Genomic DNA, 115343 nt, shown 5'->3' with positions numbered 1-115343 from the left:
AGACGATGCTTAACACACACTGGGGCGGAACCATTGAATCAAATGAATTCGGAACGCATGAATTTATGATGTTTTGCGAGCTGCTCGAATGCGAGCCGTACATTTGCGGCAATGTCGGAAGCGGAACCGTTCAGGAAATGGCGGAATGGATCGAGTATATGACCTTTAAAGAAGGCACGCCAATGTCAGACTGGAGAAAACAAAATGGAAGAGAGGAGCCCTGGAAGCTGAAATATTTCGGCGTGGGCAATGAAAACTGGGGGTGCGGCGGCAATATGCACCCTGAATACTACGCAGATTTGTACCGGCGTTTTCAAACCTATGTCCGCAATTACAGCGAAAATGACATATATAAAATTGCAGGCGGCGCAAATGTGGATGACTTTCATTGGACAGATGTGCTTATGAAAAAAGCCGCTGGCCTGATGGACGGATTGAGCCTTCATTATTACACGATTCCGGGTGATTTCTGGAAAGGCAAAGGATCAGCCACAGAGTTCACGGAGGATGAGTGGTTCATTACGATGAAAAAAGCCAAATATATCGATGAATTAATTCAAAAGCACGGCACCATTATGGACCGATACGATCCGGAGCAGCGGATCGGGCTGATTATTGATGAGTGGGGCACGTGGTTTGATCCTGAGCCAGGCACGAACCCCGGTTTCCTATATCAGCAAAATACCATTCGTGATGCGCTGGTGGCGGCTTCTCATTTCCACATCTTCCACAAGCATTGCCGCCGGGTGCAAATGACAAATATCGCCCAAACGGTCAACGTTCTTCAAGCGATGATTTTGACTGAGGGAGAGCGGATGCTTTTGACACCGACATACCATGTATTTGATATGTTTAAGGTACACCAGGACGCTTCACTTTTAGAGACTGAAACAACGTCTGCTGACTACGAATGGAAAGGGGAAACGCTGCCGCAAATCAGCATTTCGGCATCGAAACATCCAGAAGGCGATATCAACATCACGATCTGCAACATCGATCATCAAAACAAAGCGGAGGCTGAAATCGAGCTGAGAGGCCTTCACAAGATAACGGACCAATCTGGCGTCATACTCACGGCAGAAAAAATGAATGCGCATAACACGTTTGACGATCCTCATCACGTCAAACCGGAACCTTTCAGCCGATATACGCTTCAAAAAAACAAACTGAAAGTAAAGCTGCCGCCCATGTCGGTTGTTTTACTCACAGTGCGGGCGGATTCTTAATCGCGCGGGCGCCGGAGCTTCATGCCGGTGCTCTTTTTCATGTTTTAAAACAGCTCCGGGAGGGCATGGTAAAGGTAAATGACAGTGAAGAGGAGATGTTATCCTATGCTTCGTACCATTCTGATGATCATCGGGGCTATTGTAGTGATCGGGGCCATAATCAGATTTGTGTTTTAATAACGCTTACATATCCCATTCAATCCTAATAAACATGAGTAAACCGATTGTGACCAGGAAAAAATAATTTGTAAGCATTAAAATAGCGTGAACGAATGGGAGATGCTATACTAAAAATCATCATTTCACAATTGGAGGAATTCAATAATGGCTATCGTAAAAGCAACTGATCAATCTTTCTCAGCTGAAACAAGCGAAGGCGTCGTACTGGCAGACTTCTGGGCTCCTTGGTGCGGACCTTGCAAAATGATTGCACCTGTTCTTGAAGAAATGGATCAAGAAATGGGAGACAAACTGAAAATCGTAAAAATCGATGTGGACGAAAACCAAGAAACAGCCGGAAAATACGGCGTTATGAGCATCCCGACACTTCTTGTGTTAAAAGACGGAGAAGTTGTTGAAACTTCTGTCGGCTTCAAACCGAAAGAAGCGCTTCAAGAGCTTGTAAACAAACATCTTTAAGTTTCGGCTGCTTAAGCCAGAGCGATTCCGATTGAGGGATCGCTTTTTTTTATTCGCCAATCGTGAACATAGAGAAAAACAAACGTTCGTGTTAAACTGGAAACATAGGATTAAAACATAAGGAAGGGTACCATATGAACAAACAACTAAAAGAAAAACTAGCCCTCCTTCCCGATCAGCCGGGGTGTTATCTCATGAAGGACCGGCAGCAGACTGTAATCTACGTAGGAAAAGCAAAAGTGCTGAAAAACAGAGTGCGCTCCTATTTCACCGGTTCTCACGACGCGAAAACACAAAGGCTTGTGACGGAAATCGAGGATTTTGAATATATCGTGACGTCCTCCAATCTTGAAGCGCTGATTTTAGAAATGAACCTAATCAAAAAGCATGATCCAAAATACAATGTCATGCTCAAAGACGACAAAACCTATCCTTTCATAAAACTCACCCATGAACGTCACCCAAGGCTGATCGTCACCCGCAATGTCAAAAAAGACAAAGGGCGCTATTTCGGGCCGTACCCGAATGTACAGGCCGCAAGGGAAACAAAAAAACTGCTCGACCGTCTGTATCCTCTCAGAAAATGCTCCAAGCTGCCGGACAGAGTGTGCCTTTACTATCATCTCGGCCAATGTCTCGCTCCGTGTGTTAAGGACATTTCCGAAGAGACGAACAGAGAGCTGGTTGAGGGCATAACCCGTTTCTTAAAGGGCGGCTATAATGAGGTCAAAAAAGAGCTTGAAGAGAAAATGCATGAAGCTGCCGAGAATCTTGAGTTTGAGCGGGCAAAGGAGCTTCGTGATCAAATCGCCTATATTGAATCAACGATGGAAAAACAAAAAATGACGATGAACGATTTAGTCGACCGTGACGTATTCGCCTATGCGTATGATAAGGGCTGGATGTGCGTACAGGTCTTTTTCATCCGCCAAGGAAAGCTTATAGAACGAGATGTCAGCATGTTTCCTCTCTATCAGGAAGCAGATGAGGAGTTCCTTACGTTCATCGGGCAGTTCTATTCAAAAAACAACCATTTCCTTCCTAAGGAAATACTAGTGCCTGACAGCGTAGATCAATCTATGATTGAACAGCTGCTGGAAACAAACGTTCACCAGCCGAAGAAAGGCGCGAAAAAAGAACTGCTCATGCTGGCCCATAAAAACGCGAAAATCGCACTGAAAGAAAAATTCTCCTTAATCGAGCGGGATGAGGAACGTTCCATTGGGGCTGTGCAGAAACTCGGTGAAGCGTTGAATATTTATACGCCTCACAGAATTGAAGCATTTGATAACTCAAACATACAAGGGACAAATCCGGTTTCCGCGATGATCGTGTTTATGGACGGCAAACCGTACAAAAAGGAATACCGCAAATATAAAATCAAAACCGTTACAGGGCCGGATGATTACGGATCAATGAGAGAGGTGGTCAGAAGACGCTATACGAGAGTGCTTCGCGAAAACCTGCCGCTGCCCGATCTGATTATCATTGACGGAGGAAAAGGACAGATCAACGCCGCAAGAGATGTCATTGAAAACGAACTCGGCTTGGATATCCCAATTGCCGGTTTAGCGAAAGATGAAAAGCACAAAACCTCAAATTTACTCATCGGGGAGCCGTTGGAGACAGTGTATTTGGAACGAAACAGCCAGGAGTTTTACCTGCTGCAGCGCATTCAGGACGAAGTGCACCGGTTTGCAATCAGCTTTCACAGGCAAATCCGCGGAAAAAGCGCGTTTCAATCCGTGTTGGACGACATCCCCGGTATCGGCGAGAAAAGAAAGAAAATGCTGTTAAAGCATTTCGGTTCCGTTAAAAAAATGAAGGAAGCAAGCATTGAGGACATTCAAAAAGCAGGTGTTCCCCAAGCGGCGGCTCAGCTGCTTTACGACAAATTACAAAAATAATATTGTCCTTTTGAATAAGATCTGATAAAATGTGAACTAATTTCATAGTTAGATCGTGTTATATGGTGAAGATAGAGGTGCGAACTTCAAGAGTAAGCCTTTGGAGAAAGATGGATTCTGTGAAAAAGGCTGAAAGGGGAGCGTCGCCGAAGCAAATAAAACCCCATCGGAATTATTTGCTGGCCGTGCATTGAATAAATGTAAGGCTGTCAAGAAATCATTTTCTTGGAGGGCTATCTCGTTGTTCATAATCATTCATGATGATTACTTGATAAGCAATGAGAGCATTTCCTCTCATTGCTTTTTTTATTGTGGACAAAGCGCTCTTTCTTCTCACCCGCACGAACCAAAATGTAAAGGGTGGTAATACATGGGTCTTATCATACAAAAATTCGGAGGTACTTCCGTCGGCTCGGTCGAAAAAATCCAAAACGCAGCAAACCGCGCGATTGCAGAAAAACAGAAGGGCCATCAAGTCGTTGTTGTCGTTTCGGCTATGGGAAAATCCACTGACGAATTGGTCAGCCTTGCAAAAGCAATTTCTAGCGAGCCGAGCAAACGCGAAATGGACATGCTGCTGGCGACAGGCGAGCAGGTCACCATTTCCCTGCTTTCAATGGCGCTGCAGGAAAAAGGCTATGACGCTGTGTCTTACACTGGCTGGCAGGCGGGAATCCGCACGGAAGCCGTTCACGGAAACGCCAGAATTACAGATATCGACACTTCGGCTTTAGCAGACCAGCTTGAAGAAGGAAAGATTGTCATTGTCGCAGGATTCCAAGGCATGACAGAGGACTCTGAAATCACGACACTGGGCCGGGGCGGTTCAGACACAACAGCAGTCGCTTTGGCTGCCGCATTAAAAGCGGATAAATGTGACATATACACGGACGTGCCCGGAGTGTTTACAACTGATCCGCGCTATGTGAAATCAGCGAGAAAGCTTGCCGGCATCTCATACGATGAAATGCTTGAGCTTGCCAATTTAGGCGCCGGCGTCCTCCATCCGAGAGCCGTTGAATTCGCGAAGAATTACCAAGTGCCGTTAGAAGTGCGTTCAAGTACAGAACCAGAAGCGGGAACATTAATTGAGGAGGAATCATCCATGGAGCAAAATTTAATTGTCAGAGGCATTGCGTTTGAAGATCAAATCACAAGGGTAACCATTTACGGGCTGACGGGCGGCCTGACAACGTTGTCTACCATTTTTACAACACTGGCCAAAAGAAACATTAACGTTGATATCATTATCCAAACGCAAACCGGAGACAACCATACCGGAATTTCCTTCTCTGTCAAAACAGAAGACGCAGACCAAACCGTTGCAGTGCTTGAAGAATACAAAGGCGCGCTTGAATTCGAGAAAATCGAGACGGAAAGCAAATTGGCTAAAGTATCCATTGTCGGGTCTGGCATGGTATCAAATCCTGGTGTAGCGGCTGAAATGTTTGCTGTACTTGCGGAAAAGAACATTTTAATTAAAATGGTCAGTACATCTGAAATCAAAGTGTCAACCGTTGTAAGCGAAAATGACATGGTGAAAGCGGTCGAAGCGCTGCACGATGCATTTGAGCTTTCAAAACACCCTTCAGCTGTGTAATGACATCAAAAAGGCGGGACTATGCAGTCACCGCCTTTTTGTTTACACTGGGTCTTTCATATCCCATTTCACAGTCAGAACCACTTTATCGGCTCTCTTTTTCACTTGTTCGTATGATTCTGCAATCTGCTCATTCATCAATTGAATTTGTTCAGCGATAAAACCAGCCTCAAGCTGAAAGCAAGGCTCTTTCTGATATTTCAGCCGGTTGGAAATGATCGGCCCTTCAAGTTCAAATTCAAGCTCCTGTTTTTTAGTGCTTACGTTGGTGAGGGTTCCCCAGCCCGCTTCTTCAAAGAAGGCCGGAAATTCCTCCCATGATTCAAGAGGAAACTTACGGGCGAGATGTTTTCCTGCCCAATACATCATGGAAGAGTAATCTTGGCCAAGCATATCTGGGAGAACGATCTCTCGTATTAGTTCGTAGGCATAAGCGTTCATTTCAATTTCTTTAAGGCTGTCAATAGATGCTTCATATTTAGACTTCATATCTGTCTCCCCTCTCCTTCGTATATTATAGCTCAAACAGGGGGGAGGATTACAGAATGATCCTGTAATTCTAATGAAAAATTAAGCAGAAACATATATTAATAAAATAAAATTTTTCAATCAACTAATCAATTCGGAAAATTGCAATTTATGTACGCGTTTTCTTGACGCCCTTTTGAGGGAGGAGTAAAATGAAATTGTCAATAAATCTTAATAAAGTGCTTACAATTGAAAGAAGTGGGGGAAGAAATTTAGCACATTTCGCACTTATCAAACAGGGGGTAAAGTAATGTCTGGGAACAGAGAGTTTTATTTTCGAAGATTGCATTCCTTGCTTGGTGTCATACCGGTCGGCATCTTTCTTATTCAGCATTTAGTCGTCAACCAGTTTGCCGCAAGGGGCGCTGAAGCATTCAATAATGCTGCTCATTTTATGGATAGTCTGCCTTTCAGGTATGCCTTGGAAATTTTCATTATCTTTCTACCATTAATTTATCATGCAGTTTATGGTGTGTACATAGCGTTTACTGCAAAAAATAACGCAGGCCAATACAGCTATATGAGAAACTGGCTCTTCGTCCTGCAGCGTGTAACCGGTATTATCACCCTCATTTTTGTCAGCTGGCACGTGTGGGAAACCCGTATTGCCGCACAAATGGGCGCTGAGGTTAATTTCGACATGATGGCGAATATTTTGAGCTCTCCGGCTATGCTTGGCTTTTACATTGTCGGTGTTTTATCGACAATTTTCCACTTCTCGAACGGTTTATGGTCTTTCGCTGTTACATGGGGCATCACGGTAACGCCTCGTTCTCAAAGAATTTCGACGTACGTTACGCTGATTATTTTTGTTGCACTGTCTTACGTAGGCTTAAAAGCGATTTTTGCATTTGTATAAGAGTACTAGATTAACAGAGGGAGAGGGGCTATCATGAGTCAATCAAGCATTATCGTAGTCGGCGGGGGTCTTGCGGGCCTTATGGCGACAATTAAAGCAGCGGAATCAGGAATGGCGGTTAAGCTGTTTTCCATCGTTCCTGTCAAACGTTCTCATTCGGTTTGTGCCCAAGGCGGCATAAACGGAGCGGTCAATACAAAAGGGGAAGGTGACTCTCCGTGGGAACATTTTGATGACACTGTATACGGAGGCGACTTTCTGGCCAACCAGCCGCCGGTCAAAGCGATGTGTGAAGCGGCACCTTCTATCATCCACTTACTAGACCGGATGGGCGTCATGTTTAACCGGACGCCTGAAGGGCTGCTGGATTTCCGCCGATTCGGGGGTACACAGCATCACAGAACAGCCTATGCGGGTGCGACGACGGGACAGCAGCTGCTTTACGCACTGGACGAGCAAGTGCGCAGATACGAAGTTGCGGGATTAGTCACAAAATACGAAGGCTGGGAATTCCTTGGCGCCGTATTGGATGATGACAGAACCTGCCGCGGAATTGTGGCGCAAAACCTGACAAACATGCAAATTGAATCCTTCCGTTCTGACGCTGTCATTATGGCGACGGGCGGACCGGGAATCATTTTTGGGAAATCGACTAACTCCATGATTAATACAGGATCTGCTGCGTCAATCGTTTATCAGCAGGGAGCGTATTATGCAAACGGAGAATTCATTCAAATTCACCCGACAGCCATACCTGGCGATGACAAACTAAGGCTGATGAGTGAATCAGCGCGCGGTGAAGGCGGACGCGTGTGGACATATAAAGACGGTAAACCGTGGTATTTCCTTGAGGAAAAATACCCGGCTTATGGAAATCTGGTGCCGCGTGATATCGCGACACGTGAAATATTTGATGTGTGTGTGAACCAGAAGCTCGGCATCAATGGCGAAAACATGGTGTATCTCGATCTGTCTCATAAAGATCCGAAAGAGCTTGATATTAAGCTTGGCGGCATCATTGAGATTTATGAGAAATTCATGGGAGACGACCCGCGGAAGCTTCCGATGAAAATCTTCCCGGCGGTCCATTACTCTATGGGCGGTTTATGGGTGGATTATGATCAAATGACAAACATCCCGGGACTGTTTGCAGCTGGGGAATGTGATTACTCCATGCACGGCGGCAACCGTTTGGGAGCAAACTCCCTGCTTTCTGCGATTTACGGAGGAATGGTGGCCGGACCGAATGCAGTGAAATATGTAAACGGCTTAGAATCTTCAGCTGAAGACATGTCTTCCTCTTTATTCGACGCTCACGTCAAAAAAGAAGAAGAAAAATGGGCTGAGATGATGGCGATGGACGGGACCGAAAATGCCTATGTTCTTCACAGAGAGCTCGGTGAGTGGATGACGGCCAACGTCACGGTTGTCCGCCATAATGACAAGCTTTTGAAAACGGATGACAAAATCCAGGAATTAATGGAACGCTTTAAAAAGATCAACATCAATGACACGACAAAATGGAGCAATCAGGGAGCGATGTTCACGCGCCAGTTCTCGAATATGCTTCAGCTTGCTAGGGTGATTACCCTTGGCGCTTACAACCGCAATGAAAGCCGGGGCGCCCATTATAAACCGGATTATCCTGAACGTAATGATGATGAATGGCTCAAAACCACAATGGCTAAACATGTAAGCCCGTATGAAGCGCCGGAATTTGAGTATCAGGATGTCGATGTATCACTGATAACGCCTCGGAAACGGGATTACTCGAAGAAGAAGGTGGCGAAATAATCATGAGTGAACAAAAAACCATACGATTTATTATCACACGTCAAGATACAGCTGACAGCACGCCTTACGATGAGGAATTTGAGGTTCCATACCGCCCGAACCTGAACGTCATTTCCGCTCTGATGGAAATTCGCCGGAATCCGGTTAACGCGAAAGGTGAAAAGACAACCCCAGTCACATGGGATATGAACTGTCTTGAAGAAGTATGCGGCGCATGTTCAATGGTCATAAACGGGAAGCCCCGCCAGTCTTGTACGGCACTTATCGACCAGCTTGAACAGCCGATCCGTTTAAAACCAATGAAAACATTTCCGGTCGTGCGTGATTTACAGGTTGACCGAAGCAGAATGTTTGATTCATTGAAAAAAGTAAAAGCGTGGATACCGATTGACGGCACGTACGATTTAGGACCGGGACCGAGAATGCCGGAAAAACGCCGCCAATGGGCATATGAATTATCAAAATGCATGACGTGCGGCGTCTGCCTTGAAGCCTGCCCGAATGTGAACAGCAAATCGAAATTCATGGGGCCGGCACCGATGTCTCAAGTTCGCTTGTTTAACGCACATCCGACTGGCGCCATGAACAAATCTGACCGATTAGAAGCACTGATGGATGAAGGCGGCCTTGCAGATTGCGGCAACTCGCAAAACTGCGTTCAATCATGTCCGAAAGGCATCCCGCTCACCACTTCGATTGCAGCCTTAAACAGAGATACAAACTTACAAGCGTTCCGCAATTTCTTCGGAAGCGACAGAGTATAAGAAGAAAAAACCTCTTCCGCATGGGAGAGGTTTTTTTAACAATAAGGAGATGAATAAAGATGAAGCTTCCCGCTTATATTGATCTGACTTTTCAAGAATGGAAAACATCCTTTTCTTTTTTTATTGAAGTAGCCGTGCGATTTTCCGAGACGGACATGTTCGGTCATATGAATAATGTAATCCCTTTCATATATTTTGAGGAGGCGCGGATTTCTTATTTTAAAAAGCTGAACATGATGAATGAAAGCAAACAGACCATGACAGTCGTGGCAAGCCAGCAATGCGATTATTTGCGCCAAGTCATGCCATATGAAGAGCTGCGCATTTATGTAAAAACAAGCGCGGTCGGCAGTTCATCTCTTACCCTGCATTATTTCGGAGAGAACCGCAATGGCGAGCCCTGCTTTACCGGAGCTGTAGTGATGGTCCAAGTCTCAAAGGAAAGCGGCAAGGCTGTCAGCTGGACGAGTGAGGAGAAAGAAATCCTTCTTCATACACGATTGAACTAATTCTTTTGTAGACGTCACCTCCTGTGCCCTTCTTACATAAGATATCTTGACTATATCAAAACCCATTCGTTTCTGATTCGCTCTCACCTTAGCAAGGAGGGTTACAATACTTGAAGGAGAAAGAATTTCAATCGAAGCCGCTGCTAACGAAAAGAGAAAGAGAAGTGTTCGAATTGCTCGTTCAAGATAAGACAACAAAGGAGATTGCAAGCGAGCTATTTATCAGTGAGAAAACCGTTCGAAACCATATTTCAAATGCCATGCAGAAATTGGGTGTGAAAGGGCGTTCGCAAGCCGTTGTTGAGCTTCTTAGAATGGGTGAGCTAGAGCTTTAATCCTTGCCGGTATTCCTTCTTTTCAGGAAGGAGCCGGTTATTGCTGTTTGTCATGTTCGAAACCATATTTGGAATGCTGTGCAAAATTTGGATGGCAAGGCATAAACGATTTGATGTTGTTTGACTAAAGTCCTCTATTTCTCTCCCGCGAGTCTTGCATTTTCTTCAAAAAAGAAGGAAAATAGACACGGAACGCTTTTGTGCGTAAGAGATCCTTGAGTGAGGGATGGACAAATGACATCAAAACCTTTGGAGCATGTTGCGGATATTGAAAAGTCACTCCGCCACATTGCCGCGATCATCAAGCAAAAAGGACGAGAGATCCTTAACCAATATGCGATTACGCCGCCGCAATTTGTCGGCCTGCAATGGCTTTTTGAACTAGGGGATATGACAATTGGCGAACTATCTGGCAAAATGTATCTGGCGTGCAGCACGACAACGGACTTAATCGACCGCATGCAAAAAAATGAGCTTGTCGAGCGGGTCAAGGATCCGGCGGACAGACGTGTTGTCCGGATACACCTGCTGCCTGAAGGAGAACGGATTATCCAAGAGGTCATTACGAAAAGGCAGGAATATCTGCGTGATATGTTCGAAACGTTTACAGATGAAGAAATAGCCATCTTCGAAAAATCATTGATGAAACTGCAGCATGAAATGAAGAGAAAATGAGGCGATTTTGTTGGAACAACCAATTGGAGTCATTGATTCCGGGGTTGGCGGTTTAACCGTTGCAAAGGAAATCATGAGACAGCTACCAAAAGAAAATATTATCTACGTTGGGGATACAAAACGGTGTCCATACGGGCCGCGCCCTGAGGAAGAAGTTCTTCAATATACGTGGGAGCTGACGAATTATTTACTCGAAAACCATCATATCAAAATGCTCGTGATCGCCTGCAACACAGCAACAGCGATTGCATTGGAAGACATCCGCCGCAGCGTCGGCATCCCTGTGGTCGGAGTAATCCAGCCGGGTGCGAGAGCAGCGATAAAAGTGACGGAGAATCAGCATATCGGTGTTATCGGCACAGAGAATACGATTAAGAGCAATGCCTACGAAGAAGCGCTTTTGGCATTAAATCCTGACCTGAAGGTTGAGAATCTTGCCTGTCCGCTGCTTGTGCCTTTTGTGGAAAGCGGGAAGTTTCTCGACAAAACAGCAGACGAGATTGTCAAAACATCGCTGTATCCATTAAAAGACACATCGATTGATTCACTGATTTTAGGCTGCACCCACTATCCTATTTTAAAAGAACCGATTCAGCGGTATATGGGAGAGCACGTAAACATTATTTCGTCCGGAGATGAAACAGCCCGGGAAGTCAGCACGATTCTCTCATATAAAGGACTGCTGAACCAGTCTCTGATTGCCCCGGATCATCAGTTCCTGACAACAGGAGCACGCGATCAGTTTGCGAAAATCGCAGATGACTGGTTCGGCCATGAAGTGGGCCATGTGGAAGGCATCTCATTGCAAGAACCGATTAGAAGATAGTTTTTCCCCGCAACGGCATGTTGCGGGTTTTTTCTGTTTTGCCGGAATTCTTCGGTCTATTTCCTAAATAGGCTCGTATACATAATAGTACAAACAGCCTTAGGAGGGAAAAGTATGCTGAAAAAAGGACCTGCAGTCATTGGTGCCGCTTGTCTCACCTCTGCCTTGCTATTATCCGGATGCGGTTTATTTCAATCTGATAAGGCAGCCGAGGAAATTGATCCGCCTCAAGACGTTACATACGTGAACGATGAAGCGGGGGCCGATTCAAATACAACAGCTGCGGATAAAACAAAAAGTGAAAAAAGCGATACCGCCAAAGCAGATCAAGCCTCATCTGCAGTCATGAGGGAGCTTTATCTCATTGATAAAAACGGGTATGTCGTCGCGCAAACGCTGCCTCTTCCGAAAAGTGAAAGCACGGCCAAGCAGGCGCTTGAATATCTGGTTCAAGGCGGGCCTGTGTCAGAAATTCTTCCGAATGGCTTCAGAGCCGTATTGCCGGCTGATACAACCGTTAACGTAGACATCAAAAAAGATGGGACGGCAATAGCTGATTTCTCTAATGAATTCAAAAATTATAAGAAGGAAGACGAACAGAAGATTGTTCAATCTGTGACATGGACGCTGACGCAATTCAGTTCGATAGACAAAGTAAAGCTGAGAATTAATGGCCATGAACTGAAGGAGATGCCTGTAGGCGGCACGCCGATCTCAGATGATTTAAGCCGTAAAGACGGGATTAACATGGAAACATCCGGCGTGAATGACCTCACTGCAACACATCCGCTCACTGTCTATTATTTGGCGGAAAACGAGAATAGTGAGTACTACGTGCCGGTGACAAAACGAATTGACAATTCGGAAACAGATGATATTTCCGCAGCGATCAATGAACTTGCTAAAGGCCCAAGCAAGGTGAGCGGGCTCTTAACAGACTTCAGTGGAGATGTAAAGCTGGTCAGCAAACCGAAAATGAAAGACGGGCGCGTGACGTTAAACTTCAATCAATCTATATTCGGGAGCGCCGATGAAAAGACGAAAATGATTTCTTCAGAAGTGCTGAACAGCATTGTGCTGACATTAACGGAGCAGCCGGATGTAAAAAGTGTCTCTGTTAAAGTGAACGGGAAGTCAGAGCTCGTAAACGAAAAAGGCGAAAAGCTCACAAAACCAGTCTCTAGACCTTCTCAAGTGAATACAGGTAGTTTTTAAATTGGGATTTTTGATATACTAGAAAGAAAGAGGTTAGCGTTCCGGCTGCCTCTTTCTTTATTCAATTTCCGGGACAAAATTGGTTTATGTACATACAATCGGAGGTAAAACATGAGACATGACGGAAGACAACATGATGAGCTGCGTCCAATCACATTCGATTTGGATTTTATCAGCCATCCGGAAGGTTCTGTTCTAATAACAGCGGGAAATACAAAAGTAATTTGCAACGCGTCTGTTGAGGACCGCGTGCCGCCGTTTTTGCGGGGCGGAGGAAAAGGCTGGATTACAGCTGAATACAGCATGCTGCCGCGGGCCACAAACCAAAGAACAATCAGAGAATCTTCGAAGGGGAAAATTTCAGGAAGAACAATGGAGATTCAGCGTCTGATCGGCCGCGCGCTTCGGGCAGTTGTAGATTTAGAAAAGCTTGGGGAACGGACGATTTGGATTGACTGTGATGTCATTCAGGCAGATGGCGGAACAAGAACCGCTTCTATTACAGGAGCATTTCTTGCGATGGCGATTGCGGTTGGCAAGCTTGTGAAAGCGGGCACAATCAAGACAAATCCGATCACTGATTTTCTTGCTGCGATCTCTGTCGGAATTGATAAAGAACAGGGAATTTTGTTAGATTTAAATTATGAAGAAGATTCTTCCGCTGAAGTTGATATGAATGTCATCATGACCGGCAGCGGCCGTTTTGTGGAACTTCAGGGAACCGGGGAAGAGGCGACTTTTTCAAGGGAGGATCTGAACGGCCTTCTCGGCCTTGCGGAAAAAGGAATTCAAGAGCTGATTGACAAGCAAAAAGAAGTGCTCGGTGATTCTCTGCCAGAACTGAAATAAGACAGAAAGGCTTGATTATCATGAAAGAAGCAATCATTGCGACACATAATCGGGGAAAAGTGAAGGAATTTAAAGAAATCCTTGAGCCAAAAGGCTACGATGTCAAATCGTTAGCTGAAATTGGATTCACAGAAGAAATTGAAGAGACAGGCCATACGTTTGAAGAAAATGCGATTCTCAAAGCAGAGGCTGTGGCAAAAGCAGTGAACAAAATGGTGATTGCTGATGACTCCGGTCTGTCCATCGATAATCTTGGCGGAAGACCCGGCGTTTATTCCGCCCGCTATGCAGGGGAACAGAAAGATGACCAGGCAAATATCGAGAAAGTGCTCAGCGAGCTGAAAGGGATCGAAAAAGAACAGCGCACCGCCCGTTTTCGCTGCGCGCTGGCTGTAAGTATCCCGGGAGAGGAAACAAAAACAGTCGAAGGCCATGTTGAAGGGTATATTGCTGAAGAACCGAGAGGAGAATGCGGCTTTGGCTATGACCCAATCTTTATCGTGAAAGATAAAGATAAAACAATGGCCGAACTGACAAGTGATGAAAAAAATAAAATCAGCCATAGGGCTGATGCGCTTAAAAAGCTGTCTAAGCTTTTGGAGGCATAAGGGGGAGCTTGTAGATGAACGTGCTGATTATCAGTGACAGCCATGGGCTTGAAGAAGAACTCCAAACCATCGCGAAACGCCATGAAGCAGAAGTTGATCTCATGATTCATTGCGGGGACTCTGAGCTTGAAACGGGGCATCCTGCATTGGAGCCTTATGCGGTTGTAAAAGGCAACTGCGATTTTACCGGCGATTTTAAGGACGAGCTTCTTCTGACTGTCGGTTCAAAAAAGATACTGGTCACGCACGGCCACCTTCACGGTATAAAACAGACCTTGTTAAACGTATACTATCGTGCAGAGGAGCTCGGAGCGGATATTATCTGTTTCGGGCATTCGCACATCGCGGGAAGCGAAGTGCTGCGCGGAAAACTGATGATTAATCCAGGCAGCATCCGGCTCCCGAGGGTGCGCAGGACAGAAAGCTATGCTATACTGACACTAGAAAATGATGCTGCGACAGTGCGCTTTTACGACCAAGCAGGCAATGAAATTGAGGATCTGCAAAACCGGGTCACACTATGAAAATGTCATGAGGAAGAAAATTTTCTTCCTCATGAAAAAAATTCTAAAAAACCGTTGACTTATTGTTGCATCCCATATATAATAAATCTTGTCGCTGATAGTTGATGCGAAAATGAAAAAACAAAACATGTCCCAGTAGCTCAGCTGGATAGAGCAACGGCCTTCTAAGCCGTCGGTCGGGAGTTCGAATCTCTCCTGGGACGTACCAAAAAGTCTCGAACCATAAATTGGGGTTTGAGACTTTTTTTTGTATGGATTCTGAAAATCAATGAGAAGGAATTTATAATGCTACTAAAAAAGTGTTTAAAAAAGAGACAATTTTTCATGAATCCTTCATGAATCTTGGTTAGAAGAAAATAGAGCAGTTTAAATGGTTAAGTCATGAAGAAAGTTCTTCGATTTTAGATTTTGGGATTTATACATTTGTAAAAAATTGGTTGTTAAACTTTTATATGAAAAGACGATATATTCAAGAGATTGACTAATTTTATATAAGGAGTGATATTTTTGAAAAAAGTGATACTGTTGTTTGCGTTTACTCTTTGTGCAATTATGAATCCTTTTTATCAAGCGAATGCAGAAGCAGAAGAAAAAGGGTGGGTGAGTCAGGCTGATTTACCTGAACCAAGAAGCCATGCAGCAACAGCTGTTGTTGGAAATAAGATTTATGTTATTGGTGGATTCGGTCAAAATAGAGTAGCTACAAATACTACATTTGTATATGATTCTCAGAAAAATACATGGTCAAAAAAAGCAGATATGCCTATAAACTTAGCAGGATCAGCAGTTGCTGTTATAAAAGATAAAATTTATGTCATGGGCGGAAATAATACTAGCTCGACTCAAGATTCTTCAAAATTATTTATTTATGATACTACAACTGATTCATGGGAAGAAGGAGTTGATGTGCCGAAAAAAAGCTTTTTGGGCACAGCAGTAGCCATTGATAATACAATATACCTCATGACACAACAGTATACATCTGTATCTAGACATTTTGCTTATGATACTGTATCAAAAACATGGACAAATAAAGCAAACCAACCTAGCAATTTAAGAGCCGCTGCTTCAGCTGTTGTGGACGGGAAAATTTATTACATCGGTGGCGGCGCATCCTCAGGTGAAAAAAATATTTATGAATATAATCCGTCGAAAGACTCTTGGGAGAGGAAAGTGGATTTAGTAAATTTTCTATGGTATACTTCTGCTGCTGTTTCAAATGGAAAAATTTACATAATTGGAGGATTTCTTTCAGCATCTACTACAACTACTAATAACGTCCAAGTGTATGACCCTGCATCGAATAAAGTAAGCACTATGGAAGAAAAAATCCAGTATGCTCGCGCAGGGGCAGGGACGGTATCGATCAATAATGAGCTGTATACTGTTGGTGGGGCGCCAAAAAGCTTGACGCACAGCAATGCCTTTAGCTCTGTAGAAAAATATACGATTAAAGAAACTGGGAATACTTCAGATCCAGAAACAGACGACGGTAACGGAACAAAACCGGATGATGAAACTGTATCTGATGATGGAGAAGCTCTCCTCGTCATCACAATGGTCAACGGCTTGCAAAAAGAGTATCAGTTATCCATGATTGAAGTTAATGGATTCCTCAAATGGTATAAGGAGCATGATGCGGGAGAGGGACCAGGATTTTATGTAATAGATGAGCATGACAACAATAAAGGACCTTTCGAAAGTAAAAAGGACTATGTAGTGTTTAAAAATATTTTGATGTATGAAGTGAATAAATACAAAAATTAAACGGGTTAAAAAACCATTCAGTACAGTCTGGATGGTTTTTTTGAAGGTTTTCGGAGGAAGTCTGTGAAATCCCTATTAAGGTAGTTGATTCTATCGTAATCACACTGTTTAAATACATCAGTTTCAAATAAATTTCTATTGGTTTCCTATCTCGTCATTACTTTTTGATCGAAGTTTATGTTAACACCTTAAAAATAAGAAGGCTGACTTTGAAAATATATATTCAAGTCAGCCTTCTACATAATAACATTTATTTATTATTTAACGGATCATCATCCAAGCCATCAGCTTTTCCTTCTTTATGCAGGCGGGGTTCTTCTTTTTTCACAGTTTCAGAAATATGCTCATTTTCTTCTACAGTTCGTTTTCCGACAACCACTTCATCAGTGACAACCGGTTTTTTCGTCACTTCCAGTTTTTCCTCAACGATTGGCACTCTGATTTCTTCCGAATCGTTGACAGGAGAAGCGTCCGCTCTGTTTTCATCGACTGGGCGGCGTTCGACATAAATTTCATCGTGTCTCACCGGAATATCCATATCTCTTTGTTCTGTTTTCACTTCTTTTCCTATCTCCACTTCACCGGTTTGGACGTCTTCCTTATCGACTTTCAGCTGTTCTTCCCGCAGCGGCATTGTTTTTTCTTCTTTCGTTGTATAATCTGCCGTTTCATTTGTGCTGGAAAAGCCGCCTGAAAGGGTACTGCTGTTGTCGATAGGAGCTTTGACATCTGCATCTGCGTCAACGGCCACAAGGAGTTTTCCGTCATCCAGATCCTCTTGATACTTGTCTATTTCGCCAGTAGTGATATCCAAATCAGATAACGCCTTGCTGTGTGCAGCAGTATCATCCATTGTAAAATAATCTTTCAGTTTATCGAAAAAAGATTCAGACTCGCTATCATGCGCATCGACGGCCTGATTGACTTCTGTTCCTGTGCGTGATTCAAGATAATCTGTATCACGACGGCTTGTCACAACAGAAATGTCGTCAGAATCATAGCCCTTTGTCAGTAAGCCTTCAATCGCTGCAATGGTTTCCTGCGGAGTTTCGTATACACCAACTATATTTTTCATATCAATCTCCTCCTTTATTCATTTTGCATTTTATCGTTCATGTCGTCTTTAATTCCCGCTGCTCTTTAAAATAAACAAAAATGAAAATATCGGGTGTGTTTCAAATAGGCGAGTTAAGTGTGTAAAGAGAAAAAAGGATAGACAAGACAGAAATCCCTCTGCGCTTATCTACCCTCATAAAAATGTCTTACAGCTCTTCGTCATAAACACACTGTTCGGATTCTCAGCATAGTCTGCAAACGGCTCACAGCATTGAAAGCCGCAGCCTTTATACAATTTGCTTGCGGCTCAAATGAAGCAACTGAACGCTAATCACTCATAACAGCGCTTTTTTGCCTCCTCTATGATGTGCTGAAGAACTTGTTTGGCAACGCTTTTTTTAAAATGGGGGGATGTAGACGTACGCGTCGATTTGATTCCTCCGTGTTTTCCGTCCGGTTCTGTAAGCGTCCGCTGATTCCCCTTATGCGCTCCAACATGCAATCTCAGGCTTGTCAGCTTTTCTAATGCTTTCCGGCGGCGACATAAGCGTCATGCTATGTAAAGCTCATTCACAAGTGAGATCATCTGGTGTCCAGTTCAATTATCTATTTTTATATACAATTCGATTTCTCTTCAAAAACGTACAGATTTGCAGAACATAGTTTTATTTTGTCTTAATCCTTTCTATATCTAAATATAAAGACAGAAAATCTGACTGGATTTGTGAAGGCGTTTTTTAAAAAAAGGGGCCGAAATAGATGTACGGCCCTTGAAATCTTCTAATATCTAAAGCCTCCGTGTACGCCTGATACTCCGCCGAATCCGCCAGCGTGTATCGCTGGTGCACTTAAACTTGCACCATGACCGCTAAACCCCGCACCTGAAAATTGCTGTCCGTAAAATCCTGAAGCATATGGATAGGAGGAGTACATAGCAGCGGGAGCGCTTAACGGGCTGTATGCTTGGCTGTACGGCTGTCCGTATCCGCCATAGCCTCCAAACGGCTGATAGCTTTGCTGGTAAAAGGCAGGAGCTGTTGGAGAATACGGCTGCGGTAAGCTGGGGAAGCCTGCGGGGAACCCTTGCATATCAGCTAATGATTTATTCATCGTATCACCTTTTCTTTGCAAGATACGATCAATATATGCCGGGGGAATAATAGAAGTGCCTCTCCAAGTTGAAATGGTTTGCAAGATGATCTGTCAAACTGCACACTATATGCAAATTATATCGTGTTATAAAATATGACATGTTTCTATCAGATTGATTATTTCTGGTGTATTCTTGATAGATTAATAAAAAAATTATAAAAACTTTTCTCATTTGCAATTCCTTTTGTACCAATAATGAAAGCGTATACAGTGTAGTTTGATTAATCTAAATTGTCTAATAATTTTAAAAATGCTGTTGACACTGCGTCCAAAGCGGCGTAATATGAGTTCAACAAAAGATAAACGCAAGCTTCACAATCGAAATGATCGCAATCTGATCCTTAAAAAATGTGAATGAAAAATATTCTCGAACAGCTTAAAAACTGTTTTGGAATCCTGAATATGAAAAGCGCAGATGAGGATAAGTAGCCTTGATAAAGTTTCCCACAGAGAACCGGGTTAAGCTGAGAACCGGTGAAGCTTTACAAGGTGAACTCGCCTCAGAGTGCCAGTCTGAAATCATAGTAGGACTTGGCCGGGTGAACTTGGTTCACTCGTTATTAAAGCGGATAGGAATATCCATGAGACGGCCGATTACCAGGCCGTAAACAAGGGTGGTACCGCGGAAAGAAGAGCCTTTTCGCCCCTTTTAGCTATCGCATTCACTGCGCGGCTGATTGTGGGCGGAAGGGCTCTTTTTATTGAATAATAAGCTATCAAGCTAATAAAAAAGATGATCTTTAGAGGATGAAAATCCAAAAGGAGGAACTAAAATGGGGACTAATGTACAGGTGGATTCACCATCTGCCAAATGTACACAGACGATGAGCGGAGCATTAATGCTGATTGAATCATTAAAGAAAGAGAAAGTAGAAATGATTTTCGGTTATCCGGGCGGGGCTGTGCTTCCGATTTACGATAAGCTTTACAATTCAGGGATGGTACATATCCTTCCCCGTCACGAACAAGGTGCGATTCACGCAGCGGAAGGATACGCAAGAGTGTCTGGCAAACCGGGTGTCGTCATTGCCACATCAGGACCGGGAGCGACAAACCTTGTAACAGGCCTTGCTGATGCCATGATTGACTCATTGCCGTTAGTTGTCTTTACAGGGCAGGTAGCAACCTCCGTTATCGGAAGCGATGCATTTCAGGAAGCGGACATTTTAGGAATTACCATGCCGGTGACAAAACACAGTTATCAGGTTCGCCAGCCGGAAGATCTGCCGCGCATCATTAAAGAAGCATTCCACATTGCAACAACTGGAAGACCCGGACCTGTATTGATTGATATTCCGAAAGATGTAGCAACAATTGAAGGGGAATTCAGCTACGATCATGAGATGAATCTCCCAGGATACCAGCCGACAACAGAGCCGAATTATTTGCAGATCCGCAAGCTTGTGGAAGCTGTAAGCAGCGCGAAGAAACCGGTGATTCTGGCGGGCGCGGGCGTACTGCACGGAAAAGCGTCAGAAGAATTAAAAAATTATGCCGAACAGCAGCAAATCCCTGTGGCACACACCCTTTTGGGGCTGGGAGGTTTCCCGGCTGATCATCCGCTTTTCTTGGGGATGGCGGGAATGCACGGCACTTATACAGCCAATATGGCCCTTCATGATTGTGATCTCTTAATCAGTATCGGCGCCCGTTTCGATGACCGCGTCACAGGAAATCTCAAACACTTTGCAAGAAACGCAAAGGTTGCTCACATCGATATTGATCCGGCTGAAATCGGAAAAATCATGAAAACGCAGATTCCTGTAGTCGGAGACAGCAAAATCATTCTGCAGGAGCTGATCAAACAAGACGGAAAACAAAGCGATTCAAGCGAATGGAAAAAACAGCTCGCCGCTTGGAAAGAAGAGTACCCGCTCTGGTATGTAGATAATGAAGAAGAAGGCTTTAAACCTCAGAAATTGATTGAATATATTCATCAATTTACAAAAGGTGAGGCAATTGTCGCAACGGATGTCGGCCAGCATCAAATGTGGTCCGCTCAATTCTATCCGTTCCAAAAAGCAGATAAATGGGTCACATCAGGCGGACTTGGAACGATGGGATTCGGCCTTCCGGCAGCGATTGGCGCACAGCTGGCAGATAAAGATGCGACTGTCGTCGCGATTGTCGGAGACGGCGGTTTTCAAATGACGCTTCAAGAACTCGATGTCATTCGCGAATTGAAGCTTCCGGTCAAAGTCGTCATTTTAAATAACGCTTGTCTCGGAATGGTCAGACAGTGGCAGGAAATTTTCTATGAAGAACGTTATTCAGAATCTAAATTCGCTTCTCAGCCTGACTTTGTCAAGTTATCGGAAGCATACGGCATTAAAGGCATGAGAATTTCATCAGAAGCTGAAGCGAAAGAAAAGCTGGAAGAGGCATTAACATCAAAAGAACCGGTAGTCATCGACGTGCGGGTTGCCAGCGAAGAAAAAGTATTCCCGATGGTGGCTCCGGGAAAAGGGCTGCATGAAATGGTGGGGGTGAAACCTTGAAAAGAATTATCACATTGACTGTAGTGAACCGTTCAGGCGTGCTGAACAGGATCACCGGTCTATTCACAAAAAGACATTACAACATTGAAAGCATCACAGTTGGACACACGGAGACAAACGGTGTTTCCAGAATCACCTTTGTCGTTCACGTTGAAGGTGAAAACGATGTTGAACAGCTGACAAAACAGCTCAACAAACAGATTGATGTGCTGAAAGTCACAGACATCACGAATCAATCGATTGTCCAGAGGGAGCTGGCCTTAATCAAGGTCGTTTCCGCACCGTCAACGAGATCAGAGATGAATGGAATCATAGAACCGTTCAGAGCCTCTGTCGTTGATGTCAGCAGAGACAGCATTGTTGTTCAGGTAACAGGGGAATCTAACAAAATTGAAGCGCTTATTGAATTGTTAAAACCTTATGGCATTAAAGAAATCGCGAGAACAGGTACAACGGCTTTTGCAAGGGGAACCCAACAAAAGACGTCATCCAATAAAACAATATCTATTGTATAAAACATAACAAGGGAGAGATTGAAATGGTAAAAGTATATTATAACGGTGATATCAAAGAGAACGTATTGGCTGGAAAAACAGTAGCGGTTATCGGGTACGGTTCGCAAGGCCACGCTCATGCTCTGAACCTTAAAGAAAGCGGAGTTAATGTGATCGTCGGTGTTAGACAAGGAAAATCTTTCACCCAGGCGCAAGAAGACGGGCATAAAGTATTTTCAGTAAAAGAAGCGGCAGCGCAAGCTGAAATCATCATGGTTCTGCTTCCGGATGAACAGCAGCAGAAAGTTTATGAAGCTGAAATCAAAGATGAATTGACAGCTGGAAAATCTTTAGTATTTGCTCACGGATTTAACGTTCATTTCCACCAAATTGTTCCTCCGGCGGATGTAGATGTATTCTTGGTAGCGCCTAAAGGCCCGGGACACTTGGTCAGAAGAACATATGAGCAAGGAGCTGGTGTACCGGCATTGTTCGCGATCTATCAAGATGTGACTGGTGAAGCGAGAGACAAAGCCCTTGCTTACGCAAAAGGAATCGGCGGGGCAAGAGCGGGCGTTTTGGAAACGACATTTAAAGAAGAAACAGAAACAGATTTGTTCGGTGAGCAGGCGGTTCTTTGCGGAGGATTAAGCGCGCTTGTCAAAGCTGGATTTGAGACATTAACTGAAGCGGGTTATCAGCCTGAACTTGCATACTTCGAGTGTCTTCACGAGCTGAAATTAATCGTAGACCTTATGTACGAAGAAGGACTCGCGGGCATGAGATATTCAATCTCTGACACAGCGCAGTGGGGAGATTTCGTATCAGGACCTCGCGTTGTTGACGCTCAAGTGAAAGAATCGATGAAAGAAGTATTAAAAGATATTCAAAACGGTACATTCGCAAAAGAGTGGATCGTCGAAAACCAAGTAAACCGTCCTCGATTCAACGCCATCAATGCGAGTGAAAACGAACATCAAATCGAGGTTGTCGGAAGAAAGCTTCGTGAAATGATGCCGTTTGTGAAACAAGGCAAGAAGAAGGAAGCGGTGGTCTCCGTTGCGCAAAATTAATTTTTTCGATACGACGCTTCGTGATGGTGAACAGTCTCCTGGCGTAAACTTGAATACACAGGAGAAACTTGCCATAGCAAAGCAGCTCGAAAAACTTGGGGCAGATATCATTGAAGCGGGGTTTCCCGCTTCGTCCCGAGGTGACTTTTTAGCTGTTCAGGAAATCGCGAGAACCATTAAAAATTGTTCAGTGACCGGTCTTGCCCGCTGTGTAAAAGGTGATATAGATGCTGCCTGGGAAGCGTTAAAGGACGGTGCCCAGCCGAGAATTCACGTATTTATCGCCACATCGGACATTCATTTGAAGCACAAGCTGAAAATGACTCGTGAGCAAGTCATTGAAAGAGCGGTTGAAATGGTGAAATACGCAAAAGAGCGTTTTCCGGTTGTGCAATGGTCAGCTGAAGATGCCTGTCGCACTGAACTGCCGTTTTTAGCGGAAATCGTCGAGAAAGTCATCGATGCAGGCGCCAGTGTTATTAATCTTCCAGACACGGTCGGCTACCTGGCCCCGGCGGAATACGGAAAAATCTTTAAGTATATGAAGGAAAACGTGTCGAACATTCATCAAGCGAAGCTTTCGGCCCACTGTCATGATGACTTGGGAATGGCAGTCGCGAACTCTCTTGCTGCGATTGAAAATGGTGCTGATCAAATCGAATGCGCAGTGAACGGTATCGGTGAAAGAGCCGGAAACGCAGCATTAGAGGAAATTGCTGTTGCCCTTCATATCAGAAAAGATTTCTATCGAGTTGAGACAGGAATTACATTGAACGAGATTAAGCGAACAAGCGATTTAGTAAGCAAACTGACAGGCATGGCTGTTCCGCGCAATAAAGCAGTTGTGGGTGATAATGCATTTGCTCATGAATCAGGCATCCATCAGGACGGCTTCTTAAAAGAAAAATCGACTTATGAAATTATTTCACCGGAGCTTGTCGGTGTAACGGTAGATGCGCTTGTCCTTGGTAAACATTCCGGACGCCATGCATTTAAAGACAGGCTGACTGCTTTAGGATTCCAGTTTGACAGTGAAGAGATTAATAAATTTTTTACGATGTTCAAAGAGTTGACTGAGAAGAAAAAAGAAATCACTGATGAGGATCTTGTTTCTCTTATTTTAGAAGAAAAAGTAACAGACCGCAAGATTGGGTATGAATTTCTTTCCCTTCAAGTGCATTATGGAACAAGTCAGGTTCCTACAGCTACACTTTCTTTGAAAAATCAAGAAAATGCACAGCTTATTCAGGAAGCGGCAACAGGAGCCGGAAGCGTGGAAGCGATCTACAACACGCTTGTGCGCTGTATTGATAAAGACGTGGAGCTCTTAGACTACCGCATTCAGTCCAACAGAAAAGGCGAGGACGCATTTGCCCAGGTGTATGTCAGAGTTTTGGTGAACGGAAGCGAATCAGCAGGGCGGGGCATAGCGCAAGACGTATTAGAAGCTTCAGCGAAAGCCTATTTGAACGCAGTCAACCGTCAATTGGTTTTCCAGTCGAATATGAGCGGACTTAAAAACCATACAGCTGTCGGATCATAACAGAAAGGAGAACGGTTACCTTGAAGAAACGTATTGCTCTATTGCCCGGAGACGGGATCGGCCCTGAAGTATTAGAATCAGCGACAGACGTGCTGAAAAGTGTTGCCGAACGCTTTAACCATGAATTTGATTTTGAATATGGCCTGATTGGAGGGGCGGCGATTGATGAACATAACAACCCCCTTCCGGAGGAAACGATTGCAGCTTGTAAAAATGCGGACGCTATATTGCTTGGCGCTGTCGGCGGGCCGAAATGGGATCAAAATCCTTCCGAGCTGAGGCCGGAAAAAGGGCTGCTCAGCATCAGAAAACAGCTTGATTTGTTTGCGAATTTGCGGCCTGTGAAGGTGTTTGAAAGCCTTTCTGACGCGTCACCTTTGAAAAAAGAATATATAGATCATGTTGATTTCGTTATTGTCCGTGAGCTGACAGGAGGCCTGTATTTCGGCCAGCCGAGCAAACGCTATGTAAACACTGAAGGTGAGCAGGAAGCTGTAGACACACTGTTTTATAAGCGGACGGAAATAGAACGCGTGATCAGAGAGGGCTTTAAAATGGCGTCAGCCAGAAAAGGCAAAGTAACCTCTGTTGATAAAGCGAACGTTCTTGAATCAAGCCGGCTGTGGCGTGAAGTGGCTGAGGACGTTGCAAAAGAGTTTCCTGATGTGAAGCTGGAGCACATGCTTGTGGATAATGCGGCCATGCAGCTGATTTATGCACCAAATCAATTCGATGTCGTTGTGACTGAAAACATGTTTGGTGATATTTTAAGCGATGAAGCATCCATGCTGACAGGCTCACTCGGAATGCTCCCGTCAGCCAGCCTATCAAGCTCAGGCCTTCATCTGTTTGAGCCTGTTCATGGCTCCGCGCCTGACATAGCCGGTAAAGGGATGGCAAATCCGTTCGCGGCCATATTGTCAGCGGCAATGCTTTTGAGAACATCTTTCGGGCTTGAAGAGGAAGCAAAAGCTGTAGAAGATGCGGTTAACAAAGTCTTGATTTCCGGGAAAAGAACAAGAGACTTGGCACGAGGCGAAGAGTTCAGCAGCACTCAGGCCATTACAGAGGAAGTTAAGGCAGCGATCATGAGTGAAAATACTATTTCTAATGTGTGACGGCTACGTTAAAGCGGTCTTAGTTCATAGGTAGAGGGAGGAAGTAAAAGATGATGCCTCGAACGATCATCGAAAAGATTTGGGATCAGCATATTGTAAAACATGGTGAGGGAAAACCGGATCTTCTCTATATTGATTTGCATCTTATTCATGAGGTCACGTCTCCTCAGGCATTTGAAGGGTTGAGACAAAAGGGAAGAAAGGTCAGAAGGCCTCAAAACACATTTGCGACAATGGACCACAACATCCCAACCGTCAATCGTTTTGAGATAAAGGATGAAGTGGCGAAACGCCAAGTAACGGCGCTTGAACGAAACTGTGAAGAATTTGGCGTGCGCCTTGCCGATCTTCACAGTGTGGATCAAGGGATTGTCCATGTCGTCGGCCCTGAACTGGGCTTAACACTTCCGGGGAAAACGATTGTATGCGGCGACAGTCATACATCAACACATGGCGCTTTCGGCGCTCTTGCATTCGGAATCGGGACGAGTGAAGTTGAACACGTCCTTTCCACACAGACACTTTGGCAGCAGCGGCCGAAAACACTTGAAGTGCGTGTAGACGGAACGCTTCAAAAAGGGGTAACGGCAAAGGATGTCATTCTTGCTGTCATCGGCAAATACGGAGTGAAATTCGGCACTGGCTACGTCATTGAATACACTGGGGAAGTATTCAGAAATATGACGATGGACGAACGAATGACCGTATGCAACATGTCAATCGAAGCAGGGGCAAGAGCTGGTTTGATTGCACCTGATGAGGTGACATTTGAATATTGCAAAAACCGTAAGTACACGCCAAAAGGCGAAGAGTTTGATAAGGCTGTAGAGGAATGGAGGGCGCTGCGCACAGATCCGGGCGCTGTTTACGATAAATCTATCGTCCTTGACGGCAGCGACATTTCTCCGATGGTGACATGGGGCATCAATCCGGGAATGGTTCTTCCTGTTGATTCTGAAGTTCCTGCGCCGGAAAGCTTTTCCGCAGAAGGTGACAAAAAAGAAGCCATTCGCGCTTATGAATATATGGGGCTGACCCCTCATCAGAAAATTGAAGACATTAAAGTGGAGCACGTATTTATCGGTTCCTGCACAAATTCTCGCATGACTGACCTTCGCCAGGCTGCCGATATGATCAAAGGGAAGAAGGTGGCTGACGGTGTAAGAGCCATTGTCGTTCCCGGATCTCAAAGCGTGAAGCTTCAGGCGGAAAAAGAAGGACTTGACCAGATTTTTCTGGAAGCTGGATTTGAATGGAGAGAGTCAGGCTGCAGCATGTGTTTAAGCATGAATAATGATGTTGTTCCTGAGGGAGAGCGCTGTGCGTCAACCTCTAACCGCAACTTTGAGGGCAGACAAGGAAAAGGGGCAAGAACACATCTCGTCAGCCCGGCAATGGCTGCAATGGCCGCCATTCACGGACACTTTATTGATGTCCGAAAGTTTTATCAGGAAAAAACAGTTGTGTAAGGAGTGCGCGAGATGGAACCTTTGAAAACACATACGGGGAAAGCGGCCGTATTAAATCGAATCAATGTTGACACAGACCAGATTATTCCCAAGCAATTTTTGAAAAGGATTGAAAGAACAGGCTACGGGCGTTTTGCATTCTTTGACTGGAGATATGATGCGAACGGTGAACCGAACCCTGAATTTGAATTGAACCAGCCTGCTTATCAAGGCGCTTCCATTTTAATAGCAGGAGAAAACTTCGGCTGCGGGTCATCACGTGAGCACGCTCCGTGGGCGCTAGATGATTATGGGTTTAAAATTATCATTGCGCCGTCCTTTGCTGATATTTTCCACCAGAACTGCTTTAAAAACGGTATGCTGCCGATCCGCATGCCATATGACAATTGGAAAAAGCTTGTCAGCCAGTATGAAAACCAGGCATTGCAAATGACTGTAGATCTTGAAAACCAGCTGATCCATGACAGTGAAGGCAATCACATTTCATTTGAAGTTGATCCGCATTGGAAAGAGATGCTGACCAACGGCTATGATGAAATTTCATTAACCCTTTTACTTGAAGATGAAATCAAGCAATTTGAATCACAAAGAAGCTCATGGCTTCAAGCCTAAAAAAGCGGCCGGCATTTGTCCGGCGGCTTTTTTGCCTTGTGAAACCTTCATTTCTTGTGTTTGTTCACAGGTGTTGATACACTTGAACAAAATAAATGCCTGAAAGGAATATAGGTATGACGCATGACAAGAAGAACGCAAAAATTATTCCTTTTCCTCATTTGAAAGACCGCCTTGTGGAAAAAGGGATGTCATCACTAAAGGAAAAAAAGTATCAAGAAGCGCTGGAAATGTTTTCAGAAGCTATGAAATATGATGATACTGAATCTGATCTTCACTTAGGGATGGCTATCTGCTTTTTAGAGCTGGGCGAATTGGAAGAGGCAAAAAGCGTGTGCGAGAAGATGCTCAAAGAAGGCTATGGCCATTACTTTACCGTTTTGCAGGTGTACATGACCATCTTAATTCAGCTCAAAAAATACGAAGAAGTGAAAAGCACTATTGAAGCCGTTTTGGAAGAAAATCAACTGCCGGCAGAAAGCGCCGAGCAGTTTTATAAGCTGCTTGATTTCAGCCGGAAAATGACCGATCCGGAACGTGAAGACGAGGCGTGGGCCGAGGAATATGAGGATACAATTGATACTGAGAAAGTGCTGGCAAGCCCCGAGGAGCAAATGAATTTAATCCATTCCTTAAAAGACCGCAACGTAGCAAAGTATACAGGTCTGCTTAAAACAATCCTTCAAGATCCTTCGGCTCACCCAATTATCAAAACGATGATTGTGATGCTTTTGGCGGAGCACGAGTACAATAAGCCCGTGCACATTACTAAATTTGGCGAGTCTTTGACAATAGAACCGTCTGAGATTGTTCCGCCTGATGCCGCTCCGATTCTGCACCGTGTTCTCCGGGTGCTCGATGAGACGCTCGGAAATGAAAATCCGACCTTATATGCGGCAGTAGAAGAATTATGGAGAAGGCATTTGTACGTTTTATATCCGTTCCAGCCGAAATTGCTGTCAGCAGATCTATGGGCGGCTGCCCTGCATAAAGTCGGCTACGAGATGCATGGGATTGAAATTGAAAGAGAAGAACTTCATATGATGTATGAGTTTTCTGACAGAGAACTTGATGAAGCGTGCACAATGATAAAAGATATTGAAGAAATTTCTTATTTGTAAATCGCGCCATATAGTTGAAAGCGCTATGTGTTATGTTATAATATAATGGTTGTATTTGTGTATAACGGGTTATAAGAAATACGGTTGGACAGGCTTTGCAGTTCATTATTAACATCTATACATAATGATTCTGATCTTTGGCAGCTTTGTTTTTGTTGGACGAAGCCGAATGATTGCTTTAGAATGGAAGACCGACACAACCTGAATAGATTTTTGGAGGGAAACACATGTCTGTAAAATGGGAAAAACAAGAAGGCAACGAAGGCGTTTTAACGGTTGAAGTTGATGCTGAAACGTTTAAAACAGCACTTGATGATGCATTTAAAAAAGTAGTTAAACAAGTTTCAATTCCTGGATTCCGTAAAGGTAAAATTCCTCGCGGATTATTCGAACAGCGCTTTGGCGTAGAAGCTCTTTACCAAGATGCTTTGGATATTCTTCTTCCTGTAGAATACCCTAAAGCGGTTGAAGAAGCTGGAATCGAGCCGGTAGACCGTCCTGAAATCGACGTTGAAAAAATCGAAAAAGGCGAAAGCTTAATCTTCACTGCGAAAGTAACAGTAAAACCTGAAGTGAAGCTTGGCGACTACAAAGGCTTAGGCATTGAAAAAGACGACACAGCTGTAACTGACGAAGATGTTCAAAACGAACTAAAAGCGCTTCAAGAGCGTCAAGCTGAGCTTGTTGTAAAAGAAGAAGGCGCTGTTGAAGAAGGGAACACAGTTGTTCTTGATTTCGAAGGATTCGTTGACGGCGAAGCATTCGAAGGCGGAAAAGCTGAGAACTACTCTCTAGAAGTAGGTTCTGGTTCATTCATCCCTGGCTTCGAAGAGCAATTAGTCGGCCTTGAAGCAGGTGCTGAGAAGGATGTTGAAGTGACATTCCCTGAAGAGTACCACGCTGAAGATCTTGCAGGCAAACCAGCTGTCTTCAAAGTGAAAATTCACGAAATCAAAGCGAAAGAGCTTCCGGAGCTTAACGATGAATTCGCTAAAGATATCGATGAAGAAGTGGAAACACTCGCTGAATTAACTGAGAAAACAAAGAAACGTTTAGAAGAAGCGAAAGAAAACGAAGCTGACGCTAAATTGCGTGAAGAGCTTGTTCTGAAAGCTTCTGAAAACGCTGAAATCGATGTTCCTCAAGCAATGGTTGACACTGAGCTTGACCGCATGCTGAAAGAATTCGAACAGCGTCTGCAAATGCAAGGCATGAACCTTGAGCTTTACACTCAATTCTCTGGCCAAGATGAAGCTGCGTTAAAAGAGCAAATGAAAGAAGATGCTGAAAAACGCGTAAAATCTAACCTGACTCTTGAGGCGATTGCGAAAGCTGAAAACCTTGAAGTATCAGACGAGGAAGTTGATGCTGAGCTGACTAAAATGGCTGAAGCATACAACATGCCTGTTGAAAATATTAAACAAGCCATCGGTTCTACTGACGCGATGAAGGAAGATTTAAAAGTTCGCAAAGCAATTGATTTTCTTGTAGAAAACCGTTAATATGGTGCATAATAATAGTAATAAAAAACAGGGCGCGAATCATTCGTGCCTTGTTTTGTACAATTATGATTTATCTCTTTTTCTTGGGGTAAGATAGTTAATGCAGGGCTTTTTTGTGTCATACATATAGAATGTGCAAGTCAGAAACACATCGTTACCGTCTTTTTGGAAAGTATGGTAAAATGCAATACATACTCGTTCGATTCAAGAATCATTTTCTTTTGCTCTGCCGGTAAAAGAAAAAGTGAGACAAGATTAAGGGGTGAAAGAATGTTTAAATTTAACGAGGAAAAAGGACAATTAAAATGCTCGTTCTGCGGAAAAACACAAGATCAGGTTCGTAAGCTTGTAGCTGGACCTGGTGTATATATATGTGACGAATGTATCGAACTCTGCACTGAAATTGTAGAGGAAGAACTCGGAACAGAAGAGGAAGTAGAATTTAAAGACGTACCGAAGCCTCAGGAAATCCGCGAAATTCTGAATGAATATGTCATCGGCCAGGATCAAGCGAAGAAATCACTCGCTGTTGCTGTGTATAATCACTATAAGCGCATTAACTCCAACAGCAAAGTTGATGATGTTGAGCTTTCAAAAAGTAATATTTCATTAATCGGTCCTACAGGAAGCGGTAAAACCCTTCTGGCGCAAACATTGGCGCGCATTTTAAATGTGCCGTTTGCGATTGCAGACGCTACGTCTTTGACAGAAGCTGGTTACGTGGGTGAAGATGTAGAGAATATTCTCTTGAAGCTCATCCAAGCTGCTGATTATGATGTGGAAAAAGCCGAAAAAGGCATTATCTATATTGATGAGATCGATAAAGTGGCTAGAAAATCAGAAAACCCATCCATTACACGTGACGTGTCAGGTGAAGGTGTACAGCAGGCATTGCTTAAAATTCTTGAGGGAACAGTGGCAAGCGTGCCGCCTCAAGGAGGACGCAAGCATCCTCATCAAGAGTTCATTCAAATTGACACAACAAATATTTTGTTCATTTGCGGCGGTGCTTTCGATGGCATCGAACAAATCATCAAACGCCGTTTAGGCCAAAAAGTAATTGGATTCGGTGCTGACAATAAAGCCGCTGACTTGGAGAAAGAAGATCTTCTTTCAAAAGTGCTTCCTGAAGACTTGCTCCGCTTCGGGTTAATTCCTGAATTTATCGGACGTCTTCCGGTTATTGCAAGCCTTGAAAAGCTTGATGAGGAAGCGTTGGTTGCGATCTTAACAAAACCGAAAAACGCTCTTGTGAAGCAATTCAAGAAAATGCTTGAGCTTGACAATGTTGAGCTTGAGTTCGAAGAAGAAGCGCTTTCTGAAATTGCTAAAAAAGCGATTGAACGCAAGACTGGAGCCCGCGGACTCCGTTCTATCATTGAAGGTATCATGCTTGATGTGATGTTTGAGCTGCCTTCCCGTGATGACATTGAAAAATGTGTGATTACAGGGGCAACTGTGACACACGGAGAGCCGCCTCGCCTCTTATTAAAAGACGGCACTGAGGTAAACCAAGACAAAACATCTGCATAAAGATAATCATAAACCTCCTGAGTGATGACATTCGGGAGGTTTTTTGTCGTGCAAACTCTTCCTGAAAAACGTTTATTCCCGTCTTCTGTGGGAGATACTAGCAATCAGAGGAATGAATTGGATACATAAATTGTTTTTCAGGAGGGACCATCATGAGTTGGACAGGAATTGCGTTATTTATTCAGCTGTTTTTTGGGATCATCATCGGTTTGTATTTTTGGAATTTGCTTAAAAATCAAAGGACACAAAAGGTCACGATAGATAAGGAATCAAAGAAGGAAATGGAGCAGCTTCGGAAAATGCGCGCTATCAGCTTGTCCGAGCCATTATCTGAAAAGGTCCGCCCTAAAAGTTTTCAAGATATCGTCGGACAGGAAGATGGCATTAAAGCATTAAAGGCGGCTTTGTGCGGGCCGAATCCACAGCATGTTATTGTTTATGGACCGCCGGGTGTCGGGAAAACAGCTGCAGCGAGGCTTGTGTTAGAGGAAGCGAAAAAACATAAACAATCGCCTTTTAAAGAGCAGGCTGTTTTTGTAGAGCTCGATGCGACGACAGCTCGTTTTGATGAAAGAGGAATTGCCGATCCGCTCATCGGCTCTGTTCATGATCCCATATACCAAGGGGCCGGAGCGATGGGACAGGCCGGGATTCCGCAGCCGAAGCAGGGAGCTGTTACCCACGCCCATGGGGGTGTGCTGTTTATTGATGAAATAGGGGAGCTGCATCCGATTCAAATGAATAAAATGCTGAAGGTGCTTGAGGATAGGAAAGTCTTTTTAGACAGTGCGTATTACAGTGAGGAAAACACACAAATCCCAAATCATATTCACGATATTTTTCAAAATGGGCTGCCGGCAGATTTTCGCCTGATTGGCGCAACAACAAGAATGCCGAATGAAATTCCCCCAGCTATCCGATCCCGCTGCTTAGAGGTATTTTTCCGTGAGCTTGAAAAGGATGAGCTCAAAATCGTTGCCAAAACAGCAGCGGATAAAATTGAAAAAAACATCTCTGAGGAAGGTCTGGATCTATTAACCAGTTATACGCGGAACGGGCGCGAGTCTGTTAATATGATTCAAATCGCCGCGGGGATGGCGGTAACGGAGAATCGGAAAGACATTACGATTGAGGATATTGAATGGGTCATTCATTCCAGCCAGCTTACTCCGAAGCACGAGCAGAAAATCGGTGCAGAACCACAAGTCGGCATTGTAAATGGGCTTGCAGTATATGGGCCTAACAGCGGGTCGCTTCTGGAAATCGAAGTGAGTGTGACCCCGGCTCAGGATAAAGGATCCATTAATATTACAGGAATTGCTGAAGAAGAAAGCATCGGCAGCCAATCAAAATCAATCCGGCGAAAAAGCATGGCGAAGGGTTCGGTTGAAAACGTATTAACGGTGCTCCGTACAATGGGAATGAAGCCGTCTGATTATGATATTCACATCAATTTCCCAGGGGGGATTCCGATTGACGGGCCGTCAGCAGGCATCGCGATGGCTGCTGGGATTTTCTCGGCGATACACAAAATCCCGATTGACAATACCGTTGCCATGACAGGCGAAATCAGCCTGAACGGACTTGTCAAACCCATTGGAGGCGTCATACCGAAAATAAAAGCAGCCAAACAATCCGGTGCGAAAAAAGTGATTATTCCATATGAAAATCAGCAGTCGATCTTAAAGCAGATTGACGGAATCACGATTGTCGCAGTGAAAACGTTCCAGGAAGTGCTTGATGAAATTTTAGTGAATCCGCCAACGGAACAAAAGCCATTTCAGATTGAGATCAATAAAGAATCCGTTTAAGCCCTATTTTAATAATAGGGTTTTTTTCATGCAGGACATCTTTTCCTTTTTCATATCAGAAAGAAAGGGTATACTACGAGGAGACTGTTTTATAGAAAATGGAACCATGCCGTTTATTGTACAAGGATGAAAAAGTTGTATTATAATGGTTCATACTAAAGTCACGGAGGTGTCAGTTACATGGCAGAAGAATTAAAACGCAGCATCCCGCTCCTCCCTTTAAGAGGTTTATTAGTGTACCCGACGATGGTTTTGCACTTAGATGTAGGACGTGACAAGTCGGTTCAGGCACTTGAACAGGCCATGATGCATGATCATATGATATTTTTAGCCACTCAGCAGGATATTTCGATAGACGAACCAGGTGAAGATGAGATTTTCACTGTCGGCACTTATACAAAAATTAAGCAAATGCTGAAGCTTCCAAACGGTACGATTCGTGTGTTGGTTGAGGGTCTCAAACGCGCCCAAATCGTCAAATATAATGAGCATGAGGATTACACGTCGGTCGACATTCAGCTGATTCATGAAGATGAATCGAAAGATACAGAAGACGAAGCCTTGATGCGGACTTTGTTAGACCACTTTGATCAGTACATAAAAATTTCTAAAAAAATCTCGGCTGAAACGTACGCCGCGGTTACTGATATCGAAGAGCCAGGGAGAATGGCAGACATCGTTGCTTCCCATCTGCCTCTAAAACTAAAGGATAAGCAGGATATTTTAGAAACGGCTGACGTCAAAGACAGGCTGAACAAGGTTATTGATTTTATTAATAATGAAAAAGAAGTGCTGGAGATTGAGAAAAAAATCGGCCAGCGCGTCAAACGTTCGATGGAGCGTACGCAGAAGGAATACTACTTGCGTGAACAGATGAAGGCGATCCAAAAAGAGCTTGGCGATAAAGAAGGCAAAACAGGCGAAGTACAGACGCTGACGGAAAAAATCGAAGAAGCGGGCATGCCTGACCATGTGAAGGAAACCGCGCTTAAGGAATTGAACAGATATGAAAAAATTCCGTCAAGTTCCGCGGAAAGCTCCGTGATTCGCAACTATATCGACTGGCTGACTGCTCTTCCATGGACGGATGAGACAGATGATAAGCTTGATTTGAAGGAAGCAGGACGTCTTTTGAACGAAGAGCATCACGGACTGGAAAAAGTAAAAGAGCGTATTTTAGAATATTTGGCCGTCCAAAAGCTGACAAAATCTTTGAAAGGCCCTATTCTCTGCTTGGCAGGACCTCCAGGTGTCGGGAAAACGTCTTTAGCCAAATCAATCGCAAAGAGCTTAGGGCGGAAATTTGTCAGAATCTCACTCGGCGGAGTGCGTGACGAATCAGAGATCCGCGGACACAGACGGACCTATGTCGGAGCCATGCCCGGACGCATTATTCAAGGCATGAAAAAAGCCGGCAAGCTGAATCCGGTCTTCTTATTGGACGAAATCGATAAAATGTCATCAGACTTTAGGGGTGACCCGTCATCTGCTATGCTTGAAGTGCTTGATCCTGAGCAAAACAGCACCTTCAGTGATCACTATATTGAAGAAACCTTTGATTTATCAAAAGTGCTGTTTATCGCAACGGCAAACAATTTGGCAACGATTCCGGGTCCGCTCAGAGACAGAATGGAAATTATTAATATTGCGGGTTACACAGAAATAGAAAAACTCGAAATTGTAAAAGACCACCTGCTTCCGAAGCAAATTAAGGAACACGGGCTGAAGAAAAGCAGCCTGCAGCTGCGTGATCAGGCGATTCTGGACATAATCCGCTACTACACGAGAGAAGCGGGTGTGAGAAGCCTTGAACGCCACCTTGCCGCGATTTGCCGTAAGGCGGCAAAAGCCATTGTCGCTGAAGAGCGAAAACGGATTACGGTTACTGAGAAGAACCTTCAAGACTTTATCGGAAAGCGCATATTCAGATACGGACAAGCCGAAACAGAAGATCAGGTTGGCGTAGTGACAGGGCTTGCCTATACAACCGTCGGCGGAGATACGCTGTCGATTGAAGTATCGCTTTCACCGGGGAAAGGGAAATTGATCCTGACAGGGAAGCTTGGAGATGTCATGAGAGAGTCGGCACAAGCTGCATTCAGCTATGTGCGTTCAAAAACAGAAGAACTAGGCATTGAACCTGACTTTCATGAGAAGTATGATATTCATATACATGTACCTGAGGGTGCGGTGCCTAAAGATGGTCCATCAGCCGGTATCACGATGGCGACAGCGCTCGTTTCTGCTTTAACGGGACGTGCGGTTTCGCGTGAGGTCGGCATGACTGGGGAAATCACGCTTCGCGGACGCGTGCTGCCGATCGGCGGATTGAAGGAAAAAGCGCTTGGCGCGCATAGAGCGGGATTAACGACCATTATTGCGCCTAAAGAGAATGAAAAAGATATAGAGGATATTCCAGAAAGCGTCAGAGATGGGCTGACATTTATATTGGCGTCCCACTTAGACGAAGTTTTGGAACATGCCTTAGTAGGAGAGAAAAAATGAAAGTAACAAAGTCAGAAATCGTGATCAGTGCAGTTAAGCCGGAACAGTACCCTGAGGGCGGGCTTCCGGAAATTGCATTGGCCGGAAGATCGAATGTAGGAAAGTCGTCTTTTATCAATTCATTAATCAATCGCAAAAATCTTGCGAGAACATCATCAAAACCGGGAAAAACACAAACGCTCAATTTCTACATTATCAATGATGAGCTGCATTTTGTAGATGTGCCGGGTTATGGTTTTGCCAAAGTATCAAAGTCAGAGCGTGAAGCATGGGGCAGAATGATTGAAACCTACATCACGACACGCGAGGAATTGAAAGCGGTGGTGCAGATCGTTGACTTGCGGCATGCGCCATCTAATGATGATGTGCAGATGTATGAATTCTTAAAGCATTACGGCATCCCTGTTATTATTATCGCTACAAAAGCGGATAAGATCCCAAAAGGAAAATGGGACAAACACGCAAAGGTTGTCCGACAGACATTAAATATTGATCCGGAAGACGAGCTGATTCTCTTCTCCTCTGAAACGAAAAAGGGGAAAGATGAAGCTTGGGGAGCGATCAAAAAAATGATAAACCGGTAGAGAGTACTCTCTGCCGGTTTTATTTATCGTATAGATTTTTTCCGTTTTATCAATAATAACAATAAACTGATCCCGATAAAGACAAACGGCCAATACTCTTTTAGAAGCGCTGTCGGAATATGCGCGGATTCAAGCCACGCCATAATTTGTTTAAAAAAGTACAAAAACAGGGAAAAACAAATCATCGACACAGCTTCATATACATATTCTTTTTTCTGAACGGTTGAAACCAAGAGCGAGAAACCGATCATAAAAAGGAGCATTTCAAAATCATCCGGCCACCATGTCCATCTCGGCTTTGCGAAAAAGTGCAAACCGATTCCAAAAAGAAGCAGGCCGATAAAAAAGTGGGGTGTGACGGCTTCTTTTTTTCCTTGATAGATAAAGGCTGCGCCTAACAGCATGAGGAGAACAGGCCATTGGTCCTGTCCTGAAAACAGTTCGGCTTGGCCGTTTTCAAGCCAAGCATATACAGAAGCGGCAAGCAGCAGACAAGGGAATAAAATGGATTTTTGTTTCATGCATATCACCTTCTTGTTTTTTTAGAGCTGATGTGTAGTAAATTTCTGCTGTTTTTGGTATTGTCAATAGGTATGCTTCTTTTCCATGAAGCTTTTTCTAATATAGCATAAGAATTTTAAAATCTGTTCACATTTTGTGAAAGAATGTATGTTATAATGATTATAAATAATGAGTTCTATGTTAGAATGATTATAAATAAAGATTGGGTGTTGGGGGTGTAATTAAGGCTATGCATATACTTGTTGTGGGAGTAGATTATAAATCCGCCCCTATTGAGATACGTGAAAAGGTAAGCTTTCAGCCGAATGAGCTGGCAGAAGCGATGGTGAAATTGAAAGAAGAGAAAAGCATTCTTGAAAACATCATCGTCTCAACCTGCAACCGTACTGAAATTTATGCGGTAGTCGACCAGCTTCATACCGGCCGTTATTATATAAAGAGATTTTTAGCTGATTGGTTTCAATTAAGCAAAGAAGAGCTGTCGCCTTTCTTAACATTTTACGAAAGCGACGCGGCTTTTGAGCATTTATTCCGTGTCGCCTGCGGACTTGATTCTATGGTGATTGGCGAAACGCAGATTCTCGGTCAGGTACGAGACAGCTTTAAAACAGCTCAGCAAGAAAAAACGATCGGGACTATTTTTAATGAGCTGTTTAAGCAGGCCGTTACAGTGGGCAAACGAACTCATGCCGAAACAGACATTGGCTCAAATGCAGTATCAGTAAGCTATGCTGCAGTTGAACTTGCTAAAAAAATCTTCGGAAACCTTTCAAGCAAGCACATATTGATTCTCGGTGCGGGAAAAATGGGCGAGCTTGCAGCGGAAAACCTGCACGGACAGGGAATTGGCAAGGTCACTGTCATTAACCGAACATACTTGAAAGCGAAAGAGCTTGCAGACCGTTTCTCCGGTGAAGCGAGAAGCTTGAATCAGCTTGAAAGTGCGCTTGCGGAGGCTGATATTTTAATCAGTTCAACCGGTGCAAGTGATTTTGTTGTGTCCAAAGAGATGATGGAAAACGCGAATAAGCTTCGCAAGGGACGTCCGTTGTTTATGGTGGACATTGCCGTGCCTCGAGATCTTGATCCGGCGCTAAATGACCTTGAAGGTGTTTTTCTTTATGACATCGATGATCTGGAAGGCATTGTAGAAGCGAACATGAAAGAGCGCAGAGAAACCGCTGAAAAAGTTGAACTGTTAATTGAAGAAACCATTGTGGAGTTTAAACAATGGCTGAATACACTTGGTGTTGTGCCGGTGATTTCCGCATTGCGAGAAAAGGCGCTTGCCATCCAGTCAGAAACGATGGAAAGCATCGAGCGGAAGCTGCCTCACTTGAGCACAAGAGAGAAAAAGCTACTGAATAAACACACTAAAAGCATCATTAACCAAATGCTGCGCGACCCGATATTAAAGGTGAAAGAGCTTGCGGCAGATACTGATTCTGAAGAAAAGCTGGCTTTGTTTATGCAGATTTTTGATATTGAAGAAGCTGCCGGCCGTCAAATGATGAGAACTGTTGAAAGCAGCCAAAAGGTCCATTCTTTTAAGAAGGCTGAATCAAAAGCGGGCTTTGCCCCACTTGTAAGTGAGTGAAAGCTGAATGATTGATACTGCAATGGCAAGACTTAATGAGGGGACAATCGTCATTTACGCATTAAGTGTACTCTTTTATTTTATAGATTTTCTTCAACACAACCGGAAGGCTGGAAAAATGGCCTTCTGGTTGCTTTCTATTGTCTGGACTCTGCAAACCGTGTATTTGGCCTATTTTATGTGGGTGACGGGACGGTTTCCGGTATTAAATGTGACGGAGGCGCTTTATTTTTATGCTTGGGTGCTTGTCACGCTGTCACTTGTACTGACAAAGCTGTTACGCGTGGACTTTATCGTGTTTTTTACAAATGTAATAGGATTTTCTATGATTGCCATTCACACATTTTCACCGACAGAGCAGCAGTCAGCTGCTTTTTCCGGGCAGCTTGTATCTGAGCTTTTGGTGATTCATATCACAATGGCGATTCTTTCATACGGCGCTTTTTCCCTTTCTTTCGTTTTTTCTGTGCTATATATGTTTCAATATCGTCTGCTGAAAAAGAAAAAATGGGGAAAATGGCTGTTGAGAATAGAAGATTTGTCTAAGCTTGATCATATGGCCTATGTTCTGAATGTCATCGGGGTTCCGATGCTGTTGCTGAGTTTGATTCTCGGTGTCATTTGGGCGTATGTCTCACTAGAAACGCTGTATTGGTTCGACGCCAAAGTGCTTGGTTCGTTTGTCGTCCTGCTGCTGTACAGCTATTATCTTTATATCAGGCTGATTAAAGAGCTGCAAGGAAAGATCGCTGCACTGTGGAATGCGGCTTGTTTTCTGGTGCTGATGATCAATTATTTCCTGCTTGGAAGCCTGTCGCAATTCCATTGGTTCAGTTAAATGATGTCCCAAGCAGATTCGGGAGGAAAGAAAACGATGAGAACAATAAAAGTAGGTTCCAGACGGAGCAAACTCGCTATGACTCAAACAAAATGGGTCATTCAAAAACTGAAGGAAATCAACCCTTCGCTTGCCTTTGAAATTAAAGAAATCGTGACAAAGGGTGATCGGATCGTCGATGTTACGCTCTCAAAAGTGGGCGGAAAAGGGCTGTTTGTCAAAGAGATTGAACAAGCGCTTTTAAACGAAGACATTGATATGGCGGTGCACAGCATGAAGGACATGCCTGCTGTTTTGCCTGAAGGTCTTGTGATCGGCTGTATTCCCGAACGGGAAGATCCGCGTGATGCCCTTATTTCAAAGGATCGCGTAAAACTTTCAGAAATGAAGGAAGGCGCTGTCATCGGCACAAGCAGTTTAAGAAGAAGTGCCCAGCTTTTGATCGAGCGTCCTGACATTACAATTAAATGGATCAGGGGTAATATAGATACGAGACTTCAAAAGCTGGAGACTGAGGATTATGACGCGATTATTTTAGCGGCTGCCGGACTTTCCAGAATGGGCTGGAAGCAGGACGTCGTAACCGAATTCCTCGAGCCTGAGCGCTGTTTGCCTGCTGTGGGCCAGGGCGCACTGGCGATTGAGTGCCGAGAATCGGATGAAGAGCTGTTGGCGTTATTTTCTCAGTTTACAGATGAATATACAAAACGGACCGTGTTGGCCGAACGTGCGTATTTAAACGCGATGGAGGGCGGCTGCCAGGTTCCGATCGCAGGCTACTCCGTGTTAAACGGGCAGGATGAAATTGAATTGACTGGGCTTGTCGCTTCTCCTGACGGCAAAATCATTTTTAAAGAAACTGTCACGGGAACTGATCCGGAGGAAGTCGGAAAGCGCTGTGCCGCTCTTATGGCTGACAAAGGAGCCAAAGCATTAATTGATCGTGTAAAACAGGAGCTTGATGAGGATGGAAAATGATTTTCCGCTGAAAGGAAAAACAGTGCTTGTCACCCGGAATAAGGCGCAGGCCGCATCGTTTCAGCGAAAAGTGGAGGCGCTTGGCGGCAAAGCCGTTTTGACCTCTTTAATTACGTTTCGCCCCGCTTTGCCGAATGATGCTGCAAAACAGGTGAAAGAGGATCTTGCCGCGCCTGGCTGGCTTGTTTTTACAAGTGTAAACGGAGCAGACTTCTTTTTTTCTTATCTAAAGGAAAATCAGCTTATTTTTCCTGCGCATAAAAAAATTGCGGCTGTCGGTGAAAAAACCGCACACCGCTTGAAAATGCATAGCGTGTCGGTTGATGTGATGCCTAAGGAATATATCGCTGAACAATTGGCGGAGGCCCTTAAACAGCATGCTGAACCGGCGGAGCGGATTACTGTAATGAAAGGCAATTTGTCACGTGATGTGATGAAACAAGAGCTTGTCCCGCTCGGTTTTGATGTGAAGGAATGGGTTGTCTATGAAACGATTCCGGATGAAGAAGGCATCGAGGCACTGAAAGAGGCTGCGGGCCGATACTCATTTGACTATGTGACCTTTACGAGTTCATCAACCGTACATACGTTTATGCATGTCTTGGGAGAAGAATTGAAAAAGTGGCAGGCGAACAGAACGGCCTGTATCAGCATCGGACCTTTAACAAGAGACGCCCTGCTGTCATATGGCATCACTTCGTATACGCCTGATACATTTACAATAGATGGCATGCTTGAGTTAATGTCCAGCATGTCTAGAGAGGAAGAGAGAATATGAGTCAATCATTTAATAGACACCGCCGCCTGCGGTCATCAAAAGCAATGAGAGAGATGGTGAAGGAAACGCGTTTGCACCCATCCGATTTTATTTATCCGATTTTTGTTGTTGAAGGGCTGGAAGGCAAAAAATCTGTTCCGTCAATGCCTGATGTTTACCATGTATCATTAGATCTATTAAAGGATGAAGTGGAAGAGCTGGTCAGACTGGGCATTCAATCAGTCATCGTGTTCGGAATCCCGGAAGAAAAAGATGATTGCGGAACCCAGGCATATCATGATCACGGCATCGTTCAAAAAGCGATCACAGAAATTAAAAAACACTTCCCTGAGATGGTTGTTGTCGCTGATACATGCTTATGCGAATATACAGACCACGGCCATTGCGGACTAGTTAAAGACGGGATCATTCTCAATGATGAATCACTGGAGCTTTTGGCGCAGACAGCTGTCAGCCAAGCAAAAGCAGGTGCGGATATCATTGCGCCTTCTAACATGATGGACGGATTTGTTACAGCCATCAGAGAAGCCCTTGATAAAGAAGGATTTATCAATATTCCGATCATGTCTTACGCTGTGAAATATTCAAGTGAGTTTTACGGTCCGTTCCGTGATGCAGCAAACAGCACGCCGCAATTCGGAGACCGCAAAACATATCAGATGGACCCTGCTAACCGTATGGAGGCACTCCGCGAAGCACAATCAGATGTCGAGGAAGGCGCGGACTTTTTGATTGTCAAACCTTCACTTTCATATATGGATATCATGCGTGATGTGAAAAATGAATTTACTTTGCCGCTCGTCGCTTATAATGTAAGCGGAGAGTATTCTATGGTGAAAGCTGCAGCGCAGAACGGCTGGATCAAAGAAAAAGAAATTGTGCTAGAAATTTTGACAAGCATGAAGCGAGCAGGTGCCGACCTGATTATTACGTATCATGCCAAAGACGCAGCGAAATGGCTTGCGGAGTAATTTAATTCAGTTGACAGGAGTTGAGGCAGATGAGAAGCTATGAAAAATCAAAAGCGGCTTTTAAAGAAGCGCAAAAACTCATGCCGGGCGGTGTGAACAGTCCCGTTCGCGCCTTTAAGTCGGTAGACATGGACCCGATTTTTATGGAGCGCGGAAAAGGCTCCAAAATCTTTGATATTGACGGAAATGAATATATTGACTACGTCCTGTCATGGGGGCCTTTAATTTTAGGGCATACAAATGACCGCGTCGTAGAGAGCCTCAAAAAAGTGGCTGAATACGGCACAAGCTTCGGTGCTCCGACTGAAGTGGAAAATGAGCTGGCAAAGCTCGTCATTGATCGTGTGCCATCTGTAGAAATTGTACGAATGGTCAGCTCCGGTACAGAGGCTACAATGAGCGCTCTCCGTTTGGCGAGAGGCTATACGGGCCGCAACAAGATTTTAAAATTTGAGGGCTGCTACCACGGACACGGCGATTCACTCTTGATTAAAGCAGGTTCAGGTGTGGCCACTCTCGGTCTGCCTGACAGCCCTGGTGTGCCTGAAGGCATTGCGAAAAACACGATCACTGTTCCGTACAATGACTTAGAAAGTGTAAAACTTGCTTTCCAGCAATTTGGTAAAGATATTGCGGGAGTCATTGTCGAGCCGGTTGCCGGAAATATGGGTGTTGTTCCGCCGCAAGAAGGCTTCCTGCAAGGTCTGCGTGATATTACTGAGCAATACGGCTCCCTCCTGATTTTTGATGAAGTAATGACAGGCTTCCGGGTCGATTATAATTGTGCTCAAGGCTATTTTGGCGTGACGCCTGATCTTACTTGTTTAGGAAAAGTGATCGGGGGCGGACTTCCTGTCGGCGCTTATGGCGGCAAGGCCGAAATCATGGAGCGGATTGCTCCGAGCGGTCCGATCTATCAGGCGGGTACATTGTCGGGCAATCCGCTTGCGATGACAGCTGGCTTAGAAACATTGAAGCAGCTGACACCTGAATCCTACAAGAATTTCATCAAAAAAGGCGACAGACTGGAAGAAGGCATTTCTAAAGCGGCCGAGGCTCACGGCATTCCGCATACCTTTAACCGTGCAGGTTCAATGATCGGTTTCTTCTTTACAAACGAACCTGTCATCAATTATGAAACAGCGAAATCATCTGATTTGAAGCTGTTTGCTAGCTACTATAAAGGGATGGCAAATGAAGGTGTATTCCTTCCGCCATCACAATTCGAAGGCCTTTTCCTTTCGACGGCCCATACAGATGAAGATATTGAAAACACAATCCAGGCAGCTGAGAAAGTATTCGCTGAGATCAGCCGCGGATAACAGAAAAAACCGGTATCGAGGAAATCCTTGTACCGGTTTTTTTCTGTGCTCTCCCACTCATATTTCCCTCAGTTCATACATACACCTTTACTGACATCTAATTTTAAGGATTAGATGAAAGGAGGATATGAACTTGCCGCAAAATCATCGATTGCAATTTTCTGTGGAAGAAACGATCTGTTTCCAAAAAGGACAGGAAGTTTCTGAACTGCTTTCTATTTCATTAGATCCTGATATTAGGGTTCAGGAAGTAAATGATTATGTATCAATCAGAGGATCGCTTGAACTTACAGGTGAGTACAACATAGATCAAAACAAACATACCGAAGAGTTTTATACCGATAAGCGGTTTGTTGAAGAAGTCAGACAGAGAGAGGATGGAAGCGCGGAGCTGATTCACTGTTTTCCTGTGGATATTACCATCCCGAAAAATAAGGTGAGCCATTTACAGGATGTCTTCGTCTTTATTGACGCATTTGACTATCAATTAACCGATTCGCGAATTTTAACGATTCAGGCTGATTTAGCGATCGAAGGGCTTTTGGATGATACGGCAGTTAAAGAGCCGGAGATCCCTCTATATGAAGCTCCTGCGGCATTTAGAGAGGAAGAGCTTACAGAGCCGCCGATACAAAGTGCAGCAGAAACGGATGGACCTCCGGCAGAGGAAACACTTCAGCAGGATGAAACGCCAGAACTTTTTGTCTCAAAAGCCGTGCTTCGTGAAGAGCTGGAAACAGAAAAAGCAGAAGCGGCATCGTCGGAATCAGCTTCTTCAGAACCAGAGGCGAAATATGGTGCCGAGACGCCAGAGCTTGTGGTTCAGGAAGAAGAGAGCCGTGAAGAAACAGAAACGGAAGAAGCTTCAGAAATAGAGATTCAAGAGATTGTTAAGGCAGAAAAACAAACGCCAGAGCCGGCAGCTGCAATCGCAGATGTTCGTGGAGAGGCGGACACTCCAGCGGAGACAGAGCCTTGTGAACATTCTAGAGCAGAAGAATCACCTTCTTTGGAAGCGGAGCTTGATGCAGAGACGATGAGTTCTGAAGAAAAAGCAGAATCAGCAGCGTCTCCTATTCTTGATTACGCGTCGCGTCAAGAGGGTCAATTGGAGCACGCTGAGCCTGCGCTCCGTCAAGAAGAGAAAGAAGCGGAACCTGAGCCCGTACTCCGGCAAGAAGAAGCAGGGGCAGCTCAATCGGAACAGGCCGATCCCGCGCTTCGTCAAGAAGCAGAAGAAGCGATTGAAGCTCCGGAGCCTGTATCTGAGGCTGTTCTCTCCATAGAAGAAAGCAGAGAGAAAAAAACAGTGTCAGCTGAGGACAATGAAGAAGCCGCTTTCCATCTTCATTTCGGTCAAAAAGCGAGCTTGGAGGAGGAACGACAACAAGAAGAATCGCCTGTGCTGGCATACCGTACTTTTCTGCCCGAACAAGAAGAGGAAGAGGAGGATTCTTTTTATTCAGCGCCTAAGCTGCTGGAAGAGGAAGAACGAGAGGAAGAAGGCTTTGAAATTGAAGTGAGAAAAATCCCGCCGGCTGAAGAACCTGAGGAAGAAACCCCTTTTCAACCCTTCCAGCTTCCTGATACCTCTGAGACTGAAAGGAAGGAAGCGGATGCTGTTTCCAAGGCTGAAAAGAAGGAACCTCAGACAAAAGAAAATGATAATTCTCTTTATTTAACAAAACTCTTTACGAGAGAAGAGGATGAGTTTTCGAGAATGAAAATATGCATTGTTCAGCAGGAAGATACGATCGAGCGTTTATGCGAGCGGTATGAAATCACATCCCAGCAGCTGATCAGAATGAATTCTTTAGCCTTGGACGATGAATTGAAAGCTGGCCAAATCCTTTATATTCCTCAAAATAAACACAGCCATGCGTAAGCCGTAAGCGATCGGAAAATGTGGTGAATGGAATGGAAGAGACCCAATCGGTTCTTCAGGAATACGGACTGACTGCTCAATTTATTGAGCCTGTCAGTCCGCTTGTGTGGAAAGTATATACAGACTACGGCGTATTTGCCTTGAAAAAATTGAAATCGGTTCGCGGCAAACAGTTTACAGATCATATGGTGGCGATTGAGGAAAAGGGTTTTCGTTCATTTGTTCCCGTTTACAGAACAAATAGCGGTGAGTTTTTCTCAGGAGGCTTGCAAACCGGAGATTCTTATTATTTAATGCCTTGGCTCCAATTTGACCAAGAGGAAGAACGGGATCAGAAACATGCTTATTTATTTAGAGAAACAGCCCGTCTTCACGAAAGAACCTCACAGGAAATAAAAGTAAGCCGAGATGATATTGAACGTTATTACGGACAAACGAAAAAACAGTGGGAACATGATAAAATATTCTATGAACAGTTTGTGGACAGAGCGGAGAAGGAGTGGTATCTTTCCCCTTTTGAACTTCAAGCTGCAACTTATTTTTCAGAAACCATTTCGGCGGTGAACTTTGCGCTGGAGCGGCTGGAGGACTGGTATGAGTCGGCAAAGGAAAAGAATGTCTCAAGGGTTGTGATGAACCACGGCAGTTTGTCTATACATCATTTTCTGTATAATGATGCCGGGACCGGGTATTTCACAAACTTCGAAAGAGCGTCTGTCGGCCCGCCGCAAAACGACTTACTCGGCTTTTATACGAAAATGTTCAGAGGCTTTCCGAAAGCTTGTCCGGAATGCGTCGAATGGTTTTACGCGTACACGAAATCATTCCCCTTGCGTGAAGCGGAAGTCAGTCTTTTTCTCAGCTATATGGCATATCCGCAAGCCATATACAAGGTGTTGAACCGTTATCAAACCGAGAAAAGACAGCGTGAAAAAGATGAATGTACACAGCTATTAATGGCTTATTGGCAAATGAAAAATATAGAGCCGTTTGTGATGAAAATTCATCAGGTTGAACAAGAGAAAAAATCACAGGCTGAAAACGAGTCCACGTCTTAATGGCGCGGACTTGTTTGTTTATATCCAATCTAAATGAAGGGCGCAAGCAAAAAAAATTAGGATGGCGAGCAGCAAAACATCAAAGGTAGTCGGAAAGAAAATGGTTCTGATGCCTTGGAAAATCGTAATGGGGATAATGACTTGTGTGGATACAAGCCGAATTTGCCTGACCCACGGCGGCAGCGAATAAGAGCTGAAACGCTTCTTCACGGTGCATCCTCCTCTGCGCATTTACAAGCATCATATGTAAACTTGGGCAATAGGTGCCTGCCCATTTGCATAGAAAGGCGCGTTTTTGGAAAAGATGATTGACGAATCAAAAACACTTTTACTATAATAAAGAACATAAATAATGTATACAATGAGCTGATAAATACACCTGCTTAGAACGGGAAGAGTACAAAAAAGGCGCATGCAGAGAGAGAAGCCGCTTGCTGAAAGGCTTCTTATGTTGTCTGATTGGAAGGTCGCCCGGGAGCATAATTTCTTGAAAAATGAGTAGAGAAATTCGGGAAACACCCGTTATCCGTTGTAAGTGCATGAACTGATAGAGTTCATGAAAAAAGGTGGTACCGCGAAAGAGCTTTTCGTCCTTTTACAGGGATGAAGAGCTTTTTTTTCGTTCTCAGCCATTTTTAAACATGCTGGAGGGTTATGATGGAAACGAATGAACAAACAATGCCGACGAAATACGATCCGGCAGCGGTTGAAAAAGACCGATATCATTTTTGGCTAGAAGGCAAATTTTTTGAAGCTGGCAGTGACCAGACAAAAGAGCCGTACTCTGTCGTGATTCCGCCGCCAAACGTAACAGGAAGACTTCACCTTGGCCACGCGTGGGACACAACGCTGCAAGACATTGTAACAAGAATGAAACGCATGCAGGGCTATGATGTGCTGTGGCTTCCGGGTATGGACCACGCCGGCATCGCGACGCAGGCTAAAGTGGAAGCGAAACTTCGTGAAGAAGGCAAATCCCGCTACGATTTGGGCCGCGAGAAATTCCTCGAAGAAACGTGGAGCTGGAAAGAAGAGTATGCCGACTTTATTCGCAGCCAATGGGCGAAATTAGGACTTGGCCTTGATTATTCCCGTGAACGATTTACGCTGGATGAAGGCCTAAGCAAAGCGGTTCGCGAAGTGTTCGTTAAGCTTTATGAAAAAGGCTTAATCTACAGAGGCGAATATATTATTAACTGGGATCCTGCGACAAAAACAGCGTTATCCGACATTGAGGTGATTTACAAGGATGTTCAGGGCGCATTCTATCATATGAGCTATCCGCTTGCTGACGGTTCAGGTTCGATTGAAATTGCGACGACACGTCCTGAAACGATGCTCGGTGATACAGCTGTTGCTGTCCATCCTGAAGATGAGCGCTATAAGCACCTTATCGGAAAAACGGTCATCCTGCCGATTACAAATCGTGAAATTCCGATTGTCGGTGATGACTACGTTGATATGGAATTTGGTTCTGGTGCGGTGAAAATTACGCCTGCTCATGATCCGAACGACTTCGAGCTTGGCAACCGCCACAATTTAGAACGCATTCTTGTCATGAATGAAGATGGTACGATGAATGAAAATGCCCTGCAATATCAAGGTATGGATCGTTTTGAATGCCGGAAAAAGCTCGTGAAGGATTTACAGGAGACGGGAGTACTCTTCAAAATCGAGGATCATATGCACTCTGTCGGCCACAGTGAACGAAGCGGGGCTGTTGTAGAGCCTTACCTTTCTACACAATGGTTTGTGCGCATGCAGCCGCTTGCTGATGCAGCGATTGAACTGCAAAAGAAAGAAGAAAAAGTCAACTTTGTGCCTGATCGTTTTGAAAAAACGTATTTACACTGGATGGAAAACATCCGCGACTGGTGTATTTCCCGTCAGTTATGGTGGGGCCACCGCATTCCAGCCTGGTATCATAAAGAAACAGGCGAGTTGCATGTCGGGCTTGAAGCGCCTGAGGACATTGAAAATTGGGAACAGGATACAGATGTACTGGATACATGGTTCAGTTCCGCGCTCTGGCCTTTCTCCACTATGGGCTGGCCTGATGTAACGGCTGAAGACTTTAAACGCTACTACCCGACAGACGTTCTCGTAACAGGGTACGACATCATTTTCTTCTGGGTGTCACGCATGATTTTCCAAGGCATCGAATTTACAGGCGAGCGCCCGTTCAAAGATGTGTTAATCCATGGCTTAATCCGTGACGAGCAAGGCCGGAAAATGAGTAAATCTCTTGGCAACGGTGTTGACCCAATGGACGTCATTGACAAGTACGGAGCCGATTCTTTGCGTTATTTCCTAGCGACAGGAAGCTCTCCAGGTCAGGATCTGCGCTTTAGCTATGAAAAGGTGGAATCGACTTGGAATTTCGCCAATAAAATTTGGAATGCTTCCCGTTTTGCATTAATGAACATGGACGGCATGACATATGATGAGCTTGATCTGTCAGGTGAAAAATCAGTAGCTGACAAGTGGATTTTAACGCGATTAAATGAAACGATCGAGCACGTGACCCAGCTTGCTGATCGATATGAATTTGGTGAAGTCGGACGCCATTTATATAACTTTATTTGGGACGATTTCTGTGATTGGTATATTGAAATGGCGAAGCTTCCGCTTTACGGAGAAGACGAAGCGGCTAAGAAAACAACCCGTTCGATTCTTGCTTACGTACTGGATCAAACGATGCGCCTGCTCCATCCGTTTATGCCATTCTTAACGGAGGAAATTTGGCAGCATCTTCCTCACCATGGGGAATCGATTACAGTAAGTGAATGGCCTGTTGTCGTGCCAGAGCATACGGATGCAGAAGCGGCTGCTGACATGAAGCTTCTTGTTGAGCTGATCCGTTCTGTGCGCAATATCCGCAGTGAAGTCAATACGCCAATGAGCAAGCAGGTTGAATTGTATATTAAAACAAGCACAGACGAAATCGCAGCCCGTCTCGAAGCGAACCGTTCATATGTTGAACGCTTTACGAATCCGAGCGTGCTTAAAATCGGCACCGATATCGAAGCTGTTGATAAGGCGATGACGGCCGTTGTCTCTGGAGCAGAGGTTATCCTTCCGCTTGAAGGCTTAATTAATATCGAGGAAGAAATTGCCCGTCTGCAAAAAGAATTCGATAAGCTGACGAAAGAAGTCGAGCGCGTCCAAAAGAAACTTGGAAACGAAGGATTTATGAAAAAAGCGCCTGCGCACGTAATCGATGAAGAACGTGAAAAAGAAAAAGATTATGTGGCGAAGCGTGACGCTGTTCAAAAACGAATGGCTGAGCTGAAGGGCTAATGAAAAGCCGGGGCGGTTTCTTTAGAAACCGCCTTGTCTTATAAAAGAGGGGATTATCATTGTTTACTGCATATGAAGAAGCGCGCAGCTGGATTCACGGACGGCTGAAATTCGGAGTCAAGCCCGGACTCGGCCGAATGGAACAGCTGATGGCGCGGTTAGGGCATCCTGAAAAGAAAATCCGCGCGATCCACATCGCAGGAACAAACGGTAAAGGGTCAACAGTCGCTTTTATCCGTTCTATGCTACAAGAAGCCGGATATTCGGTTGGGACGTTTACGTCACCTTATATCATAACGTTTAATGAACGGATCAGTGTAAACGGGACACCGATCTCAGACGCGGAATGGACGGCACTCGTCAATCAGCTGAAACCGCACGTTGAAGCACTTGATCATACAGAATACGGTCAGCCGACAGAATTTGAAATTATGACGGCTTGTGCATTTTTATATTTTGCAGTGTTTCATAAGGTCGATTTTGTTATTTTTGAAACAGGTTTGGGCGGCAGATTCGACTCTACCAATGTGGTTGAACCGCTTTTAACTGTGATCACCAGCATCGGACATGATCACATGAACATTTTGGGAAACACCATTGAAGAAATTGCAGGGGAAAAGGCCGGAATCATTAAAGAAGGCATTCCAATCGTTACTGCTGTTACCCAGCCGGAAGCCCTACAGGTTATTCGTCATGAAGCGGAACAGCATGCTGCACCGTTCCAATCCTTACATGATACATGTATTGTTTTCAATGAAGAGGCTCTCCCTGCCGGAGAACAGTTTTCATTCAAAACCGGAGAGAAGTGCTATGAAAATATTCGGACATCTCTGATCGGCACACATCAAAGGCAAAATGCGGCTTTGTCCATTTTGGCTGCGGAATGGCTCAATAGGGAGAATATTGCTCATATCAGTGATGAAGCGCTAAGAAGCGGACTGGTAAAGGCTGCTTGGCCGGGACGGTTAGAGCTTGTTCAGGAACATCCGCCGGTATATTTAGACGGCGCGCATAACGAAGAAGGCGTTGAAAAGCTGGCGGAAACGATGAAACAGCGTTTCCCTGATTCCCGCATTTATGTGGTGTTTACCGCGTTAAAGGACAAACCGTATCAAAACATGATTAAAAGACTGGAAACAATAGCACACTCGATTCATTTTGCATCTTTTGATTTTCCGCGTGCTTCCCTTGCAAAAGATCTCTATGATGCAAGTGAAATCAGCAATAAAAGCTGGAGTGAAGATCCAGCCGATGTGCTCGAATTCATAGAAAGCAAAAAGGGCTCAAATGGAATTGTGCTGATTACCGGATCACTTTATTTTATTTCTGACATTCGCAAAAGATTGAAATAGAGGCGCCCAGCCCCGGCAGTATCCAAAATAAGATTCTGCCGGGGTTTTAATGTGTGAAATTGAATATTCCCGATTGGAGTTCAAGCCACTCACTCTGCTACAATTCATACCAGAATCTACAGTGAGTAAAGGTGTGTTGTCTATGTTTCCCGTTCTTTTTATCTTCGGGCTGATCCTTGGTTCCTTTTACTATACGGTCGGATGCCGTATCCCCTTACATCTATCAATTATTGCGCCCCGTTCATCGTGCTCGTTTTGCCGCCGGACATTAACTTCTGCAGAATTAATTCCCATCCTGTCATTCCTATTTCAAAAAGGTAAATGTAAAAGCTGCGGGCATAGGATTTCTTTTATGTATCCAGCGGCAGAGCTTGTCACAGCGTGTTTATTTGCCGCCGCAGAAATACGCTTTGGCACGTCGCCGGAACTGTTTCCCGCCGTCGTGTTGATTTCTCTTCTTATTATTGTTGCAGTAACAGATCTTCATTTTATGCTGATTCCAAATCGAATATTGATTTTCTTTCTTCCCTTGTTGGCGGCTGGGAGATTGATTTCTCCGCTTGATTCCTGGTATGACGGCCTGTTAGGCGCATCCGCTGGATTTCTTTTACTAGCCTTAATTGCAGCGATCACCCGTGGTGGAATAGGCGGAGGTGATATTAAATTATTTACGGTGATCGGTTTTGTGCTTGGTGTGAAAATGCTTGCAGCTGCCTTTTTCTTTTCTGTTTTGATAGGTGCATTATACGGAGCGGCAGCCGCCCTGACTGGAAGACACGCGAAAAGGCAGCCGATTCCCTTCGCCCCCGCAATTGCGGCAGGGAGCATTTTGGCCTATTTATACGGTGAATCTATTATTTCTTTTTATATCAAAATGGCATTGGGCTGACTGCTGAAAAATTTGACGAACGTTTTTTGGACAAGACGACAAAAGTCTTGTTCTTTTTTTTTTCGCCTATGCTAAAGTGTGTAGCATGAAAAGCCGACAAGAACGGTCAAGCAAATAAAGGGAGGAAGCGGAATTGAAAAAAAGGAAGAATAAAAAAAACAGTAAAGCCGCAGAAAAAGCCCTCAAGGTGACGATTAATGGAAAAGAAGAGACGGTTTACGAACAGGAAACGCCTGAGACTGAGACGGATAAAAGCATGACATTTTCGAATTGGGAGGAAAAGAGAAAGGCTGAACAGGAGGTCGCAGCATCCCGCGAACATCTCGATGAAGAAGAATTTAATTGGGATTCTGAAGAGGACAAGGTGTTTAAAGAGGACCCAAAAGTCGTTCCTCCTTATCAAAAGAAAAAAACAAAGCTTTATGCAAAAGGGAAGCCGGGAGCGGCCAAGCCGGTAAAAAGAGTGGCGGTGACGATTGCCTTTGCGGCTGTCATTGGCACCGGATTAGGATTATTCGCGTTGAACATTTCAGGCAATAAAGAAGCGGCAGCACCGGCCTCTTTAGAGGATTCTCTAGGAAGCCAAACGGCAAAAGCCGGAGATGCTTCTGCTGATAAGCAAAGCTCAGGCGCAGAAAAACAGGCGGCACAAACTGAAGGTACATATAAAACATACGCTGTACAAGCCGGGAAATTTTCAAATGAAAAAGGTGCTGAAACGTTAACAGAACAATTAACTGAAAAAGGTTATTCCGCCGTGTCACTGTCAAAGGACGACGGGTATACGTATGTCATTGCAGGCTTAGCGGGTGACAAGAACGTGTCCCAGCAATTAGGGCAGCTTTTAATCGACAGCGACTTTGAAGCCTGGGGAGGCAAGGAGCTTTCTTTATCAATAGAGTCAGATATGACAGATTCTTTCAAAGAAACATCGGAGCTCGCAGCAAAGGCGATTCTCGGCAAAGACATTACAAAATCGAGTGTAGAGAAAATAGAAAAGTCGCTTGGTGAAACAAAAGCGTCAGAAACAGGTGAGAAAAAAGCGATTTTGCAGGCATTAAAGGAATTGGAGGATCCAAGCGCTGAAGCCGGGTGGAAGGCTCAGCAGCAGCTGTTAGCCGTCATTAAATAAGAGAAAGTGCCCTGAGCCTTTGTCCTTTAGTGACAGGCTTTTTTTATTTTGTCATGAAAAAGTTATTTTTCTGAAATTGTGACAAGCCTCGTGATTTGATAGGATAAACGAGTATCTTTTTTTCTTAAGCAGACCCTGAAAGGATGACGAACATGATAAAGCCGCTAATACTTGCATCACAATCTCCGCGCAGGAAAGAACTCCTCGATCTTCTCCAGCTGCCCTACTCCATTATTGTCAGTGAAGTAGAGGAAAAATTAAATCGAAACTTTTCACCTGAAGAAAACGTCCAATGGTTGGCAAAACAAAAAGCTAGGGCTGTGGCTGATCTCCATCCGCATGCAATCGTTATCGGCGCTGATACAATGGTGTGTCTGAACGGCGAATGCCTCGGCAAACCGAAGGATCAGGAAGAAGCCGCTTCTATGCTGCGGAGGCTTTCAGGCCGTAGTCATTCAGTGATTACCGCGGTCAGCATACAAGCTGAACATCAAAGCGAGACTTTTTATGATAAGACAGAAGTTGTGTTTTGGCCACTCAGTGAAGAAGAGATTTGGGCTTATATTAAAACAAAAGAGCCGATGGATAAAGCAGGTGCATACGGCATCCAAGGAAGAGGCGCGCTTTTTGTAAAGAAAATAGACGGAGACTATTATTCAGTCATGGGTCTTCCTATATCAAAAACGATGAGAGCTCTTCGCCATTTTGATATAAAGGCATGATGGTTTTATAAACGGGAAGGGAAAGAAAAGGAGTGTTGGATCATACACGATCTGCCATTAAAACTCAGAGATTTCCCAACGAAAGAAAAGCCTAGAGAACGGCTCTTGAAAGTCGGGGCTGAGAACTTAGCGAATCATGAACTTTTGGCTATATTATTGCGGACCGGCACGAAATACGAATCTGTGATCGATCTGTCAAACAGGCTTCTGCACTCTTTTGACGGACTGCGGCTGCTGAAAGAAGCATCGGTTGAAGAATTGTCGAGCATCCCGGGAATCGGTATGGTAAAAGCGGTCCAAATACTGGCGGCAGTTGAGCTTGGAAGCCGTATTCATAAATTAGCCAACGAAGAACATTTCGTCATTCAATCCCCGGAAGACGGCGCAAATCTTGTTATGGAGGATATGCGATTTTTAACTCAGGAGCATTTTGTCTGTTTATACTTAAATACAAAAAACCAAGTCATCCATAAACGCACCATATTTATCGGAAGCCTGAATTCATCTATTGTCCACCCGCGGGAGGTGTTTAAAGAAGCCTTTAAACGATCTGCCGCTTCCTTTATCTGTGTTCATAATCACCCTTCTGGAGATCCGACGCCGAGCAGGGAAGATATTGAAGTGACAAGGCGCCTGTTTGAATGCGGAAACCTGATTGGCATTGAGCTGCTTGACCATTTGGTGATCGGGGACAAAAAATTTGTGAGTTTAAAGGAAAAAGGATATTTGTAACACTTTTTTTTTCGCCGAATTAAGCTATAATAGAGTTTATGAGTTTTTCCCTTTAGGGTATTTTTGCTTTAAGAAAGGAAGATACATACATATGTTTGGAATTGGTACAAGAGACCTTGGTATAGATCTTGGAACTGCGAATACGCTTGTTTTTGTAAAAGGAAAAGGAATTGTTGTGAGAGAGCCGTCAGTTGTCGCTTTGCAAACGGATACGAAGTCGATTGTTGCTGTCGGAAATGATGCGAAAAATATGATCGGACGGACACCGGGTAATGTGGTAGCTCTTCGCCCAATGAAAGACGGCGTTATCGCTGATTATGAAACAACAGCTACGATGATGAAATATTACATCAATCAGGCCATTAAAAATAAAGGCATGTTTGCCAGAAAACCGTATGTGATGGTTTGTGTCCCATCAGGCATTACGGCTGTTGAGGAACGCGCTGTTATCGATGCGACAAGACAGGCGGGCGCGCGTGACGCGTACCCGATTGAAGAGCCGTTTGCCGCTGCAATCGGAGCCAATCTGCCAGTTTGGGAACCGACTGGAAGCATGGTTGTCGATATCGGGGGCGGTACGACGGAAGTGGCGATCATTTCCCTAGGAGGCATTGTAACGTCTCAATCGATCCGCGTAGCAGGTGATGAGATGGATGATGCGATTATCAACTACATCAGAAAAACGTATAACCTGATGATCGGTGACCGTACGGCTGAAGCGATTAAAATGGAGATCGGGTCCGCAGAAGCTCCTGAAGAATCCGATAAAATGGAAATCCGCGGACGCGATTTACTGACAGGTCTGCCGAAAACAATTGAAATTACAGGAAAAGAAATTGCTAATGCTCTGCGCGACACTGTATCTACAATTGTCGAAGCAGTCAAGAGCACGCTTGAAAAAACACCGCCTGAGCTTGCAGCAGATATCATGGACAGAGGTATTGTGTTAACCGGCGGCGGAGCGCTTCTTCGCAATTTGGACAAAGTCATCAGTGAAGAAACGAAAATGCCGGTCCTCATCGCCGAAGACCCGCTGGATTGTGTAGCGATCGGAACAGGGAAAGCACTGGAGCACATCCATCTTTTCAAAGGGAAAACGAGATAATCGGGAGTTCAATAGAAGAGGTGTAACACGATGCCGAATAAACGGTTAATGCTATTACTTCTGTGTATTATCATATTGGTGGCTATGATTGGATTTTCGCTGAAGGGCGGCCGTAATACCACCTGGCCTGAGAAAGTGATCGGCGATACGACGGGAGTATTTCAAAATATTTTTCATACACCTGCCGAATTTTTTGCAGGGATTTTTGAGAACGTTAATGATTTAAAAAACACATACAAAGAAAACGAGCGTCTGAGAGAGAAGCTTGACGGACAGACACAATATGAAGCCAAACTTCAAGAGCTGGAAGAGGAAAACAAATCCTTGCGTGACGAGCTTGGCCATGTCAAATCGATTAAAGATTACAAGCCGATTTTAGCGACGGTCATCGCCAGAAGCCCTGATAATTGGGCGAAGCAGATCACGATTAATAAAGGGTCTCAGCAAAACGTAGCGAAAGATATGGCTGTAACAAACGAAAAAGGCGCATTAATCGGCAAGATCAAAAGCTCCGGACTTAACAATTTTACGTCTACGGTTCAGCTTTTAAGCGATACTGACCGCAATAACAGAGTCGCGACGAAAATTTCCGGAAAAAAAGGCAGCAAAGGCTACGGCCTGATCGAAGGATATGACAAAGAGAAAAAACGCCTTAAGATGACCATTATTGAGCGCAAAGATAAACAAGACGTGAAAAAAGGTGATCTTATTGAAACATCGGGCACGGGCGGTGTTTTCCCAGAGGGGCTGACAATCGGTGAAGTGACTGAAATCGAGTCAGATTCCTATGGACTAACGAAAGTTGCTTATGTAAAACCTGCGGCTGACCTTACCGATTTAAATAATGTGATCGTTGTTAACCGTGATGTGCCGACTGTCGATAAAGAGGAGGAAGGATCGTGAAACGTTTCCTTCTCCCTTTCGTTATGATGCTTGTTTTTTCTTCGGAAAGCATTTTTACAGATCTGGTGCATTTTCCGTTCGTTACAGATGATCAGGTGCTCGCCCCGCGTTTTCTGATGCTTGTGCTGATATTTATGTCCGCTTTCATCAATCAAAAACACGCGATGATTTATGGATTTATTTTTGGCTTTCTATATGACATGAACTATACAAGTCTATTAGGCGTTTATATGTTTGGGTTTGCCGGGTTGTGCTATTTGGCTTCAAAAGCGTTTAAAGTGCTGCATACCAACGCTTTTGTAGTGATACTGATAGCTATTCTGGCTGTCAGCCTGCTCGAATTTTACGTATTCGGCATTCAGTCGTTGATTCATAAAGACATCATGACGTTTAACGGATTTGTGCTTGACCGGTTTATACCGACAATTTTATTAAATATTGCAGCCGCTCTTATTCTGGTTCTGCCATTTCGATTATTTTTTATGAGTCTAAAGAAAGAATTGAGAGATGAGTAAAAAGGGTTTTATCTTTTTTTGACGAAATGAGTATGTTGTTGAGGTGAATATTGTGAAGACCAAAAAGCAGCAATATGTAACAATAAAAGGAACAAAGACTGGATTAACATTGCATCTGGATGATGCGTGTTCTTTTGATGAGCTTCTCGATGGTCTTCAGAATATGCTGTCAATTGAACAATATACGGATGGAAAAGGCCAGAAAATCAGCGTCCATGTTAAACTGGGTAATCGCTTTTTATATAAGGAGCAAGAGGAACAGCTGACCGAATTGATTGCGTCAAAGAAAGATTTATTTGTCCATTCTATTGACAGTGAAGTCATTTCTAAAAAAGAAGCACAGCGTATGAAAGAGGAAGCTGAAATTATTTCTGTTTCAAAGATTGTCCGTTCAGGCCAAGTGCTGGAAGTGATCGGCGATTTGCTCCTGATCGGTGACGTGAATCCCGGCGGAACAGTCAGAGCCGGGGGGAACATTTTTGTTCTTGGTTCACTGAAAGGGATCGCGCACGCCGGATATAACGGAAATAATCAAGCGGTCATCGCCGCCTCTGAAATGCTGCCGACGCAATTAAGAATCAATCATGTGTTAAATCGCTCCCCAGACCACATTCAAAAAGGGAACGAAATGGAATGTGCTTATTTAGATACAGATGGAAATATGGTCATTGAACGCCTTCAACATTTGGCTCATTTAAGACCTGATCTAACAAGGCTTGAGGGAGGAATGTGAATTGGGTGAGGCTATCGTAATAACTTCGGGAAAAGGCGGAGTAGGTAAAACGACAACATCTGCGAACCTCGGTACCGCCTTAGCCATTTTAGGGAAGCGAGTATGCTTATTAGATACTGATATAGGACTGCGCAACCTTGATGTTGTAATGGGTCTTGAAAATAGAATTATTTACGATCTTGTAGACGTAGTAGAGGGAAGATGCAAAATGCATCAGGCGCTCGTAAAAGACAAACGCTTCGATGATCTGCTCTATTTAATGCCCGCCGCTCAAACGAGCGATAAGACAGCTGTGGTTCCTGAACAAATTAAAGATATGGTCCAAGAGCTTAAGCAGGAATTTGACTATGTCATCATAGACTGTCCTGCCGGAATTGAGCAAGGGTACAAAAATGCCGTTTCCGGAGCTGATAAAGCGATTGTGGTCACAACACCTGAAATCTCAGCCGTTCGTGATGCCGACCGTATTATAGGACTGCTGGAGCAAGAGGAAAATATTGAACCGCCGCGGCTCGTTGTAAACAGAATCAGAAATCACCTGATGAAAAACGGTGACACGATGGATATCGACGAAATCGTACAGCATTTGTCGATCGATTTGCTCGGAATCGTGGCTGATGATGATGAAGTCATTAAAGCTTCCAACCACGGCGAACCGATTGCAATGGACTCGAAAAACCGCGCTTCCATTGCCTATCGCAATATTGCCCGCCGCATCTTAGGCGAATCAGTTCCTTTGCAGGTGCTTGAAGAGCAAAACAAAGGGATGATGGCTAAGATTAAATCATTTTTCGGAGTACGATCTTAAGATGATAGAATCAAAGAGAAGAATCTGACATAGCAAATGCTGTGTCAGTTTTTTTGTTTTTGTCTGCTTTGCGCTTGATTTAAACGAATATTTGCCATGGACAAGACATATGATGTACAAACCCAACGAATGCAAAGGATGATGGCAATGAGTCACAGAGCAGATGAAATCAGAAAACGATTAGAGAAAAGAAGAAAACAGCTTTCCGGCTCAAAACGTTTCTCTACTCAGACCGTTTCTGAAAAGCAGAAACCCCCGTCTTGGGTAATGGTCACGGATCAGGAAAAGCATGGGGCTCTTCCGGTCTATGAAGATAGCATGTCAACATTTAATGGAAAACACCCATTGGTGAAAACAGATTCTATTATCCTGAAATGTCTGCTGTCAGCCTGCCTTGTTCTCGTTTCGGCCATAGCCTATAAAACAAACATTGGGCCTGTCGGCCAGATGAAACCCGCCGTTGCCAAAACCTTCGAAACTGAATTTCAATTTGCCTCAGCAAGCCATTGGTTTGAAACGAAATTTGGCAATCCGCTTGCTTTTCTGGCTCCTGAACATAAAAATAAGGAACAGCAGGTTGAAGTGGGCCAAGACCTGGTCGCGCCTGCATCCGGGAAAGTGCAGCAGGATTTTCAGGACAACGGGGAAGGGATTAAAGTCGAAACAAGCAGCGATACAATTGACAGCATAAAGGAAGGCTATGTGGTTGAGGTCAGCAAAGACAGCCAGACGGGACTGACAGTTAAGGTGCAGCATGCCGATAATACCTATAGTATTTATGGCGAGCTTAAAGATGTGGATGTTGCTCTATATGATTTTGTAGATAAAGGAAAAAAGATCGGTTCGATTAAACTTGATGATCATAATAAAGGGGTCTATTATTTTGCCATGAAAGACGGCGATAAATTTATTGATCCGATTCAGGTGATTACATTTGAATAAATGGCTCGACCTTATTTTGAAGATTCATGTGCATCCTTTTCTTTGGATTATCGCGGCGCTGGGACTGCTCACAGGCCATATGAAAGCATTATTTTGTCTGCTCCTGATTGTACTGATCCATGAGCTGGGGCATGCTGCTCTGGCTGTGTTTTTTTCTTGGAGAATCAAGCGTGTTTTTTTGCTGCCGTTTGGCGGAACGGTTGAAGTGGAAGAGCACGGGAATCGGCCGCTAAAAGAAGAGTTTGCGGTCATTATTGCCGGCCCTCTTCAGCACATCTGGCTTCAGTTCGCTGCCTGGATGCTGACGGATTTTTCAGTGATTCATCAGCATACCTTTGAACTCTTCACCTTTTATAATCTTTCTATTTTATTTGTGAACCTGCTGCCAATTTGGCCGCTTGATGGCGGAAAACTGTTGTTTTTGCTGTTTTCTAAGCAGCTGCCTTTTCAAAGGGCTCACCGCCTCAATTTAAAAACGTCGCTCTGCTGCTGCCTGCTGCTCGGGTGCTGGGTGTTATTTGTGATTCCTCTGCAAATCAGCGCATGGGTTTTGTTTGTCTTTCTGGCTGTTTCGTTATTTGAGGAATACAGGCAAAGGCACTACATCCATGTGAGATTTCTCCTCGAAAGGTATTACGGGAAAAACCGTGAGCTTGAAAAACTGCTCCCGCTGACAGTGAACGCAGAGGACAAAGTCTATCATGTGATGGCCGAGTTCAAGCGCGGCTGCAAACATCCAATTATTATAGAGAAATCAGGCCAGAAGCTCAGCCAGCTTGACGAGAATGAAGTACTGCACGCTTACTTTGCCGATAAGCGGACGAATTCCTCGATGGAGGAACTGCTGCTGCCTTACTAAAATCGATTGACAAACGTCTTGTATTTTGGTATATTTTTTAATGTTATGGATGTAGCACCATTGCTACAACCGCTCAGTACAGGTGTTAAGAGCTTTTACAGCCCCCTGGTGTCTGGCGAGTCTTAGTCTAATAGGAGGTGCAGAGAATGTACGCAATCATTAAAACAGGCGGTAAACAAATCAAAGTTGAAGAAGGCCAAACTGTTTACATCGAAAAACTTGCTGCTGAAGCAGGAGAAACAGTTACTTTTGAAGACGTTTTGTTTGTTGGCGGAGACAATGTGAAAGTCGGCAACCCTACAGTTGAAGGCGCAACAGTAACGGCTAAAGTTGAAAAACAAGGCCGCGCGAAAAAAATCACTGTTTTCAGATACAAAGCAAAGAAAAACGTTCATAAAAAACAAGGTCATCGTCAGCCTTACACTAAAGTGACGATCGAAAAAATCAACGCGTAAGCATGATTCAGGCAACAATCAGAAGGTCTCAGGATAAAGGCATATTGTCTTTTGAAATGACGGGCCATGCGAATTTTGCTGAACATGGACAAGATCTTGTTTGTGCTGGAGTGACAGCGGTTGTGTTTGGAGCCGTAAACGCGGTTATTGTGCTTGCGGGCTTCGAGCCGCTTCTTGATATAGGAGAGGATGGGGGCTATTTTTACTTTGAATTCCCTGAATCTCTTGATCCCGATGCGCGACGAAAAGCTCAGCTGCTGATTGAAGGCATGATTGTTTCGCTGGAGACAATCGAACGGGATTACAAAGATAACTTGCGTGTGACCACAAACATAATATAGGAGGTGAGCTACATGCTTAGATTAGATCTTCAGTTTTTCGCTTCTAAAAAAGGAGTAGGTTCTACAAAGAACGGACGTGACTCTGAGGCTAAACGTTTAGGTGCTAAACGTGCTGACGGTCAATTCGTAACAGGCGGTTCTATCCTTTACCGTCAACGCGGAACAAAAATTTACCCAGGTGAAAACGTGGGCCGCGGCGGAGATGACACTCTATTTGCGAAAATCGACGGAACTGTTAAATTCGAACGTTTCGGCCGTGACCGCAAAAAAGTGAGCGTATATCCTGTAGCTCAATAATGATTCAAAAAACTCCGGTCGATGATGACTGGAGTTTTTTTTGCAATATGCGGAGTAAACACCTAGAATGAAATGCAGACAGAGTATGTGCGAGCAGACCCCGCCAAGAATGAGAATAAACATCTCAAACCCACTGGATATGTTCCCCAAGCAGTAATACATAAAATGTTCTGCCTGGCTGCAAATCAACCATGCCAGAAAAAAGGAACATGATATTTCTGGGAAAAACAATTGTTTTTCTAACAAAGCCTTCTCTGTTATAATTCATAATACACACTTATACAGACTCCTAAATAAGAAATTAAATGATTGGGAGTGCGAAAATGAAGGATGTTTCAAAAAATCAAGAAGAAAATATAAGCGACACGGCATTAACAAACGAACTGGTTCATCTGCTGGGCCATTCCCGGCATGATTGGATGAATAAGCTGCAGCTGATTAAAGGAAACTTAAGCTTGCAGAAGTATGACCGCGTCTTTGAAATGATTGAAGAAATGGTTATAGACGCGAAGCACGAATCAAAGCTCTCAAACCTAAAAACACCGCATTTGGCGTTTGATTTTCTTACATTTAATTGGAAAACCCATTATATGACGCTTGAATATGAAGTTCTTGGAGAAATTAAGGATTTGTCGGCTTATGATCAAAAGCTGGCAAAACTGATGAGAAAGCTGTTTCATCTGTTTGATCAAGCAGTCAGCAGAGAGAGTGAAAATCATTTAACGGTTTCGCTTCAAACAGATCATCCTGACAGACAGCTGATTCTGTACCTTGATTTTCACGGCGCCTTTGCCGATCCTTCTGCTTTTGATGATATTCGGCAGAATGGATACGAGGATGTGGATATCATGCGTTTTGAGATCACAAGCCACGAATGTCTGATTGAAATAGGGTTGGACTAGCGGAGTTTTTAACGGTTTAGAACGGAGGACATTATGTTTGTAGATCAGGTCAAAGTATATGTAAAAGGCGGCGACGGAGGCAACGGGATGGTTGCGTTTCGCCGTGAAAAATATGTGCCGAAAGGCGGCCCTGCCGGCGGTGACGGAGGAAAGGGAGGAGACGTCGTATTTGAGGTGGATGAAGGTCTCCGCACCCTGATGGATTTTAGATACAAAAAACACTTTAAAGCGATTCGCGGCGAGCATGGGATGTCCAAAAACCAGCACGGGCGAAATGCAGATGATATGATTATTAAAGTTCCGCCAGGCACCGTTGTGACAGACGATGATACAAAGCAGGTCATCGCTGATTTAACAGAGCACGGACAGCAGGCTGTCATTGCAAGAGGCGGAAGAGGGGGAAGAGGGAATAGCCGTTTTGCTACACCGGCTAATCCTGCGCCTCAGCTTTCAGAAAACGGCGAGCCGGGAAAAGAACGCTACATTGTTCTTGAATTAAAGGTGCTTGCGGATGTCGGACTTGTCGGGTTCCCGAGTGTGGGAAAATCTACTTTGCTGTCTGTTGTCTCATCTGCAAAACCGAAAATTGCGGATTATCACTTTACAACGCTTGTCCCGAATCTCGGCATGGTTGAAACGGATGACGGACGCAGCTTTGTTATGGCCGATTTACCGGGGCTGATTGAAGGCGCACACCAAGGCGTCGGACTTGGCCACCAGTTTTTGCGCCATATTGAGCGGACGCGTGTTATTGTTCACGTTATTGACATGTCCGGCTTAGAAGGCCGCGATCCGTATGAAGATTATGTGACGATTAACCAGGAGCTGAGCGAGTACAACCTGCGTCTCACTGAGCGTCCTCAAATTATTGTTGCAAATAAAATGGACATGCCGCAGGCCGCGGAAAATCTGGAAGCCTTTAAAGAAAAGCTGACAGATGATTATCCAGTATTCCCGATCAGTGCGGTGACAAGAGAAGGTCTTCGTGAGCTTCTGTTTGAAGTTGCAAATCAACTGGAGAATACGCCGGAATTCCCGCTGTATGAAGAAGAAGAGCTTACACAAAACCGTGTCATGTACACGATCGAAAATGAAGAAGTGCCATTTAACATTACACGCGAACCTGACGGTGTATTTGTGCTTTCAGGAGACAGTCTTGAGCGGTTATTCAAGATGACTGATTTCTCACGTGATGAATCAGTTAAACGGTTTGCAAGACAGCTGCGCGGTATGGGTGTTGATGAAGCACTCAGAGAACGCGGAGCCAAGGATGGAGATATTATCAGGCTCCTTGAATTCGAATTTGAATTTATTGATTAATGATGGCTGAGGAGAGCCTGGATGACAGGCTCTCTATTTTAAAGGGGGGATGCAAATGAAAGAGGAGACATTTTACCTTGTCCGTGAAGATGTATTGCCCGATGCGATGAGAAAAACATTGGAAGTCAAAAAGCTGCTTGATCGCAAAAAAGCAGATTCAGTGGCAGATGCCGTTCAAAAGGTGGATTTAAGCAGAAGTGCGTTTTATAAATACAGAGATGCTGTGTTTCCGTTCTACACTATGGTTAAAGAACAAATTATCACACTTTTCTTTCATTTGGAGGATAGGTCAGGTGCGTTATCTCAGCTCCTGCAGGCGGTAGCTGATTCTGGAAGCAACGTTCTTTCCATTCACCAGACAATTCCGCTTCAAGGCAGAGCCAATGTCACACTGTCTATCAGTACGTCTGCAATGGAAGAGGACATTCATACGTTAATGAATAAGCTCAGGAAGTTTGATTTTGTGGAAAAGGTTGAAATATTAGGTTCAGGTGCATAAGGGAGAGAATATCGTCATGAAAGTCGGTTATTTAGGTCCAGCAGCTACATTCACACACCTAGCAGTCAGTTCTTGTTTTCAAAACGGCGCCGAGCATGTTGCTTACCGCACCATACCGGAGTGTATAGATGCGGCAGTTGCAGGCGAAGTTGATTTCGCTTTTGTTCCTTTAGAGAATGCGTTAGAAGGATCAGTGAATTTAACGATAGACTATTTAATACATGAACAGCCCTTACCAATCGTGGGTGAAATGACATTGCCGATTCATCAGCATTTGCTCGTCCATCCATCCAGAGAGAATGCATGGAAAGAACTTGACAAAATTTACTCGCACTCACATGCGATTGCGCAATGCCATAAATTTCTCCATCGTCATTTTCCTAACGTTCCCTATGAATATGCCAATTCAACCGGGGCGGCCGCAAAGTTTGTCAGTGAACATCCCGAGCTGAATATCGGGGTCATTGCCAATGACATGGCAGCTTCTACATACGAATTAAAAATCGTCAAACGAGATATACAGGATTATAGAGACAATCATACGAGATTTGTTATTCTGTCTCCTGATGAAAACATATCATTTGAAGTGAATTCAAAATTGAGCTCAAGGTCCAAAACGACCCTGATGGTCATGCTTCCGCAGGATGATCAATCCGGGGCGCTGCACAGAGTGCTGTCTGCTTTTTCTTGGAGAAACTTAAACTTGTCAAAAATAGAGTCCCGTCCGACTAAAACTGGATTGGGCCATTATTTCTTTATTATTGATATTGAAAAAGCGTTTGATGAGGTATTGATTCCAGGTGCCATGCAGGAGCTCGAAGCACTTGGCTGCAAAGTGAAGCTTCTTGGTGCATATCAGTCTTATCAATTATAAAAAAAGCCCATCAAAGGGCTTTTTTTAGTCTTTAATTAAAATACCGGCTTCCTCGAGTGCTTGGCAGGCTTGGTCGATCCGGTGGTCATCGGGTGCTGTAAGTGTGTGAAGGTGCACGCCGTCCGTCAGCTGTGATAAATAAGCGGCATTCGTAGAAGTGATCCTTTGAATGAAATGGCTCACTTCCTTCCGGGTGCCTACTTGAATCGCTGCAGTTAAATCTCCGTAGACGGGATGCTCGATTTTTACGTCTTTTACTGTAACACCTTCATCCACGATGAGCTGCAGTTCCTCTTCTGTACGCTCCGGTCCGTGCAGACAAGCTATAATTCTTTCTGCCTGCTGGTGCTGCTGAGCGGCTGCATCCATGTATACATATCCCTGGCTTGTGGCGATAATCGGTTCATTTTTCGCTTTCAAGAGCGATATGTCCTGTACAATAACCTGTCTTGAAACGTTCGCTTTTTTTGCGAGTTCTCCTCCTGTCAGCGGTGATGTTGATTCCTTCAGCCACAGAAGAAGCTGGTCACGCCTGTTGGCGCCCAAAAGCTTTAATTCTTCGGTCAATATCGAATTCTCCTTTCTTTTGTTCCCAAAGTGCTGTAAACGTATGTAATAACTTATCCAGCTGTTCAGCTGTTGTATGCCTTCCAAAAGAGATACGGATAAATTGCAGGGCTTCTTGCTCTGTTTTTCTTAATGCTTTCATCGTTGCAGACGGACCGTGATAACCGGCAGAACATGCGCTGCCCGTTGAAATGCAAATATTATTCCGATTACATTCTAACATAACATATTGTCCTTCAAATGAGTGAAAAAAACACCCGACAATATGCGGAAGACATTCTGTTTGTGAGGTATCTGCCGCAAGAGTTACAGGGAGAGACCGAATACCGATTTGGTCTAATAAGTGTGCTCTTAATGTCTTATTGCGGGATATCTGTTGATCCATCTCGCTCATGATCAGCTCTGCAGCGGCGGTGAAGGCGCCGATCCCGGGGACATTCACAGTGCCGGCTCTGAATCCTTGTTCGTGAGCGGTGTGAGGGTAAACGGGTTTCCAAGGGACATCCGGCCGGATATAGACCGCGCCCACTCCTTTAGGTCCATGGATTTTATGGCTCGATATTGAGAGTGCATCTACTCCCAAATCTTCTGTATTGATAGGAATTTTCCCAAACGTTTGAACAGCGTCGCAATGAAGAAGAATATCCCTGTTATGCAGGTATGAAGACAGACGTTGAATGGGCTGAATGATCCCGGTTTCAGAATTGGCATGCTGAATAGATATCAAGCCTGTCTCCGGACGGATATGAGCTGCTAATATTTCCTCGGTAATAAGCCCGTATTCATTCGGTTGAATGATGGTGACATCAAATCCTTGCAGTTCCAGATAAGCAGCACAGTTATGAATGGATTGATGCTCCATAGCTGTTGTTATGAAATGTCTTTTTGTTTTCGGCAGGCCGTTTAGCAACGATTGAATAGCCAGTAAATTGGATTCAGTGCCGCCGCTTGTAAAATAAATGCCGTTTGCTTTTCCGCCTATCATGTCGGCGATTTCTCCACGGCAGTACTCTAGTATATGCTTTGCTTTTCCGCCCGCATCATGCAGGCTGCTGGCATTTCCGTATATATCTATACTGAGCTTTTGATATACGTTAAGAGCCTCCTCACAAATAGGCGTTGTGGCTGCATAATCTAAATAAATCATCCGGTTTCCTCCATCCGTTCTCCATAAAAAACTCTTGAGTTTATTTTATCCTTGTGTAAATATATGTGTCAAGACAGGTGTAAACAACAGGAGGGTGACATATGTCTAAAAAGACGATTGCAGTCATCGGTTCAGGGGCGGCGGCACTTTCCTTAGCATCAGCTTTCCCGCCCTCATACGAAGTGACTGTCATCACAAAGAAAAGTGCCAAAAACAGCAATTCTGTTTATGCGCAAGGCGGGATCGCTGCGGCTTATGCAAAAGGTGACTCGATTGAAGCCCATCTGGAGGATACGCTATATGCAGGCTGCGGACATAATGATCAAGCTATGACAGAAGCCGTTTTACATGATGGGAAATACATGATTCAAAACCTGTTGCAGCGTGGATTTCCATTTGACCGCAATGAACAAGGCGATGTATGTCTTGGCAGAGAAGGAGCCCATTCATACAATCGTATTTTTCATGCAGGCGGAGACGCAACAGGCAGAGTGCTTGTTGATTATTTGCTGAAGCAGATCCAGAGCAAAATCAAGTTAATTGAGCATGAAACAGCAGCAGATTTGCTTATAGAGAATGGACGCTGTATCGGCGTTATGACAAAAGACAGCAGGGGGCAGATCAAAGTTAGATATGCGGATGAAGTTGTGCTGGCGACCGGCGGATGCGGGAGCCTGTTTCTTCACCATACGAATGATCCATCTGTCACAGGTGACGGCCTTTCTCTGGCTTTCCGTGCCGGAGCGGAAGTGACGGATTTAGAGTTTACTCAGTTTCACCCGACATTGCTTGTGAAAAATGGTGTTTCCTATGGGCTTGTTTCAGAAGCTGTCAGAGGAGAAGGCGGATATTTAGCAGACGAAAAGGGCCGCCGGGTTATGGCTGGACGGCATCCTTTAGGTGACTTGGCTCCAAGAGACATCGTTTCACGGGTTATTCATGAAGAAATGTCAAAAGGAAACCGCGTTTATATCGATTGCAGCACGATTTCTGATTTCGAAAAGCGTTTCCCAACGATCACCGCTATTTGTGAAAAAGCAGGGATTGATATTCAAAGCGGAAAAATCCCTGTGGCACCTGGAATGCATTTTTTGATGGGTGGTGTTTCAGTTAATCGCTGGGGGGAAACGTCAGTGCCGGGACTTTATGCAATTGGCGAGACCGCATGCACCGGTTTACACGGAGCCAACCGGCTTGCGAGCAATTCCTTATTGGAGGCGCTTGTGTTTGGAAAAAGAGCAGCAGAGCATATTATGCGAAAGCCCGTTTATAACCGGCGATATCCATCATCTGAAACCAGCTTACCCTATAAGGTGCCGAATACAGAGGTGTATGAATTGAAAAGCAGAATGACAAGCCACATGTCTATCTTGCGAGAAAAAGGCAGTCTGATTGAACTGAGCATCTGGCTTCATACACTGCCTTTTCAAAAAGTGAACGTGAAGGATATCACAATCCGGCAGCTGGAACTTTCTCATTTATGGCAAACTGCAAAGCTGATGACTTTTTCTGCGCTTTTGCGGGAGGAAAGCAGAGGGGCTCACTTCCGCACCGATTTTCCTCAAGCTGATGTGCACTGGCAAGGAAGACAAATTGTCCATACAAAAAAAGGAACGAAGATAAGAAAAAACGAGGGGATTGGGAAAAATGAATCATTTACAGCTGAAAAAATGGCTGAATCACTTTTTTCTTGAGGATATAGGGACGGGGGATTTAACATCGCAGGCTATCTTTAGGGGACAGAGCTGTGAAGCGGAAATTGTTGCAAAGTCTGACGGCATCTTTGCCGGAGCTGCGGTGATAAAAGAAGGCTTTGCTTTATTAGACGGAAATGTGCAAGCTGTTTTACACAAAACAGATGGAGAGATGTTGCGAAAAGGTGAAGTGATTGCCGTGTTGCGCGGTCCTGCGGCAGCACTTCTTTCAGGAGAACGGGTCGTATTGAATCTTATTCAAAGGCTGTCAGGAATTGCAACGATGACAAGGGAAGCTGTTCGCAGGCTGGATGATGAAAAGATTAAAATCTGTGATACGAGAAAAACAACACCTGGGCTGAGAATGCTGGAAAAATACGCTGTCAGAGCGGGGGGCGGGTATAATCATCGATTCGGCTTGTATGACGGCATTATGATTAAAGATAACCATATTGCAGCATGCGGATCAATTTTAAAGGCGTGCGAAAAAGCGCGTCAAGCCGCCGGGCATATGATAAATATCGAGGTGGAAATTGAAACGGAGGAACAGCTGCGGGAAGCCATTGAAGCAGGCGCAGATGTTATTATGTTTGACAACTGTCCGCCTGATACGGTCCGCCATTTTGCAAATCTCACACCGGATCATATAAAAACTGAAGCTTCGGGCGGAATTACGTTAGAATCTTTGCCTGCTTTTAAAGGGACGGGCGTAAATTATATTTCATTAGGATTTCTGACTCATTCCGTCAAAAGTTTAGATATCAGCATGGATGTTGCATTATCAAATAAATCTGTGGAGGAATGTGATTATGTCAATTCTTGATATGATAAAACAATCCATTGATATCATGCCCGAAGATTATAAAGGACTATCAAGAAAGGATATGGAAACGCGTGTTGCTGCCATTAAGAAAAAGTTTGGCAGCCGGCTTTTTATACCAGGGCATCATTATCAAAAGGACGAAGTAATACAATTTGCTGACCAAACAGGCGATTCCCTGCAGCTGGCTCAAATTGCGGAAAGAAATAAAGAAGCGGAGTATATCGTATTTTGCGGTGTGCATTTTATGGCAGAGACCGCTGATATGCTGACAGGGGAGCAACAAACAGTCATCCTTCCTGATATGAGAGCGGGTTGTTCTATGGCTGACATGGCGGATATGCAGCAGACTAATAGGGCGTGGGAGAAGCTACAGCATATATTCGGTGATACGATCATACCTTTAACTTATGTGAACTCCACTGCGGAGATCAAGGCTTTCGTCGGTAAGCATGGCGGAGCGACTGTAACTTCTTCGAATGCGAAAAAAGTGCTTAATTGGGCATTTACACAGAAAAAACGAATTTTATTTTTGCCTGACCAGCATTTAGGAAGAAATACGGCTAGTGATCTGGGCATCGCGCTTGAGGATATGGCTGTGTGGGATCCGGTAAAAGAGGAATTAATGACTGAATCTGAGCATAAGAATGTGAAAGTGATTTTGTGGAAAGGGCATTGTTCTGTCCACGAAAAATTCACCGCTGACAATATTCATGATGTGAGAGAGCGTGACCCTGACATTCGAATCATTGTGCATCCGGAGTGTTCCCATGAAGTCGTGACCCTAAGTGACGACAGCGGATCAACAAAGTATATTATCGATACCATTAACCAAGCTCCGGCGGGAAGCAAGTGGGCAATCGGAACCGAAATGAATCTTGTTCAGCGGATTATTCACGAACACCCTGATAAACAAATCGAATCACTCAATCCTGACATGTGCCCGTGTCTGACAATGAATCGAATCGATTTGCCGCATTTGCTGTGGTCTTTGGAACAAATAGAAAAAGAAGAACCTTCAGGCGTAATCAAGGTGCCAAAAGCCATTCAGCAAGATGCCCTCCTTGCTCTGAATCGGATGCTTGCGATCACCTAAATCAGAAATATTTCCCCTCCTGTACTCATAACTTCTTTTGTTCAGGCATATGTTGTGAAGAAACATATTGTAATCACAGCTGAACTGTTCACGTTTTGCATAGGAGGGGAAAACGTTGAAAATCCATATCGTTCAAAAAGGCGATTCGCTCTTGAAAATAGCTGAAAAGTACGGAGTTGATATTGAGGAAGTAAAGAAGCTTAATACACAGCTCAGCAATCCAGACTTAATCATGCCTGGAATGAAAATAAAAGTGCCGTCTGAAGGTGTCCCGGTCAGAAAAGAGCCAAAAGCGGGCAAAAGTCCGGCGGCCGGAAATGTGAAGCACGAACATCCATTTGCGAAAGAGAAGCCTAAATCCGTTGTCGACGTAGAGGACATAAAGCCGAAAGAAAAGATGTCTGTGCCGTATGTCCCGCCGATGCCTAACTTGCAGGAAAATGTGTATCCTGAAGCTGATGTGAACGATTATTATGATATGAAACAGCTTTTCCAGCCTTGGTCGCCCCCTAAACCGGAGGAGCCGAAAAAACATCATGACGGAAATATGGATCATATGTATCACATGCAAGACCAATTTCCACAACAGGAGGCTATGAGTAATATGGAAAATGCAAATTATCCGAATATGCCTAATATGCCAAAGGCGCCAGAGGTAGGCGGTATAGAAGAAGAAAATGTTCATCACACAGTTCCGAATATGCCGGTTGTTCAGCCTTATTTTCATTATCCTGCTCATTTCATGCCGTGCCCGATTCCTGTTTCACCGATTCTTCCGGGGTCAGGGCTATGCTGCCCGTACTATCCGGTACACGCTTATCCAATGCACCAGCCTTTTGGCTACCAGCCGAGTTTTGTATCGCCTGAGTATGGTCCTGGTGAATTTGAAAACCAGCATCACGGGCATTACGGTTCTTACGGAGCGCCTCAATACGCATCTCCGGCTTATGGATCTCCGTATGGTCATATGCCATATGGCTCTTATTACGGCACTCCTCAGGTGATGGGAGCAAATCAGCCTGCTGTGTCCCCGGGATTTATGCCGTACAAAGATCATGATGACTGCGGCTGTGACGATGGTCATCAGCCATATTATTCGGCACCCGGAGCTTATGGAACTCCTAACATGCCTTACGGCGGGGCAAATCCATATGCGGCCGGCGTTTCTATGCCAATGGCGAATCAGCCCTCTGTAAATCAAATGTTTGGCCGGCCGGAAGAAGAAAATGAGTGATTGTCCGGAACGATGTAAATCGTTCCTTTTTTTATTTCGGAGCAGTTCACTGTTAAATGGAGAGAACTGACACGCTTAACATGCCCCTTGGACGCACATGATAAAAACGAGCAAACATGCTCAATTCGTCCACGGGGGGTTTTTCCATTGGGTAAAAAAATGACGATTGCAAGCTTAATTTTAATGACAGCAGGCTTAACGGCATGCGGAGCAAACGATAACGCTCTTAATGATACTCGCAATAACGGCAATACCCGTCCAATCGGATATTATACAAATGAAAATGACGCTGACAGACGCGGAGACGGAGTCGACCATGATGGTCCTGTTTCTGAATTAATGGAGGACCAAAACGACGATAACCGAAACGGCAATAACCGAAACAACACCACGAATGTGAATAACCGCGATCGTGTGACTGCAGACGATCGTGTTCCTTTGGCAACTGACGGAACATATAACAACACGAATAACAGAAACATGAATCGGAACGTGACGGACAACGGATATGACAATCAGGAAAACAGAAGACTGGCTGCAAAAATTGCCAACCGTGTGAAACAAGTGAAAAACGTCAATGATGCACAAGTTATGGTAACGGACGACCGAGTGGTTATCGCAGTCAGAAGCCACGCAGATTTCACAAAGTCCGATAGGGACAATGTCACAAAAGCGGCACGCAACTATGCGAATGGCCGTGACGTCCAAGTGTCTACAGATAAAGGGCTGTTCACAAAGCTTCATAAAATGAACAACCGCTAACGATGAAAGGCTGCCGGAAGTGATATTCGGCGGCCTTTCTCTTTACACCAGCGAGCAGTACCCATTACAGTGTACATAGAAAAAATAAAAGAAGGTGAAAACATGGCAGGCCATTCCAAGTGGAAAAACATACAAAAAAGAAAAAATGCACAGGATGCCAAGCGCGGAAAAATCTTTATGAAACTTGCGAAAGAAATCTATGTGGCAGCAAAAGAAGGCGGAGCTGATCCAGAAGCAAATTCAGCATTACGCCTTGTCGTCGAGAAAGCCAAAAGCGCCAATATGCCGAATGAAAATATTGACCGAGCTATTCAAAAAGCCTCTGGGAGCCAAGATGGAAACAGCTATGAGGAAATCACATATGAAGGCTATGGTCCATCAGGGATTGCCGTGATGGTTGAATGTGTAACAGATAACAAAAACCGAACGGCGTCAAATGTACGGGCAGCTTTTAATAAAAATGGCGGAAGTCTGGGAGAAAGCGGATGTGTAGCCTTTTTATTTGAACGGTGGGGCGTCATTGCAATTGACCGTACAGAACGGCCGATAGAAGAGGATGAGCTCATGCTGGATGTGCTGGAAGCAGGGGGAGAAGAGCTGCAGACGGAAGAAGACCAATATGTGGTATTAACAGAACCCGAGCGTTTTGAAGAGGTCAAAACAGCTCTCGAATCGAAGCATTTAATTTCTTCGGCGGAGGTGGCCATGCTTCCGAAAACCTTTGCAGATGCCGATGATCAGGCTATTGAGAAGCTGGAAAAACTGATCGGCATCCTTGAAGAAGACGATGATGTTCAAGAAGTGTATACCAATTACCGCTCATAAAAAAACGGCGCGATGTCATATCGGGCCGGTTTTTTATGGTTAAGAAACACGTTCATTTTTCGGGATATATTCTTTCTCCCAGAAATCAGCGTTTTTGATGCCCAGCGATTTCGGATCAAAGACCGGATCTAAGCCCTGCTTCTTTTGGCGCTCGTAATCCTTTAAGGCAAGCAACGCCGGTTTTGAAAGCATCACAATGGCGATGACATTCAGCCATACCATAATGCCAAGCCCCGCATCGCCTAATGCCCAAGCAAGTGAAGCGGTTTTCACCGTTCCATAGAACGTCGCGGCTAAAATAATCAGCTTTAAGCCAAGCATTGCCCATTTGCTTTCTTTTCCTCGGGCTAAATAGACAATATTTGTTTCTGCGATGTAGTAATATGCCATAATTGTTGTAAAGGCGAAGAAGAATAAAGCGATGGCAACAAAGCCTGCACCTAATCCGGGAAGAACATTGTCAATGGCCGCTTGAGTGAAACCAGGGCCTGCCTCTACGCCTTTGAGGTGATGAACGATAAAGGAACCATCTGCAGCCTGGGTATTGTACATGCCGGTAAATAAGATCATGAAAGCCGTAGCTGAACATACAAATAAGGTGTCAATATAAACAGAAAATGCCTGAACAAGCCCCTGTTTGACCGGATGGGAAACTTCTGCAGCCGCTGCCGGATGCGGGCCTGTTCCTTGGCCGGCTTCGTTTGAGTAAACGCCCCGTTTTACACCCCACGAAATCGCCATGCCGATCAGACCGCCAAAAGCGGAATCTAATGCAAAAGCGCTTTTGAAAATCAATGAGATGACAGCAGGCAATTCAGAAATATTCATGACAATAATGACTAAAGAAAGAAGGATATAGCCAATGGCCATAAACGGAACAATCATTTGTGCGGCATTGGCAATTCGCTTGACACCGCCAAAAATGATAAACCCTAATAATAAAACGAGAATACAGCCTGTGATGGCAGGAGAAATACCGAATGCATTTTGGACGCCGGCTGCTATGGAATTGGACTGTACGCCCGGCATCAGAAGGGCCATTGCAATAAGAGCGGCAGCGGCAAATAAGACGGCAAACCACTTAATGCCTATGCCTTTTTCTATATAGTAAGCGGGACCGCCCCGATATTGGCCGTCTTGTTTCACTTTGTAAATTTGGGCAAGAGTAGATTCAACAAATGCGCTCGCCGCACCGATAAAGGCAATCGCCCACATCCAGAACACCGCACCGGGTCCGCCGAATGCGATTGCTGTCGCCACACCTGCGATGTTTCCTGTCCCCACTCGCCCGGACAGCGCAATTGATAATGCCTGAAAAGAAGAAACGCCGGCTTCAGAGCTCTTTCCTTGGAACATCAGAACAATCATTTCTTTCAAATGCCTGACTTGTAAAAAGCGTGTCATAATAGAAAAGGTTAATCCTATACCTAACAAAATATAAATGACGGGGGTACTCCATAAGACCGCGTTTAAATTGGTAACAAAATCCTCCATTTATCTTCCTCCTCACTTCATTTCGAATACATGTATAAAAAGAATTTTGGGCTAATTGAACTATTTCCACAATCGATTTGTCACATTATATGACTGGTAATGACCAATAAGAAAAGGGAGAGAAAAAGAAAACCGCAGCGTATTGATTACGCCGCGGTTTTCTGCAGAGGCCAAACAGATGGCAATTGTAATAAAATCTTTAGCAATAACGAAAAGCGCTCAGGATCAATTGGAAACGGATTTAATGAGTTGCATTCATCTCATTCATGCCTGCGGCGGTTCTTCGCGGATCCAATGGTCATCCTTCCGCCAATCATACGTATCATCAGTATCAAGATGTAAAGTTTGATTGCCGATTTTCACTGTATTGCGGTTGATCCATTTAACTGCCGGGCTGCTGTCCGGATAATTCCAGTAGATGGTTTTCTTGACGAGTGTTTTTTCATTCACAAGTTCACCTCTGGCCGCATCTGAGCTCAAGGTATTTTGGGATACAAAAATGTTTAACGTATAGCTGCCGTCCGGCGATTCAACCGATTGGACGATATTTCCTTTCGGGACGTTTTTCAGTGAAAATAACATCCAATAGGCGGCGCCTCAGAAGAATATCAAAAACGCTAACATGATAAGCGGGATTTTAGTGCGTGTATTGATCTGACTCGCTCCCTTTTTTCTTATATATCGGGTTCATGCTATCTTTACATTTCCTTAAAATTTCCTCAATAAAATGCTGGTATGATGAAATAAAAAAAGGGTGAGGGGAGACAGAAATGGAGAAAATATATTGTCATTCCAGCGAAAAGGACTCTGAAACGGTCTGCTTAACTGTGAGAGGTTATCGAATTAAGCTGTCGCCTGAACAAATGAAACTGATTTCTGCCGTCAGAAAGTAAAAAAACATGGACGAAGGCAGCCGCTTCAAGCGGCTGCCTTTTCGAATTAAGAATATTTTCTTTTCCGCTGAGCGAAATGCTTTTGGAACCAATCTTTTTTATATAAAAATGCGATCATCTCCAGCCAAAAACCCGGAATCTTTTTGGGGAATATCGGTTTTTTGTAGAGTGCATGATATGCAGCTTTTAAATCCTCCCACTGCGTGCACGTTTTTGTCTGATCAAACCTCGCAACATCAATCACCCGCACCGCTCCGGTTTCTGTCAGAATCAGATTGCGCAAATGAATGTCTGACGGGTTCAGGCCGGCCGCACGGGCATCAGAAAGCGCTCCTTCAACCTGCTGAATCATGTCATCGCTGATCGCAATGCCTTTCTTCAGACAATTATAAAAGGTTTCACCTTTAATATATTCCATGAGAATATATGAATCACCAGTTTCATAAATGTCAGGATAGAATGCGGACCCGGCTAATTTTTCATAGATCGCGGCTTCTTTGACAGCTGTCGCTTGATACTCCGGAAAAAATACTTTCAGCGCCATTTTTCGATCGCCTTCTGTTAAGGCAAACACATAGGCGCTTCTTCCCTTGCCGATGAGTGTTAATTCCTCGGATTTTTCTTTGACTTTATCAAATCTGCTGTTCTTGCGGTATATGACTGAATGGGCCAGTGCCTCTGCTTTTGTCAGCATTTCATTCACCTTCTTTGCTCAATTTTATGCAGCTGTTTATAGGAAAATCATAAACTGTTCAGGAAAAAGAGCCTAATTCTAGTGTATCTAGTCTTGAAGAAGAAGGCTACCTATAAGTATTAATTGTGATAAAAGAGACATTGGGCGGTCATTTCCATTCTTGAAAAGCGCTTACAAATGGGATAATATTAATTTTAAATAAAGCGCTTTCGTAAATATTCAAGGAGGAACAAGCCATGACAAAGCAGATTGTGACAGGGATTATCGGTGCAGGGCGCATCGGCAAACTTCATGTTCAAAATATACGCCGGATTCCTCATATGAAAATAAAAGCGGTATCTGATATTCAGGAAGGCCGGATAAAAGGCTGGGTCGACAGTCATCAGGTTGAATACATAACCTCTGATTATCGTGATGTATTACAAGACCCTGATATTGACGCTGTTTTGATTTGCTCACCGACAGTCGTACATGCGCAAATGATCAGAGAAGCTGCCGAGGCGAAAAAGCATATCTTTTGTGAGAAGCCTGTCAGTTTCTCTCTGGACGAAACAAAAGAAGCGCTTGCGGCCGTCCGGAAACACGGGGTTGCACTTCAAGTCGGATTTAACCGCCGTTTTGATCCGCATTTTAAGAAAATCAAAACGATGGTTGAAAATGGTGAAATCGGTACGCCTCATTTATTAAAAATCACGTCACGGGACCCAGAACCCCCAAATATAGACTATGTCCGTACTTCAGGCGGCTTGTTTATGGATATGTCAATCCATGATTTTGATATGGCCAGGTATATTATGGGAAGCGAAGTAAAGGAAGTGTTTGCAAAAGGGGCGGCTCTGGTGAATCCTACTTTTGCGGAACTGGGTGATATTGATACAGCTGTCATTACACTGACTTTTGAAAACGGTGCCATGGCTGTCATTGACAACAGCCGCCAAGCTGTGTACGGATATGACCAGCGGGTCGAGGTTTTCGGGACGAAAGGTTCGGCAGCGGCGGACAACAGCAGGCCGACGACAGTCGAAGTATCAACCGCTGATTTTGTTCTGAAAGATAAACCGCATTTCTTCTTCCTTGAACGTTATAAGGATGCGTATGAAGAGGAAATTCTTCGTTTTGCAGAAGCGATCGCAACAAACCAGGAAACTGCCTGCACGGGCAATGACGGTATTCAGGCGGAACGGATCGCCAGAGCGGCGCAGCAGTCGCTTGCTTTTGGCATGCCTGTCAGTATTGAGCATACTGAAAAAATCGCTTTTTGACCAAACAGGATTATAATTCGCTAGGCTTGGGTATAGAATCTCCGTTGATACTTTAGAAAAAAAGTAGGCGGTGGAGAACATGAATACAGCTCATGCTAAGGGAAATGTGTTGAACAAAATCGGAATTCCTTCTCACATGGTTTGGGGCTACATTGGCGTTGTCATCTTTATGGTTGGAGACGGACTTGAACAAGGCTGGCTGTCTCCTTTTCTCGTAGATCATGGTCTCAGCATGCAGCAATCCGCATCATTGTTTACCATGTACGGCATTGCTGTCACCATCTCGGCTTGGCTTTCGGGCACGTTTGTTCAAACATGGGGCCCGAGAAAAACGATGACCGTCGGCTTACTTGCCTTCATCCTCGGTTCGGCCGCATTTATCGGCTGGGCGATTCCTCATATGTCTTATCCGGCTCTTTTAGGCAGCTATGCGCTTAGAGGCTTGGGATATCCGCTGTTTGCATACTCGTTTCTCGTATGGGTGTCATACAGCACCTCTCAAAAAATTCTCGGAAAAGCCGTCGGCTGGTTCTGGTTTATGTTTACGTGCGGCCTTAATGTGCTCGGGCCGTTCTATTCCAGCTATGCGGTCCCGGCATTTGGAGAAATCAATACACTTTGGAGCGCTTTGCTGTTTGTAGCGGCAGGCGGATTCCTCGCTCTATTTATTAACAAAGATAAATTTACACCTGTAAAAAAACAAGATCAGCCAAAATGGAAAGAACTGTCCAAGGCATTTACAATTATGTTTGAAAACCCTAAAGTCGGTGTCGGCGGAGTGGTCAAGACGATTAATGCCATAGGACAATTTGGGTTTGCCATCTTTCTCCCGACTTATTTAGCGCATTACGGATATTCTGTGTCAGAATGGCTGCAAATATGGGGGACGCTGTTTTTTGTGAATATCGTGTTTAATATCATTTTCGGTGCAGTCGGAGATAAACTTGGCTGGCGCAATACCGTGATGTGGTTTGGCGGTGTCGGGTGCGGCATTTTCACGCTGGCGCTTTATTACACGCCTCAGTTGATCGGGCATCAGTATTGGGTCCTGATGATTATCGCCTGCTGCTACGGCGCGGCATTGGCCGGTTACGTGCCATTAAGCGCGCTTTTGCCAACGCTTGCCCCTGATAATAAGGGCGCTGCCATGTCAGTGTTGAACCTTGGATCTGGTTTATGTGCGTTTATTGCGCCGGGCATCGTAAGTCTTTTCATTGGGCCGCTCGGTGCAGGCGGTGTGATTTGGATTTTTGCAGCATTGTATTTTTTCAGTGCTTTTCTGACGCAATTTTTGACGGTTTCAGAGCAAAGCGCCGATGTATATAAGGAGGAACGGCTTGTCAGGGAAAATATACAAACAAATTTCGAGAAAACGGTTAAGCAGTAGCCTCTTTGGTCAAACTAGTCATAAACGTGTGCAAAGAGGTGTAGAGGGTGAAACGATTTAGCACGGCGTATCTTTTCCTGGGCATTCTTTGTTCAGCCGCAGCATGTCTAATAGGTGCTCCGCCCAGCGCACTTGGGGCGGAAGTGGAGCACTATGAACCGCTGCAGGTGCATGTGCAGCTTGAGAAAGTGTATTTGGACGGCGATGTCAGCATTGAGCATAAGGATGAAAAAGTGCTTTCTATGGATGATTTTTGGGCAGCTTATGCCGGCTGGACGCTTGTTGAACAAAAAAAGGGCTATGTGCTCTTCCGGAAACAAATGGATGATATTTCTCCGCTCAGCAAGGTGAACGGGTATATCGGTGTATCGGATAATGGAGTGATTTCCACTTTTCATGGCCGGCCTGAGTCAGCTTCCGAACCGATTCAGTCTTTTTTTCAAATTGATTTAGAAAGGCTGGAAAGCCATATGCAAAAAAATCTTCTGAAAGGCATTCCATTTCGGACAAAAGCGGAGTTTGAGGATGTCATAGAACATATGAAGACATACAGCGGGTAACGTCTGCTGATTGAAGACATGTATTCATGTCTTTTTTTTCGTGTAAGAATGAGAGAAGCGAACGTATGTTAACTTTTCTATAAGACTTTGACTGTTTTTATGGTACAATGAAGAACAGTCAAAGAGGTGAATTTGCGTGATCGAATTTGTTAAAGGGACGATTGATTATGTATCTCCCCAATATATTGTGATAGAGAACGGCGGCATCGGCTATCAGGTTTTCACGCCGAATCCGTTTATATATAAGGAGAGAAGCCAAGAAACGATTTTTACGTACCATCATATCAGAGAGGATGCTTTTTCACTCTACGGTTTTTCAACAAGAGAGGAGAAAGCGCTCTTTACAAAGCTGTTAAACGTGACAGGAATCGGTCCAAAAGGTGCACTCGCCATTTTGGGCTCAGGGGATCCGGGAGCGGTTATCCAAGCGATTGAAAATGAGGATGAAGCCTTTTTGGTCAAGTTTCCTGGTGTAGGAAAGAAAACCGCTCGCCAGATTATCCTTGATTTAAAAGGAAAGCTTGCCGATGTTGTGCCTGAAATGATTGAAAATCTGTTTAATCATGAAGAAAGGCTTGAAAAGCAAACAGCGGAAACGGCTCTCGAAGAAGCGCTGGAGGCCCTCAGGGTTCTCGGATATGCTGAAAAAGAAATCAAAAAGGTGCTTCCTCACTTAAAAGAGGACATTGGGCTGACAACAGACCAATATGTAAAAAAAGCATTACAAAAACTATTGAAGTAAGGTGATGTTCATGGATGAACGGCTCGTCTCTAGTGAAGCAGACAACCATGAATCAGTGATAGAGCAAAGCCTGAGACCGCAAAATCTGGCCCAGTATATCGGGCAGCATAAGGTGAAAGAAAATTTGCGCGTGTTTATCGATGCAGCAAAAATGAGGCAGGAGACGCTGGATCATGTTCTTCTGTACGGGCCGCCCGGACTCGGAAAAACGACTCTCGCTTCCATCGTTGCCAATGAAATGGGAGTGGAATTGCGGACGACATCAGGACCTGCGATTGAACGACCTGGTGACTTGGCTGCCATATTAACGGCGCTGGAGCCGGGAGATGTATTATTTATTGATGAAATACATAGGCTTCACAGATCGATTGAAGAGGTGCTTTACCCGGCGATGGAAGACTTTTGTCTCGATATTGTCATTGGCAAAGGCCCCTCCGCCCGCTCTGTCAGGCTCGATCTTCCGCCTTTTACGCTGGTCGGCGCCACAACGAGGATAGGGCTTTTGACGGCACCGCTAAGAGACAGATTCGGCGTAATGTCTCGCCTTGAGTACTATACGCAAGAAGAGCTGGCGGATATTGTTACAAGAACGGCTGACGTATTCGAGGTTGAGATTGATCAGCCGTCTGCTCTCGAAATCGCGAGGAGATCGAGAGGGACGCCCCGCGTAGCGAACCGCCTGCTGAGAAGGGTTCGTGATTTCGCTCAGGTGCTGGGTGACAGCCGGATTACGGAAGAGATTTCGCAGGATGCGCTGGAGCGGCTTCAAGTTGACCGTCTCGGTTTGGATCATATTGATCACAAGCTGCTGATGGGCATGATCGAAAAATTTAACGGCGGCCCGGTTGGTCTTGATACCATTTCAGCCACGATCGGCGAGGAACCGCATACGATTGAGGACGTATACGAACCATATCTTCTGCAAATCGGTTTTATCCAAAGAACGCCGCGGGGAAGGATCGTGACACCGGCCGTTTACCATCATTTCCAAATGGAGGCTCCCCGATATGACTGAATTCCCTAAGATCATTATGATTCTTGGTGCTGTTTTGCTTATCATTGGAGCAGTTTTGCATTTTGTCGGCAAGATGCCGGGAGATATTCTTGTGAAAAAAGGAAATGTCACATTTTTCTTCCCGGTTGTCACTTGTATTATCATAAGTGTGGTATTATCAATTTTGCTTAATCTTTTCGGCAGAATGAAATAACAAAAGACTAGGATAAAGGTGAAATCATCATGAAAGTCGATTTATTTGATTTTGAACTACCGGAACGTTTAATTGCACAAGTGCCATTGGAGCAGCGTGATGCTTCAAGGCTGATGGTGCTTGATAAACATACAGGAGAGCTGACTGACAGCTCGTTTAAACACATTATCAGCTTCTTTAAAGAAGGAGATTGTCTTGTATTAAACAATACCCGTGTGCTGCCTGCGCGGTTATTCGGGACAAAAGAGGATACCGGCGCGAAAGTGGAACTGCTTTTGTTGAAACAGGAAACCGGTGACAATTGGGAAACACTTGCGAAACCGGCGAAACGGGTGAAAAAAGGCACCGTTGTCACATTTGGAGACGGAAGATTGAAGGCAATTTGCACGGAAGAGCTTGAGCACGGCGGCAGAAAAATGGAATTTCAGTATGACGGTATTTTTTACGAGGTGCTGGAATCCCTTGGAGAAATGCCGCTCCCGCCATATATTAAAGAACAGCTTGATGACAGAGAGCGCTATCAGACTGTATATTCTAAAGAAATCGGCTCTGCGGCCGCGCCTACTGCGGGCCTTCACTTCACAGAAGAAATCTTGCAGCAACTGAAAGACAAAGGTGTGCAAATTGAGTTCATCACTTTGCACGTAGGTCTTGGAACGTTTCGCCCTGTGAGTGCCGATGACGTGGAAGAGCACAATATGCATGCGGAGTTTTATCAAATGTCAGAAGAAACGGCCGCAGCCTTAAACAAAATAAGGGAAAATGGCGGACGGATTATATCTGTCGGCACGACATCAACACGCACGCTTGAAACAATTGCCGGGGAACATGACGGACAATTTAAAGCATCAAGCGGCTGGACATCTATTTTTATTTATCCGGGCTATGAATTTAAAGCCATTGACGGAATGATTACAAACTTCCATTTGCCAAAATCATCCCTGATTATGCTGGTCAGCGCGCTTGCGGGAAGAGAAAACGTTTTGCGCGCTTATCATCATGCGGTGGAAGAGGAATACCGTTTCTTCAGCTTCGGAGACGCGATGCTGATTTTATAATTTGAGAACAGGAGGCCTCATCAAAAGTGGCTGAACAACCAATACGCTATGAATTTATAAAAGAATGCAAACAAACAGGAGCGCGTCTGGGAAAAGTCCATACGCCTCATGGCTCCTTTGAAACGCCGGTGTTTATGCCTGTGGGCACACTGGCGACAGTCAAAACGATGTCACCTGAAGAGCTGAAAGCAATGGATGCGGGCATCATTTTAAGCAACACTTATCACCTATGGCTCCGCCCTGGACAAGATATTGTCAAGGAAGCGGGCGGGCTCCATAAATTTATGAACTGGGACCGCGCGATTTTAACCGATTCCGGCGGCTTTCAGGTCTTTTCTTTAAGCAAGTTTCGTAATATAGAGGAAGAGGGTGTCCATTTCCGCAATCACTTAAATGGAGACAAGCTGTTTTTATCTCCGGAAAAAGCGATGGAGATCCAAAACGCACTCGGATCTGACATTATGATGGCGTTTGACGAATGTCCGCCGTATCCGGCAGAGTACGATTATATGAAACGGTCAGTTGAACGGACAAGCCGCTGGGCGGAACGCTGCCTGAATGCCCACAGCCGTCAGGATGAGCAAGGGCTGTTTGGCATTGTACAAGGCGGAGAATATGAAGATCTGCGCACACAAAGCGCGAAGGACTTGATTTCCCTTGATTTTCCGGGCTATGCTATAGGCGGATTATCTGTCGGCGAACCGAAGGATGTCATGAACCGTGTGCTTGAGTTTACAACACCGCTTTTGCCGAAGGATAAACCGAGATATCTGATGGGAGTCGGTTCTCCGGACGCGCTGATTGACGGAGCAATCCGCGGGGTCGACATGTTTGACTGTGTGCTGCCTACCAGGATTGCAAGAAACGGCACAGTCTTTACTGCTGAAGGCCGTCTCAATATGAAAAATGCGAAATTCGAAAGAGACTTCCGTCCAATTGACGAAGAGTGTGATTGCTATACATGTAAAAACTACACTCGCGCGTACATCAGACACTTGATCCGCTGCAATGAAACATTTGGCCTTCGATTAACAACTTACCATAACCTTCATTTTCTGTTACACTTAATGGAGCAGGTGAGACAGGCTATTCGCGAGGATCGTCTGGGTGATTTCCGAGAAGAGTTCTTTGAGCGTTACGGCTACAATAAGCCAAATGCGAAAAGCTTCTAAAATAAAAATGAAAAACTGGCTTACAGAAAGGGGTGAAAATTATGACTGGCACTTTAGGTACATTGGTTCCTATTATTTTAATGTTTGCGGTTCTTTACTTCTTGCTGATTCGTCCTCAGCAAAAGCAGCAAAAGAATGTACGCCAAATGCAGGAGGAACTGAAAAAAGGCGATTCAGTGGTGACAATCGGGGGATTGCACGGCACTGTTGACTCTATCGACGAAAGCAAAGTCGTCATTAAGACTGGAGATAACACACGTCTTACATTCGACCGACGCGCGATCAGAGAAGTTTCTGCTGCTGAATAACAGCAGGAGCTGTACATAGCAAACAAAAAAGAGCGGGTGATCCCGCTCTTATTTTTATGTGGAAGACCTGTTTCCCCTCATGTTCACGCCAAAAATCCCGCCCAGCATGCAGACTCCTAAAAATCCAAGATGAAAAAGAAGCTGCTCCGCTGTAAAAGTCTTTCCGAATCCTAAATACTGAAACAACAAAATAATCATAGAAAAGCTTAAGGCAGTCATTGCCCCGATCATCCAGCCCCTTTCCTTCCCTTTCCCGCCCGAAATGAACCCGCCGATAAATAAAGAAAGAAATGAGATAGCGTTGATCAGCCAGTTGAATGATGACTCTTCAAGCGAGGTTGCCGTCAGTAACAGGGAAACTGCTAAACTCGTTAAGAGCATGGCTGAGAAAATGGCAATTAAGCCGTATAGAATGCCTTTTCCAACTTGTTTTGTTTCCTCCATGAATGTCTCCTCTCTGCCTGTATTAAAAGGCTTCTGTTCTAAGCCGCCAGATATGCTGATGGCTCGTCTTTGTAAAAATGTATTCCCTCCTCTCATGAATTAGACGTAAAAGCTTTATGAAATACGATTGGTTTTTACATAAATTGTTCGTTTTGTAGCATCCTATGATGAGTCGGAGGTGCATCATGGAAGAGCTTCTCACTATTACGTTTCGCACAATCGTATTGTATTTTGTCATCCTGGTTATTTTTCGTTTAATGGGTAAACGGGAAATCGGAGAGCTTAGCATTTTAGACCTCGTTGTCTTTATCATGATGGCTGAAATTGCCGTTTTAGCCATAGAAAACGTAGAGGACCATCTGTTTCACACCATTTTGCCAATGCTTGTGTTAATGCTGATTCAAGTGACGTTTGCCTATTTATCCTTAAAGAACCGAAAAGTCCGCCAGCTCCTTGACGGAAAGCCGACGATTATTATTAAATATGGAAAAATAGACGAAGCTGCCATGAAATCACAGCGGTATAATTTTGATGATTTAATCGTTCAGCTCAGAGAAAATAATGTCGATAGAGTAGCTGACGTATCATTTGCCATTTTAGAGCCGTCAGGCAAGCTGACTGTAGTGAAGAAAGAAAACAGCGGAGAGCATCGGCAGCTCGAAATGCCGCTCATTATAGACGGATCCATTCAAACCGAAAACCTGTCCAGAATCGGCAAAGACAAACAGTGGCTGTATGAAAAGCTACGAAAACACGGATATTCCAATCCTTCAAACATTTCCTTTTGCTCGTTTACTGACGGAAAGTTATTTATTGACGAAAAAGATGGGCGCCGCACGTAACCTTTAGCGGATGATCAGCCGTCCGATAATAGGAATGCGGCGAAGCTCATCTTTTTTAATTAAACGGAAAACGAGCAGGAGGATAATATAGATTAATGCACTCATTGCGATCCACCCGGCGACATTCACAGCTTCGGACGACCCAAAGCTTACAGATTGTTTGATGGCAGAGCTGATAAATCCAGAAATCACAATAACGGCGAAGCTGAGTGCGTACTCCTTGATTTTGATGCTGATCGGCAGCACCTTGCTTACGGTCGCCGCGTGCAACAGCGTCACGAGCACCATGCCTGTCACAATAGCTAATGCCGCGCCCATGATACCGAGAGACGGCCTGGTGGCAAGGACAAAAATAAGGCCTGTTTTGACAAGTGCTCCTATTAAGCTGTTCATCATCGCCGCTCCTGCTAAATTAAGCGCCTGCAGTACTGCTTGAAGAGGGCCTTGGAAATAATAAAGCAGAAAAAACGGAGCCATCACTTTTATAAATACAGCTGCGCCTGAGGAGCCGTACATCACCGTCATCAGCTCATCCGCAAATACAAATAAAATGACAACTGAAATGCCTCCGCTGAGCAGACAAAGACGCATGGCCTGTTCCAAGCGGTATTCCACCACCTGCAATTTTTTCTGTTCCATTCCTTCACTGATCGCAGGAACCAGCGCGGTCGACAAAGAATATGTAATAAAGCTGGGCAGAGTCAGCAGGGTCATGGCAAAGCCGGTCAGCTCCCCATATTGCTTTGTGGCGGCAACTGTCGCCACTCCTGCGATGGCAAGGCTTTGGGCGACGACAATCGGCTCGAAAAACCAAGAGAGGTTGCCGATAAAGCGGCTCCCGGTAGTTGGAAGGGAAACGCTCATTAATTGGGTAAAGGTGTGTTTTCCGTTTTTAATAGACTGGAAAAAATGTTTTCTGATTTTAATGGTCTTTTTATATTTAAAGCAAACGAATAAATAAAGAAGTGATGCCAGCTCTCCTGCTACTGAGGATAGCATTGCTCCTGCTGCGGCATATTCAATTCCATAAGGGAGAAAAATCGTTGTGCAGACAGCGACGAGTGAAATGCGGATCACCTGTTCAAGGACTTGGGAGACAGCAAGCGGGTTCATATTCTGTTTTCCTTGAAAGTACCCCCTCAGCACACTCGATATGGCGATAATCGGCACAATTGGTGTAATGGCCAGAAGCGGATACAGTGTTCTTTTATCAGTCAGCATCGTTTCAGCCATAACCGGGGCGAAAAACAGAAACAGCGGTGTAAAGATCAGGCTGAGCACTCCAGTGATGGTCAGAGACATAACTAAAATATTTTTCGTTTTTTGATGATCTCCGCGCGCGCTGGCTTCAGCCACAAGCTTGCTGATCGCGACCGGCAGACCGAATTGAGTTAATGTAGCGGCCAAGAAGAAGGTGGGCGCAGCCATCATGAAAAGCCCGACTCCTTCTTCACCGATAAAACGGGCGATAACCACCCGGTTGACAAACCCGAGCATTCTTGTCACCATTCCTGCTGCGATAAGGATAAGAGTGCCCTTTAAAAACGTCTGTTTCGCCATTTTTACCCCCTGCCTTCTCAAACTACCTGTAATCATATACAATAAAGATATGCGTATATGTCGTCCAAGCATGACAAGTCTTCTTGAAAAACAATAAAAAAGGAGCGTGGAATCGTGGAGAAGCATCCCGCGGATCTATATAAAGACCACGTCAGGCCGTTTCTTTACAGCAAACTGGAAGAGTTTAAGATTCTCGGGTATGATGATGTTGAACTCGAAAGTTTGTGGTCATACTTAACAGATAAGAAGTGGAAAAAGAAAACGGAACTGCACATTTATGAAATGACGAGCGATATCTTATCAGTGAAAATTGGCGAATTTATGAACTATGCAACCGTTGAGTCATTCAAAACGTCTAATTGGCTGGGCAGTGAAGAAGGACAGGAAGCATTGGAAGAACTGCTGAGATAGCAGATCGATTCGCACAGGTTTAAGGGAGGATATACATAATGAAAAAAGGACGCTTGATTGCGTTTTTCCTTTTCGTATTATTGATCGGCACGGGCTTGGGCTACTTGACGAAGCCTGCTGCGAACAATATTACGTTAGGATTGGATTTGCAAGGCGGATTTGAGGTGCTGTATGATGTACAGCCCGTAAAAAAAGGTGACAAAATCACAAAAGACGTTCTGGTCAGCACAGTAGAGGCATTGAACCGCAGGGCCAATGTCCTCGGTGTCAGCGAACCGAACATCCAAATTGAAGGAAATAACCGGATTCGCGTTCAGCTTGCTGGTGTGACAAACCAAAACAGAGCGCGTGAAATTCTGGCGACTGAAGCGCAGCTTTCTTTCAGAGATGCGAATGATAAGGAACTGCTGAACGGTGCTGATCTTGTTGAAAATGGAGCTAAACAAACATACGACAGCACAACAAACGAACCGATTGTCACCATCAAACTGAAAGACGCTGATAAATTCGGCGAAGTGACCAAAAAGGTCATGAAGATGGCGCCAAACAACCAGCTTGTCATTTGGATGGATTACGAAAAGGGAGACTCCTTTAGAAAAGAAGTTAAAAAAGAGCATCCTAAATTTGTATCCGCTCCAAATGTAAGTCAGGAACTAAATACAACTGATGTAAAAATTGAAGGACATTTCACAGCTCAAAAAGCAAAAGATTTAGCCAGTATTTTAAACGCCGGCGCGCTTCCTGTAAAACTGACTGAAAAATATTCAACATCAGTAGGCGCACAATTTGGCCAGCAGGCGCTTCATGATACGGTGTTTGCCGGTATTGTCGGTATCGCAATTATTTTCTTATTTATGCTTTTCTATTACCGTTTGCCGGGATTTATAGCGGTGATTACGCTATCAGTTTATATCTACATTACACTTCAGATTTTTGACTGGATGAATGCTGTACTTACGCTTCCGGGAATTGCCGCACTCATTTTAGGGGTCGGGATGGCTGTTGATGCCAACATCATCACCTATGAGCGGATTAAAGAAGAGCTTAAGCTAGGCAAGTCTGTCCGTTCTGCCTTCCGCTCAGGAAACAGACGGTCATTTGCAACGATTTTTGACGCGAACATTACAACGATTATTGCAGCGGCTGTGCTCTTTTTCTTTGGGACAAGCTCTGTTAAAGGATTTGCGACGATGCTGATTCTGTCGATTTTGACAAGCTTTATCACGGCCGTTTTCTTATCAAGATTTCTTCTCGCTCTCCTAGTGGAAAGCAGATGGCTTGATCGGAAAAAAGGCTGGTTTGGCGTCAATAAGAAACATATTATGAATATTCAAGATACGGACGAAAATACAGAGCCGCATACACCGTTCCGAAAATGGGATTTCACGAGCAAGCGCAAATATTTCTTTATTTTCTCCAGCGCTGTTACGATTGCCGGGATTATTATCCTGCTTGTGTTCAAGCTGAATCTTGGCATTGACTTTGCGAGCGGCGCGCGGATTGAAGTGCAAAGCGACCATAAGCTGACGACAGTGCAGGTGGAGAAGGACTTTCAATCTCTGGGCATGGATCCTGATACCGTTGTTCTGTCAGGCGAAAAGAGCAATGTCGGCGTTGCCCGTTTTGTCGGGGTGCCGGATAAAGAAACCATTGCAAAAGTCAAAACGTATTTCAAAGACAAATACGGATCAGAGCCGAATGTCAGCACAGTTTCACCGACAGTCGGTAAAGAGCTGGCGAGAAATGCGCTTTATGCAGTTGCTATCGCTTCTATTGGCATTATCATTTACGTTTCGATCCGATTCGAATACAAAATGGCCATTGCCGCAATCGCTTCACTGCTTTATGACGCATTCTTCATCGTCACGTTTTTCAGCATTACAAGGCTTGAGGTAGATGTTACCTTCATCGCCGCCATTCTGACAATTATCGGGTATTCCATTAACGATACTATCGTTACATTTGACAGGGTTCGGGAGCATATGAAAAAGCGCAAGCCGAAAACATTTGCCGAGCTGAACCACATTGTAAACCTGAGCCTGCAGCAAACCTTTACACGATCTATTAACACTGTATTAACTGTTGTAATTGTTGTTGTGACATTGCTGATCTTTGGAGCATCATCTATTACCAACTTCTCAATTGCTTTATTGATTGGGCTGTTAACAGGCGTTTATTCCTCTCTCTACATTGCAGCGCAAATTTGGCTTGCATGGAAAGGAAAAGAACTGAAAAAAGATTCGGCGCAGTAAAAAATATCAGGCTGTCCTTTTCGGGGCAGCCTGTTTTTTGAAGTTTCATTGAACTTAAAATGGGCATTTGCTATAATGACATACGCTTACATTTAAACATATAGATGCTGTAAAAGTGTTTGTGACTGTTTTCAGAGATGTAGGAGGGTTATATATGAGGGTTCGCGAATCAGAGCTGCCGGGCATAGGGCGAAAAGTTGAAATGGTGACTAGAAACCGCAATAAAATTTCAATTATCATTCATCATGACGGACGGAGAGAGCTATACATTTTTGACGGAAACGATCATGAAGAGTGTGTTGCTTCCGTGCAGTTTGATGACGCTGAAGCTAGACAGATTTCTGCAATTCTCGGAGGAATGGTATATAAACCGAAAGCACTTGAAAGCGTCGAGGCAGCCCTTGATGATTTGATGATAGAATGGTTCAAAGTGGAAATTGGAGCGCCGGCCATTCGTCATACACTAGGTGATTTGGATGCAGGGCAGGAATACCATGTGACTGTTATTGCGATCATTAAAAAGAATCAAGAAAAACAATTACCTCCGGGATCTGATACAGTCATTGATGAGGGCGACACCCTTGTGATGTCCGGTGAGAGAAACAGACTGAAGAGGCTGATCCGGGAAAAATTAACCGCAAATGAGGCTTGACCTAGCGTCAGGACATGTTTAAAACCAGTCTTGATAGGGAAAGTTACCTCAGGTAAGTAAATATTGGGGGATAGAAAATGAATAAACAATGGACGATTATTTTCGCACTTATTTTTACCTTAATTGTCGCTATTTTTGCAGTCATTAATGTAAGATCGGTTGAAGTTGATTACCTGTTTGGCAGATCGGAATGGCCGCTTATTCTCGTCATTTTAGGCTCAGTTTTAATGGGAGCGCTGATCGTGTTTTCTGTCGGCATTTTTCAGGTGATGAAATTAAAGCGGGAAATCAAATCGCTGCGGAAAGAAAACGAAACGGCAATACATAAACAAGAAGATACTCAGCTTGCTGATCTGAACGACACACAAGATGCATCAGCCAGACTTGAGAAAAAAGACTAGTTTTCGAATAATATTTGAAACCCCTCAGTCTGCTCTAGTATAATAGGGTGGTTGAGGGGTGAATTTATGTTAGCGTCAAAAATGCGATGGGAAATCCAGCGACCAGATCAGGATAAGGTCAAATCACTCACAGAACAATTGCATATAACACCTCTTGTTGCGTCCCTGCTTGTAAAAAGAGGCTTTGATACGGCAGAAAGCGCGAAGCTGTTTTTGCATACAAAGGATGCCGATTTTTATGACCCTTTTGAAATGAAGGGCATGAGAGAAGCGGCAGAGCGAATAAAACAGGCGATTGCACAACAAGAACAGATTATGATATATGGCGATTATGATGCCGATGGAGTTACCAGTACGTCAGTGATGCTGCACACGCTGCAAAAGCTGTCGGCACAAGTTGATTTTTATATACCTGACCGCTTTAAGGAAGGATATGGCCCTAATGAACAGGCGTTTCGTTCGATAAAAGAACGAGGCTTCTCTCTGATTATTACGGTTGATACAGGAATTGCCGCTGTGCATGAAGCAAAGGTGGCAAAGGAACTCGGGCTGGATGTCATTATTACCGATCACCATGAGCCGGGGCCGGAGCTTCCGGATGTCCACGCAATCGTCCACCCGAAGCAGCCGGGCTGCACCTACCCGTTTAAGGAGCTGGCCGGGGTCGGAGTGGCGTTTAAGCTTGCTCACGCTTTATTGGGCGAACTCCCGGATGAACTGCTTGACCTGGCGGCAATCGGCACGATTGCTGATCTTGTCCCGCTGCATGATGAAAACAGATTAATTGCAACACTGGGACTTGAAAGGCTTCGGCGCACGAATCGGCTGGGCTTAAAAGAGCTGATGAAGCTGTCAGGCGGAGACATCGGAGAAGCGAACGAAGAAACAGTTGGGTTCCAGCTGGCACCAAGGCTGAATGCTGTCGGAAGAATCGAACAGGCAGATCCCGCCGTTCATTTGCTCATGTCGGAGGATTCGTTTGAAGCGGAAGAGCTTGCCGCAGAAATTGACCGGCTGAACAAAGAGCGCCAAAAGATGGTCAGCAAAATGACGGATGAAGCGATTGAAATGGTTGAACAGCAAGGTCTCGAGCAAACTGCAATCGTCGTGGCCAAAGCCGGATGGAATCCGGGAGTCGTTGGAATTGTGGCTTCAAAGCTTGTCGACCGTTTCTACCGCCCGGCCATTGTGCTTGGCATTGACGAAGAAAGAGGAATTGCTAAAGGCTCGGCCAGAAGCATCAGGGGCTTTAATTTATTCGAGAGCCTTTCTGAATGCAGAGATATTCTTCCTCATTTCGGCGGCCATCCAATGGCGGCAGGGATGACGCTGAATGCAGCAGATGTGCCGGATTTGCGAAACAGGCTGAATGAAATAGCGGACAATACGCTTACGGAAGAGGATTTTATTCCTGTACAGGAAGTCGATCTCGTCTGCGGTGTCGAGGATATTACAGTTGAAAGCATCACAGAGATGAACATGCTGTCTCCATTCGGCATGCTGAACCCGAAACCGCACGTTCTCGTAGAAAATGCTGTGCTGGAAGATGTCCGCAAGATCGGCGCTAATAAAAATCATGTCAAAATGACGGTCAGAAATGAGTCGTCTCAGCTTGATTGCGTCGGTTTTAATAAAGGTGAGCTTGAAGAAGGCATCGTACCGGGCTCTAGAATTTCCATAGTCGGTGAGATGTCAATCAACGAATGGAACAATCGAAAAAAGCCGCAGCTTATGATTAAGGATGCCGCTGTTTCTGAATGGCAGCTGTTTGATTTAAGAGGAAAACGGATGTGGGAAGATACGGTTTCCGTCCTTCCATCAGCTAAACGGGCCATAGTCTCTTTCAAAGAAGACTCAACAGCACTTCTTCAGGCTGAAGAACTTCGCCGTGAAGTGCACGTCATCAGCTCTGAAGAACAAGCGAAGGCGTTAGACCTTAATGGCGCCTATATTGTATTGCTGGATCCGCCGCCTTCGTTGGACATGCTTGCACGTTTGCTGGAAGGAAAAGCGCCTGAGCGGTTATATTTCATTTTTCTCAATCAAGAGGACCACTTTTTATCAACATTTCCCGCAAGAGACCACTTCAAATGGTATTATGCGTTCTTGCTGAAAAGAGGCGCTTTTGACGTAAAAAAACACGGTTCAGAGCTCGCAAGACATAAAGGCTGGTCCGTTGACACAATCAATTTCATGACAAAGGTGTTTTTTGATCTAGGTTTTGTTAAAATAGAGAATGGTGTGCTGTCTGTAGTTAGCGGAGTAAAGAAACGCGACTTAACAGACTCACAAACATATCAAGCGAAACAGCAGCTGATGGAACTGGATCAAAAGCTGAATTATTCTTCTGCTGAGGAGCTGAAGGAATGGCTGAATAAGCTGATGAAACAAGATTCAGAGGCTTGTGAAAGTACGAGGAGGACATAAAACAGATGGATTTAAAACAATACGTAACAATTGTACCGGATTACCCGAAAGAGGGCGTGCAATTTAAAGATATTACGACACTGATGGATAAAGGCGAGGTATACCGTTATGCCACAGATCAAATCGTTGAATATGCGAAAGAAAAGCAAATTGATTTGGTCGTCGGCCCGGAAGCGCGCGGCTTTATTATCGGCTGTCCCGTTGCTTACGCGCTTGGCGTAGGTTTTGCGCCGGTCCGCAAAGAAGGCAAGCTGCCTCGTGAAGTGATCAAAGTGGACTACGGCTTGGAATACGGAAAAGACGTATTAACGATCCACAAAGATGCGATTAGACCGGGTCAGCGTGTGCTTATTACAGATGACCTGCTTGCGACAGGCGGCACCATTGAAGCCACAATCAAACTTGTTGAAGAGCTTGGCGGCGTTGTTGCTGGCATCGCTTTCTTGATCGAGCTTTCTTACCTTGATGGCAGAGAAAAGCTTGAAGATTATGACATACTAACATTGATGAAATACTGAGGATAATCGCATAACGAAAAAAGCACTCCGTGTCAGGGTGCTTTTTTCCTATTGTTTTGCATTTATTTTATATAATATTTGGCTATTTGTACTTCTGCCCTTTACATCTTTCGTTTTTTTCTTGATAATTAACTACAATACAGTTTACATTCTAAAAAAGGTGATTCCATGGCGAACGAACAAGTATTGACTGCCGAGCAGGTTATTGATAAAGCGCGCAGTTATCTATCTGATGAGCATATCGCATTTGTTGAAAAAGCATATCTGTACGCTGAAGATGCTCATCGCGAGCAATACCGCAAATCGGGCGAGCCATATATTATTCATCCGATTCAAGTTGCGGGGATTCTCGTTGATCTTGAAATGGACCCTTCCACCATCGCGGGCGGATTTCTGCACGATGTCGTGGAAGATACAAATGTGACGCTCGATGACCTGAAAGAAGCATTTTCCGAAGAAGTGGCAATGCTTGTGGACGGCGTAACAAAGCTCGGTAAAATTAAATATAAATCACAAGAGGAACAGCAGGCGGAAAATCATCGCAAAATGTTTGTCGCTATGGCTCAAGATATCCGGGTCATACTGATCAAGCTGGCGGATCGTCTTCACAATATGCGGACGCTGAAGCACCTGCCTCAGGAAAAACAGCGGAGAATTTCCAATGAAACGCTGGAGATTTTTGCTCCATTGGCGCATCGTCTCGGGATTTCAAAAATTAAGTGGGAATTGGAAGATACGGCGCTCCGTTATTTGAATCCTCAGCAATATTACAGAATTGTCAACCTTATGAAGAAGAAGCGCGCAGAACGTGAGCTTTATGTCGATGAGGTTGTCAATGAAGTGAAGAAACGTGTCGAAGAAGTGAATATCAAAGCTGACTTCTCGGGACGTCCGAAACATATTTACAGCATTTATCGAAAAATGGTGCTGCAAAATAAGCAATTCAATGAAATTTACGATTTACTGGCTGTCCGTATTCTTGTGAATAGCATAAAGGACTGCTACGCGGTGCTCGGCATCATTCACACATGCTGGAAGCCGATGCCCGGCAGATTTAAAGATTATATCGCAATGCCGAAGCCAAATATGTATCAATCGCTGCATACAACTGTGATCGGGCCTAAAGGCGATCCGCTGGAGGTGCAGATCCGCACCTTTGAAATGCATGAAATTGCGGAATACGGGGTTGCGGCTCATTGGGCTTATAAAGAAGGGAAAGCGGCTAATGAAGCCGCAACCTTTGAGAAAAAGCTTTCTTGGTTCCGTGAGATTTTAGAATTCCAGAATGAATCAACAGATGCAGAAGAATTTATGGAATCGCTCAAAATCGATTTGTTTTCCGACATGGTGTATGTCTTTACGCCAAAAGGAGATGTAATCGAGCTTCCGTCCGGTTCAGTGCCGATTGATTTTTCTTACCGAATTCACTCTGAAATCGGCAATAAAACAATCGGTGCCAAAGTAAACGGAAAAATGGTGACGCTGGACCATAAGCTGCGGACAGGTGATATCGTTGAAATTCTCACTTCCAAGCATTCCTACGGTCCAAGCCAGGATTGGGTGAAGCTTGCCCAAACCTCTCAGGCAAAGCATAAGATCCGTCAATTCTTTAAGAAACAGCGGCGCGAAGAAAACGTCGAAAAAGGCCGTGAGCTTGTTGAAAAAGAAATTAAAAATCTAGATTTTGAAGTGAAGGATGTCTTAACGCCGGAGAATATCCAGAAGGTTGCGGATAAGTTTAATTTCTCAAATGAAGAGGATATGTACGCAGCGGTCGGCTACAATGGCATTACAGCCTTGCAAGTGGCAAACCGCCTGACGGAAAAAGAGAGAAAGCAGCGCGATCAGGAAGAACAGGAAAAGATCGTTCAGGAAGTCACTGAGCCTAAGCCATACCAACAGGGCAGAAAACGAGAAGCCGGCGTTCGCGTCAAAGGCATCGACAATCTTCTTGTCCGTTTATCAAAATGCTGCAATCCTGTACCAGGTGACGATATTGTCGGATTTATCACAAAAGGCAGAGGGGTTTCCGTCCATCGTGAAGACTGTCCGAATGTCAAAACGAATGAAGCTCAGGAGCGGCTGATTCCGGTAGAATGGGAACACGAGTCACAGGTTCAAAAGCGCAAGGAATACAACGTTGAGATAGAGATTCTTGGTTATGACCGCCGCGGATTGCTGAATGAGGTGCTTCAGGCAGTGAATGAAACGAAAACAAATATTTCATCTGTCTCAGGCAAATCGGATCGCAATAAAGTGGCAACCATTCATATGGCAATTTTTATTCAGAACATCAATCACTTGCACAAAGTCGTCGAGCGCATTAAACAGATAAGAGATATCTATTCTGTGCGCCGCGTCATGAACTAAAGGGGTTAAAAAATGAGATTAGTTGTTCAGCGAGTAACAGAAGCAAGCGTTACTGTGGATGAAGAGGTCGTCGGTCAAATTGGACAAGGTATGATGGTGCTGGTCGGCATCACTCACGAGGATACAGAAGCGGATGCCGCTTATTTAGCTGATAAAATCGTCAATCTTCGTATTTTCGATGACAGTGAAGGAAAAATGAATCTGTCTCTTTTAGATATAGGAGGAGAGATTTTATCTGTCTCGCAGTTTACGCTTTACGGAGATACGAGAAAAGGGCGCCGTCCAAACTACATGAACGCCGCCAAACCTGATAAAGCTTTAGGCCTTTATGAAAAATGGAACGATCTGCTTCGTGAAAAAGGAATCAAAGTGGAGACCGGAACGTTTGGAGCGATGATGGATGTTCAGCTTACAAACTCCGGACCGGTCACGCTTATGATGGATTCCAAATAAAAAAAGCTGCCAAGAGGCAGCTTTTTTTATTGGAAGTACTTCTCTAATCCGCTTTCGATCCCGTCTGTTACTTTTTCCTGATATGAATTGCTATGTACAATGGCTTCTTCCTGCGGGTGGCTGACATAACCCAGCTCATAGAGCATAGCGGGCTGCCTGTTTTCACGGAGCACATAATAATCTCCGAATAACACGCCGCGGTCAGGAATAGAAGAACGCTTTACCACTTCAGAGTGGACATCAGATGCCAGTTCCTGATCTTTGCCAGGACTGTAGTAATAAGCAGTGCTGCCTCTTGTGGAAGTATCGGCATAGCTGTCATAGTGAATGCTGATAAAAGCGTCGGCGTTGCGATAGTGAGACGTAGAGACCCGTGCCTGTAAGCTGACAAAGGTATCATCTTGGCGTGTCACATACACATCTGCTCCTGCTGATCTGAGTTTACCGGCAAGCAATTTCGCTGTTTTGATCGTCAAGTTTTTCTCGAATTGACTTGAATAACCGATCGTTCCGCTGTCTTTTCCTCCGTGTCCCGGGTCAACAATAATCGTTTTGTTGTTCAGAGAACCATTTCCGGAGTGTGAACCAGAAACAGGGGGCTCACCTGCTTCTTCCGCGCTTTTAGACGTTTGGACCACCCAATTGGCCACATAACCAGTTTGCCCGTTATGAAGCTTTATTTTATACCAGCTTCCCTTTGAACCGGTGATGGTGTACGAGTCGCCTTTTGCAGCACGCTCAACAGTCGAAGCGGATGTTGACGCATCACTTCTGATATTCGTTCCTCCGTATACGATATAGGCTTTTTTGGCGGAGGATGAACTGCCGGCATTTGCTGAATCTTCAGCTGGATCAGAACTAGTCAAAAGGTAATGACTTGCAACCCAGCCTTTGTGCCCGTTCGCCTCGATGTGAGCCCAGCCATTTTTCTCGTTTAGAACTGCCACTTTCGTTCCGCGATTTAGTTTCGTTATAATTGCGGCGTCATGTGAGGCGGAGGCTCTTACATTTAGTGAAGAAACACCGACCGTGCCTGCTGAAGCAGCGGAAGATTCAGTTTGACCACTCTTAGCAGACGCTGATCTGCTGCTGCCTGACGTGACATATTCAGACGATACCCATCCGGTGGCATTTTTGTAGGAAATCTTGATCCAGCCGGAATTTTTCTCAAGGACAGACGCCTGGCTGCCTTGCGGGAATTTGCCGATGACTTCGTATGAAGTGCCCGGTCCGGTTCTCATCCGCAGATCGGGGTCTGTTGATGTAACAGTGTCACTGCCTTTTGAAGAGCTTGTGCCGGCTTGGTCTTTCTTTGTAATAAGCCAGGAGACCACCCAACCCTTTTTTCCGGAGCCAAGCTGTATCTGCACCCAGTCTCCGTTTTCCTTTAAAATGGGGTAATGCTCGCCCTTTTTCACTTTCGCTGTAATGCCGTAGCTAAGTCCAGGGCCGCTTCTGACGTTCATGTCATCTGTTGCGATAACCGCTTCTCCCTGTGCGGCTGTAACGGCAGAAAAAGTCGGGAACAGGGTCCCGGTGAAAATAATACATACAATAAGAACAAAGTATTTCTTGCTCATTATGTCCTCCTTTCTGATGATCATTAAAAAAGCATTCTTGCTTAATATCGTAAAGTCCTTTCTGATTTTTAAATAAAAATAAAATGATTTGTTTATACTAGGCGTAAATACAATCAAAAAGGTGTGCAAATCATGAAATATCATCCAAAAATGGGACGTGCATTTCACGACGGTGAAGCCAATCTGCATTACAGCGATCATGCAGATCCCGATACGACCGGTTACCTTACTGAAACAGCATCTGAATTTGGTCTTATGTCCAAAGAAGCAGCGACGAGGAAAAACAACCGGAATAAAGCTTGACAGAGAACCCCAATCCCATTATTATAATAGAAATTGAGTACATAGCAAATGATGAAAGATTTGAACCAATAATGGAGAAGAGTAGGTCAGATTGCATGACTAGAGAGGAACCGCCCCAGGCTGAAAGCGGATCCCATTGTGTCTTTCGCGAAACAACACTCCGGAGGTTTCCTGCTGAACGCGTTAATTCCGTCATTAGGCAGTGAACGTGAACCTGCGTTAAAGGATCGAGCGGGAATATGAACATATTCCAACTAGGGTGGCACCACGGGTATAACTCTCGTCCCTACTATAAATTTATAGTAGGGGCGGGAGTTTTTTTATTTTCATCATGAACGATAATTGTAATTGACATAAGGAGGTCTTCATATGGGATATAACATTCCAAGAGGAACACAGGACATTCTGCCAGGAGAATCAGATCGCTGGCAGTTTGTTGAACAAATCATGAGAGACACTTGCCGCACTTATCAATATAAAGAAATCCGCACGCCGATTTTTGAGCATACGGAACTGTTTGCCAGAGGCGTCGGAGAATCTACGGATATCGTACAAAAAGAAATGTATACCTTCCAGGACCGCAAAGGCAGAAGCCTGACGCTTCGTCCGGAGGGAACAGCCGCGGCGGTTCGCGCTTTTAATGAAAACAAGCTGTTCGCAAATCCTGTTCAGCCGACAAAGCTTTATTATGTAGGGCCGATGTTCCGTTACGAACGTCCGCAGACGGGCCGCTTCCGCCAGTTTTATCAATTTGGAATTGAAGCGATTGGCTCGAAAGACCCTGCCATCGATGCAGAAGTGATGGCGCTTGCGATGAGTATTTATGAAAAAGCAGGCTTAGAAAACGTTAAGCTTGTCATAAACAGTCTCGGTGATCAAGAAAGCCGCAAAAGCTACAGAGAAGCGCTCGTGAAACATTTTGAGCCTCGCATTGAAGAGTTTTGTTCAGACTGTCAGTCACGGCTGCACACGAACCCGCTCAGAATCTTGGACTGCAAAAAAGACCGGGATCATGAGCTGATGAAATCGGCGCCATCGATTCTGACATATTTAAATGAAGAATCAGCCGCTTATTTTGAGAAAGTGAAGCAATACTTAAACGATCTTGGCATTTCGTATGAAATTGATCCTAACCTTGTGAGAGGCCTGGATTATTACAACCACACTGCATTTGAAATCATGAGCAATGCGGAAGGCTTCGGCGCAATTACGACACTTGCCGGAGGCGGACGCTACGACGGACTTGTCGAACAAATCGGCGGGCCTGAAGCACCGGGCATCGGATTTGCGATGAGCATTGAACGCCTGCTTGCCGCAATTGATGCTGAAAAAAGAGAGCTGCCAGTTGATCAGGGGATCGACTGCTACATTGTCACACTCGGCGAGAAAGCCAAGGATTATTCTGTCTCATTGGTGTACAAACTGAGAGAAGCAGGCATTTCCAGTGAAATCGATTATGAAAATAAGAAAATGAAAGGCCAGTTTAAGACGGCTGACCGCCTGAAAGCGAGATTTATTGCGATTTTGGGTGAAGATGAGCTTGCTCAAAATAAAATCAATGTTAAGGATGCAAAGACAGGCGAACAGATTGAAGTGACACTTGATGAATTTATACATGTGATGAAGGCAAACCAAAAGGGATAAGGAGTGGAACGCATTGTTTGGAAGAACATATTATTGCGGCGAAATAACTGAAAAAGCAATCGGTGAATCCGTAACGCTGAAAGGCTGGGTCCAAAAAAGACGGGACCTCGGCGGACTGATTTTTATTGACTTGCGTGACCGTACGGGAATTGTTCAAGTCGTTTTTAACCCTGATGTGTCAAAAGAAGCGCTTGCTATTGCTGAAGGCATCAGAAATGAGTACGTGCTTGATATTCAAGGTAAAGTAGTGGCGCGTGAAGAGGGAACAGTCAATGCGAATTTGAAAACAGGCGCGATTGAAATTCACGCCGATGGAGTGACCGTATTAAATGCTGCAAAGACACCTCCGTTTGCGATTTCTGATCAAGCAGAAGAGGTATCAGAGGACGTCCGTTTAAAATACCGTTACTTAGATTTGCGCAGACCGGCTATGTTTCAAACGATGCAGCTGCGCCATAACGTGACGAAAGCGGCTCGCGGCTTCTTAGATGAAAATGGATTTCTTGATATTGAAACGCCGATTTTAACAGGAAGCACACCTGAGGGCGCACGTGACTACTTGGTGCCGAGCCGTGTGCACGAAGGTGAATTTTACGCGCTGCCGCAGTCTCCGCAGCTCTTTAAACAGCTTCTGATGGTATCCGGCATTGAACGCTACTATCAGATCGCCCGCTGTTTCCGTGATGAAGACTTGCGTGCGGACCGCCAGCCAGAGTTTACACAAATCGATATTGAAATGTCCTTTATGAGCCAGGAAGATATTATGTCATTGGCTGAGGACATGATGGCAAAGATTATGCGTGATACAAAAGGTGTGGAGCTCAAGCTTCCTCTGCCTCGCATGACATATGACGAAGCGATGAACAAATACGGTTCTGATAAACCTGATACGCGTTTTGGCATGCTTTTGACAGATGTGTCTGACATTGTGAAGGATACCGACTTTAAAGTATTTTCATCAGCTGTGGAAAACGGCGGCGTTGTCAAAGCGATTAATGTAAAAGGAGGAGCCGGTGATTACTCCAGAAAAGACATCGACGCTCTTGGCACTTTTGCTGCAAACTATGGGGCGAAAGGACTTGCCTGGGTGAAAGTTGAGGCGGACGGAGTGAAGGGCCCGATCGCCAAATTCTTTGATGAAGAAAAACAGTCTGCGCTGATTGAAGCACTTGATGCCGCTGAAGGTGATTTGCTGCTGTTCGGAGCGGATAAATTCGAGATCGTAGCCGCATCACTTGGCGCCCTGCGCTTAAAGCTTGGGAAAGAACGAGGACTGATTGACGAAAACCTGTTCAATTTTTTATGGGTCATCGACTGGCCGCTTTTAGAGCATGATCCGGTGGAAGGACGTTTTTACGCGGCCCACCATCCGTTCACAATGCCTGTCCGAGAAGACCTTGAACTGATTGAAACAGCGCCTGAGGACATAAAAGCGCAAGCCTATGATCTTGTCTTAAACGGCTATGAGCTTGGTGGCGGTTCTATCCGTATTTTCGAAAAGGATATTCAGGAAAAAATGTTTGCGCTTCTTGGCTTCTCAAAAGAAGAGGCGGCTGAACAGTTCGGATTCCTGCTGGAAGCATTTGAATATGGGGCTCCTCCGCACGGCGGAATCGCGCTCGGCTTAGACCGTCTCGTTATGCTTCTCGCAGGACGTACGAACCTGAGAGATACGATTGCGTTTCCGAAAACGGCAAGCGCAAGCTGCCTGATGACAGAAGCGCCGGGCGAAGTAAGCGACGCCCAGCTTGATGAGCTTCACCTTTCCATCAAGAAAAAAGTGAAGAACTAATTGGGCAGTTGGATTCTTGAAAATTAAAATCGTCTGTGATATGATTTTGACAAGTTAAATAAAGTCCTGATGTGTTAGTTGTACACCTAGTTTTGACCGAACATTTTTTTGATTTGGGAGCCCGCATTTTTAAATGGCGTACATGCCTCTTTTCATTCGGTAAAGAGGACTTACAAGATTTAAAAGAGGGCACCCACCTGCTGAGAGCGGGTTCAAAACAAAGGAAAGCTGCAACGGCACTATTGGGACTTTATTTTTTGTGCGCAGAAAAAACGGCTGCTCATGAATCAGCCATTTTATAGATGAAAACCAGAATACGAATGTGGAGTGAGGTTCTTGTTACACCAGTTTTCACGCAATGAATTAGCTATCGGAAAAGAAGGCCTTGAAACGCTGAAAAACAGCACGGTGGCAGTGCTTGGGGTCGGCGGAGTCGGATCATTCGCGGCAGAAGCACTCGCACGGTCGGGTGTCGGCCGCATTTTGCTTGTCGACAAAGATGATGTGGACATTACAAATGTAAACCGTCAGCTTCATGCTCTTCTTTCAACTGTCGGACAGCCGAAAGTTGATTTAATGAAAGCGCGGATCGCAGACATTAACCCGGAGTGTGAAGTGATCGCGTTAAAAATGTTCTATACGGAAGAAACGTATGAGCAATTTTTTGACTATAATCTCGACTATGTCATTGACGCGTCAGACACGATTCATTATAAAATTCATTTAATGAAAGAATGTCTGAAACGGGATATTCCGCTCATTTCCAGCATGGGTGCCGCGAACAAAACGGATCCGACACGCTTCCAAATCGCAGATATTTCAAAAACGCACACTGATCCAATTGCGAAGGTCGTCCGTACGAGATTACGCAAAGAGGGCATCAAAAAAGGCGTTCAAGTGATTTTCTCTGACGAAAGCCCGATTGTCATTCGGGAAGATGTCAGAAAAGAAGTGGGAAATGACGAGGCGAAAATCCGCAAAGCAAAAATGCCGCCATCCTCTAATGCGTTTGTGCCATCAGTCGCAGGTTTGATCATGGGCGGACATGTTGTCATGGATCTTTTAAAAGACATTGAAATCAAACGCGTGAAGGATAAGTAGCGCAAAAACAGCCTTGACTATCATCAAGGCTGTTTTTGTTTTATTTTCTTTTCATTAATTTGTCGTACACCTGTTTTAAGGCGGATTCGAACTTCCCTGTCTGTTTCGGCTTGTAATATTGTTTATTCTTTAGAGGATCAGGGAGATATTGCTGTTCGACCCAGCCGTTGTCGTAATTGTGCGGGTATTTATAGTCGATCCCTCTTCCTAATTCCTGAGCTCCCTTATAATGCGCATCTTTTAAGTGCTTCGGCACATCTCCGATTTTTCCGGCTCTGATATCGGCCAGCGCCTCGTCAATTGCCAGAATGGCTGAGTTTGATTTCGGCGAGAGGCAGAGTTCAATGACCGCGTTGGCCAGCGGGATTCGCGCTTCGGGAAACCCGACTCGCTCAGCAGTCTGAATAGCGTGCAGCACTCTCGGACCGGCTTGCGGGCTTGCTAAGCCGATATCTTCATAGGCGATGACAAGCAGTCTTCTTGCGATGCTTTCCAGATCGCCAGCTTCAATTAATCTCGCCAAATAATGAAGAGCGGCGTTGGCATCAGAGCCGCGGATCGATTTTTGAAAAGCGGACAATACATCATAATGCGCATCACCATCTTTATCGTGAGAAAAGCTTTTTTTCTGCAAACATTCTTCAGCGCTTTCTAATGTAATGTGAATGACGCCGCCGGCTGACTCCTTCGTTGACAGCACGGCCAGTTCAAGCGCGTTTAAAGCGGAGCGGACATCTCCGCCGCAGCCGCGGGCAAAATGCTCCATCGCCTGATCATCAATGGATACAGAATACGCGCCGAGGCCCCGGTGCTCGTCATGAAGCGCCCGTTCCAGCGCCTGTTTTATCAGTTCGGGTGTTAACGGCTCAAGCTCAAAGATCTGTGTCCGGCTTCTGATCGCCGGATTAATGGCATGATACGGGTTAGCCGTGGTTGCTCCGATCAAAATGATCATCCCGTTTTCTAAATAGGGCAAAAGAAAATCTTGTTTCCCTTTATCCAGCCTGTGAACTTCATCCAGAATCAAAATCACCTGACCCGACATTTTCGCTTCCTGGGCTACGATTTCCATATCTTTTTTATTGTTAATGACAGCATTCAGCTTTCGAAAAGCAATACTTGTCGAACCGGCGATTGCTGTTGCGATTGATGTTTTTCCAATTCCGGGCGGCCCGTACAAAATCATGGATGACAAATGTTTTGCCTGAACCATTCTGCCGATAATTTTATCTTCAGCCACCAGATGCTGCTGGCCGATAATATCCTCTATTTTTGTCGGACGCATCCGATATGCCAATGGCTTCATCATCATCTCTCCTTACTTAATTACAGGGTAACGGAAAATCGGACATTAGAAAAGAGGAAAGGCCCGTTTCCGCCTGCCTCAATGAAAATTCGCTAAAGGTATGTTATAATAACAGTTGGTCTATTAGATTATAAACGGACGAAACATATAGAAAATTACCATTATAGATGTGGAAAATCATGAAATAACAGAGGTGTTCATGTTGAAAATATCAACTAAGGGAAGATACGGGCTTACCATTATGATCGAGCTTGCAAAAAAGCATGGTGAGGGCCCGACTTCATTAAAAAGCATCGCACAGACGAATAATTTGTCCGAGCATTATTTAGAGCAGCTGGTATCGCCGCTCAGAAATGCCGGTTTAGTGAAAAGCATCAGAGGCGCATACGGGGGATATGTATTGGGAAGCGAGCCGGATGCCATTACGGCGGGAGATATTATCCGTGTGCTTGAGGGACCGATCAGTCCTGTTGAAGTGCTGGAAGATGAGGAGCCCGCCAAGCGTGAGCTCTGGATTCGCATCCGGGATGCTGTGAAAGAGGTTTTAGACAGCACAACATTAGAGGATCTTGCCAGCTACACAGATGGAGAGCAAGAAGCTTATATGTTCTATATTTAGATCAGAGGTGTAAACATAATGGAACGGATTTATTTAGATCATGCCGCAACATCCCCGATGGATGAGCGTGTGCTGGAAAAAATGATACCGCATTTCTCCGGCAATTTCGGCAATCCATCCAGCATTCATTCATTTGGAAGAGAATCTCGGAAATGGGTGGACGAAGCAAGAGCGCAGATTGCAGCTGAAATCGGAGCGGCAGAGCAGGAGATCATTTTTACAAGCGGGGGCACTGAAGCCGACAACTTGGCTATCATGGGGACCGCACTTGCAAGAAAAGAGCTGGGCAAACATATCATCACGACAAAAATTGAACACCACGCTGTGCTTCACACATGTGAAAAGCTTGAGGAAGACGGATTTGAAGTAACGTATCTCGACGTTGATCAAAATGGAAGAGTCAGTGCAAAACAGGTGAAAGATGCACTGCGTGATGATACAATCCTTGTGACAGTGATGTATGGAAATAATGAAGTCGGAACCGTGCAGCCGATCGATGAAATCGGTGAGCTGCTGAAGGAACATCAGGCTTACTTCCATACCGATGCTGTTCAGGCATTCGGGCTTTTGCCGATTGATGTGAAAAACAGCCATATTGACCTTCTGTCTGTTTCGGGGCACAAGCTCAACGGGCCAAAAGGAACAGGCTTTTTATATGCAAGTAAAGATGTAAAACTTTCTCCGCTCTTATTCGGAGGAGAGCAAGAAAGAAAACGCCGTGCCGGAACAGAAAATGTTCCGGGCATCGTCGGGCTGAAAGAAGCGATCAAGCTGTCCAGTGAGGAACGGGGCGAAAAAAACGAGAAGTATCAATCGTTTAAAACCATCTTTGCCGACACGCTTGAACATGCCGGTGTGGCATTTGAGCTCAACGGTGACAAAGAGCATAGTCTGCCGCATGTGCTCAATCTTTATTTCCCCGGTGTATCAGTGGAAGCGCTGCTGGTGAATCTTGATATGGCGGGAGTCGCTGTCTCGAGCGGATCAGCGTGCACGGCCGGCTCAGTCCTGCCGTCGCATGTTCTGACTGCGATGTTTGGAGACGAGAGTGACCGGCTGACATCCTCAATTCGGATCAGCTTCGGCCTTGGCAATACGGCTGAGCAAGTGAAAACCGCTGCCCAACATGTGGCTGATGTTGTAAAACGACTGACACAATAAGGCGGCTTAGCTATTGGAGTGAATAAAATGGAAAAACGGCCGGAGGATACAAGAGTCGTCGTCGGCATGTCCGGCGGAGTGGACTCCTCTGTGACAGCCCTGCTGTTAAAAGAACAGGGCTATGATGTAATCGGAATCTTTATGAAAAACTGGGATGATACGGACGAAGACGGTTTTTGCACAGCGACAGAGGATTATGAAGATGTAATCCGCGTTTGCAATCAAATCGGAATTCCGTACTATGCCGTTAATTTTGAAAAGCAATACTATGAGAAGGTATTTCAATACTTCCTTGATGAATATAAAGCAGGCAGAACACCAAACCCGGATGTGCTGTGCAATAAAGAAATTAAATTCAAGGCATTTTTAGAGCATGCCCTGTCACTTGGCGCCGACTATATCGCGACTGGCCACTATGCGAGAGTAGACAGAAGCGGCGGCAAAGTCAGAATGCTGCGCGGTATTGATGAAAACAAGGATCAAACATACTTCTTGAATCAGCTGACAGAAGATACGCTGAGCAAAGTCATGTTCCCAATTGGCGAGCTTGAAAAGAGCCGTGTGCGTGAAATTGCCAAAGAAGCAGAACTTGCCACAGCGACGAAAAAAGACAGTACGGGTATTTGTTTTATCGGCGAACGCAACTTCAAAACGTTCCTCAGTCAATATCTCCCTGCACAGCCGGGCGATATGGTGACGATGGACGGAGAAGTAAAAGGACGCCACGACGGATTGATGTACTACACGATCGGACAGCGGCACGGCCTTGGCATCGGCGGGAGCGGCGAGCCGTGGTTTGCGGTTGGCAAAGATCTTGAAAAGAACATTCTCTACGTGGATCAAGGGTTCCATAACCCGCTTCTTTATTCCGACAAAATTACAGCAACGAATATCAGCTGGGTTCGTCCGGATATCATGAAGGGCGAAGAGATTTCCTGCACGGCTAAATTCCGTTACCGCCAAGAAGATCATAAAGTAACGGTGCGCATGACGGGTGAAGGCGAAGCGGAAGTCATCTTTGACGAACAAGTCCGCGCTGTTACGCCGGGACAAGCCGTTGTCTTCTATGACGGCGAAGAGTGCCTTGGCGGCGGAACAATTGATGATGTGTACAAAGACGGAACAAAATTGTGGTACGTATAAAAGATGAAAAACCTCAACAATGAGTTGGGGTTTTTTAATGAAAGGAAGATGATCGGTGGATTATAACCAACTCGGTATTGAGGCGATGCAGGAAGGCGATTACGAGAAAGCGGCAGAGGCCTTTACAAAAGCGATTGATGAAAATAAAGAAGACGCGATTCCGTATATCAATTTTGCCAACCTGCTTTCATCGGTAAATGAGCTGGAACGTGCGCTTGCGTTTTATGATAAAGCGCTTGAATTAGACGATAGCGCAGCCACTGCTTATTATGGAGCAGGAAATGTCTATGTTGTAAAAGAAATGTACAAAGAAGCGAAAGACATGTTTGAAAAAGCGCTTCGTGCCGGAATGGAAAACGGCGACCTGTTTTACATGCTCGGCACGGTGCTTGTCAAACTTGAACAGCCTAAGCTTGCACTGCCTTATTTACAAAGAGCGGTAGAACTGAATGAAAATGATACGGAAGCGCGCTTTCAATTCGGGATGTGCTTAGCGAACGAGGGCATGCTGGACGAAGCGCTCAGCCAATTCACAGCTGTAACAGATCAAGATCCCGGGCATGCTGATGCATTTTATAATGCCGGTGTTGCTTATGCTTATAAAGAAAATCGAGAAAAAGCGCTGGAAATGCTGGACAAAGCGATCGATATTCAGCCAGATCATATGCTAGCGCTTCATGCAAAAAAACTGATCGATCCATCATAACAAGCACAGGAGGAGGGACAGCTCGTGCAGCAGCATCCGGATCAGCTTCATATGGAGGAAGAGCCCTATTTAAAAGGGACAGTCAACACAGTCATTTATCATAATGACACCAATTTATATACGGTTCTGAAAGTGAAAGTCATAGAAACCTCCGAGGCCATTGAAGATAAAGCCGTATCCGTGACGGGCTACTTCCCTGCGCTTCAAGAAGAGGAGACGTACACGTTTTACGGAAAGATCGTAACCCATCCGAAGTTCGGGCTCCAATTTCAAGCGGAGCATTTCAAAAAAGAAATACCGACGACTAAGGAAGGCATTATTCAGTATTTATCGAGTGATTTGTTCGAGGGAATCGGCAAAAAAACAGCCGAAGAAATTGTGAAAAAGCTGGGCGACAGCGCGATTAATAAAATTTTAGCCGATGCTTCAGTGCTTTATGATGTTCCGAAGCTCTCAAAAAAGAAAGCAGATACGTTAGCCGGCGCCTTGCAGCGGCATCAGGGACTTGAGCAAATCATGATTTCCTTGAATCAGTTTGGCTTCGGCCCGCAGCTGTCTATGAAAATCTATCAGGCCTATGAATCCGAAACGCTTGAAAAGATTCAGGAAAACCCATATCAGCTTGTGAAGGATGTAGAAGGCATTGGATTTGGGAAAGCGGATGAGCTTGGCGGCAGAATGGGACTTTCCGGGAATCATCCAGAGCGGATAAAAGCCGCCATTTTGTACACGCTTGAAACGACTTGTTTGTCTGAAGGACATACGTACATAGAAACGGAAAAGCTGATTATCGACACCCAATCATTGTTAAACCAGTCAGCAAGGGAAGGAGAGCGCATCACAGAAATGGATGCCGCTAACGCAATAATTGCCCTTGGAGAAAATAAAGACATTGTCATAGAGGATGGCCGCTGTTATTTTCCATCGCTGTTTTACGCGGAACAAAACGTTGCAAAGCGTGTGAAACATATCGCAAGCCAAACCGAATATGACGACCAGTTTCCGGAATCGGAATTTCTGCTCGCTTTGGGAGAACTGGAAGAACGGATGAATGTTCAGTATGCCCCGAGCCAGAAGGAAGCGATTCAAAAAGCTCTTTCTTCACCGATGCTTCTTTTAACGGGAGGCCCAGGAACAGGAAAAACGACGGTCATCAGAGGGATTGTTGAACTGTACGGAGAACTTCACGGTGTGTCTCTGGACCCGTCAGCTTATAAAAAGGATGAAGCTTTCCCGATTGTATTGGCCGCACCGACAGGAAGAGCGGCGAAACGGATGAGTGAATCAACCGGTCTCCCGGCAGTCACGATTCACAGGCTGCTTGGCTGGAACGGCGCTGAGGGCTTCACCCATACAGAGGACCAGCCGATCGAAGGGAAGCTGTTAATTATCGATGAAGCCAGCATGCTTGATATATGGCTGGCGAACCATTTGTTTAAAGCGATCCCTGATCATATTCAAATTATCATAGTCGGAGACGAAGACCAGCTGCCTTCTGTCGGTCCGGGCCAAGTGCTGAGAGACCTTTTGGCATCACAGGTGATCCCGACTGTGAGACTGACAGATATCTACCGCCAGGCGGAGGGATCATCAATTGTTGAGCTTGCCCACCAGATGAAAGAAGGATTGCTGCCCAACAATTTGACTGCACCGACGAAAGACCGTTCCTTTATTCGCTGCGGAGGCTCGCAAATAAAAGAGGTCGTTGAGAAGGTTGTCGCCAATGCATTAAAAAAAGGCTATACGGCAAAGGACATTCAGGTTCTCGCTCCCATGTACAGAGGGAAAGCCGGCATCAATGAACTGAATGTGATGCTGCAGGACATATTAAATCCGCCTAAAGAAAAACCGAGAGAAATCAAGTTCGGGGATGTAGTCTACAGAACCGGTGATAAAATTCTGCAGCTTGTCAATCAGCCGGAAAACAATGTATTCAACGGAGATATTGGTGAAATCACCTCGATATTTTATGCGAAGGAAAATACAGAAAAAGAAGATATGGCCGTCGTTTCTTTTGACGGCAATGAAATGACGTTTACGAAAAAAGATTTTAACCAGTTCACCCACGCATATTGCTGCTCTATTCATAAATCGCAGGGAAGTGAATTTCCGATTGTGGTTTTGCCTGTTGTGAAGGGCTACTATAGAATGCTCAGAAGAAACCTTCTTTATACCGCCATTACAAGAGCGAAGAAATTTCTCATTTTATGCGGAGAAGAGGAGGCGTTGGAGTGGGGCGTGAAAAATAATGACGCGACTGTCAGACAGACTTCCCTGAGAAACAGGCTTTATGCACAGATTGAGGAAATGGATGCCGAGCTCGAGGCTTTGCAAAAAGAGCTTCCGTTCAGCGTGCACGACGCCAATATAGGAATGGAAGGCATCACGCCATTTGATTTTATGAAAGAAGAACAGCTGTAAAAAACTCCCGTGTCAGCGGGAGTTTTTTCATCGTATGAGTCAAAGGCGCAAAGCAAAACCTAAGCCTGTTCAACAAAAGGTGGTTGATCACACTTTGAGAACATGCCATGAGGTAGAAGGATTCCCAGTATACTCAGAACGAACTTCTTGTTATCTCGGGACAATTTCTGATATTTGTTTTTCTCTGAAGGGAAATTGTCTTGGGTTTATTCTTGCACAAAAACGCTTTTTGCATCATCATCATGCCCTATTACAGGCGTGTGATATCTCTTGCATTCTGGATGACCGCATATTGGCCTCGGTCAGTTCAGACCAGCTTCTGCCTCTTCCGAAATCGTGTTTCACATATGAGCAGATGAAAATGAAGTTTGTGAAATCACAAGAAGGGGATATATTGGGGATGCTGGAAGATGTATACTTTTGTTTGGACAGGGGCATAATCGTAGCATATGAACTCTCGGACGGTTTCTTTTCTGACCTGGCGGGAAGCAAGCGCCAGATCCAAAGAGCGGATTCGCTTGTCGAGGTGCGGAAGGACGAGATCGTTCTGAACGGATAGAGGTGTGAGATATGCTTATATGCCCGAACTGCAAAAGTAAGGATATCGGGAAAATCGGCGTGAACCAATATTATTGCTGGGGCTGTTTTATTGAACTGACAGTGGCGAAAGGGAAAATTGCAACTCATCAGGTGGAAGAAGACGGAACGTTAAGCAGCTTGGATGATTTGTTTTCTGAGGATGAACGCAGCATCAATTTTTAATGATGAAAGGAGATGCGCAGGATGAATCGGACGATGACTTCTCTTTTGGCATTGGGAGCAGGAGCTCTCGTATATCGAATGGCGACTCAATCCGACATGCTGAATAATCGAAGCATGAAACGGATGAGAAGAAGAATAACGAAAATGTTTTAACGCGAAAAAGGATACTCTTCGAGGAGTATCCTTTTTTGTTATAAGGAAGAGAATAATTCGCACCATTCCTCAAAAGATATAGAAGAGGTGAAATCAGATGCTTCAAAAACCGGTGCAGCTTTTATTGTGGGTTGCCATTTGTTTGCTGGTCCTGTTGACGGTTTACGTCTTTTTTATGCTTGATATGTTATGGTCGCCATTTTGGCTTGTCATCAAAACAATTTTTATTCCCTTGGTTATTTCTATTTTTATTTCTTATTTATTGCTTCCGGTCACAGAGTGGCTGCACGACAAAGGACTGCCGAGGACTTTGAGCATCTTGGTGATTTATGTGATTTTCTTTGGCGGAATTGGCTGGGCGCTGTACAAAGGGGTTCCTGTTTTAATTGTCCAGCTGACGGATTTATCAGAAAATATACCTCTGTTTGCCGAAACGTATAACGGGCTCCTTCTTCATGTGCATAACCATACGGATGATTGGCCTGACGGCATGCATCACCGAATAGATAACATGATCCGCCAGACCGAGGCGTTTTTTGCGGGGGCGATAGAAGGTGCAATCAGCGGAATCCGCAACGTGCTCGATTATTTCTTGATTGCGGCAACTATTCCTTTTCTCGTGTTTTATATGGTAAAGGACATTGACTTAATGAAAAAGACGGTATGGTACTTGACTCCGAAGTCATGGAGAAAGCGGGGCAGCGCCTTTTTGCGGGATGTGGACGACTCCCTTGGCGATTATATCCGCGGCCAGCTTCTTGTCTGCTTGATTCTCGGGGTGATCGCGGGCATTACCTTCTGGATATTCGGGCTTCCGTATCCGCTGATCTTAGGCCTGATTTCTGGAGTAACGAATGTCATCCCGTATTTTGGCCCTTTCATTGGAGCGGTTCCTGCGCTATTAATCGCAATGACCATCTCAGTGAAGGCGGTTCTTGTTGTGGTGATCACAGTGTTTATTCTGCAGTTTATGGAAGGAAATATCCTCAGTCCGTTCATTGTCGGCAGAAGCCTTAAAATGCATCCGGTCGTCATCATGCTTGCACTCCTTGCCGGAGGAGAGCTTGCGGGAATCGTCGGAATGATTTTGGCTGTTCCGGCGACGGCAGTTTTAAAAGTGATGATGATCCATTTTTTGCGGATGAGGACGGAGCATTGACATTGGCGTGCAGCTTGTCTATAATTTCTCGTAGAATACATACGAATCTCTAGTGACGGATCTGAGTACGCCGAAGCCCTGTTAAAGAGAGAAGCTCCGTAAGCTGAAAGGAGCTTTATCAGAAGATCGGAGGAAGCTAATCCTGAGTGCAGTTAATCACTGCCGCACATCCTGCGTTACAGGGTAAAAGGTGACGGGCGAATGCTGAGCAAGGCCCGTAATCAGGGTGGTACCGCGAGACAGCTCTCGTCCCTGTGTAAACGTGTGGTTTGCATAGGGGGAGGGCTTTTTTGCTGTCACTGAAGAGAATTTCGATTTTTATAGAGGAGGACATACAATGAAACACTTAACTTCTGCGGAAGTGCGTCAAATGTTTTTGGATTTCTTTAAAGAAAAAGGACATGCGGTTGAGCCAAGCGCGTCACTAGTGCCGCATGAGGATCCTTCACTGCTTTGGATCAACAGCGGTGTTGCGACGCTGAAAAAATATTTTGACGGCCGTGTCGTTCCGGAAAATCCAAGAATCGTAAACGCTCAAAAAGCGATCAGAACAAACGATATAGAAAATGTAGGTAAAACCGCGCGCCATCATACATTCTTTGAAATGCTTGGAAACTTTTCTATCGGCGATTATTTTAAAGAAGAAGCCATTACATGGGCTTGGGAGTTTTTAACGAGTGACAAGTGGATCGGCTTCGACGAGGAGCTTCTCTCTGTTACGGTTCACCCTGAAGATGAAGAGGCGTATGAGTTCTGGTCGAAAAAAATCGGTATTCCTGAAGAAAGAATTATCCGTCTGGAAGGGAACTTCTGGGATATCGGTGAAGGGCCGAGCGGACCGAACACGGAGATTTTCTACGACCGCGGTGAAGCATACGGTAATGATCCGGACGATCCGGAGCTTTACCCAGGCGGAGAAAATGACCGTTACCTGGAAGTATGGAACCTAGTGTTCTCTGAGTTCAACCATAATCCTGACGGGACCTACACGCCGCTTCCGAAGAAAAACATTGATACGGGTATGGGACTTGAACGAATGGTATCTGTCATCCAGAATGTTCCGACAAACTTTGATACTGATTTGTTTGTTCCGATTATCAAAGCTACAGAATCTATTTCTGGTGAATCATATGGCAAAGACAATGTAAAAGACACGGCGTTTAAAGTGATTGCCGACCACATCAGAACGGTTGCTTTTGCCGTCAGTGACGGGGCTCTTCCATCAAACGAAGGCCGCGGCTATGTGTTAAGACGTTTGTTGCGCCGGGCCGTGCGTTATGCCAAAACGATCAACATCCACCGTCCGTTCATGTTCGATTTAGTGCCGGTTGTCGCTGAAGTCATGGCTGATTTCTATCCTGAAGTGAAAGAAAAAGGGGACTTCATCGCAAAAGTGATCAAAACTGAGGAAGAGCGCTTCCACGAAACACTTAATGAAGGGCTTGCCATCCTGTCGGAAATGATCAAAAAAGAAAAAGACAAGGGCAGCAGCGTGATTTCAGGCGCCGACGTGTTTAAGCTGTACGATACGTACGGATTCCCGGTTGAGCTGACTGAAGAATACGCGGAAGACGAAAACATGACGGTTGACCAGCAAGGATTTGAAGAAGAAATGAACCAGCAGCGTGAACGGGCAAGAAACGCACGCCAAGATGTCGGCAGCATGCAGGTGCAGGGCGGTGCATTGCGCGACGTGACCGACGAAAGCACATTTGTCGGCTACGCTCAAACCAAGTCTGATGCCAATGTCATTGTGCTTCTTCAGGACGGCCAATTAATCGAAGAGGCTCATGAAGGAGAAAGCGTTCAAATCATTCTTGATGAAACACCGTTCTATGCGGAAAGCGGCGGCCAAATCGGTGATAAAGGCTATCTCCGCAGCGAACAGGCTGTTGTAAAAATTAAAGATGTCCAAAAAGCGCCGAACGGCCAGCATGTTCATGAAGGTGTTGTGGAAAGCGGAACTGTACAAAAAGGCCTTCAAGTGACCGCTGAAGTTGAAGACCGTATGAGAAGCGGCGTCATTAAAAACCATACGGCAACACATTTATTGCATCAAGCATTGAAAGACGTTCTTGGAACTCATGTCAATCAGGCGGGATCTCTTGTGACTGAAAACCGTCTTCGTTTTGACTTCTCGCATTTTGGCCAAGTGACAAAAGAAGAGCTTGAACAAATTGAAAGAATCGTAAACGAAAAGATCTGGGCGAGCATTCCGGTCAGCATTGATCTAAAACCGATTGCTGAAGCAAAAGAAATGGGCGCTATGGCTCTGTTCGGCGAAAAATACGGCGATATTGTCCGGGTCGTTCAAGTAGGAGAGTACAGCTTAGAGCTGTGCGGCGGCTGCCACGTCAGAAATACAGCGGAAATCGGCCTGTTTAAAATCGTTTCTGAATCTGGAATCGGAGCGGGCACGAGACGGATTGAAGCTGTAACAGGACAAGGCGCTTACGTCGAAATGAACAGCCAGATTTCTGTATTGAAGCAGGCTGCTGACGAGCTGAAAACAAATATCAAAGAAGTGCCGAAACGGGTTGCGGCTCTGCAGACAGAACTGAAGGAAGCGCAAAGAGAGAATGAATCTCTTCTAGCGAAACTCGGCAACGTGGAAGCAGGAGCGATCCTCTCGAAAGTAAAAGAAGTTAACGGCGTGAGTGTGCTTGCGGAAAAAGTAAATGCGAAAGACATGAACCACCTCCGCACGATGGTGGATGAACTCAAAGCAAAGCTTGGCTCTGCGGTGATCGTACTAGGTGCGGTACAAAACGATAAAGTCAACATCTCTGCCGGGGTAACGAAGGATCTCATAGAGAAAGGCCTTCATGCCGGCAAGCTGGTTAAACAAGCTGCGGAAGTTTGCGGCGGCGGCGGCGGCGGCCGTCCGGATATGGCACAGGCAGGCGGCAAACAGC

The 115343-nt window shown here is 44.8% G+C and carries 110 protein-coding genes, 1 tRNA gene, 1 other RNA gene, 2 pseudogenes, 1 riboswitch and 4 other annotated features (2 of these 119 cut by a window edge); of the genes and pseudogenes, 98 read left to right on the top strand and 16 right to left on the bottom strand.

Annotated features, from left to right (window positions below; genetic code table 11):
• The 4 genes from abfB to G4P54_RS14555 form a co-directional block, all read left to right on the top strand.
• Positions 1-1226 carry the 3' portion of an alpha-L-arabinofuranosidase AbfB gene (abfB, locus tag G4P54_RS14570; RefSeq protein WP_167873038.1) on the top strand. The gene continues 262 nt to the left of window position 1, outside the view, so 1226 of the gene's 1488 nt are visible here — the last part of the coding sequence; its start codon lies off the left edge, out of view; its stop codon occupies positions 1224-1226.
• Between the two features lie 324 nt (positions 1227-1550).
• Positions 1551-1865 carry a thioredoxin gene (gene trxA, locus G4P54_RS14565; protein ID WP_024714811.1) on the top strand — a complete coding sequence of 105 codons (315 nt, stop codon included), beginning with the start codon at positions 1551-1553 and terminating at the stop codon, positions 1863-1865.
• Positions 1866-1999: 134 nt separating this feature from the next.
• A complete protein-coding gene (uvrC, locus tag G4P54_RS14560; RefSeq protein WP_024714812.1) occupies positions 2000-3772 on the top strand; it encodes an excinuclease ABC subunit UvrC in 1773 nt (590 codons plus the stop codon).
• Between the two features lie 64 nt (positions 3773-3836).
• Positions 3837-4016, top strand: a riboswitch (Lysine riboswitch).
• 126 nt (positions 4017-4142) lie between these two features.
• Positions 4143-5372: an aspartate kinase gene (locus tag G4P54_RS14555; protein ID WP_167873037.1), complete on the top strand. Its 1230-nt coding sequence runs from the start codon at positions 4143-4145 to the stop codon at positions 5370-5372.
• Positions 5373-5414: 42 nt separating this feature from the next.
• Here the strand turns inward: G4P54_RS14555 and G4P54_RS14550 are convergent, their stop codons facing one another.
• Positions 5415-5861 carry a YslB family protein gene (locus G4P54_RS14550; RefSeq protein WP_024714814.1) on the bottom strand — a complete coding sequence of 149 codons (447 nt, stop codon included), beginning with the start codon at positions 5859-5861 and terminating at the stop codon, positions 5415-5417.
• A 289-nt stretch (positions 5862-6150) separates the two neighbouring features.
• On the opposite strand from G4P54_RS14550, the gene sdhC reads away from it, so the two are divergent.
• The 13 genes from sdhC to G4P54_RS14485 all read left to right on the top strand — a co-directional run bounded on the left by sdhC (position 6151) and on the right by G4P54_RS14485 (position 16625).
• Positions 6151-6759, top strand: coding sequence for a succinate dehydrogenase cytochrome B558 (gene sdhC / locus G4P54_RS14545; protein ID WP_003237652.1), 609 nt, complete (start codon positions 6151-6153; stop codon positions 6757-6759).
• 33 nt (positions 6760-6792) lie between these two features.
• Positions 6793-8553 (top strand): succinate dehydrogenase flavoprotein subunit, encoded by a 1761-nt coding sequence (sdhA, locus tag G4P54_RS14540; RefSeq protein ID WP_024714815.1) that lies wholly within the window; start codon positions 6793-6795, stop codon positions 8551-8553.
• 2 nt (positions 8554-8555) lie between these two features.
• Positions 8556-9317, top strand: coding sequence for a succinate dehydrogenase iron-sulfur subunit (gene sdhB, locus G4P54_RS14535; RefSeq protein WP_024714816.1), 762 nt, complete (start codon positions 8556-8558; stop codon positions 9315-9317).
• A 59-nt stretch (positions 9318-9376) separates the two neighbouring features.
• Positions 9377-9826, top strand: coding sequence for an acyl-CoA thioesterase (locus G4P54_RS14530; RefSeq protein WP_167873036.1), 450 nt, complete (start codon positions 9377-9379; stop codon positions 9824-9826).
• Between the two features lie 110 nt (positions 9827-9936).
• Complete coding sequence (gene gerE / locus G4P54_RS14525; protein WP_003184172.1) at positions 9937-10161, top strand: spore germination transcription factor GerE; 225 nt, start codon at positions 9937-9939, stop codon at positions 10159-10161.
• Positions 10162-10395: 234 nt separating this feature from the next.
• Positions 10396-10836 (top strand): MarR family winged helix-turn-helix transcriptional regulator, encoded by a 441-nt coding sequence (locus G4P54_RS14520; protein WP_167873035.1) that lies wholly within the window; start codon positions 10396-10398, stop codon positions 10834-10836.
• Between the two features lie 7 nt (positions 10837-10843).
• Entirely contained in the window at positions 10844-11662 is an 819-nt protein-coding gene (racE, locus tag G4P54_RS14515; protein ID WP_167873034.1) for a glutamate racemase, read from the top strand.
• 114 nt (positions 11663-11776) lie between these two features.
• A complete protein-coding gene (gerM, locus tag G4P54_RS14510) occupies positions 11777-12877 on the top strand; it encodes a spore germination protein GerM (protein ID WP_167873033.1) in 1101 nt (366 codons plus the stop codon).
• A 111-nt stretch (positions 12878-12988) separates the two neighbouring features.
• Positions 12989-13726, top strand: coding sequence for a ribonuclease PH (gene rph / locus G4P54_RS14505; protein ID WP_024714820.1), 738 nt, complete (start codon positions 12989-12991; stop codon positions 13724-13726).
• Positions 13727-13737: 11 nt separating this feature from the next.
• A complete protein-coding gene (locus G4P54_RS14500; RefSeq protein WP_167873032.1) occupies positions 13738-14334 on the top strand; it encodes an XTP/dITP diphosphatase in 597 nt (198 codons plus the stop codon).
• A 14-nt stretch (positions 14335-14348) separates the two neighbouring features.
• On the top strand, positions 14349-14858 hold the full coding sequence (locus G4P54_RS14495) for a metallophosphoesterase (protein WP_167873031.1): 510 nt from the start codon (positions 14349-14351) through the stop codon (positions 14856-14858).
• 129 nt (positions 14859-14987) lie between these two features.
• A tRNA-Arg gene (locus G4P54_RS14490) sits at positions 14988-15061 on the top strand.
• Between the two features lie 304 nt (positions 15062-15365).
• Positions 15366-16625 carry a Kelch repeat-containing protein gene (locus tag G4P54_RS14485; RefSeq protein ID WP_167873030.1) on the top strand — a complete coding sequence of 420 codons (1260 nt, stop codon included), beginning with the start codon at positions 15366-15368 and terminating at the stop codon, positions 16623-16625.
• A 250-nt stretch (positions 16626-16875) separates the two neighbouring features.
• On the opposite strand, the gene G4P54_RS14480 is transcribed toward G4P54_RS14485, so the two are convergent.
• The 3 genes and pseudogenes from G4P54_RS14480 to cotQ form a co-directional block, all read right to left on the bottom strand.
• Positions 16876-17700: a YsnF/AvaK domain-containing protein gene (locus G4P54_RS14480; RefSeq protein WP_167873029.1), complete on the bottom strand. Its 825-nt coding sequence runs from the start codon at positions 17698-17700 to the stop codon at positions 16876-16878.
• 174 nt (positions 17701-17874) lie between these two features.
• Positions 17875-18267: pseudogene (locus tag G4P54_RS21385) on the bottom strand (N-acetyltransferase).
• Positions 18268-18461: 194 nt separating this feature from the next.
• The gene (gene cotQ, locus G4P54_RS14475) at positions 18462-18791 is read right to left on the bottom strand and encodes an inner spore coat protein CotQ (protein ID WP_024714825.1); all 330 of its coding nucleotides are present in this window, start codon (positions 18789-18791) and stop codon (positions 18462-18464) included.
• 445 nt (positions 18792-19236) lie between these two features.
• Positions 19237-19484, top strand: a binding site (T-box leader).
• Positions 19485-19606: 122 nt separating this feature from the next.
• Here cotQ and ilvB point away from each other — a divergent pair.
• From ilvB to yihA, 13 genes are all read left to right on the top strand, one after another.
• Positions 19607-21331: an acetolactate synthase large subunit gene (gene ilvB / locus G4P54_RS14470; protein ID WP_167873028.1), complete on the top strand. Its 1725-nt coding sequence runs from the start codon at positions 19607-19609 to the stop codon at positions 21329-21331.
• Positions 21328-21846: an acetolactate synthase small subunit gene (gene ilvN / locus G4P54_RS14465; RefSeq protein WP_024714827.1), complete on the top strand. Its 519-nt coding sequence runs from the start codon at positions 21328-21330 to the stop codon at positions 21844-21846. The genes ilvB and ilvN overlap by 4 nt, the downstream gene beginning before the upstream one ends.
• 23 nt (positions 21847-21869) lie before the next feature.
• A complete protein-coding gene (gene ilvC / locus G4P54_RS14460) occupies positions 21870-22898 on the top strand; it encodes a ketol-acid reductoisomerase (RefSeq protein ID WP_024714828.1) in 1029 nt (342 codons plus the stop codon).
• Positions 22885-24441, top strand: coding sequence for a 2-isopropylmalate synthase (locus tag G4P54_RS14455; RefSeq protein ID WP_167873027.1), 1557 nt, complete (start codon positions 22885-22887; stop codon positions 24439-24441). Before ilvC ends, G4P54_RS14455 begins: the two co-directional genes overlap by 14 nt.
• A 20-nt stretch (positions 24442-24461) precedes the next feature.
• On the top strand, positions 24462-25559 hold the full coding sequence (leuB, locus tag G4P54_RS14450; protein WP_167873026.1) for a 3-isopropylmalate dehydrogenase: 1098 nt from the start codon (positions 24462-24464) through the stop codon (positions 25557-25559).
• 50 nt (positions 25560-25609) lie between these two features.
• Positions 25610-27028 carry a 3-isopropylmalate dehydratase large subunit gene (gene leuC / locus G4P54_RS14445; protein WP_167873025.1) on the top strand — a complete coding sequence of 473 codons (1419 nt, stop codon included), beginning with the start codon at positions 25610-25612 and terminating at the stop codon, positions 27026-27028.
• Between the two features lie 12 nt (positions 27029-27040).
• Positions 27041-27640, top strand: a complete 600-nt coding sequence (gene leuD, locus G4P54_RS14440; RefSeq protein WP_167873024.1) for a 3-isopropylmalate dehydratase small subunit — start codon at positions 27041-27043, stop codon at positions 27638-27640.
• Positions 27641-27756: 116 nt separating this feature from the next.
• Entirely contained in the window at positions 27757-28761 is a 1005-nt protein-coding gene (gene ddcA, locus G4P54_RS14435; RefSeq protein ID WP_024714833.1) for a DNA damage checkpoint antagonist DdcA, read from the top strand.
• A gap of 227 nt (positions 28762-28988) precedes the next feature.
• The gene (gene tig, locus G4P54_RS14430) at positions 28989-30263 is read left to right on the top strand and encodes a trigger factor (RefSeq protein ID WP_024714834.1); all 1275 of its coding nucleotides are present in this window, start codon (positions 28989-28991) and stop codon (positions 30261-30263) included.
• A gap of 270 nt (positions 30264-30533) precedes the next feature.
• The gene (gene clpX, locus G4P54_RS14425; RefSeq protein ID WP_024714835.1) at positions 30534-31796 is read left to right on the top strand and encodes an ATP-dependent protease ATP-binding subunit ClpX; all 1263 of its coding nucleotides are present in this window, start codon (positions 30534-30536) and stop codon (positions 31794-31796) included.
• 152 nt (positions 31797-31948) lie between these two features.
• On the top strand, positions 31949-33607 hold the full coding sequence (lonB, locus tag G4P54_RS14420) for an ATP-dependent protease LonB (protein ID WP_167873023.1): 1659 nt from the start codon (positions 31949-31951) through the stop codon (positions 33605-33607).
• Positions 33608-33787: 180 nt separating this feature from the next.
• Positions 33788-36112: an endopeptidase La gene (lon, locus tag G4P54_RS14415; protein ID WP_167873022.1), complete on the top strand. Its 2325-nt coding sequence runs from the start codon at positions 33788-33790 to the stop codon at positions 36110-36112.
• The gene (gene yihA, locus G4P54_RS14410; RefSeq protein WP_024714838.1) at positions 36109-36696 is read left to right on the top strand and encodes a ribosome biogenesis GTP-binding protein YihA/YsxC; all 588 of its coding nucleotides are present in this window, start codon (positions 36109-36111) and stop codon (positions 36694-36696) included. The genes lon and yihA overlap by 4 nt, the downstream gene beginning before the upstream one ends.
• A 23-nt stretch (positions 36697-36719) precedes the next feature.
• Here yihA and G4P54_RS14405 read toward each other — a convergent pair whose 3' ends face one another.
• The gene (locus tag G4P54_RS14405) at positions 36720-37217 is read right to left on the bottom strand and encodes a hypothetical protein (RefSeq protein WP_167873021.1); all 498 of its coding nucleotides are present in this window, start codon (positions 37215-37217) and stop codon (positions 36720-36722) included.
• 230 nt (positions 37218-37447) lie between these two features.
• Here G4P54_RS14405 and hemA point away from each other — a divergent pair, with 230 nt between their 5' ends.
• From hemA to cotN, 8 genes are all read left to right on the top strand, one after another.
• Positions 37448-38815: a glutamyl-tRNA reductase gene (gene hemA, locus G4P54_RS14400; protein ID WP_167873020.1), complete on the top strand. Its 1368-nt coding sequence runs from the start codon at positions 37448-37450 to the stop codon at positions 38813-38815.
• A gap of 7 nt (positions 38816-38822) precedes the next feature.
• Positions 38823-39653 (top strand): cytochrome c biogenesis protein, encoded by an 831-nt coding sequence (locus tag G4P54_RS14395; protein WP_024714841.1) that lies wholly within the window; start codon positions 38823-38825, stop codon positions 39651-39653.
• 36 nt (positions 39654-39689) lie between these two features.
• A complete protein-coding gene (hemC, locus tag G4P54_RS14390) occupies positions 39690-40631 on the top strand; it encodes a hydroxymethylbilane synthase (RefSeq protein WP_024714842.1) in 942 nt (313 codons plus the stop codon).
• Positions 40621-41409, top strand: coding sequence for a uroporphyrinogen-III synthase (hemD, locus tag G4P54_RS14385; RefSeq protein WP_167873019.1), 789 nt, complete (start codon positions 40621-40623; stop codon positions 41407-41409). Before hemC ends, hemD begins: the two co-directional genes overlap by 11 nt.
• On the top strand, positions 41406-42380 hold the full coding sequence (hemB, locus tag G4P54_RS14380; protein ID WP_024714844.1) for a porphobilinogen synthase: 975 nt from the start codon (positions 41406-41408) through the stop codon (positions 42378-42380). Before hemD ends, hemB begins: the two co-directional genes overlap by 4 nt.
• 29 nt (positions 42381-42409) lie before the next feature.
• On the top strand, positions 42410-43702 hold the full coding sequence (gene hemL / locus G4P54_RS14375) for a glutamate-1-semialdehyde 2,1-aminomutase (RefSeq protein ID WP_167873018.1): 1293 nt from the start codon (positions 42410-42412) through the stop codon (positions 43700-43702).
• A gap of 133 nt (positions 43703-43835) precedes the next feature.
• A complete protein-coding gene (locus G4P54_RS14370) occupies positions 43836-45587 on the top strand; it encodes a LysM peptidoglycan-binding domain-containing protein (RefSeq protein ID WP_167873017.1) in 1752 nt (583 codons plus the stop codon).
• 32 nt (positions 45588-45619) lie between these two features.
• Complete coding sequence (cotN, locus tag G4P54_RS14365; protein WP_167873016.1) at positions 45620-46645, top strand: spore coat protein CotN; 1026 nt, start codon at positions 45620-45622, stop codon at positions 46643-46645.
• Between the two features lie 18 nt (positions 46646-46663).
• On the opposite strand, the gene G4P54_RS14360 is transcribed toward cotN, so the two are convergent.
• Positions 46664-46855, bottom strand: coding sequence for a YszA family small membrane protein (locus G4P54_RS14360; protein ID WP_024714848.1), 192 nt, complete (start codon positions 46853-46855; stop codon positions 46664-46666).
• Between the two features lie 165 nt (positions 46856-47020).
• Positions 47021-47243 (top strand) — a binding site (T-box leader).
• A gap of 59 nt (positions 47244-47302) precedes the next feature.
• Here G4P54_RS14360 and valS point away from each other — a divergent pair.
• From valS to rpmA, 16 genes are all read left to right on the top strand, one after another.
• Entirely contained in the window at positions 47303-49945 is a 2643-nt protein-coding gene (valS, locus tag G4P54_RS14355; protein ID WP_167873887.1) for a valine--tRNA ligase, read from the top strand.
• Positions 49946-50004: 59 nt separating this feature from the next.
• Positions 50005-51297, top strand: coding sequence for a bifunctional folylpolyglutamate synthase/dihydrofolate synthase (locus tag G4P54_RS14350; protein ID WP_167873015.1), 1293 nt, complete (start codon positions 50005-50007; stop codon positions 51295-51297).
• 142 nt (positions 51298-51439) lie between these two features.
• On the top strand, positions 51440-52186 hold the full coding sequence (locus tag G4P54_RS14345) for a prepilin peptidase (protein WP_167873014.1): 747 nt from the start codon (positions 51440-51442) through the stop codon (positions 52184-52186).
• Between the two features lie 133 nt (positions 52187-52319).
• Complete coding sequence (locus G4P54_RS14340; protein WP_167873013.1) at positions 52320-53318, top strand: SPOR domain-containing protein; 999 nt, start codon at positions 52320-52322, stop codon at positions 53316-53318.
• 152 nt (positions 53319-53470) lie between these two features.
• Positions 53471-54040, top strand: a complete 570-nt coding sequence (locus G4P54_RS14335; RefSeq protein WP_167873012.1) for a Maf family nucleotide pyrophosphatase — start codon at positions 53471-53473, stop codon at positions 54038-54040.
• Positions 54041-54079: 39 nt separating this feature from the next.
• Positions 54080-54772 carry a RadC family protein gene (gene radC, locus G4P54_RS14330; protein WP_167873886.1) on the top strand — a complete coding sequence of 231 codons (693 nt, stop codon included), beginning with the start codon at positions 54080-54082 and terminating at the stop codon, positions 54770-54772.
• Positions 54773-54863: 91 nt separating this feature from the next.
• A complete protein-coding gene (mreB, locus tag G4P54_RS14325; protein ID WP_024714855.1) occupies positions 54864-55877 on the top strand; it encodes a cell shape-determining protein MreB in 1014 nt (337 codons plus the stop codon).
• Between the two features lie 30 nt (positions 55878-55907).
• Positions 55908-56780 carry a rod shape-determining protein MreC gene (gene mreC, locus G4P54_RS14320; protein WP_024714856.1) on the top strand — a complete coding sequence of 291 codons (873 nt, stop codon included), beginning with the start codon at positions 55908-55910 and terminating at the stop codon, positions 56778-56780.
• Positions 56777-57295 carry a rod shape-determining protein MreD gene (gene mreD, locus G4P54_RS14315; RefSeq protein WP_024714857.1) on the top strand — a complete coding sequence of 173 codons (519 nt, stop codon included), beginning with the start codon at positions 56777-56779 and terminating at the stop codon, positions 57293-57295. Before mreC ends, mreD begins: the two co-directional genes overlap by 4 nt.
• A gap of 52 nt (positions 57296-57347) precedes the next feature.
• Complete coding sequence (minC, locus tag G4P54_RS14310) at positions 57348-58028, top strand: septum site-determining protein MinC (RefSeq protein WP_167873011.1); 681 nt, start codon at positions 57348-57350, stop codon at positions 58026-58028.
• 1 nt (position 58029) lies between these two features.
• The gene (gene minD / locus G4P54_RS14305; RefSeq protein ID WP_024714859.1) at positions 58030-58836 is read left to right on the top strand and encodes a septum site-determining protein MinD; all 807 of its coding nucleotides are present in this window, start codon (positions 58030-58032) and stop codon (positions 58834-58836) included.
• Between the two features lie 147 nt (positions 58837-58983).
• A complete protein-coding gene (gene spoIVFA, locus G4P54_RS14300) occupies positions 58984-59778 on the top strand; it encodes a stage IV sporulation protein SpoIVFA (protein WP_024714860.1) in 795 nt (264 codons plus the stop codon).
• Positions 59771-60637, top strand: a complete 867-nt coding sequence (spoIVFB, locus tag G4P54_RS14295; protein WP_167873010.1) for a stage IV sporulation intramembrane metalloprotease SpoIVFB — start codon at positions 59771-59773, stop codon at positions 60635-60637. The genes spoIVFA and spoIVFB overlap by 8 nt, the downstream gene beginning before the upstream one ends.
• A 57-nt stretch (positions 60638-60694) precedes the next feature.
• Positions 60695-60770, top strand: a sequence feature (ribosomal protein L21 leader region).
• 13 nt (positions 60771-60783) lie between these two features.
• A complete protein-coding gene (gene rplU / locus G4P54_RS14290) occupies positions 60784-61092 on the top strand; it encodes a 50S ribosomal protein L21 (RefSeq protein WP_003222620.1) in 309 nt (102 codons plus the stop codon).
• 2 nt (positions 61093-61094) lie between these two features.
• On the top strand, positions 61095-61433 hold the full coding sequence (locus G4P54_RS14285) for a ribosomal-processing cysteine protease Prp (RefSeq protein ID WP_024714862.1): 339 nt from the start codon (positions 61095-61097) through the stop codon (positions 61431-61433).
• Between the two features lie 12 nt (positions 61434-61445).
• On the top strand, positions 61446-61730 hold the full coding sequence (gene rpmA / locus G4P54_RS14280) for a 50S ribosomal protein L27 (RefSeq protein ID WP_003222623.1): 285 nt from the start codon (positions 61446-61448) through the stop codon (positions 61728-61730).
• 124 nt (positions 61731-61854) lie between these two features.
• Here rpmA and G4P54_RS14275 read toward each other — a convergent pair.
• A pseudogene (locus G4P54_RS14275) lies at positions 61855-61976 on the bottom strand (hypothetical protein).
• Between the two features lie 77 nt (positions 61977-62053).
• Here G4P54_RS14275 and spo0B point away from each other — a divergent pair.
• The 4 genes from spo0B to pheA are packed head-to-tail and all read left to right on the top strand — an operon-like array spanning position 62054 to position 65325.
• Positions 62054-62632, top strand: a complete 579-nt coding sequence (gene spo0B, locus G4P54_RS14270; RefSeq protein ID WP_024714863.1) for a sporulation initiation phosphotransferase Sop0B — start codon at positions 62054-62056, stop codon at positions 62630-62632.
• A 33-nt stretch (positions 62633-62665) separates the two neighbouring features.
• A complete protein-coding gene (gene obgE / locus G4P54_RS14265; protein WP_167873009.1) occupies positions 62666-63952 on the top strand; it encodes a GTPase ObgE in 1287 nt (428 codons plus the stop codon).
• A 55-nt stretch (positions 63953-64007) separates the two neighbouring features.
• Positions 64008-64451: a transcriptional regulator ThrR gene (gene thrR / locus G4P54_RS14260; RefSeq protein ID WP_003222630.1), complete on the top strand. Its 444-nt coding sequence runs from the start codon at positions 64008-64010 to the stop codon at positions 64449-64451.
• Positions 64452-64467: 16 nt separating this feature from the next.
• On the top strand, positions 64468-65325 hold the full coding sequence (gene pheA / locus G4P54_RS14255) for a prephenate dehydratase (protein ID WP_167873008.1): 858 nt from the start codon (positions 64468-64470) through the stop codon (positions 65323-65325).
• 24 nt (positions 65326-65349) lie between these two features.
• Here the strand turns inward: pheA and G4P54_RS14250 are convergent, their stop codons facing one another.
• Both G4P54_RS14250 and G4P54_RS14245 read right to left on the bottom strand, forming a co-directional pair.
• The gene (locus G4P54_RS14250) at positions 65350-65892 is read right to left on the bottom strand and encodes a transcription repressor NadR (RefSeq protein ID WP_167873007.1); all 543 of its coding nucleotides are present in this window, start codon (positions 65890-65892) and stop codon (positions 65350-65352) included.
• A complete protein-coding gene (locus tag G4P54_RS14245) occupies positions 65852-67039 on the bottom strand; it encodes an IscS subfamily cysteine desulfurase (protein WP_167873006.1) in 1188 nt (395 codons plus the stop codon). Before G4P54_RS14245 ends, G4P54_RS14250 begins: the two co-directional genes overlap by 41 nt.
• Positions 67040-67140: 101 nt before the next feature.
• Between G4P54_RS14245 and nadB the strand changes: the two genes are divergently transcribed.
• From nadB to G4P54_RS14215, 6 genes are all read left to right on the top strand, one after another.
• Positions 67141-68733 (top strand): L-aspartate oxidase, encoded by a 1593-nt coding sequence (gene nadB / locus G4P54_RS14240; protein ID WP_167873005.1) that lies wholly within the window; start codon positions 67141-67143, stop codon positions 68731-68733.
• Positions 68687-69556, top strand: a complete 870-nt coding sequence (gene nadC, locus G4P54_RS14235) for a carboxylating nicotinate-nucleotide diphosphorylase (RefSeq protein WP_167873004.1) — start codon at positions 68687-68689, stop codon at positions 69554-69556. The genes nadB and nadC overlap by 47 nt, the downstream gene beginning before the upstream one ends.
• Entirely contained in the window at positions 69543-70649 is a 1107-nt protein-coding gene (gene nadA / locus G4P54_RS14230; RefSeq protein ID WP_167873003.1) for a quinolinate synthase NadA, read from the top strand. The genes nadC and nadA overlap by 14 nt, the downstream gene beginning before the upstream one ends.
• A gap of 115 nt (positions 70650-70764) precedes the next feature.
• On the top strand, positions 70765-71883 hold the full coding sequence (gene safA / locus G4P54_RS14225; protein ID WP_167873002.1) for a spore coat assembly protein SafA: 1119 nt from the start codon (positions 70765-70767) through the stop codon (positions 71881-71883).
• A 147-nt stretch (positions 71884-72030) separates the two neighbouring features.
• The gene (sgpA, locus tag G4P54_RS14220) at positions 72031-72645 is read left to right on the top strand and encodes a spore germination protein SgpA (protein WP_024714872.1); all 615 of its coding nucleotides are present in this window, start codon (positions 72031-72033) and stop codon (positions 72643-72645) included.
• Between the two features lie 102 nt (positions 72646-72747).
• A complete protein-coding gene (locus G4P54_RS14215; protein ID WP_167873001.1) occupies positions 72748-73470 on the top strand; it encodes a YebC/PmpR family DNA-binding transcriptional regulator in 723 nt (240 codons plus the stop codon).
• A gap of 39 nt (positions 73471-73509) precedes the next feature.
• Here the strand turns inward: G4P54_RS14215 and G4P54_RS14210 are convergent, their stop codons facing one another.
• Positions 73510-74964: an alanine/glycine:cation symporter family protein gene (locus tag G4P54_RS14210; RefSeq protein WP_167873000.1), complete on the bottom strand. Its 1455-nt coding sequence runs from the start codon at positions 74962-74964 to the stop codon at positions 73510-73512.
• 264 nt (positions 74965-75228) lie between these two features.
• Positions 75229-75546 carry a DUF5412 family protein gene (locus tag G4P54_RS14205; protein WP_167872999.1) on the bottom strand — a complete coding sequence of 106 codons (318 nt, stop codon included), beginning with the start codon at positions 75544-75546 and terminating at the stop codon, positions 75229-75231.
• Positions 75547-75734: 188 nt separating this feature from the next.
• On the opposite strand from G4P54_RS14205, the gene G4P54_RS14200 reads away from it, so the two are divergent.
• Positions 75735-75857, top strand: coding sequence for a hypothetical protein (locus G4P54_RS14200; protein WP_167872998.1), 123 nt, complete (start codon positions 75735-75737; stop codon positions 75855-75857).
• Positions 75858-75903: 46 nt separating this feature from the next.
• Here the strand turns inward: G4P54_RS14200 and G4P54_RS14195 are convergent, their stop codons facing one another.
• Positions 75904-76551: a phosphotransferase gene (locus G4P54_RS14195; RefSeq protein WP_167872997.1), complete on the bottom strand. Its 648-nt coding sequence runs from the start codon at positions 76549-76551 to the stop codon at positions 75904-75906.
• Between the two features lie 236 nt (positions 76552-76787).
• On the opposite strand from G4P54_RS14195, the gene iolG reads away from it, so the two are divergent.
• The 9 genes from iolG (at position 76788) to yajC (ending at position 84248) form a co-directional block, all read left to right on the top strand.
• Positions 76788-77813 carry an inositol 2-dehydrogenase gene (gene iolG / locus G4P54_RS14190; protein ID WP_167872996.1) on the top strand — a complete coding sequence of 342 codons (1026 nt, stop codon included), beginning with the start codon at positions 76788-76790 and terminating at the stop codon, positions 77811-77813.
• Positions 77814-77892: 79 nt separating this feature from the next.
• Positions 77893-79200 (top strand): MFS transporter, encoded by a 1308-nt coding sequence (locus G4P54_RS14185; protein WP_167872995.1) that lies wholly within the window; start codon positions 77893-77895, stop codon positions 79198-79200.
• 47 nt (positions 79201-79247) lie between these two features.
• Entirely contained in the window at positions 79248-79760 is a 513-nt protein-coding gene (gene bofC / locus G4P54_RS14180; protein WP_024714878.1) for a sporulation cell-cell signaling protein BofC, read from the top strand.
• A gap of 136 nt (positions 79761-79896) precedes the next feature.
• Positions 79897-80502: a Holliday junction branch migration protein RuvA gene (ruvA, locus tag G4P54_RS14175; protein ID WP_024714879.1), complete on the top strand. Its 606-nt coding sequence runs from the start codon at positions 79897-79899 to the stop codon at positions 80500-80502.
• A gap of 10 nt (positions 80503-80512) precedes the next feature.
• On the top strand, positions 80513-81517 hold the full coding sequence (ruvB, locus tag G4P54_RS14170) for a Holliday junction branch migration DNA helicase RuvB (protein ID WP_167872994.1): 1005 nt from the start codon (positions 80513-80515) through the stop codon (positions 81515-81517).
• Positions 81510-81710 carry a DUF2905 domain-containing protein gene (locus G4P54_RS14165; RefSeq protein ID WP_167872993.1) on the top strand — a complete coding sequence of 67 codons (201 nt, stop codon included), beginning with the start codon at positions 81510-81512 and terminating at the stop codon, positions 81708-81710. The genes ruvB and G4P54_RS14165 overlap by 8 nt, the downstream gene beginning before the upstream one ends.
• A 29-nt stretch (positions 81711-81739) precedes the next feature.
• Positions 81740-82768 carry a tRNA preQ1(34) S-adenosylmethionine ribosyltransferase-isomerase QueA gene (queA, locus tag G4P54_RS14160; protein WP_024714881.1) on the top strand — a complete coding sequence of 343 codons (1029 nt, stop codon included), beginning with the start codon at positions 81740-81742 and terminating at the stop codon, positions 82766-82768.
• Positions 82769-82794: 26 nt separating this feature from the next.
• On the top strand, positions 82795-83940 hold the full coding sequence (gene tgt / locus G4P54_RS14155) for a tRNA guanosine(34) transglycosylase Tgt (RefSeq protein WP_167872992.1): 1146 nt from the start codon (positions 82795-82797) through the stop codon (positions 83938-83940).
• A gap of 41 nt (positions 83941-83981) precedes the next feature.
• Positions 83982-84248 (top strand): preprotein translocase subunit YajC, encoded by a 267-nt coding sequence (gene yajC / locus G4P54_RS14150; protein WP_024714883.1) that lies wholly within the window; start codon positions 83982-83984, stop codon positions 84246-84248.
• Positions 84249-84302: 54 nt separating this feature from the next.
• Here yajC and G4P54_RS14145 read toward each other — a convergent pair whose 3' ends face one another.
• On the bottom strand, positions 84303-84692 hold the full coding sequence (locus G4P54_RS14145; RefSeq protein ID WP_024714884.1) for a TIGR04086 family membrane protein: 390 nt from the start codon (positions 84690-84692) through the stop codon (positions 84303-84305).
• Positions 84693-84877: 185 nt separating this feature from the next.
• Here G4P54_RS14145 and G4P54_RS14140 point away from each other — a divergent pair, with 185 nt between their 5' ends.
• Positions 84878-85534 (top strand): DUF421 domain-containing protein, encoded by a 657-nt coding sequence (locus G4P54_RS14140; RefSeq protein WP_024714885.1) that lies wholly within the window; start codon positions 84878-84880, stop codon positions 85532-85534.
• A 3-nt stretch (positions 85535-85537) separates the two neighbouring features.
• Here the strand turns inward: G4P54_RS14140 and spoVB are convergent, their stop codons facing one another.
• Entirely contained in the window at positions 85538-87094 is a 1557-nt protein-coding gene (gene spoVB / locus G4P54_RS14135) for a stage V sporulation protein B (protein WP_167872991.1), read from the bottom strand.
• Positions 87095-87208: 114 nt separating this feature from the next.
• Between spoVB and comN the strand changes: the two genes are divergently transcribed.
• From comN to dtd, 8 genes are all read left to right on the top strand, one after another.
• Complete coding sequence (gene comN / locus G4P54_RS14130; protein ID WP_019259048.1) at positions 87209-87505, top strand: post-transcriptional regulator ComN; 297 nt, start codon at positions 87209-87211, stop codon at positions 87503-87505.
• A 38-nt stretch (positions 87506-87543) separates the two neighbouring features.
• Positions 87544-89757, top strand: a complete 2214-nt coding sequence (gene secDF / locus G4P54_RS14125) for a protein translocase subunit SecDF (protein ID WP_167872990.1) — start codon at positions 87544-87546, stop codon at positions 89755-89757.
• A gap of 154 nt (positions 89758-89911) precedes the next feature.
• Positions 89912-90409, top strand: coding sequence for a cation:proton antiporter regulatory subunit (locus tag G4P54_RS14120; protein ID WP_167872989.1), 498 nt, complete (start codon positions 89912-89914; stop codon positions 90407-90409).
• 77 nt (positions 90410-90486) lie between these two features.
• A complete protein-coding gene (locus G4P54_RS14115; protein WP_167872988.1) occupies positions 90487-90810 on the top strand; it encodes a LapA family protein in 324 nt (107 codons plus the stop codon).
• A 66-nt stretch (positions 90811-90876) separates the two neighbouring features.
• Positions 90877-93237 (top strand): single-stranded-DNA-specific exonuclease RecJ, encoded by a 2361-nt coding sequence (gene recJ / locus G4P54_RS14110; RefSeq protein WP_167872987.1) that lies wholly within the window; start codon positions 90877-90879, stop codon positions 93235-93237.
• A gap of 5 nt (positions 93238-93242) precedes the next feature.
• Entirely contained in the window at positions 93243-93755 is a 513-nt protein-coding gene (locus tag G4P54_RS14105; RefSeq protein ID WP_024714891.1) for an adenine phosphoribosyltransferase, read from the top strand.
• A 168-nt stretch (positions 93756-93923) separates the two neighbouring features.
• On the top strand, positions 93924-96125 hold the full coding sequence (gene relA / locus G4P54_RS14100) for a GTP diphosphokinase (RefSeq protein ID WP_024714892.1): 2202 nt from the start codon (positions 93924-93926) through the stop codon (positions 96123-96125).
• A 12-nt stretch (positions 96126-96137) separates the two neighbouring features.
• A complete protein-coding gene (gene dtd, locus G4P54_RS14095) occupies positions 96138-96578 on the top strand; it encodes a D-aminoacyl-tRNA deacylase (protein ID WP_024714893.1) in 441 nt (146 codons plus the stop codon).
• A gap of 26 nt (positions 96579-96604) precedes the next feature.
• Here the strand turns inward: dtd and G4P54_RS14090 are convergent, their stop codons facing one another.
• On the bottom strand, positions 96605-98158 hold the full coding sequence (locus tag G4P54_RS14090) for an N-acetylmuramoyl-L-alanine amidase family protein (protein WP_167872986.1): 1554 nt from the start codon (positions 98156-98158) through the stop codon (positions 96605-96607).
• A gap of 132 nt (positions 98159-98290) precedes the next feature.
• On the opposite strand from G4P54_RS14090, the gene G4P54_RS14085 reads away from it, so the two are divergent.
• From G4P54_RS14085 to G4P54_RS14065, 5 genes are all read left to right on the top strand, one after another.
• Positions 98291-98461 (top strand): YrzK family protein, encoded by a 171-nt coding sequence (locus G4P54_RS14085; protein WP_032682093.1) that lies wholly within the window; start codon positions 98291-98293, stop codon positions 98459-98461.
• A 59-nt stretch (positions 98462-98520) separates the two neighbouring features.
• Positions 98521-98752, top strand: a binding site (T-box leader).
• Between the two features lie 78 nt (positions 98753-98830).
• Entirely contained in the window at positions 98831-100105 is a 1275-nt protein-coding gene (gene hisS, locus G4P54_RS14080) for a histidine--tRNA ligase (RefSeq protein ID WP_167872985.1), read from the top strand.
• 13 nt (positions 100106-100118) lie between these two features.
• Entirely contained in the window at positions 100119-101897 is a 1779-nt protein-coding gene (aspS, locus tag G4P54_RS14075; protein ID WP_167872984.1) for an aspartate--tRNA ligase, read from the top strand.
• Between the two features lie 60 nt (positions 101898-101957).
• Positions 101958-102150: non-coding RNA, 6S RNA (ssrS, locus tag G4P54_RS14070), on the top strand.
• Between the two features lie 83 nt (positions 102151-102233).
• On the top strand, positions 102234-102998 hold the full coding sequence (locus tag G4P54_RS14065) for a tRNA threonylcarbamoyladenosine dehydratase (RefSeq protein ID WP_024714898.1): 765 nt from the start codon (positions 102234-102236) through the stop codon (positions 102996-102998).
• A 40-nt stretch (positions 102999-103038) separates the two neighbouring features.
• On the opposite strand, the gene G4P54_RS14060 is transcribed toward G4P54_RS14065, so the two are convergent.
• Positions 103039-104304 (bottom strand): replication-associated recombination protein A, encoded by a 1266-nt coding sequence (locus G4P54_RS14060; RefSeq protein ID WP_167872983.1) that lies wholly within the window; start codon positions 104302-104304, stop codon positions 103039-103041.
• A gap of 202 nt (positions 104305-104506) precedes the next feature.
• On the opposite strand from G4P54_RS14060, the gene cymR reads away from it, so the two are divergent.
• The 10 genes from cymR to alaS form a co-directional block, all read left to right on the top strand.
• Positions 104507-104923 (top strand): cysteine metabolism transcriptional regulator CymR, encoded by a 417-nt coding sequence (cymR, locus tag G4P54_RS14055; RefSeq protein ID WP_003225879.1) that lies wholly within the window; start codon positions 104507-104509, stop codon positions 104921-104923.
• Positions 104924-104941: 18 nt separating this feature from the next.
• Positions 104942-106084, top strand: coding sequence for a cysteine desulfurase family protein (locus G4P54_RS14050; protein WP_167872982.1), 1143 nt, complete (start codon positions 104942-104944; stop codon positions 106082-106084).
• Between the two features lie 27 nt (positions 106085-106111).
• On the top strand, positions 106112-107227 hold the full coding sequence (mnmA, locus tag G4P54_RS14045) for a tRNA 2-thiouridine(34) synthase MnmA (protein WP_167872981.1): 1116 nt from the start codon (positions 106112-106114) through the stop codon (positions 107225-107227).
• Between the two features lie 85 nt (positions 107228-107312).
• Complete coding sequence (locus G4P54_RS14040; RefSeq protein ID WP_217448317.1) at positions 107313-107933, top strand: tetratricopeptide repeat protein; 621 nt, start codon at positions 107313-107315, stop codon at positions 107931-107933.
• Positions 107934-107957: 24 nt separating this feature from the next.
• Positions 107958-110354, top strand: a complete 2397-nt coding sequence (recD2, locus tag G4P54_RS14035; RefSeq protein ID WP_167872979.1) for an SF1B family DNA helicase RecD2 — start codon at positions 107958-107960, stop codon at positions 110352-110354.
• Positions 110355-110388: 34 nt separating this feature from the next.
• On the top strand, positions 110389-110913 hold the full coding sequence (locus tag G4P54_RS14030) for a PRC-barrel domain-containing protein (RefSeq protein WP_167872978.1): 525 nt from the start codon (positions 110389-110391) through the stop codon (positions 110911-110913).
• A gap of 11 nt (positions 110914-110924) precedes the next feature.
• Positions 110925-111116 (top strand): YrzR-like zinc ribbon domain, encoded by a 192-nt coding sequence (locus tag G4P54_RS14025; protein ID WP_003225893.1) that lies wholly within the window; start codon positions 110925-110927, stop codon positions 111114-111116.
• Positions 111117-111137: 21 nt separating this feature from the next.
• Complete coding sequence (locus G4P54_RS14020) at positions 111138-111269, top strand: YrzQ family protein (RefSeq protein ID WP_003225895.1); 132 nt, start codon at positions 111138-111140, stop codon at positions 111267-111269.
• Between the two features lie 97 nt (positions 111270-111366).
• On the top strand, positions 111367-112428 hold the full coding sequence (locus G4P54_RS14015) for an AI-2E family transporter (protein WP_167872977.1): 1062 nt from the start codon (positions 111367-111369) through the stop codon (positions 112426-112428).
• Between the two features lie 337 nt (positions 112429-112765).
• Positions 112766-115343: the 5' portion of an alanine--tRNA ligase gene (gene alaS, locus G4P54_RS14010; protein WP_167872976.1), read on the top strand. The gene runs 59 nt beyond the window's last position; only the first 2578 of its 2637 coding nucleotides appear in the window; its start codon is at positions 112766-112768; its stop codon lies off the right edge, out of view.

Origin of the sequence: Bacillus tequilensis (assembly GCF_012225885.1) — a bacterium.
Classification (GTDB): Bacteria; Bacillota; Bacilli; order Bacillales; family Bacillaceae; genus Bacillus; species Bacillus tequilensis.
Note: the sequence above shows the minus strand (reverse complement) of the source record. Positions and strands in the feature narration are given on the sequence as shown.

What these genes read in the sequence shown, in the direction of transcription:
- thrR (WP_003222630.1), top strand. Translation starts at nt 64,008, where the DNA reads ATGAAAGAGGAGACATTTTACCTTGTCCGTGAAGATGTATTGCCCGAT.
- queA (WP_024714881.1), top strand. Translation starts at nt 81,740, where the DNA reads ATGAAAGTCGATTTATTTGATTTTGAACTACCGGAACGTTTAATTGCA.
- mnmA (WP_167872981.1), top strand. Translation starts at nt 106,112, where the DNA reads ATGGAAAAACGGCCGGAGGATACAAGAGTCGTCGTCGGCATGTCCGGC.
- G4P54_RS14145 (WP_024714884.1), bottom strand. Translation starts at nt 84,692, where the DNA reads ATGGAGGAAACAAAACAAGTTGGAAAAGGCATTCTATACGGCTTAATT.
- G4P54_RS14040 (WP_217448317.1), top strand. Translation starts at nt 107,313, where the DNA reads ATGCAGGAAGGCGATTACGAGAAAGCGGCAGAGGCCTTTACAAAAGCG.
- yihA (WP_024714838.1), top strand. Translation starts at nt 36,109, where the DNA reads ATGAAAGTAACAAAGTCAGAAATCGTGATCAGTGCAGTTAAGCCGGAA.
- G4P54_RS14140 (WP_024714885.1), top strand. Translation starts at nt 84,878, where the DNA reads ATGGAAGAGCTTCTCACTATTACGTTTCGCACAATCGTATTGTATTTT.
- G4P54_RS14405 (WP_167873021.1), bottom strand. Translation starts at nt 37,217, where the DNA reads ATGAAACAAAAATCCATTTTATTCCCTTGTCTGCTGCTTGCCGCTTCT.
- G4P54_RS14030 (WP_167872978.1), top strand. Translation starts at nt 110,389, where the DNA reads ATGAGTCAAAGGCGCAAAGCAAAACCTAAGCCTGTTCAACAAAAGGTG.
- G4P54_RS14480 (WP_167873029.1), bottom strand. Translation starts at nt 17,700, where the DNA reads ATGAAAAATATAGTTGGTGTATACGAAACTCCGCAGGAAACCATTGCA.
- spoVB (WP_167872991.1), bottom strand. Translation starts at nt 87,094, where the DNA reads ATGGCGAAACAGACGTTTTTAAAGGGCACTCTTATCCTTATCGCAGCA.
- hemL (WP_167873018.1), top strand. Translation starts at nt 42,410, where the DNA reads ATGAGAAGCTATGAAAAATCAAAAGCGGCTTTTAAAGAAGCGCAAAAA.
- rpmA (WP_003222623.1), top strand. Translation starts at nt 61,446, where the DNA reads ATGCTTAGATTAGATCTTCAGTTTTTCGCTTCTAAAAAAGGAGTAGGT.
- gerM (WP_167873033.1), top strand. Translation starts at nt 11,777, where the DNA reads ATGCTGAAAAAAGGACCTGCAGTCATTGGTGCCGCTTGTCTCACCTCT.
- recJ (WP_167872987.1), top strand. Translation starts at nt 90,877, where the DNA reads ATGTTAGCGTCAAAAATGCGATGGGAAATCCAGCGACCAGATCAGGAT.
- hemC (WP_024714842.1), top strand. Translation starts at nt 39,690, where the DNA reads ATGAGAACAATAAAAGTAGGTTCCAGACGGAGCAAACTCGCTATGACT.
- G4P54_RS14335 (WP_167873012.1), top strand. Translation starts at nt 53,471, where the DNA reads ATGATAAAGCCGCTAATACTTGCATCACAATCTCCGCGCAGGAAAGAA.
- G4P54_RS14245 (WP_167873006.1), bottom strand. Translation starts at nt 67,039, where the DNA reads ATGATTTATTTAGATTATGCAGCCACAACGCCTATTTGTGAGGAGGCT.
- ilvB (WP_167873028.1), top strand. Translation starts at nt 19,607, where the DNA reads ATGGGGACTAATGTACAGGTGGATTCACCATCTGCCAAATGTACACAG.
- G4P54_RS14210 (WP_167873000.1), bottom strand. Translation starts at nt 74,964, where the DNA reads ATGGAGGATTTTGTTACCAATTTAAACGCGGTCTTATGGAGTACCCCC.
- rplU (WP_003222620.1), top strand. Translation starts at nt 60,784, where the DNA reads ATGTACGCAATCATTAAAACAGGCGGTAAACAAATCAAAGTTGAAGAA.
- G4P54_RS14015 (WP_167872977.1), top strand. Translation starts at nt 111,367, where the DNA reads ATGCTTCAAAAACCGGTGCAGCTTTTATTGTGGGTTGCCATTTGTTTG.
- G4P54_RS14195 (WP_167872997.1), bottom strand. Translation starts at nt 76,551, where the DNA reads ATGCTGACAAAAGCAGAGGCACTGGCCCATTCAGTCATATACCGCAAG.
- pheA (WP_167873008.1), top strand. Translation starts at nt 64,468, where the DNA reads ATGAAAGTCGGTTATTTAGGTCCAGCAGCTACATTCACACACCTAGCA.
- G4P54_RS14530 (WP_167873036.1), top strand. Translation starts at nt 9,377, where the DNA reads ATGAAGCTTCCCGCTTATATTGATCTGACTTTTCAAGAATGGAAAACA.
- G4P54_RS14215 (WP_167873001.1), top strand. Translation starts at nt 72,748, where the DNA reads ATGGCAGGCCATTCCAAGTGGAAAAACATACAAAAAAGAAAAAATGCA.
- valS (WP_167873887.1), top strand. Translation starts at nt 47,303, where the DNA reads ATGGAAACGAATGAACAAACAATGCCGACGAAATACGATCCGGCAGCG.
- G4P54_RS14115 (WP_167872988.1), top strand. Translation starts at nt 90,487, where the DNA reads ATGAATAAACAATGGACGATTATTTTCGCACTTATTTTTACCTTAATT.
- G4P54_RS14200 (WP_167872998.1), top strand. Translation starts at nt 75,735, where the DNA reads ATGGAGAAAATATATTGTCATTCCAGCGAAAAGGACTCTGAAACGGTC.
- G4P54_RS14185 (WP_167872995.1), top strand. Translation starts at nt 77,893, where the DNA reads ATGAATACAGCTCATGCTAAGGGAAATGTGTTGAACAAAATCGGAATT.
- G4P54_RS14285 (WP_024714862.1), top strand. Translation starts at nt 61,095, where the DNA reads ATGATTCAGGCAACAATCAGAAGGTCTCAGGATAAAGGCATATTGTCT.
- G4P54_RS14025 (WP_003225893.1), top strand. Translation starts at nt 110,925, where the DNA reads ATGCTTATATGCCCGAACTGCAAAAGTAAGGATATCGGGAAAATCGGC.
- ddcA (WP_024714833.1), top strand. Translation starts at nt 27,757, where the DNA reads ATGACGCATGACAAGAAGAACGCAAAAATTATTCCTTTTCCTCATTTG.
- rph (WP_024714820.1), top strand. Translation starts at nt 12,989, where the DNA reads ATGAGACATGACGGAAGACAACATGATGAGCTGCGTCCAATCACATTC.
- G4P54_RS14345 (WP_167873014.1), top strand. Translation starts at nt 51,440, where the DNA reads ATGTTTCCCGTTCTTTTTATCTTCGGGCTGATCCTTGGTTCCTTTTAC.
- obgE (WP_167873009.1), top strand. Translation starts at nt 62,666, where the DNA reads ATGTTTGTAGATCAGGTCAAAGTATATGTAAAAGGCGGCGACGGAGGC.
- cotQ (WP_024714825.1), bottom strand. Translation starts at nt 18,791, where the DNA reads ATGAATAAATCATTAGCTGATATGCAAGGGTTCCCCGCAGGCTTCCCC.
- G4P54_RS14120 (WP_167872989.1), top strand. Translation starts at nt 89,912, where the DNA reads ATGAGGGTTCGCGAATCAGAGCTGCCGGGCATAGGGCGAAAAGTTGAA.
- mreB (WP_024714855.1), top strand. Translation starts at nt 54,864, where the DNA reads ATGTTTGGAATTGGTACAAGAGACCTTGGTATAGATCTTGGAACTGCG.
- G4P54_RS14085 (WP_032682093.1), top strand. Translation starts at nt 98,291, where the DNA reads ATGAAATATCATCCAAAAATGGGACGTGCATTTCACGACGGTGAAGCC.
- G4P54_RS14395 (WP_024714841.1), top strand. Translation starts at nt 38,823, where the DNA reads ATGATTGATACTGCAATGGCAAGACTTAATGAGGGGACAATCGTCATT.
- tig (WP_024714834.1), top strand. Translation starts at nt 28,989, where the DNA reads ATGTCTGTAAAATGGGAAAAACAAGAAGGCAACGAAGGCGTTTTAACG.
- hemA (WP_167873020.1), top strand. Translation starts at nt 37,448, where the DNA reads ATGCATATACTTGTTGTGGGAGTAGATTATAAATCCGCCCCTATTGAG.
- yajC (WP_024714883.1), top strand. Translation starts at nt 83,982, where the DNA reads ATGACTGGCACTTTAGGTACATTGGTTCCTATTATTTTAATGTTTGCG.
- clpX (WP_024714835.1), top strand. Translation starts at nt 30,534, where the DNA reads ATGTTTAAATTTAACGAGGAAAAAGGACAATTAAAATGCTCGTTCTGC.
- G4P54_RS14520 (WP_167873035.1), top strand. Translation starts at nt 10,396, where the DNA reads ATGACATCAAAACCTTTGGAGCATGTTGCGGATATTGAAAAGTCACTC.
- G4P54_RS14050 (WP_167872982.1), top strand. Translation starts at nt 104,942, where the DNA reads ATGGAACGGATTTATTTAGATCATGCCGCAACATCCCCGATGGATGAG.
- G4P54_RS14205 (WP_167872999.1), bottom strand. Translation starts at nt 75,546, where the DNA reads ATGTTATTTTCACTGAAAAACGTCCCGAAAGGAAATATCGTCCAATCG.
- lon (WP_167873022.1), top strand. Translation starts at nt 33,788, where the DNA reads ATGGCAGAAGAATTAAAACGCAGCATCCCGCTCCTCCCTTTAAGAGGT.
- dtd (WP_024714893.1), top strand. Translation starts at nt 96,138, where the DNA reads ATGAGATTAGTTGTTCAGCGAGTAACAGAAGCAAGCGTTACTGTGGAT.
- trxA (WP_024714811.1), top strand. Translation starts at nt 1,551, where the DNA reads ATGGCTATCGTAAAAGCAACTGATCAATCTTTCTCAGCTGAAACAAGC.
- hisS (WP_167872985.1), top strand. Translation starts at nt 98,831, where the DNA reads ATGGGATATAACATTCCAAGAGGAACACAGGACATTCTGCCAGGAGAA.
- nadB (WP_167873005.1), top strand. Translation starts at nt 67,141, where the DNA reads ATGTCTAAAAAGACGATTGCAGTCATCGGTTCAGGGGCGGCGGCACTT.
- ruvB (WP_167872994.1), top strand. Translation starts at nt 80,513, where the DNA reads ATGGATGAACGGCTCGTCTCTAGTGAAGCAGACAACCATGAATCAGTG.
- sdhB (WP_024714816.1), top strand. Translation starts at nt 8,556, where the DNA reads ATGAGTGAACAAAAAACCATACGATTTATTATCACACGTCAAGATACA.
- G4P54_RS14555 (WP_167873037.1), top strand. Translation starts at nt 4,143, where the DNA reads ATGGGTCTTATCATACAAAAATTCGGAGGTACTTCCGTCGGCTCGGTC.
- G4P54_RS14495 (WP_167873031.1), top strand. Translation starts at nt 14,349, where the DNA reads ATGAACGTGCTGATTATCAGTGACAGCCATGGGCTTGAAGAAGAACTC.
- G4P54_RS14020 (WP_003225895.1), top strand. Translation starts at nt 111,138, where the DNA reads ATGAATCGGACGATGACTTCTCTTTTGGCATTGGGAGCAGGAGCTCTC.
- hemB (WP_024714844.1), top strand. Translation starts at nt 41,406, where the DNA reads ATGAGTCAATCATTTAATAGACACCGCCGCCTGCGGTCATCAAAAGCA.
- G4P54_RS14090 (WP_167872986.1), bottom strand. Translation starts at nt 98,158, where the DNA reads ATGAGCAAGAAATACTTTGTTCTTATTGTATGTATTATTTTCACCGGG.
- spo0B (WP_024714863.1), top strand. Translation starts at nt 62,054, where the DNA reads ATGAAGGATGTTTCAAAAAATCAAGAAGAAAATATAAGCGACACGGCA.
- mreC (WP_024714856.1), top strand. Translation starts at nt 55,908, where the DNA reads ATGCCGAATAAACGGTTAATGCTATTACTTCTGTGTATTATCATATTG.
- spoIVFA (WP_024714860.1), top strand. Translation starts at nt 58,984, where the DNA reads ATGAGTCACAGAGCAGATGAAATCAGAAAACGATTAGAGAAAAGAAGA.
- G4P54_RS14105 (WP_024714891.1), top strand. Translation starts at nt 93,243, where the DNA reads ATGGATTTAAAACAATACGTAACAATTGTACCGGATTACCCGAAAGAG.
- nadA (WP_167873003.1), top strand. Translation starts at nt 69,543, where the DNA reads ATGTCAATTCTTGATATGATAAAACAATCCATTGATATCATGCCCGAA.
- sdhC (WP_003237652.1), top strand. Translation starts at nt 6,151, where the DNA reads ATGTCTGGGAACAGAGAGTTTTATTTTCGAAGATTGCATTCCTTGCTT.
- hemD (WP_167873019.1), top strand. Translation starts at nt 40,621, where the DNA reads ATGGAAAATGATTTTCCGCTGAAAGGAAAAACAGTGCTTGTCACCCGG.
- ilvC (WP_024714828.1), top strand. Translation starts at nt 21,870, where the DNA reads ATGGTAAAAGTATATTATAACGGTGATATCAAAGAGAACGTATTGGCT.
- iolG (WP_167872996.1), top strand. Translation starts at nt 76,788, where the DNA reads ATGACAAAGCAGATTGTGACAGGGATTATCGGTGCAGGGCGCATCGGC.
- nadC (WP_167873004.1), top strand. Translation starts at nt 68,687, where the DNA reads ATGAATCATTTACAGCTGAAAAAATGGCTGAATCACTTTTTTCTTGAG.
- G4P54_RS14060 (WP_167872983.1), bottom strand. Translation starts at nt 104,304, where the DNA reads ATGAAGCCATTGGCATATCGGATGCGTCCGACAAAAATAGAGGATATT.
- sdhA (WP_024714815.1), top strand. Translation starts at nt 6,793, where the DNA reads ATGAGTCAATCAAGCATTATCGTAGTCGGCGGGGGTCTTGCGGGCCTT.
- secDF (WP_167872990.1), top strand. Translation starts at nt 87,544, where the DNA reads ATGAAAAAAGGACGCTTGATTGCGTTTTTCCTTTTCGTATTATTGATC.
- uvrC (WP_024714812.1), top strand. Translation starts at nt 2,000, where the DNA reads ATGAACAAACAACTAAAAGAAAAACTAGCCCTCCTTCCCGATCAGCCG.
- G4P54_RS14550 (WP_024714814.1), bottom strand. Translation starts at nt 5,861, where the DNA reads ATGAAGTCTAAATATGAAGCATCTATTGACAGCCTTAAAGAAATTGAA.
- leuD (WP_167873024.1), top strand. Translation starts at nt 27,041, where the DNA reads ATGGAACCTTTGAAAACACATACGGGGAAAGCGGCCGTATTAAATCGA.
- cotN (WP_167873016.1), top strand. Translation starts at nt 45,620, where the DNA reads ATGGAAGAGACCCAATCGGTTCTTCAGGAATACGGACTGACTGCTCAA.
- G4P54_RS14165 (WP_167872993.1), top strand. Translation starts at nt 81,510, where the DNA reads ATGACTGAATTCCCTAAGATCATTATGATTCTTGGTGCTGTTTTGCTT.
- relA (WP_024714892.1), top strand. Translation starts at nt 93,924, where the DNA reads ATGGCGAACGAACAAGTATTGACTGCCGAGCAGGTTATTGATAAAGCG.
- leuC (WP_167873025.1), top strand. Translation starts at nt 25,610, where the DNA reads ATGATGCCTCGAACGATCATCGAAAAGATTTGGGATCAGCATATTGTA.
- lonB (WP_167873023.1), top strand. Translation starts at nt 31,949, where the DNA reads ATGAGTTGGACAGGAATTGCGTTATTTATTCAGCTGTTTTTTGGGATC.